We start from the raw sequence: 113,919 nt of genomic DNA on the forward strand, positions 1-113,919 counted from the left end.
CTCAAAGCGGACCATAGTGGCACGACGTCGGCGGGCAACCACCCCGATTTTCAGCCCGGAACGGGCCTCCCGCTAGGGAGATCAGTGACTAACCCCCTCCATCCGTTACGGCAAGCCAAGCAGGCGCCTCCCGCCGTCGTGGGTGGCCGCCGATCGTCGGGCGCTTCTCACGTCGGACGTGGCGACGCGCCGCGACGCCGTACCGCTGGCCGGTCCCGGGCCCGCGCGGGGCCCGGGACCGTGAGGTTCACTCCGTGTGCGGCAGGTTGCTGGCCGAGACCAGCGTGCGGATGGCGCGCAGCGCGACCGACAGCGTGGCGAGGTCGAAGTTGTCGCTCTCCCAGATCTCCGACAGCGTCTGGCGGGCCCGTCCGACCGCCGCCGAGTTGGACTCCGACCACCGGGCCAGCCGCTCCTCCGGTGACGCGCCCGGCGCCGTGTGGGCCAGGACGTCGCGGGTGAGGGAGGCGTGGGCCGCGTACAGGTCGTCGCGCAGCGCGGAGCGGGCCATGGCGTTCCACCGGTTGTCCCGGGGCAGCGCGATGACGCGTTCGCGCAGCTGGGCGAGCTGCAGGCGGTCGGCGAGGTCGAAGTAGACCTCGGCCACCTCGTTGACCGGCCGGTCCGTCAGCGAGCTGACCTCGACCAGGTCGAACGTGGAGTAGGCGGGCACCATCGCGGCCGATCGCTCGGCCAGCTCCATCGGCACCCCACGGGCCACGAACGCGTCGCGGCGCTCCTCGAACGCGGCCAGGTCGGGGCCGGTGAGCAGCTTGGGGATGTGCGAGAGGAGCCCGTTGACGCCCTTGACGAAGAAGTTCACCGAACCGGACAGGTCCATCGGCGGGCGGCGGTTGTTGAGCAGCCACCGGGTGCCGCGCTCGGCGAGCTTGCGCGCCTCCAGGAGCATGGCGATCTGCGTGGAGGTGTCGGCCTTGTTGTCGAGCGACTCCACCGCGCGGAAGAAGCTGGCCAGGTCGAAGACCTCGCGGGTGACCAGCCAGGCGCGCACGATGTCCGGCGTGGAGGCGCCGGTCTCCTCGCCCAGGCGGAACATGAACGTGGTTCCGGCCGAGTTGACCAGCTCGTTCACCACGCAGGTGGTGATGATCTCGCGGCGCAGCGGGTGGGCGTCCATGTACGAGCGGAAGCGCTCGCGCAGCGCCGACGGGAAGTACGACACCAGCCACGAGGCCAGCGCGGGGTCGTCGGGCAGGTCGGAGCCGAGCAGTTGGGCGTCGACCACGAGCTTGGTGTAGGCGAGCAGGACCGAGAACTCCGGCGCGGTCAGGCCGAGCCTGGCCTGGCGGCGTTCGGCCAGCTGCTTGTCCGAGGGCAGGAACTCCAGCTCGCGGTTGACCAGCCCGTCGCGTTCCAGCTTGCGCAGGTAGCGGGCGTGGATGTGGAGCATCTCGGGGCCCTGGGCGCGGGCGGCGGCCAGGACCACGTTCTGGTTGTAGTTGTCGCGCAGGACCAGGTTGGCGACCTCGTCGGTCATCGAGGTGAAGACCTGGTTGCGCTGCTTGTCGGTCAGCTCGCCGTCGCGTACGACCTGGTCGAGCAGGATCTTGATGTTGACCTCGTGGTCGGAGGTGTCGACGCCGGCGGAGTTGTCGATGAAGTCGGTGTTGACCAGGCCGCCGTTGAGCGCGAACTCGATGCGGGCCAGCTGGGTGAAGCCCAGGTTGCCGCCCTCGCCGATGACCTTGCATCGCAGCTCGGCGGCGTTGACCCGCAGCCCGTCGTTGGCCTTGTCGCCGACGTCGGCGTTGGACTCGGTGGAGGCCTTGACGTAGGTGCCGATGCCGCCGTTCCACAGCAGGTCGACCGGGGCCTTGAGGATGGCGCTGATCAGGTCGTTGGGCGCCATCGACGTGATGCCCTCGGCGATTCCCAGCGCCTGGCGGATCTGCGGCGAGATCTGGACGGACTTGGCGGTGCGCGGGAACACGCCGCCGCCGGCCGAGATCAGCTCGGCGTCGTAGTCGGCCCAGGAGCTGCGCGGCAGCTCGAACAACCGGCGCCGCTCGGCGAACGAGCGATCCGCGTCGGGGTCGGGGTCGATGAAGATGTGCCGGTGGTCGAAGGCGGCCAGGAGCCGGATGTGCTGGGACAGCAGCATGCCGTTGCCGAAGACGTCACCGGACATGTCGCCGATGCCGGCCACGGTGAAGTCGGTGTGCTGGATGTCCACGCCGGTGGTGCGGAAGTGGTACTTCACCGACTCCCAGGCGCCGCGCGCCGTGATGCCCATGGCCTTGTGGTCGTAGCCGACGGACCCGCCTGAGGCGAACGCGTCGCCGAGCCAAAATCCGTACTCCTTGGCGACGCTGTTGGCGATGTCGGAGAACGTCGCGGTGCCCTTGTCGGCGGCGACGACCAGGTAGGTGTCGTCGCCGTCGTGCCTGACGGTGTCCGGCGGCGGCACGACCTTGCCGTCCACCAGGTTGTCGGTGACGTCGAGCAGGCCGGAGATGAAGGTGCGGTAGCAGTCGATGCCCTCGGCCATCAGCTCCTCCCTGCCGCCGCCGGCCGGTGGGCGCTTGACCACGAATCCGCCCTTGGAGCCCGTGGGCACGATGACGGTGTTCTTCACCATCTGCGCCTTGACCAGGCCGAGGATCTCGGTCCTGAAGTCCTCCATCCGGTCCGACCAGCGCAGGCCACCGCGCGCGACCTTGCCGAAGCGCAGGTGCACGCCCTCGACCCGCGGCGAGTAGACGAAGATCTCGTACTTCGGCCGGGGCAGCGGGAGCACGCTGATCGCCAGCGGGTCGAACTTCAGCGCGATGTACGCCTTGCGCTGCCCGTCGGCCCCGCTCTGGAAGTAGTTCGTGCGCAGGGTGGCCTGGATCATCTCCAGGTAGGCCCGCAGGATGCGGTCCTCGTCGAGCGAGGCCACCTCGTCCAGCGCGCCCAGGATCTCCTCGGTGAGCGCCTCGACCAGGTCGGCGCGGACGTCGTCGGCGCGCCGCGGGTCGAGCCTGGCCTCGAACAGGCGCACCAGCAGCCTGGCCAGCCGTACGTTGCCGCCGAGGACGCGTTCCATGTAGCGCTGGCTGAAGGTGGTGCCGGCCTGGCGCAGGTACTTGGCGTAGACGCGCAGGATCTCGACCTGTTCCCAGGTGAGCCCCGCCGACAGCACGAGCGCGTTGAAGTTGTCGGCCTGGATCTCGCCCTTCCACAGCGCGCCGAGCGCGTCCTGGAACAGGCGCTTGAAGTCGTTGCGGTCGACTTCGGGCGAAGGCGTGTAGTGCAGCCCGAAGTCGTAGATCCAGGCGTTCTTGGTGGCCGGGTCGTTGTCCCTGTCGACCTCGTACGGCCGCTCGTCGACCACCTCGACGCCGAGGCGCTGGATGAGCGGGAGCACCTTGGACAGGGAGATCGGGGTGCCGACCTTGTAGATCTTGAGCCGGCGCTCGCCCTCCGCGGCGTCGTAGGGCTCGTAGAGGTTGATGCCGACCTCGCCGTCGGGCGCGCCGACGAGCTGCTCCAGCCGGCGCAGGTCGACCACGGCCATCTTCGGCGGGAAGTCGGCCTTGTACCCCTCGGGGAAGGCCGACTGGTAGCGCCGGATGAGCCCGGGGGCCTCCTCCTCCGAGGTCATCTCGGACAGGGCGGTCGCCAGGTCGTCCTCCCAGGAGCGGGTGATCGCGGCCAGCCGCGACTCCAGCTCCTCGACATCGACGCCCGGAGGCGGAAGCTGCTTGCCGCGTTCACCACGAACCACCAGGTGCAGGCGGGCCAGCGCGGACTCGCCGATCATCGCGCTGTAGTCGAGCGTGCTGCCGCCGAGGGCCTTGAGCAGGAGCTCCTGCATCTTGAGCCGGACCTTGGTGGTGTAGCGGTCGCGCGGCAGGTAGATGAGGCAGGAGATGTAGCGGCCGTAGTCGTCGCGCCGCAGGAACAGCCTGACCTGCTTGCGCTCGCGCAGCCGCAGCACGCCCATCGCGATCGGGACCAGCTGCTCGACCGAGGTCTGGAACAGCTCGTCGCGCGGGAAGGTCTCCAGGATCTCGATGAGATCCTTGCCGTCGTGGCTGTCGGCGGCGAGGCCCGCCTGGTCCAGCACCTCGGCGAGCTTGCGGCGCAGCACCGGGATGCGGGAGATCGACTCGTTGTACGCCACGTGCGTGAACAGGCCGAGGAAGCGGCGCTCGCCCACGACCTCGCCGTCGGGCGAGAAGAGCTTGACCCCGATGTAGTCGAGGTAGGCGGCCCGGTGGACGGTCGCCCGCGAGTTGGCCTTGGTGATGATGAGCAGCTGCTTCTCGCGGGCCTTGGCGCGTACCTCGGCCGGCAGGGTGGAGAAGCTCTCTGAGCCGACCCGGTCGTCGCGCAGGATGCCGAGCGCGGCGCCGGGCAGCGAGCGCAGCGCGTCGCCCTCCTCGGTCTCCTCCAGGCGGTACTCGCGGTAGCCGAGGAAGGTGAAGTGCCCGTCGGCCAGCCAGCGCAGGAGGTCGAGGCTGTCCTCGACCTCGGCGGGCTCCAGCGGCGGCGGATTGAGCGTGAGGTCCTCCGCGGTCTGCACGGCGAGGGCCCGCATCTTGGCGAAGTCCTCGACGGCGTGGCGCACGTCCGACAGCACGCGAAGGATGTCGGCTTCGAGCCGCTTGAGCACCTCGGGGTCGGCCTGCCGGTCGACCTCGATGTGGATCCACGACTCGACCAGCATCTGACCGGTCACGTCCTCCTGGCCGCGGCCGAGCATCTTGCCCGTCATGTCGCGGCGTACCCGCATCTGCGGGTGGACGACCAGATGGATGCCGATGTCGAGGCGGTCCAGCTCCATCGTCACCGAGTCCACGAGGAACGGCATGTCGTCGGTGACGACCTCGACCACCGAATGGCCGGGGTCCCAGCCGTTGTCCTCCAAGGTGGGGGTGAACGCCCTGACCACCGCCCTGCCCTGCGGTCGCACCTCGGCCAGCTGCTTGTGCGACATCGCCGGGCCGTACACGTCAATGGGGTTGCGGTCGAGCAGGTCCTCCGGGGCGACATGCCGGTAGTAGACGCGCAGGAAGGCCAGCGCCTCCTCGGGGGTCACATGGTCGTTTCCGGCGGCGCATCTCTGGGCGGCTCGCTGGAGCAGCTCATCCTTGGCCTCGTCGAGCGGCATCTCGCTCTCACTCCTTTGTGAGGGTTTGCCAAACATCGCCTGGCTGGTCATAGCCAGGCTCTCAGTTCCCACAGCAAGGGGAAGTAGTGCAGGCGCGTCCTGCCTCGCAGGTAGGGCGCGCCGGTCGAGCCACCGGTGCCGGACTTGGTGCCGATCTGGCGCTCGACCATCTGGACGTGCCGCATCCGCCACAGCTGAGCGGTCTCGTCATGGGTCAGCAGGTCTTCGGCCAGTTGCCACAGGTCGTCGTGCGACCGGCGGTCCCTCGCCACGGCCAGCAGCGAATCCATGATCTCGTCGTCGGAGACCGGCAGATCACGCTGGGAGAGGGCGGTGAGATAAGCATCCCACAGCGTGGGCTCGATGAGCCGCCTGCGGAGCCTGGCGAGTTCTTCCTCGCTGGCGTCCCTGAGGCGGGCGAGATAGCGGGCGTCCTTGGCGCCGGAAAGGAACTCCAGCTCGCGAAACTGCACCGACTGGAATCCGCTGGCCGGTGACAGCTTGGAACGGAACTCCAGGAAGTCCTGGGGCGTCATCGTCTCCAGGACCTGGACCTGCTCGACGAGCACGCGTTCGACGGCGTGCACGCGCTGGAAGACGTGCCGGGCCTGCCACAGCTCGCCGTTGAACATGGCCGAGCGGGCCGCCTCCAGCTCGTGCAGGAGCAGCTTGAACCACAGCTCGTAGACCTGGTGCACGGTGATGAACAGCAGCTCGTCCGGGGCCTGCGATTGGGGTTGCTGCTGTGCGAGCAGCTCCGTCAGGCGCAAATAGCCACCGTAGGACAGCTGCCCGCCCTCTTCGCCGAACCGCCTGTCCGGGGGATCAGCGTTGAACCCCACCGGGCACCTCCCCCAACTTCTACCGGCCGTACCGATACCACCTCAAAAGGAACCCCTACGTCAATGTGAGTCTTCCGAGGCGGTGGGGGAATGCTTCAGTTCGTCGAGCAGCTCGGGAACCTCACTCAGCTCCCTGAGCTGCACCTGACAGTCTTGGCACGCGTCGAGGTGGCGCTCGAACGCCTCATGCTCCTCTTCGTCCAGGACACCGAGGACATAAGCCGCCACCTCGTGGTGCATCAGCCAGCTGCCCCCTTCTCACGCAGAAGTTCACGCAGTGCCCTGATCCCGTAGTAGAGACGGGACTTGACAGTGCCGGGCGGGATCCCCAGAATCTCCGCCGCTTCACTTATCGTACGATCCCGTAGGTAGGTCTGTTCAATGACTTCGCGGTGTTCGTCCGACAGAGCGCGGAGCGCGTCGGCGACGACGATCGCCGACAGCGCGCGATCGGAGGCGTCGGGCACAGCGACGGTATCCACCTCCGGGGGTTCTACCTCCTGCGGCCGGGCGCTGCGGCGGCGGCGCCCGTCGATCACGATACGGCGGGCCACCGTCAGCAGCCACGCCCAGATGAGGCTGGGTTCCCATTGCAGTCTCGCCGAGTTCCGCCAGGCGCGGACGATCGTCTCCTGGACGACGTCCTCCGCCCATTGCAGGTCGTTTCCGGTCGCCTTGCGCACGTGGCGCAGGAGCGGGCCGCGAAACTCCTGGTAGAGCACCAAGATGCGATGCTCCTCGTCGGCGTCTGTACCGTCGAAGTGAGCTAGCACGGCCCACATCTTTACACCTTCGTTACCACTTCGGTAGTCACTCCGATAACTCCAGTCATTTCTGACTATCTCGCCTCAATAGGTGAACCGGCCCCCGCAAACCCGCGTATCCCCGACCATGCGTAGGTTTCGCCGCCGTTTGGGGGCGGGAGAGTTCTTCATGCTCGGCTCGTTCGCCGTGGCGGCCGTGGTGACGGTCCTGCTGGTGCTGCCTCCCGGCAGCACGACAGCGCAGGCGGGCTGGACGATGACGGACTCGGGCCCGCTCGGGCCGGCCGACCGCGATCTTCTGATCAAGGTACGGCAGGCCGGGCTCTGGGAGATCCCCACCAGCCAGCAGGCCCAGCAACGCGGCCAGAGCGCCCGGCTGAAGGAGGTCGCCGGGCACATCATCGAAGACCACCTCAAGCTCGACGTCGAGGTCAGGGCCGTGGCAGCGGAGCTCGACGTCGCGCTGCCCAGCACCGCCTCGGCCGACCAGCAGACCTGGATGGCGCAGATCTCCGCCGCCTCGGCCGCCGACTACGACCGCGAGTACACCAACCTGCTGCGCCAGGCGCACGGGAAGGTCTTCTCGGTCGTGGCGGCCGTCCGGGCGGGAACGCGCAACGACGAGGTCAGGAAGTTCGCCGCCAAGGCGAACGCCGCGGTGCTCAGACACATGACGCTGCTGGAGTCGATCGGCCTGGTCAACTACTCCGACCTGCCCGAACCCCCGGCACCGCGCTAACCCAAGGAGAGATGCGATGAGCAGATCCAAACCCGTGGCCGCGGCCGTGTCCGCACTGGCCCTGGTGGCCGGCGGGCTGGTGTCCGCGGCCGTCATCGGCGTGGTCCCCGCGCGAGCCGACCACTGCGATCCGGCCGAGCAGGGCCGCCAGCAGTCCCAGAACCGCCAGGCCGACCAGCAGAACCCGGACGACCAGAACCAGCAGGACAACAACCCTCAAGGCGACCAGAACCCTCAGGACAACCAGCAGAGCGACCAGAACCGGCAGGGCGACCAGCAGGACGACCGGCAGAGCGACCAGAACCGGCAAGGTGACCAGCAGGACGACTTCGGCTCGGGTGGCGGGATCGCTCCCCCGGCCCTGTCGCCGGATCCCGAGCGGGCGGACAGCCGTACCCGATCGCGGGAGCCCAGCAGGGCGCCCACGCGCACCCCGTCACAGAACCCCAGCCAGAACCCCAGCCAAGACCCCTCCCAGGACCCGTCGCAGGATCCCGGTCAGGACCCGTCGCAGGACCCGAGCCAGGAGCCGTCGCCCTCCCCCAGCGACAGTGACAACGCCGAGGAGAACTGCGCCGACCTGGGCCCGTTCGTGGAGGACTTCATCGACATCAGGCGCGTGCGGCCGAACGCGCGCGGCAACCTCCTGCAGGCCAGGGGCTCGTTCGTGTCCGCCTGTGGCACCAACGGCAACGGCCACAACAACCCCGACAACTTCATCGTCGCGCCGGGTGTCCGCAACGGCGCCCACCACCTGCACGACTACGTGGGCAACCTGTCCACGGACGCCTTCTCCACCGACCAGAGCCTCGCCGCCGCCGGCACCACCTGCCGCCTGGGCGACAAATCCACATATTTCTGGCCGGTGCTCCGAGACCGCAAGGTCGACGACAACGTCAGCGACCCGGACGGAAACGTCGGCCGCGTGCTGCGGCCCCGCTCGGTCACCCTGCAGTTCCGCGCGGCGTCCAACAGCCGGGTGGTCGCCATGCCGAGGTTCCTCAGGCTGATCACCGGTGACGCCAAGGCCGCCACGAACGGCGGCGCCAACGCCCGAGCCCAGTGGACCTGCACCGGCTTCACCAACCGGATCACCACCAAGTATCCGCTGTGTCCGCGCTTCAGCCAGGTCGTCCGCGTCCTGGACTTCCCCAGCTGCTGGGACGGCCAGAACACCGACAGCGCCAACCACCGCACCCACGTGGTCTTCCCCGGCCAGGGCGGATGTCCCCAGGGCACCCGGGCCGTACCCCAGCTGCGGATGGTCCTGACCTACACCGTCCCACAGGGCGCCTCCTACGCCCTTGACGCCTTCCCCGAACAGAAGCACAACCCGGTCACCGACCACGCCGACTTCGCCAACGTGATGCCGGACCGGCTGATGGCCTTCGCCGTCAACTGCATCAACCGCGGGCGCCGCTGCTAGCGCCCGGCGGCGGCGCTCCCCCGAGTCGCACCCTCAACCGACCCTGGGAGGAACGCATGCTCCACCGACGAAATCCCCGGCACGCGCCGTCCAAACTGGACACGCGACCGGTCCGCCTCGGCCTCACCGCCGGGATCACCGCACTACTGCTGTCCGGCTACGCGCTGGCCAGATCGCCGCGCGGGCTGGAACTGCTGGGCTTCCTCGATTTCTACGTAGGCGTGATCGCTCTGGTGACGCTGACCGCGACCGTGGCCCTCGGCCTCATCGCCACCGAACGGGTCTTCCTGTCCGCCCGCCATCGCGTGTACGCGCAGTTCGCCCACCGGATCATGGCCATGGCCGGGATGGCGGCACTGGCCACGCACGTGGCGCTGAAGATCGAACGGCCGCCGGTCCTGGGCGCGGTGGCGGCCGGGCTCCTCGTCATCTCCGCCACCAGCGGGCTGCTGCGCGGCATGTTCGCCGGCTCGCCCCAGCCCTGGATCTGGCGCTCGCTGCACGCCTGCGCGTACCTCGCGTGGCCGGTCGCCGTCCTGCACGGGCTGACCGCCGGACGGGCTCCCTCGGCGTGGGTGAGCTGGTCGTACGTGGCCTGCCTCGCGGCCGTGGGCGCTGCCCTGCTGGTACGGGTCGTGGCCACGATGGTGCGGCCGCCGGCCGTACCAGAACCGGTGGAGACGCCGGAAGCGGTGCCGCAGACGCGCACCGAACCCCAGGTCACCGAGGCGCCCGTCAGCCTCGACGCCGCTCGCCGGAAGTTCCGGGCGGCGGGCTGAGAAAGGAGTCCCACCGATGATTCCGCACAGGGTGCCGCGTGTTCAGCGGCTCGGCCCCGCCAGGATCACCGCCGGCCTCGACCACTGCCGGCGGCTCGACCTGCCCGCCCACCGCACCGTCCACGGCACACCCGCCCCGCGTGACCTGGAGAACCTCCTCGCCCAGGTCGAGGAGGTCGACCTGAGAGGGCGGGGCGGGGCGGCCTTCCCGTTCGCCCGCAAGATGCGCGCCGTCGCCGAGGCGGCCGGCGCGCGCGAGAGCGTGGTGCTGGTCAACGCCGTCGAGGGCGAGCCGGCCAGCTCCAAGGACGCCATGCTCCTCGTGCGCACCCCGCACCTGGTACTCGACGGCGCGGTGCTCGCCGCCGAGGCGCTCCACGCCCGCGAGGTGGTGATCGCCACCGTCGAGGGCGAGGTGGCCGAAGGGTCCATGGCGGCGGCGGTGGCCGAACGCAAGGCCGCCGCCGTCGCCGGCGCCGAGGAGAGCCACCTGCGCATCCGCGTCGTCGGGCTGCCCGAGCGGTTCGTGTCCGGCGAGGGCGGCGCGCTGGTGCGCGGGGTCAACGGGCTCGAAGCGATGCCGCCGGGACGCAAGAAGCGGGCCAGCAACTCCGGCGTCAACGGGCTGCCGACACTGCTGTCCAACGCCGAGACGTTCGCGCAGGTCGCCGTACTGGCCGAGCTCGGCACCGAGGGCTACGCCGACGCCGGGACCTCCCGCGAACCCGGCACCCTGCTGCTCACCGTGAGCGGCGGTGCCGCGTCCGAGTCGGTCGTCGAGGTGGCGGCGGGCATGCCGCTCGCGACCGTGCTGGACCTGTGCGACGCGGAACCCGGCGACGGCGTGCTCGTGGGCGGCTACCACGGCGCCTGGTTAGATCCCGCGGCCGCCGCGGTCGCCACCATCTCCCGCGAGGGGATGAAACTGGCCGGAGGAGAACTCGGGGCCGGGATCGTGGTGCCCATCGGCACCGCCACCTGCCCGCTCGGGGAGGCCGCGCGGGTCGCCTCGTACCTGTCGGCGCAGTCGTCGGGACAGTGCGGTCCGTGCCGGCTCGGGCTGCCGGACGTGGCTCGGGCGCTGGGCTCGCTGGCGGGCGGGTCGGGGTCTCCCGATGCGGTACGGCGGGCCGTACGCGCGATCGAGAGACGCGGCGCCTGCTTCCACCCGGACGGGACGGCGCGCTTCATCCTGTCGGCACTGGACGTGTTCGCCGACGACATCGCGGCCCACCAGGACGGAGGAGGCTGCGGCCGCCCGGTGAGAGGCGTCCTCCCGCTGCCCGAGGCGGTGGCGGAGCCGGAGTACAGGCTGGACGTCGACTGGACCCGCTGCCAGGGCCACGGCCTGTGCGCCCACCTACTCCCCGAGTTCGTGGAGCTTGACGATTTCGGCTACCCAAGCTTCCGGCCAGTGCCGGAATGGATGCTGAAGGAGGCCAAACGAGCAGTAGGCATGTGCCCCGCCCTGGCCCTGCGCCTCGCCTAAAGGCAAGGTGCTGCCCACCACAACCGGCGAAGCGTCTGATCGACCCTGGACAAAGCGCAGGAGATCCCAGATCGCTCCGGAAGAGGTATGAGAAGAGGATGAGTGATGATGGATCACCACCCGTTCCGGAGGAGCGGCCCGGCACCGTAATGCGGCAACAGGCCCTTCTGGAACCGGACATGACCAAGCTTTCACGCTGGGGTGACGATCACCCCGACCTGCTGGGAGGCATCTGGTGGGACATCACCACAGCGCCGGAGGGCGGCGTGACCATGTGCCTCGGTGTCGTCGGTGACGGCGCCGCGGTGGTCGCGCGGCTCCGCCGCTCCCTCTCCCATCCTCGGTACCTCAAAGTGATCGCACAGCGCTACACCCTGCGGGAACTACGACACCTGCAGGAGACCATCAGCGACGACGAGGAGGCTCGCTGGCAAGCACTCTGGGATTCCGGGGAATGCGCTTCCGAGGAGGACTTCTGGCGCCGTCGCCGCGAGGGTCCTCTGATCGTTCAGATCGGTGTCGACCCGACGATCAACAAGGTGACGCTCGGCGTCAGCCCGCTCCACAGCGCTTTCACCTCCGCTCCCATCGACCGGTACGGGGCAGATCGTGTCCACGTCTACCCGGACAGACTGGTCGCGATGTGGTGACAAGACAGGCAGCAGATCCTCTCCTCTGCCTGGTTGATCAGGCAGAGGAGCCTTTGCGAGGGTCAGGGCGTCACCGGGGTGGCGGGCTGGGCGGGTTGGGTGACGGCGAGTTTGCGGGCCAGCCTCAGTCGGTAGGCGTCCAGGACCACGGCCACCAGGATGACCAGCCCCGTGATGATCTGGCGTTCGAAGTCGGACACCCCCATCAGCAACAGCCCGTTGGTGAGAACACCCAGCAGGCAGGCGCCCAGGAAGGTGCCGACCATCGAGCCGCGGCCGCCCATCAGTGAAGCGCCGCCGATCACGACCGCCGCGATCGCGTTGAGTTCGTAGCCCTGGCCGAGGATGGGGCTGGCGATGTTGAGGCGGGCCATGTACAGGATCGCCGCGATGCCCACGGTGAAGCCGGCGATCACGAAGGCGGCGATCTTGATGCGGGACGTCTTGTGGCCGGACAGGCGTACCGCTTCCTCGTTGTTGCCCGTCGCGTAGATGAGGCGGCCGAAGACCGTCCTGGACAGGACGAACCAGCCGGCCCCTGCCAGCAGTACCGCCACCCAGAACACGGCGGGGATGCCGATCAGGGTGAGGGTGCCGAAGTCGTTCAGGGCGGTGGGGAGGTTGTAGATGGTGGCGGCGTCGGTGTAGCGCTCGGCCGCGCCGCGGGCGATGTTGAGCATGGCCAGGGTCACGATGAACGACGGGACCCGCCACTGTTCGGAGATGAAGCCGTTCAGCCAGCCGACGACTCCGCCGACGAGCACGCTGACCAGGATCGCGCCGATCAGGGTCATAGGGGAGGACGATCCGGCCATCATGGTGCCGGACACGACGGCGCACAGCGCCATCGACGAGCCCACCGACAGGTCGATGCCGCCCACCAGAATCACGAACGTCATGCCGACGGCCAGCACGGTGTTCAGCGTGATCTGGGTCATGATGTTGCGGAGGTTCTGCTCGGTGGCGAAGTTCGGGGCGGCGAGGACGAAGAATCCCGCGAGCACCACCAGGGCGACACCGATGCCCGCCTCGCCGAGGACGAGCCGTCTGATCATGGTTTTTCACCGTTCTTGAGGTAGCCCGAGTAGGCCAGCGTGAGGATGCGCTCGGCGTCGAAGTCGGCTCTGGCCACCTCTCCGGCGATCTTGCCGCGGGAGAAGACGAGGATGCGGTCGCAGATGCCCATCAGCTCGGGCAGGTCGGAGGAGACGACGAGCAGGGCTTTGCCCTCCGCGGCCAGGCCGAGCAGGAGTTCGTGGATCTCGTACTTGGCGCCTACGTCGATGCCTCGGGTGGGTTCGTCCACGATGAGCACGTCGGATCCGGCGTTGAGCCATTTGGCCAGGACGACCTTCTGCTGGTTGCCGCCGGACAGCGTGCGCACGTGCTGGGAGACGCCGGCCGAGCGCAGGTGCAGGCGGCCGCCCAGCTGCTGGGCGAGAGCGCGTTCCCGCTTGAAGGAGAGAAGGGCGCCGCGCAGCTTGGCCAGGGTGACGTTGGCGCTGATGGGCAGGTCCAGGACGAGGCCCTGTGACTTGCGGTCCTCGGTGAGCAGGCTGATGCCGTGCCGCACGGCATCCTTGGGGTGGCGGATTCGTACGTTCCGCCCGTGAAGCTCGATATTTCCGGATAGGGCGCTGTCGGCGCCGAAGATCGCCCGCATCGCCTCGGTACGGCCCGCCCCCACCAGCCCGGCGAACCCCACCACCTCCCCCGCCCGCACCGAGAACGACAGCGGCCCCTCGAACCCCGCTGACCCGCAGCCCCGTGACCCTGAGCATCTCCTCGCCCCGCGCCCGCTCCGGCAGCGGCGGGTACTCCTGGGCCAGATCCCGCCCCACCATCGCCCGCACCAGGTCCGGCGCGGTGACACCGGCCATCGGACGGCTCACGACGCTGCGGCCGTTCCGCAGAACGGTCACCCGATCGGCCAGCTCCAGCACTTCCCGCAGGTGATGCGAGATGTAGACGATCGCCACGCCGCGCTCGCGCAGCCCGCGCAGGATGCCGAACAGCCGCCCGGACTCGCGCGAGGTGAGCGTCGCGGTCGGCTCGTCCATGATCAGGAGCCTGGCCTCGGTGGAGATCGCCTTGGCGATCTCCACGAGCTGCATCTGCGCGATGCCGAGCCGCTCGACGGGCGTGTCGGGCGCGACGTCCAGCCCGATCTCGGCCAGCAGCGCCGCCGCGTCCGTGCGCAGCCGCCGCCGGTCGACCACTCCCGCCTTGCGCGGGAGCGCGCGCAGGAAGAGGTTCTCCGCCACGGTGAGGTACGGCAGCAGCGCCAGCTCCTGATGAACGACCGAGATCCCCGCCGCCAGTCCGTCGGCGGCGCTGCCGGGCCTGTAGGGCCGCCCGTCCAGCGTCATCGAGCCGCCGTCCGGCGCGTGGATCCCGGCCAGCGCCTTGACCAGCGTGGACTTGCCGGCGCCGTTCTCACCGACCAGGGCGTGGATCTCGCCCGCCCGGATGTCCAGGTCGACGCCGTCCAGCGCCACCACGCCGGGGAAGCGCTTGACGAGGCCGGTGACCCGCATCATCCGACGTTGTCCTTGGTGATGAGCTTGATCTCGGTCTTCTGCCAGCCGCTGACGTTCTCGCCGGCGATCATCTTCATCGCGTAGTCGATGCCGTTGGCGGCCTGCTGCGCGCCGTACTGGTCGAGGGTCGACACGACCGCGCCGCTCTTGACGTAGGAGGCGATGGCCGGGATGTTGTCGAACGCGGCGACCTTGATCTGCTCCTTCTTGCCCTGCTCCTCGATGGCCTTGAGCGCGCCGAGCGCCATGTTGTCGTTGGCGGCCAGCACGCCCTTGATGTTCGGGTGGGCGGTGAGCATGTTGCCGAAGACGGTGTGGGCCTCGTTCGTCTCCCAGTGGGCGGTCTTGGAGTCGACCAGTTTGAGGCCGCCCTCCTTGATCGCGTCCTGGAACCCGGTCTTGCGCTGGGTGGCGTTGGCCGCGCCCGGGTTGCCCTCCAGGATGACCACCTCGGCGTCCTTGCCGACGGCCTTGACCAGCTCCATGCCGGACTGCTTGGCGCCCTCGCGGTTGTCGGGGCCGACGAAGGGCACCTTGTCCGCGATTCCGGCCGACTTCATCGCGCCCTCCTCCAGCTGGACGTCGATGTTGACGACCTTCACGCCGGAGTCCACGGCGCGCTTGAGCGGGGCGACCAGCGCGCGCGAGTCGGCCGGGGCGATCACGATCGCCTTGGCCTGCTGCGTCACGCACTTCTCGATCGCGGCGACCTGGTTGTCGATGTCGGTCTCGTTCTGGATGCCGACCACGCTCAGCGTGAGGTCGCCGCGCTTGGCCGCGTGCTCCTCCGCGCCCTTCTGCATCTGCTGGAAGAACTCGTTGGCCAGCGACTTCATCACCAAACACACGCCCGGCTTCTCACCGGGCTCGGGCGCGGCGGCGCTCTGTCCACCGGTCGTGCCGCCCTCCTTGCCGCACGCGGCGAGCGCGAGGGCCAGACCGGCCACAACGACGATCTTCTTGTTCATCTGGTGTCTCCTTCAGAAGGGAACGCCCGCTTGGAGCACGACGTTGCTGTACGGCGTGGCCTCGCCGGTCCTGACGACCGCGCGGGCCTGGGCGGCAAGCTCTTTGAGCTGGGTGTGCGGGATACGTTCTGGCCGGGTCAGGACGCCGTCGAGGAAGCCGTCGGGCGACTCCTCGGCGATGTAGGCGGTCTCGACGACGAGTTCGGCGAGCACCTCGCGCAGGACGGGGAGGAAGGCCGGCTCACCCCTGCGCCAGACGAGGTCCACCGTCTCGACGCCGGGCGGCACGGGCAGGCCGGGATCGGCCACCACGATCAGGTCGGTGTGTCCGGCCGCCGAGAGGATCTGCAGCAGGCGCGGATGCCACAGCCCGTCAGGACGCATGTGACGCCCTCCCGGCTCGCGTGCCGTACCGGATGACGGCCGCGAACGCGCTCCACACGGGCTCAGCCATCGTCCACCCCGCCCACGGGGTCGGGACAACCGCAGGACCCGCGCCGGATCAGCGTCGCCTCCAGCACCACCCGCTCGCCCCGCGTCGCGTCGCCGCCGATCTTGGCGGCGAGCAGTTCGACGGCGCGCCGGCCGAGTTCCTCGATCGGCTGCCGCATGGTGGTCAGGGCCGGCACGGTGTACGACGAGGCGGCGATCCCGTCGAAGGAGCACAGGGCGACGTCGCCGGGCACCGTCAGCCCCAGCTCGGCCGCCGCGCGCATCACCCCGATGGCCTGCTCGTCGCTGGTCACGAACAGCGCCGTGGGCCGGTCCTCCCGGGACAGCAGCTCCCGCCCGCTCAGGTAGCCCTGCCGCCGCCCGAACGGCCCATGCGCCAGCGGCATCACCGACGGATCGAGCCCCGCCTCGGTGAGCGCCCGCGCCCACCCGGCGACCCGGTCGACGGTGGGGTGGATGTCCTTGGGACCGGCCACGCAGCCGATGCGCCGCTGCCCGTGGCCGAGCAGGTGGCGGGTGGCCTCGTGGGCGCCGCCCTCGTTGTCGAGCAGCAGGTGGCTGGCGGGGGTGTCGTCGAGCTCGCGGTCCAGGACGATGCACGGCACCCGGGAGGCGGCCAGCTGGGAGCGCCAGGCGCGCGGGCCGTGGGCGGGAATGAGGATCAGGCCGTCGACCTGCCGGTCGATCAGGGTCCGCACGTACGCGGCCTCGCGCTCGTCGTCGTCCATGGCGTTGCCGAGCAGCAGGGTCAGGCCGTGCTCGAACGCGACGTCCTCGATCTCGCGGGCCAGTTCGGCGAAGAACGGGTTGGCGTTGTCGGGGACGACGAGCCCGATCGTGTGGGTACGGCTGGTGCGCAGCGACCGGGCCACGACGTTCGGGCGGTAGCCGAGCTCGTCGATCGCGCGCAGGATCCGTTCGCGGGTGTGGGGGGCGACGTTGCGCGGCCCGTTGTTGAGCACGTAGCTGACGACGGCCTCTGAGGTGCCGGCCAGTCGTGCCACGTCACGGCGTGTGACCACTGCGGGTTCGCCCTTCGGTCGTATCAACTCGTGTTGATTCCGCAGTATTCGTCCGCCCTTCCCGGTTGGCAACACGTGTAGATGGGACGTTATCCAGGTGTTACCCCAGATAGGACGGCATCACGACGCGAAAGTGCGCGACGGCCGGGATGACCGGCCGCCGCGCACGTCGGATGTCGCTCCTAAGGTCCGCTGGAGATGGCGATCGCCCCGGCGGGGCACCGATCGACGGCCTGGCGGACCGCGTCCCGCGTCTCGGCGGGCGGTTCGGGCCGGACGACGACCACCCTGCCGTCCTCCTCGCTCTGGTCGAACACCTCACCCACCGTCAGCGCGCACATTCCCGACCCGATGCAGCGCTCGGTGTCCGCGGTGATCCTCATGGGTCACGCGTCCCAGGTGACCGGGAGGCTGTTGACCCCGAAGATGTCGGCGGTCTCAGGACGCAGCACGACCTCTTCAGCCGGTACGGCCAGCCGCAGCGTCGGGAATCGCTTGACCAGCGCGGCGAAGGCCACCCGCATCTCGATCCTGGCCAGCTGCTGCCCCAGGCACTGGTGGATGCCGTGCCCGAAGGCCAGATGGCCGCCGTCCTGCCGGCGCAGATCCAGAACGTGCGGATCGGAGAACCGCTCCGGGTCACGATTGGCCGTGTTGTACGACAGGATCACCGCCGTCCCCGCCGCGATGGTCTGCCCGCCCAGCTCGACGTCCTCCAGGGCCGTCCGCATGGACGTCTTCGCCACGGTCAGATACCGCAGCAGTTCCTCCACGGCCCGCTCGGTGAGCGAAGGGTCGGCCCGCAGCGCGGCCAGCTGCGCCGGGTTGCGCAGCAACGCGAACGTGCCCAGGGCCAGCATGTTCGCGGTGGTGTCCAGCCCGGCCGCCAGGAGAACCAGAGCGACCCCGCGCAGCTCCTCGTCGGTCAGGTCGCCGTCAAGGAGGTCGCTGAGCACGTCGTCGGTGGGGTTGGCGCGCTTGGCCGCGACCAGCTCGGCGAGGTAGGCCTGTACCGCGGTATAGGCGGCGATCAGCTCCTCGTCGGGGGTCTGACCGTCCATGAACTTCTCGACGTTCGCCTGGAAAGTGCCCCGATCCTCATAGGGCACGCCGAGCAGCTCGCAGATCATGACGGCCGGAACCGGCTTGGCGAAGGCGGTCACCAGATCGGTGGGCGGCCCGGCCTTCTCCATGGCGTCCAGGTGCTCGGCGGTGACCTGCTCGATCCGCTCGGTGAGCTGCCGCATCCGCCGTACCGTGAACTTGCCCGCCAGCGGCTTGCGGTAGCGGCTGTGCTGCGGATCGTCCATCAGCAGGAACTCACCCGGCGGCGCCGGCGGCACCTCGATGTCACCGAAGTCGATCAGCGGATGATGACGCATCAGCTCCTTGCGCGAGCTGAACCGCGAGTCCGCCAGTGCCGCTCGAACCAGGTCGTAGCCGGTGACCAGCCAGCCTTCGTGCCCGTCGGGGAAGGTGAACCGGCTGATCGGACCATGGTCGCGCGCCTCGACCAGTTCCTTGGGCGGGTCGAAGGGACAGCCGGGCTGACGGGCCGCCGGCATCGTCGTGACGGTGTGGAGAGATTCGCTCATGGCGCCCACCCTCACCGACCGCCCTGACACAGAACCGTCACCGCGCTGACACGGCGCCGGGGAAGGTGATGGAGTCGTAACCAACCCGTCGGCCACCGGCCTCGTCACATGAGCTGTGAACCGCCGTGACTTTCTGGGCGCCGCCGCGCTGGTCCCCCTGTCCCTCTCCACCGCGCCACCCGACTGGGCGGGCCTGCGCCGCGGGCTCAAGGGCACTCTGGTTCGCCCCGGCGACGCCGCGTACGACCGGTCGAAGCGCCTGTACAACCCGGCCTTCGACCGCATCCGCCCAGGCGGCATCGCGTACTGCGAAACATCAGAAGATGTTGCGAAATGTCTGGCGTTTGCCCGGCGCACCGGCGTCGCGGTCACCGCGCGTTCGGGCGGGCACTCCTACGCGGGCTGGTCCACCGGCTCCGGCCTCGTCGTCGACCTGTCGCGCTTGAACGCCGTCACCCACCGCGCGGGCCTGGCCACGATCGGGCCGGGCGCCAAGCTCATGGACGTCTACGCCAAGCTCGCCGGGCACGGGGTGAGCATCCCGGCCGGCTCCTGCCCCACGGTCGGCGTGGGCGGGCTGGCGCTGGGCGGCGGGATCGGCGCGGTCTCCAGGAAGTACGGGCTGACCTGCGACCGGCTGGTCTCCGTGCGGGTGGTCACCGCCGACGGGCGGGTTCTGGACTGCGACGCCATCCGGCATCCCGCGCTGTTCTGGGCCTGCCGCGGCGGTGGCGGCGGCAACTTCGGCGTCGCCACCTCGTTCACGTTCCGCACCCACACCGCGCGTGAGATCGGCCATTTCTTCCTGCGCTGGCCCTGGTCGAAGGCGGCCGCCGCGGTCGCCGCCTGGCAGGCCTGGGCGCCGGGCGCGCCCGACGAGCTGTGGTCGACGCTGCACCTGATACGCGACCGCGGTGGCCTCCACGTCCAGCTCGCCGGGACCTACCTGGGCGGCCTGACCGGGCTCAACCGGCACCTCGCCGCGCTGGTGGCCAAGGTCGGGCAGCCGGAGTCCCGTTCGGCGCGGGTGGTGCCGTACCTGACGGCGATGCGGATCATGGCCGGCGGGCCGGGACCGCGCACGACGTTCTCCGCCAAGTCGCACCTCGCCTACGGCAGGCTCCCCGCCGCGGGCATCGCCGAACTGGTCGCCTGGGTGGCCAGGCCGGGCCAGCACGCGGTGCTGCTGGACGCGTTCGGCGGCGCGATCGGCCGGGTGGGCGTGCGCGACACCGCCTTCCCGCACCGGGCGGCGCTCTACAGCGTCCAGTACTACGCCGACGGCACCTCCCGCACCTGGCTGCGCGGCGTCCACGGCGAGATGCGCGCGTTCCTGGGCGACCACGCCTACGTGAACTACATCGACCCCGACCTGCGCGCGTGGCGCTCGGCCTACTACGGCCCGAACGCCGCCCGGCTGGCCGAGGTCAAGGCGGCCTACGACCCGGGCCGGGTATTTCGGTTGCCCCAGGGCGTCTAGCTGGCATAAACCTGCATGCATGCGTCATTGGCCCCTTTTCAAGCTCCGGATCACCACCCCGAACCTCCAGCTCCACATGCCGTCGTTCGCCGAGCTCGACGAGCTGGCCGAGCGGGCCGCCGAAGGCGTGCACGAGGAGGGATTCATGCCCTTCGTCATCCCGTGGACGGAGGCGGAGCCCGGCGAGCGGGCCAAGGCGACGGTGCTCTACCACTTCAAGTCCTGGGGCACTTGGAAGCCGGAGGACTGGACGGCGAACTTCGTGGTGGTCCGCGACGGCCAGGTGGTCGGTACGCAGGAAGTGGCGGCGTGCGACTTCGCGGTCACCCGCGAGGTGGTCACCGGCTCCTGGCTGGGCCGCCGCTTCCACGGCCAGGGCATCGGCACCGAGATGCGCAAGGCCGCGCTGCATCTGGCCTTCGAGGGGCTGGGCGCGCGCTGGGCCAGGACGGTGGCGTTCGAGGACAATCTGCCCTCGCTCGGCGTGACCAGGAAACTCGGCTACCGCGAGGACGGTGTCCAGGTCGACAACCGCAAGGGCGAGGCGGTCCCGAGCAAGCGTTTCCGCATGGCCCGCGAGGACTGGAAGCCGGAGGAGGGCTACACGATCACCGGGCTGGAGCCGTGCCTGCCGCATCTGGGAGCGCGCTGATCGTCGGCAGCCTGCACGACTCGCGGCGGAACTTGCCGGGGGCCAGGCCGTACTCGCGCTTGAAGGCGTTGGCGAAGGCGAACTCCGAGCCGTAGCCGACCCGCGCGGAGATCTCCCCGAGCGGAGCGTCGCTCTCGCGCAGCAGGTGGGCGGCGGTGCTCAGCCGCCACCACGTCAGGTAGCCGAGCGGCGGCTGACCGACCAGCTGCGTGAAGCGGCGGGAGAAGGCGGCCCGCGACAGGCCCGCCTCGCGGCCGAGCGACTCGACCGTCCACGGGGCCGCGGGGTCGCGGTGAATGGCGTCGAGGGCGGCCCTGATCGACGGGTCGGTCAGCGCCCGCGCCCAGTTGTCGACCTTGCAGTGCTCGTGCGAGCCGTCGAACCAGGTGCGCAGGATCAGCAGCAGAAGCATGTCGAGCAGCGAGGAGACGAGCAGGTCGGCCCCGGCGCGCGGGCGGTCGATCTCCGCGCCGAGCAGGTCGACGGCGGCGCGCAGCTCGGGATGGTGGCCGAGGCGGGCGGGCAGGTGGACGACCTCGGGCAGCGAACGCAGGATCGGGTGGAGCCTGGAGGGGTCGAGCCGGTAGCCGCCGCCCAGCAGCACCGTGCCGGGACCGTCGCCGCCCAGGACGGCGGAGGCGAACAGCTCGGGCTCCCCGTCGCCGCAGTCGGCCGTGGCGATCGCGCTGTCGGGCGAGTCGGCCAGCACGTAGGCGTGGCCTTGCGGGAGGAACACGACGTCGCCGACACTCAGCGCGATGGGCTCGCCCTCGGGCGGAAGCAGCCAGCACGAACCTTGCAGGACCACCTGGAAACCGGCGGCCGAACCCGCCGCGGCGGGGAAGGCGTGGCCCCAGGGGGCGCGCCACTCGACCCGGACCGAGTTGGCCCGCCCGACGCGCATGGAGGCGATCACGTCACTCAGCAGATCCACACCGGCAGTATAGCTCTCAAGACGCTCGCGTATAAAATGCAGACGACAGCGCATTGGATGTCTTCATCCGCTTTCCTACTCTGGAACGCATGACGAAGATCGGCATCATCATCGGCAGCACCCGTCCCGGCCGCAACGGCGAGGCCGTCGCCCGCTGGGTTCACGAACTGGCCACCAAGCGCGACGACGCCGCGTACGAACTGATCGACCTCAAGGACCATCGGCTGCCGCACCTGGACGAGGCGCTGGCGGCGGCCTCCGGCGTTTACGACCACCCGCACACCAAGACCTGGTCGGAGACGATCGCCGGATACGACGGCTTCGTCTTCGTGACCCCGGAGTACAACCGGGGCACCCCGGGCGTGCTGAAGACCGCCATCGACTTCCTGTACGCCGAATGGCATGACAAGTCCGCCGGAGTCGTCGGCTACGGCGTGAGCGGCGGCGTACGTGCGGCCGAGCACCTGCGGCAGGTGCTCGGCCAGGTCAAGGTGGCCAACGTGCAGGCCGGCGTGGAGCTGCTGCTGCACGCCGACTTCGAGGACTTCAGCGTCTTCAGGCCGCGCCCCCACCAGGACGACCAGGTCACGATGATGCTCGACCAGGTCGTCGCCTGGAGCCGGGCGCTGGCCGCGGTCAGGGCCTGAAGTGGCGCAGCACCTCGGGGTTGGCCATGGCGTCGGGGTTGGCGGCCTGCTCGACGGGGGTGCCGAGCAGAATCTTGCGCACCGGCACCTCCAGCTTCTTGCCCGACAGGGTCCGCGGGATGCCGGGCACCTCGCGGATCTCGTTGGGCACGTGCCGGGGTGACAGCTCTTCGCGCAGCGTGGTCTTCAGCGCCGCCACCAGCTCGTCGGTGAGCGTGGCCCCCTCGGCCAGCGTGACGTAGAGCAGCAGGCGGCCCTCCTGGCCGAGCTGCCCGGTGTCGATGACCAGGCTGTCGGCGATCTCCTCGAAGCGCTCGACGACCCGGTAGAACTCGCTGGTGCCCATCCGCACGCCGCCGCGGTTCAGCGTCGAGTCGGAGCGGCCGTAGATCACGCAGGAGCCGTCTTCGTTGATCTTGATCCAGTCGCCGTGCCGCCAGACGCCCGGATAGACGTCGAAGTAGCTGTCGCGGTAGCGCTCGCCGCCGGGGTCGTTCCAGAACATCACCGGCATCGAGGGCATCGGCGCGGTCAGCACCAGCTCGCCCACCTCGCCGATCACCGGCTTGCCCGTCGGGTCGAAGGAGGCGATGGCCGCGCCCAGCGACCGGCACGGGATCACGCCCGCCCTGATCTCGTGCAGAGGCGTGGCGCCGACGAAGCCGGTGCACACGTCCGTGCCGCCGGAGAACGAGCCCAGCGGCACGCCGGGCAGCGTCTCGGCCACCCACGCGAACCCCTCGGGCGGCAGGGGGGATCCGGTCGAGCCGATACCCCGCAGCCGGTCGAGGCCGGCCGGCCGTACCTCTGACTTCATCGAGGCGATGATGTACGGCGCGCCGACCCCGAAGTACGTGACGCCCTCGTCGGCGGCGATCTTCCACAGGTCGTTGGGCGCCCCGTCGTACAGGACCGGCACCGCGTCGACCAGCAAGGCCCCGATGAGGTAGTTCCACATCATCCAGCCCGTGGTGGTGTACCAGAAGAACACATCCCCTTCACCGAGGTCCTGGTGGAAGGAGAGCGACTTCAGGTGCTCCAGCACCACGCCGCCGTGCCCGTGCACGATCGGCTTGGGCAGCCCGGTGGTTCCGCTGGAGTAGAGGATCCACAGCGGGTGACCGAAGGGCACGCGCTCGAACTCCAGCGGCCCCTCCTCCGCGCGCAGCCCCTCCCAGCCCACCACCTCGCCGGACGGCACCGCGGCGGCGTGGCCGGGCGCGGGCTCGGCCCGCTGCGGCGGGCGGCCCTCCTCGGCGGCGGTCAGGTACGGGATCCACACGGTCGCGCGCAGCGAGGGCAGCGCGGCGGCGATCTCGGCGACGGCGGCCGAGCGGTCGAAGCTCTTGCCATTGTACGCGTAGCCGTCGACCGCGATCAGCACCTTGGGCGCGATCTGCCGGAACCGGTCGACGATGCTGGGCACGCCGAAGTCGGGCGAACCGGCCGACCAGATCGCCCCCAGCGAGGCGGTGGCGAGGAAGGCGATGAGCGCCTGCGGGATGTTCGGCAGGTAGCCGGCGACGCGGTCGCCGCGCCCCACGCCGAGCCGCACCAGACCGGCGCGGACCCTGCCCACCTCCGAGCGCAGCTCGTCGTAGCCGATCTCCTGGCGGGCGCCGTCCTCGGAGACGAAGACGACCGCGGTGCCCTCGCCGCGGGCGAGCGCGTTCTCGGCGTAGTTCAGCGAGGAGCCGGAGAACCACTCCGCGCCCGGCATCGTCCCCGTGAGGACGGGCCCGTCGCCGCGCTCGCCGACCACCTCGAAGTAGTCCCAGAGCGACTGCCAGAACTCCGCCGGGCTGTCGACCGACCACTGCCACACGTCCTCGTACCGCGCGCCGATCCGGTCCTGCTCACGCAGGTAGGCGGTCAGCTTGGCCCGCCCGACCACCTCGGCGGTCGGCTCCCAGACAAGTGCACCTTCCTCAACCATGCGCCCATCCTGTCGTTCGCCAGGTGGAAAGTCACACTCGACCGCCCACACATCCCGCTACCTTCTTAGGTGGTCAACCGCCATATGCGCCGCCGTGCCGATGATCGCGTCGGCCCTCGGCTGGTTCACCGCGGGGCTGAACGATCGGGTGAAAACGGCCACGGCGTAGCGGCCGCCATCGGGATACTCCACTACCCCCGCTTCGTTGCGAATAGTCGGCAGAGTGCCGGTCTTTCCGCTGACGTCCACATCGTCGTACGGGAAGCCCGCCGCCAGCCGGTGCGGCCACACCTGCAGCGCGAACACCTCGCGCATCCACCCGCACAGCTCGGCCGAGGCCGCCTCGTCCCGCCAGATCATCGCGAACAGCCGCGTCAGCTCCCGCGGCGTGCTGCTGTTGGTCCGCGCCGGGTCCAGCGCCCGCATCCGCGCCAGCTCGTCGAGGTCCTGGAACGGCCAGCCGTGCCCGCTGTCCTCGGCCATGCTGTCCAGCATCGTCGCGCCGTTCATGGTCACCCGGGTTCGGTGGAGCCCGAACCCCGCCAGCATGGCGTTGACCGCGTCCAGCCCCACCCGCTCGACCAGCACGTCGGCGGAGGCGTTGTCGCTGACCGCGATCATCAGGTACGCCAGGTCGCGCAGCGAGATCGTCACCTCGTCCCGCATCGCCGAGAGCCCCGTCGGCCCCGACGTACGCCCCGCCGCCGGCACCAGCACCCGCTCCGCCAGATCGACCCGGCCCGCGTCGGCCTGCCTGCACAGCTCCACGAGCAGCGGCACCTTGAACACCGAGGCGATCGGCCTGGCCTCGTCCGGCTGGTAGCCGCACTCGCGCCCGCCGTCGATGTCGACCGCGTGCAGCCACCCCTCGACCCCGGCCGCCGCGAACACCTCGCCCAGCTCGATCTCGTTCATGCCAGCGCCCCCGGCCTGCGGCTGACCCGCCGCACGGGCGCCGAGCTCTGTTCCGCCATCCCGGCGCTCTCCTTCAGTGTTCGTACGGCCGCCGCCGAGAAGTCGGCCACCGTGTCGGAGGCCACCCGCCACGCGGTGGAGATCCGGTAGGACAGCGGCGAACCGATCAGCGGCCGCCAGACCAGCCCCGGCGACTCCTGCCGTGGCCCGAACGCGACCGCGGCCCCGGCCATGACCAGCCCGAGGCCCGACCCTTCGTGCACCTGCGCGGGTACGTACCCACGGCGACGGCATTCTGCCAGCGCCTCCGCGTGCATGCCCGGCTCGCCCTCCTTCGGCGGCATGAGCAGCTCGCGCCCGGCGAGGTCGGCCAGGTGCACCTCGGCGCGCTGGGTCAGCTCGTCGCCCTCGGCCAGCAGCACGCCCTGGGGCTGGACGAGGGTCTGGCCGAAGTACAGGCCGGGGGCGGTGACCGGGTGCCGGACGACGCCGACGTCGATCGTGCCGGCGGCCAGGGCGGCCACCTGGTCGGCGGTCCAGATCTCGGCGGGCGCCAGCCGTACCTCGGGATGGCTCTCGCGGAAGCCCGCGACCAGGGCGGCGATCACCGCGGCGGCCAGGTCGGGCGGGACGCCCACCTTGAGCACCGCGCCCTCACCGTGCCTGGCCAGCTCGCGCAGGCGGTCGACCCGGGCGACGATCTCGCGGGCCTCACCGAGCAGGAGGCGGCCCGCCTCGGTCAGGCGGACCTGGCGCGCGGAGCGGTCGAACAGGCGCACGCCGAGCTCCTCCTCCAGGCGCTTGATGCGCTGGCTGAGCGGCGGCTGGGCCATGCCGAGGCGGATGGCGGCGTTGCCGAAGTGAAGTTCCTCCGCCACCACGGTGAAGTAGCGCAGGTGCCGGACGAGGTCCATGGCCAGCGATGATATCCGGATTTATATCTACTCTGGGCCTATATCCATATTGGACATGGTTTGGTGGTGTCTGGTGTTCTCTGCGTCATGGCTATGACAGGGGGACCGATGCTCGGCGAGTCGCGGCAGGAGGGGCCGCCACGGCGACGACGGCGGCGCAGGTGGCCGTGGGTGGTCGCGGGGGTGCTCGTTCCCGCCGTCGCGGCGGGCGGCGTCGTCTGGGCCCTGCGTACCGAGGGCTCGGCCGAGAAGACCGCCGACGCCTATCTGTCGGCCTGGTCGAGCAACGACTACGCCGCCATGAAGGCGCTGGTGGCCGATCCGCCCAAGGACTTCGTCGAGTGGCACGAGAAGGTACGCCGCGACCTCAAGCTGGAACGGCAGTCGTTCACCGCGATCAGGAGCGGTGGGGTGTTCGCCTCCGACGCGGCCGATCGCGGCTACGAGAGCTTCGGGGCCAGGCTCATCGGGCGAGGGCCCGACCTGGACTACGAGGGCGAACTCAAGCTGGTCGAGAAGGACCGGCGCTGGATGGTCGCCTGGACGCCCGCCACCATCCACCCCGAGCTCAAGCCCGGCCGGTCGCTGCGGCTGGTGACCGGCAAGGACGAGAACGTGCCCGTCCTGGCGGCGGGCGGCACGCGCATCGACTCCGCGGACGTGCCCGGTTCCGTCCAGCAGATCGTGGCCGGGCTGAAGGCGAAGTACGTCGACCGGCTACGCGTGCCCAACACCGCCAAGATCAACCTGTACGAGGACGGCGACAAGCTGGTCAAAACCCTCGAAGAGGTCAGCGCGGCGAAGCGGGCGCCGTTCCAGACCACGCTCGACCTGCGCGTGCACGCGGCCGGGGCGAAAGCGCTCCGGCTCACCAAGAAGCCCGCCGCGCTGGTCGCCCTGCGCCCCTCAACCGGCGAGATCCTGGCCGTCGTCAACAACCGGGGCGGGTTCGACCGGGCGCTCATGGGCAAGTACCCGCCCGGCTCCACCTTCAAGGTCGTCACCGCCTCCGCGCTCGTCGCCGACGGCGTCTCGGCCACCCAGACGGTCAAGTGCCCCGCCGAGCAGAACATCGGCGGCTTCCCCTTCCACAACGCCGGCTACAAGAACTACGGCAGCCTGCCGTTCCGTGACGCCTTCGCCCACTCGTGCAACACCACGTTCGGCGCCATGACCGTGGGCTCGCTCGGGGCCTCGCGGCTGGCCAAGGTCGCCGGGGACTTCGGCTTCGGCGTGCCCATCGACCCCGGCGTACCCGCGGTGCGGGCCGACTTCCCCGCCGCCAAGGACGACACCGACCTCGCCTCCGCCTCCATCGGTCAGGGCCGCGTCCTGGCCTCCCCCTTGAACATGGCCGCGGTGGCCGCCGCGATCGCCTCCGGCACGTGGCGCCCGCCCCGCCTCGTACCGGCCGAGCTGGTCCCGACCGACGGCGAGGCCCGCCGCCCGCTGGAGGACGACATCGTGAAGGCCCTGCGCACGCTGATGCCCGCCGTCGTCTCCGAGGGCACCGCCCAAGCAGCCCCCTTCCCCGCCGGTACGGCCGGCAAGACCGGCACCGCCGAGTACGGCTCAGGCAAGGAACCGCCGGCCCACTCGTGGTTCATCGGCTACAAGGGGGATTTGGCGTTCTCCGTCATCGTGGAGGGAGGCGGCGCCGGCTCCGCGGTAGCCGCCCCCATAGCCGCCTACTTCCTCAACAACCTCCCCACCCAGCCCTAACCACCCACACCCCGGACCCAGCCCCAGCACAACTACCCGGCAAACCCGAAAGCGCCACACCCGCAGACACCGGGACCGCGGGACACCCCCGAAGCGCCCACCGGGGCTCCTGAGCGCCACCACCCTCTGGGGTGCCGGGTAGTTGTGCCCGGCCGCTGCCCGGGGGTTGGGGTGGGGTTAGACGGCTTTGCGGTCGAGGGGGGAGGTGAGGCCGGCGACGGCGGCGACCACCTCGGAGGCGTTGGTCAGGTCGGGCAGGACCAGATCGGCCCCCGCCTCACGGAGTTCCGAGGCCATCGAGCGCCCGGAAGCCACCCCGATCATCGCCGCCCCACCGATCTTGGCCGCCTGGACGTCGCGGGTCGAGTCGCCGATCACCACCGTGTTGGCCACCGTGAACGGCGTGCCGGCCCGCTGCTTGGCCCGCCCCTGCGCCACCTGCAACAGGGTGGCCTTCGGGTAGACCTCCTCGCCATAGCCGCCGAGGTCGAAGTCGATGTGCTTGTCCAGCCCGAACGCCTTGAGCTTGTGCACCGCGTTGCTCTTGATGGTGCCGGTCAGCACCGTCTGGATCACCCCGTCGAGCCGGGCCACGGCCTTGAGCGCGTCCTTGGCCCCGGCCATCATCCGCCCCTCCTTGGCCAGCCGCTTGCGCCGGTCGGCGAAGGCCATGGCCAGCGCCGACAGGAACTTGGGCAGGTGGGCGTCCTCGGCCACGATCCCGTTGACGGCCAGCGTCTCGAAGACGATCTCGGAGTCGGGCCGCCCCAGCGCCGGCACCAGTTTGACCAGGGGCCGCCCGGTCACGACCCGGAAGGCCTCCGCGTAGGCGTCGCGGGTCACGATCGCGACGTCGACCAGCGTGAGGTCGATGTTCCAGAGCACAAGGCGGTTGATGGCAGCCTCCTGAGGGGGTTCCTGTCAGGGTACGGCTCCCGCCCCCGCGAAGCTGCCCCGCCAGGGCATTTAAGCATGATTGCCGGTAGTGATGCTTTGTGAGAAGAAACCCGCTCATCATGACGACACGCAAGAATTGATCAAGCTTCTGACCTGGGAAAACTTATATTGACCCCGTGAGTGCCACAGCACGCCTCCGGCCGACGGCCCGATTCCTGGCGGGTGATCTGATCTGGATCGTCCCGCTGGCCGTCGCGAGCTGGGTGCTGGCCAACCTGTGGCCGCCCCACCAGCCCTGGGCGGACCTGGCGATGACGATCGCCCTGCTGGCGCCGATGATGTGGCGCCACCTGTATCCGGTGGGCGTGTTCACGCTGGTGTCCGCGCTCGCGCTGGTCCAGATGCTCAACGGCTGGCCACCGCTGCTGGCCGACCTGGGCGTCTGCATCGCGCTGGCGACCGTGGCCGTCAGCCGCAGCCTCGCGATCTCGCTGCCCGCGCTGATCCTCACCTGCACGGGCCACGTCGTCTGGGCGCTGGCCTACCCGACGTCGATGATGCCGTTCCCGTGGATGGCCAACCAGTTGTTGTTCATCGTGCTGGTCTGGTTCGCCGGACGCTACGTGCTGGCCAAGCGCATGGTCATGCAGGGCATCAGGGAGCGGCTGCTGCTCGCCGAGCGGGCCAGGGAGGGCGAGGCCCGCGCGGCGGTCGACCGCGAACGGCTGCGCATCGCCCGCGACCTGCACGACAGCGTGGCGCACAACGTGACCGTGATCATCACGCATGCCGAGGGCGCGCGGCTCGGGCTCGACGCCGATCCGGCAGGCGCCAAGGCCGCCCTGGCGCAGATCGCCGAGTGCGGCCGCTCCGCCCTGCACGACATGCGCGAACTGGTGAGCGCCCTGCGCGCCGGCTCCTGCCCGCGTCCGTGGCGCGAGGCGATCGACGACCTGGCCCAGCGGATGCGGCGCAGCGGCGTCCCCGGCATCGCGGTACGCGTCGAGGGCGAGCCGGACACCGCGCCGGACGAGGTGCTCCTGGCCGCCCAGCAGGTCGTCGGCGAGGCGCTGACGAACGTGCTCAAGCACGCCGGGCGCGGCGTCGCGGCCTCCGTGTTCGCCGCCTTCACCACGACCGGTGCCTACGTGAAGGTCGAGGACGACGGCGGCGGCCCGCTCGCGGCCGTCTCCCTGCCGGCCGGCGGCAACGGGCTGGTCGGGCTGCGGGAGCGGGTGCGCGGGCTCGGCGGCGAGTTCAGCGCCGGTGCGCGGCGTGGGGGCGGCTTCGTGGTCGAGGCGCGCCTGCCATACCCGATCCGACTGTCCTGCGCGGCCGAGGGCCGCCTGCCGTACGCGAAGGAGAGTGGCGATGCGGCCTGACGGCGAGAACCTCCTGCGGGTCCTGCTCGTGGACGACCAGGAGCTGATCCGCGCGGGCGTGCGGATGGTGCTGCGCTCGGCGCCGGACATCCTGGTGGTCGGCGAGGCGTCGGACGGCGCGCTGGCGCTGGTGGCGCTGCGCGAGACGCCGGCCGACGTCGTGCTCATGGACGTGCGCATGCACGGCATGGACGGGATCGAGGCCACCGCCCGCATGCGGACGGACTTCCCGGCCACGTGCGTCGTCCTGCTGACCGCCTTCGACGAGGACGGCCTGGTCAGAGCTGGGCTGGCGGCGGGAGCCGACGGGTTCGTGCTCAAGGACGCGCCGCCGGAGGAGCTGCTGCGCGCCATCCACACGGTCGCGGACGGCGGCGCCTACGTCTCCCCCATGCTCGCCAAGCGCCTGCTGGACGAGTACCGCCCGCAGCTCTACGAGGCCCCGGTGGCGGCGGGCAGCCTCGACGAGCTGACGCGACGGGAGCAGGAGGTGTTCACGCTGGTGGCGCGCGGGCTGACGAACTCCCAGATCGCCGAGCGGCTGTCGCTGTCGCCGGTCACCGTGCGCACCCACGTGGACAACGTGCTCGGCAAGCTGCACCTGCCGCACCGCAGCCGCCTCATCATCTTCGCCTACGAGAATGATCTGGTACGGCCTCAGCGTTTCGATGAGCCGCCAGCGTGAAGATGGTTGCCACGACCGTCTCTGGGGATGACGATAAGCGACATTTCACGACATAGCGTGATTTGCGGAGGTTAACGCTATGTGGAAGTGCGCTATAGGGCGTCACATGCTTTGCCTGGCGGCCTGCCTGGCCGCCGTCATCGCCGGTTCGGCGCTCATCATGGGCGCCTGGATCGGCAACGGCACGGAATCCGGGCGGCTGACCCAATGCTTCTCGTCCGAGCGCATGGACCTCGCGGTGCTGCCCGCCGGCTTCCCGCGCGAGGGCGGCCCGCCACAGATCCCCGGCCGGACGATCGCCGCCCTGCGCGCCCTCCCCGGCGTCACCGCCGTGCGCGAGGTGCGCGGCGGCACCGTACGGGCCAGCTGGCCGCGGGCCGATGCCACCGCGATGGAGGTCGTCGCGCTGCCCGCCAACGGCCTGCCCATGCTTCCCATCGTCCACGGCAGGCCGCCCGCCATCGACGGCGAGGCCGTCGTGGACGAGGCGACCGCCGTCTCCCACAGGCTCGGCGTCGGCAGCACCGTCACCGTCACCGACCCGCGCGGCACGCCGGTCCACCTGCGCGTGAGCGGCGTCCTCCAGGTCGACATGGACCAATCCATGATCGCCAGAGGTACGCTCGGCCTGAACCCGCAGACCGCCGCCGCCCTCGTCAGCCCGATCAGGCTCAGTGGCCTGCAGGTGACGCTCGACTCGGCCTCGCTCGCGGGACCGGTCCGCGACCAGGTCGCCGGCGAGCTGGGCTCCGCCTACACCGTCCACACCCGCCAGGACATCGCCGCCCGCCGCAGCGCCGACGCCGGCGTCATGAGCATCGCGCTGGCCACGCTCGGCATGACCGCCACCACGGTGGGCGCCGCCGCGAGCTGCTCGACCCTGGGCCGGCTGCGTTCCTACCTGCGCCAGTCCGCCGGCGCCCAGGTCGCCGCCCAGGGACGGCGGCGCATCCGCCGCATGATGGTCTACGACCGGCTCATCGGGTTCGCCACCGCGGCGACCGCCGGCGCCGGACTGGTCATCGGAACGCTCGTGCTGCTCGCGGGATCGGGCGCCGACCTGCCGTGCCTCAGCGTGTTCGCGATCTCCTCGACGCTCATGCTGCTGCCCTTGGCCGCCTACACCTGCGCCATGTTCCTCGCGCCCATCCCCGCCCTGCTCCGGCACTCCTGAGCGGTCAGGAGGTCTTGCGGGCGCGGGCGGCGCGGCGCTTGCCCTCGTGCATGGCCTGGACCCGGGCGATCGGGATGGTGTGGCCCTCGGCGACCAGGTCGTCGGGCAGGCGCTGGGGCTCCGGCATGGCCTCGGCCCACGGGTCGGCGCCGGACAGCAGGCCGGGCGCGGTGTGGATGGTGAAGTCGGACGGGCTCACCCGGTCCAGGTCCGCCCACGGGACGGGGAAGGAGACGGGGGCGCCGGGCCGTACCCGCGGACTGTAGGCCGCGACCACGGTCGCGCCGCCCGCGCGGGTGGAGTCCAGGAAGACCTTGCCACCGCGGTCCTCGCGGATGAACGCGGTGGTCGCCAGCGCCGGGTCCAGCCGCTCGGCGCGCGCGGCGACCGCGCGGGTCGCCGCGGCGAGATCCTCGACGCCCGTGCCCTCCGCGACCGGCACGAACACGTGCACGCCCTTGGCGCCGCTGGTCTTCACCGCCCCTTCCAGCCCGTCCGCCCGCAGCGCCGCCCGCACCAGCAGAGCAGCCTGTACGGCCAGCCCGAACGCCCCGTCCTCGGCCGGAGGATCGAGGTCGAGGATCAGATGCGTGGGCCGGTCCCCGCGAAACAGCGACGGGTGGTACTCGACGGCCCGCTGGTTGGCGAACCACAGCAGCGTCCGCCGGTCGCCGCACACGGCGTAGCGGACCTCGCGGTGGGAGCTCTCGGCCCACTGGGTGACGCTGTCGATCCACTCCGGCGCGTACTTGGGCAGGTTCTTCTGCATGAAAGGCGGCTGGCCCGGCCGCACCCGGATCACCGACAGGGCCCGCTCGTCCAGCGCCGCGACGAGCTGGCCGCTCACGGCGTCCAGGTAGTCGACCAGGTCCCGCTTGGTGGCCTCCGCCCCGTCGAACAGCGGCTGGCCGAGGTTGCTGAACTCGACCCCGTCTCGCGTCTCTTCCACCTTGCCCACCGACCCCACGATGCCCATCCCCGCCGCTCAGGTCAACGACGCGACCGCTCAGGCGTAGGAGAGGGCGTCGGCCAGGGTGTCGACCACGGGCAGGCCGGTGGCCTGGAGGTCGGCCCTGGTGGTCATGCCGCCGGTGTAGAGGACGGCTTGGGCGCCGACGTGCCGGGCGGCCAGCCCGTCGTCGACGCTGTCGCCGATCACCAGGACGTCGGCGGGCTCGACGCCGATGGCGGCCAGGTGGGTGCTCATGTGCGCCGCCTTCTCACCGCCGGTGGTGCCGAGCAGCCCGTCGATCCTGGTGAAGTGCTGGTGGATCGCGAACGACTCGACCAGCGGGACCAGGTGGGCGTGCGGCGCCATCGAGCAGAGCGACTGCGTGCCGTCCCAGCCCTGCAGCGCGGCCAGGGCGTCGGCGGCCAGGCCGCAGGCGACGCTCAGGCGGAAGTAGTGCTCGTGGAAGCCGTCGTCGAGCCGCTCCCACTCCCCGTCTTCGAGCGCGCGGCCGAGCATGCGCTCATAGGCCAGCCAGATCGGGCGGGTGTAGACGGCGCGGAAGCCGTCGGCGTCGAGGATGGGCAGTTCGTAGGGCTTGAAGACCTCGTTGGTCGCCCCGACGACCGCGTCGATGTCGTGGAAGAGGGTACCGTTCCAGTCCCAGATGATGTGCTTCGTCATGTCAGGACAATCGTATCGGCCGATCGCGACATTCCGGTGAACATGACGGAGCCGCGACCCGAAGGCCGCGGCTCCCCCGCGCGCTGATCAGCCGCGAGCCAGGGTGATCAGCCGCAGGCCTGCGCGGTCTTGCCGTTGGCCCAGGACTTGGTGTGCTTGGCCACGGCGTAGCCCCAGGCGCAGATGTTGGCGCCCTCGATCATGTCGCCCCAGTGGTGGCCACCGTTGCCCTTGCCGTAGTCGAAGTGGACCACCCTGTTGCCGTTGCCGTTGGGCTTGGCCAGGATGACGCGGATGAGGCCGGTGTCGAGCGGGGACACCCAGATCTCGGCCCAGTTGGTCTTGCACTTGCGCGACCACATCAGCTTGATCGTGCCGTACTTCTTGCCCGAACCCTTCTGGACCAGCGTGCTCTGCTTCGAGACGATCCCCGAGGCGGCACAGCCGGACTTGTACGGGTCCTTCCCGTCGTAACCCCGAGCGGCGTGCGCGGCGGGAGACATCATGGCCAGAAGCGCCCCCGTGGCCGCCACTCCGGCTACTGCGGCTCGGATTCTCACTGAGACAGACTCCTTCGTGTTATCCGATGTGTAAACCACGGCAGCCTACAAGGGAGGTTCACGAAAGAGTCAAGAACAATCTCCGAATTGGGGCGACCTTAACGCAGGAGGTCGGGGATCTCCTGGGTCGCGTACCACATCAGTTCGTGCGCCTCGGCGCCGTCCACGGTGAAGCGGGCGTCGTCGTCGCCGTCGTCCGCGGCCGGGAGAGCGGCGATGGCCGCTTCGATGTCGGGGATGGCGTACAGGTCGTCCACGTGTGCCGCGGCCACCTTGGACAGGGGGACCGACTCCGCCAGCCGTACCCTGGCGCGCTCGGCCAGGTCCACGCCCACGGTGAGACCCCCGTCGGGGACCTCGGCCGCGACCACCACCCGCCGCGGGGCGGCGTCGACGCCGTCGGCTCGGTCGGCGGCGAGCATGCGCAGCGAGGCGCGGGCCGCCTCGGTGAGCGCCACGTATTCGAGCTCTTCGGTGTCGCCGGAGGCGTACCACTCGGTCAGCGCGGGGGTGACCGCGTAGCCGATCAACGGGGCCGGGCCGAGCTCTCCCGCGGCGACGGCCTTGGCCAGCGCGGGGAGCGTGCACGGCAGATAGACGCGCATGATGTGCCTTTCCGAGAAATCAAGAGCTCTATCATGCCCGCCGCAGCGGCAGGCGGAGGAGCGTCTCGAGTTCGGCGATGGTCGTGTCCGCGTCGCGGTGGTGGATGCCGGTGATGCCGAGGCCGCGGGCGGCGGTGATGTTCGCCTCGATGTCGTCGACGAACACACAGCTCCCGCCGGGCAGTCCCACCAGGTCGAGCGCATGGTGGAAGATGCGCGGCTCGGGCTTGCGCATGCCCACCTCGCCGGAGATCACCACCGCGTCGAAGACCTCGTCCCAGCCGTCGCGCGGGTAGGTGTTGGACCACGAGTTCGACAGCAGGCAGGTTCTGATCCCCGCCGTCCGCGCCATCCGCAGCATGTCGTACATGACGTCCACCCGGTCGAACGCCGCGAACATCCTCTCCAGCAGCCCCTCCGCGACCGGCGGCGCCCCGTCCACGGTGCGCAGCCGCGCCGCCAGGTCCCGCTCGAACGCCGCTCCCGGCATCTCCCCGCGCTCCAGCGCGTGCACGACGCTCTCGCCGTCGCCGTTGTAGGCGTGGTCCACGAGGCCGCGCATGACCGTGCGGTAGTGGGCGCCGTCGATGCGATCGGCCTCGATCCACTTGGCGATCGCGGTGGACAGGCTCGTCGTGAGCACGCCGCCCCAGTCGATCAGCACTCCTGCGACCACGGAGACCTCCCGGTGATGGAATATCGTTCTAGGGTAGTTCCCCCGGGAACGCGGCCGGCGGCGGGCGGGACATAACCGCTTAATCGGGCTCAACCTAACGCTGGTTAGGGTGACCGCATGGTGACCATCGACGACTATCGCGCCCCTGGTCCGGACATCTTCGTCTTCCCGCCGATCATCGACGGCGGCCCCTTCTGGTTCACCAAACCCGTGCTCCTCGCGGTCGTCTGCGCGGGGCTCGTCATCGCCTTCTGCTGGGCCGCCTTCGCCAAGCCCAAGATCGTCCCCCGTGGCGTCCAGAACGCCGGGGAGTACGTCTACCTCTTCGTCCGCGAGCAGGTCGCCAAGCCGTTCCTAGGAGCCGACGCCGACCGCTTCATGGGCCTGCTGTTCGCCTTGTTCCTACTGGTCCTGACCTGGAACCTGGTGGGCCTGATCCCGTTCGTCCAGTTCCCGGCCTCTTCGCACATCGCCTTCCCCGCCGTGCTGGCCGTCGCGATCTTCGTACTCAGGGTCTACCTGGGCGTCAAGCATCAGGGATTCACCGGCTACCTCAGGAACATGTCCGTCCCGCCCGACCTGCCCAAGTGGGCGCTGGGGATCTACGTGCCCATGGAGCTGGCGCACCAGTTCCTGTTCTCGTGGGCCACCCACGCCATCCGGGTCTTCGCCAACATGTTCGCCGGCCACATGCTGCTGGCCTTCTTCAGCTCGGTCGGCTTCTGGTTCCTGGTGGAGAAGCTCAGCCCGCTGGGCGCCCCGATCGGGCTGCTGGGCGTGGTGATGACGATCCTGCTGACGGCTTTCGAGCTGTTCATCATGTTCCTGCAGGCGTACCTGTTCACCATGCTCTCGGCCATGTACATCGCGAGTGGGCTGCGCGCCGAGCACTAAGCCGAGCGCTAACCGGCTGCGCGGGCGGCCAGCTTCCTGTGCTTGGCCGAGCGCAGTACCTTCGCGGCCTGTTCGGCCGAGGCCTTCGGCGCCTCGGTCAGGAAGCCGCGGTTCTTCCTCAGCGTGAGCAGCCGGGTCACCGAGGCGTCCAGCCGCGCCTCGGAGATCCGGCCCGACTTCACCGCCCCCAGCACCGCGTTGTACGCCTTCGGGAAGTCGGCGGGCATGAGCAGCAGATCGGCCCCGGCCAGCACGGCGCGTACCGCCACCTCACCGTCGCCGTACTTCTTGCGCACCCCGCCCATGTTCAGGGCGTCGGTGGAGATCACGCCCTTGAAGCCGAGCTTGTCGCGCAGCAGCCCGGTCAGGATGGGCTTGGACAGCGTGGCCGGATCGCCGGAGTCGTCCAGCTTCGGCATCACGATGTGCGCGCTCATGATCGCGTCCACGCCGGCGTCGATCGCGGCCTGGAACGGCGGCGCGTCCAGCTTCTCCCACTGCGCCCGGGTGTGCTTGATCACCGGAAGCCCGGTGTGGCTGTCGGTCGCGGTGTCTCCGTGGCCGGGGAAGTGCTTGGCGGTGCTGGCGACCCCGGCCTCCCCGAAGCCCTTGACCGCCGCGCCCACCATCTTGGCCACCTTGGCCGGGTCGTCGCCGAAGGCCCGCCGGCCGATCACCGGGTTGCGCGGGTTGAGGTTCACGTCGGCGACCGGGGCGAAGTCGAGGTTGACCCCGAGCGCCTTCAGCTCGTCGCCGGTGGCCCTGGCGACCGCCCGCGAGAACTCCGTGTCCCCGGTGGCGCCGATCCGGTCGGCGCTGGGCAGATCGGTCATCAGCGCCGACATCCGCGAGACCAGGCCGTTCTCCTGGTCGGTGCCGATGAGCAGCGGGACCCGCTTCGCGGCCGCTTGCAGGCCGTTGGCGAGCCTGACGACCTGCGCGGTGCTCCTGACGTTGGCCGGGAAGAGGATCACGCCGCCGAGGTGGTACTTGGCGACGACCTTCGCGGGCGTCTGGGCGCCGAACCTGGCCTGGTTCTCGCCGGAGACGCTGTCGGCGGCGGTGCCGTACACGACGGGCATGAACAGCTGCCCGACCTTCTCCTCCCGGCTCATCGCCTTCACCAGCCGCTCGACCTCGCCCGTCCTGGGCTTCGGCGACGTCGGCGCGGAGGCGGCCGGGCTCGGCTGGGCGGCGGCCGCCGCCGAGCTCGGCGCCGCCGGGCCGCCCCCTCCGCCCGCGCACGCGGCCAGAGCGAGAACGAGCATGCCTGCGGTGCCGATGCGTCCAACCATGTCCAACACGTTATCCGGGCAAGGCCGTGCAAGAGCCGCAGGAGGCTAAAGTCCGAGCTCCGCGAGTCCGGGCAGGTTGGAGCGGGCCGCCGCGCGCGCGTGCCGCGCCGTCGCCTGCCCCCGCGCCGCGTGCGCCGCGCGCCCGCACTCGTCCAGCGTGCTCACCGCCAGCGCCGCCCGTACGGCCGGCAGCGCGGTGGCGCTCATCGACAACGTGCTCACCCCGAGCCCGGCCAGCACGCAGGCGAGCACCGGATCGGCCGCCGACTCCCCGCACACCCCGCACTGCCGCCCGTTGTCCGAGGCGGCGGTGGCCGTGGCGGCGACGAGGTCGAGCAGCGCCGGCTGCCACGGGTCCTGCAGCCCGGCCAGCGCGCCCACCTGCCGGTCGGCGGCGAAGGTGTACTGCGACAGGTCGTTGGTCCCGATCGAGAAGAAGTCGGCCTCCTGGGCGAGTCCGTGCGCGCGCAGCGCCGCCGCCGGCACCTCGATCATCACGCCCGCGCTCGGCAGCCCGGCGGCCCGGCACGCTCCCGCGAACCACCTGGCCTCCTCGGCCGTGGCCACCATCGGCGCCATGACGTGCAGTTCGGCGTCGGTGCCTGCCGCCGCGGCGGCCAGAGCGGCCAGCTGCACGGCCATCACCTCCGGATGGAGGCGGAACATCCGCAGGCCCCGCTCCCCCAGCGCCGGGTTCGGCTCCGGAGCGGACGGCTTCAGGAAGGCCAGCGGCTTGTCCGCCCCGGCGTCCAGCGTGCGCACCACGACCTTGCCGCCGGGAAAGGCCTCCAGGACCGCCCGGTACGCGGCTTCCTGCTCCTCGATCGAGGGCGCCTGCGCGCGGTCCAGGAACAGGAACTCCGTCCGGTACAGGCCCACGCCCTCGGCGCCGTTGGCCAGCGCGGGGTCAAGGTCTCCCGGACCACCGATGTTGGCCAGCAGCGGCACCCGGTGCCCGTCCTTGGTCCGCCCGGGGCCGCGGACCGCGGCGATCGCGGCCCGCCTGCTCTCCTGCGCCCCGACCGCGGTGGCCACGTCGTCGTCGGACGGCTCCAGCCGTACCTCGCCGGTGGACCCGTCGACCAGCACCCGGGCGCCGGGCCTGATCGTCGTCGCGCCCGCGCAGGCCACGACGGCGGGCACCCCCATCGCCTTGGCCAGGATCGCGGTATGGCTGGTCGGCCCGCCCTCCTCGGTGACGAACGCGGCCACCACGTCCCTGGACAGCAGCGCGGTGTCGGCCGGCGCGAGGTCACGGGCGATCAGCACGTACGGCTCCGCCGCCTCGACCGGCAGCCCGGGCAGCGGCTGCCCGGTCAGCTGGGCGATCACCCGGTCACGGATGTCGTCGAGGTCGGCGACCCGCTCACCGAGGTAGCCGCCGGCCTTGGCCAGCAGGTCGCGGTACCTGCCGAACGACTCGTACACGGCTCTGGGCGCGGCCAGGCCGCCGTCGATGAGCGACTTGACGCCCACGATCAGGCCGGGGTCCTCGGCCATCAGGGCCTGCGCCTGCAGGATCTCCCTGGCCTCGCCGCCGGCCTTGTCGCCGCGGGCCTCCAGGGCCCCGGCGACCTGCTTGAGCGCGGCCAGCGCGCGCTCCTTCTCCTGGACGGCCTCGCCGGTGAAGGTCTGGCCCGCGGGGGGTTCGGGCACCGAGGCCGTCAGGACGTAGGCGGGACCATGACCGATCCCCTGGCTGACCCCCGTGCCCTTCACGGCGTCTCAGCGATCTTGACCAGCTCGTCCAAGACGTCCTCGGCGCCCTCGCCGTCGGCCGTGATCACGATGGTCTCGCCCTGGCGGACGTCCAGCCCCATGACCGACAGGATGCTCTTGGCGTTGACCTGGGGACCGTCGGCCTTGCCGACCGTGACGTCGATCGGGGCCTTGGTCGCCGTCTGCACGAACGTCGCCGCCGGACGGGCGTGCAGGCCCACTTCGGCGGCGATGACGGCCTTGCGCTCTGCCATGAGACTTTCCTCCTTGATGATGGCGGTCCAGACCAGTTTGAACCTTAGGTGAACGGCGGCCAGTCGACCGCTGTGAGATCGGCCACCACGAGGTCGGCCTGGGCCAGTTCGTCGCCGGCGTGCGAGGTGGCGACGCCGACGCAGCGCATCCCGGCCGCCTTGGCCGCGGCGATGCCGGCCAGCGAGTCCTCGAACACCACGCAGTCGGCCGGATCGGCGCCCAGCCGCTCGGCCCCGAGCAGGAAGCCCGCCGGGTCCGGCTTGCCGACGGCCACGTCCTCGGCCGCGACGATCTCCCTGATCAGCTTCCGTACGCCCACCTGCTCCAGTCGCGTCTCGGCCCACGCGCGACCGGCCGAGGTGACCAGGCCGATGGGCGAGCCGTACGCGGCGACCTTGCGGACCAGCTCGGCCGCGCCGGGCACCGGCACGATCTCGGGCAGTTCCGGGTGGTCGTTGTAGCCGTAGACCTCGCGGATCAGCTCCTCGACGTCGTGGCCGGGGAACACCTCGGGGATCACGTCGCGGCCCCTGCGGCCCATGAAGACACGCACGTCCTGCTTGACGTCGTGCTTGTCGAGCAGGAGTTGCCACATGGCCATGCTCCGGGCTTCGGTATTGATCAGCGTCCCGTCAAGGTCGAAAAGAGCTGTGTCTATTCCCACCGGAACAACTCGTCCCCCACATGAACCTCCCCCTCCGCGACGCCGGTCACCGACTCGGCCGCCGCGTCCAGTGCGACCACCGGGCAGACCGGCGAGCGGCCGCCCGCCTCGATGGCCGCGGGGTCCCAGGCGACGACCGGCTGACCGGCACTGACCCGGTCCCCCTCGGCCGCCAGCAGCTGGAACCCCTCCCCCTTGAGCTGGACGGTGTCGATCCCCAGGTGCACCAGCACGCCTCTGCCGTCGTCCCCCACGATGACGTAGGCATGCGGATGCAATTTCATGATTTTTCCGGGTATCGGGGCAACTGCCTTGCCCGGTCCCCGCAAGGGGTCGATGGCCGTGCCCGGCCCCACCATGCCCGCGGAGAAGACCGGATCGGGCACGGCCGCCAACCCCACTGCTGCCCCCTCGACCGGGGCGAGAACAGTCGTCATGGTCTCGCCCTCTAGCCGATGATGTCCTCGATGTCGCTGGCGATCGTGTCGGCCTCCGGCCCCACGACCACCTGGACCACGTTCCCCGCCGCCATCACCCCGTGGGCTCCGGCCGCCTTGAGCGCGGCCTGATCCACCTTGGAGGCGTCGTGCACCTCGGTGCGCAGGCGTGTGATGCAGGGTTCGATCTCGATGATGTTCTCGGCGCCGCCGAGTCCCGCGATGATCGCGTTTACGTCCGTCGCCATCCGGTCCTCCTCCTGAATACTCTCCGACCAGGCTAAACGACGCTCCGTGATCAGTCGGTCTGGGTCACCTTGTTGAGTCCGCGCGGCGCGTCGGGGTCGATGCCGAGCCTGCGGGCCAGCGACTCGGTGAGCAACTGACCGGGCACGATCAGGCCCATCGGGGCGACCCACTCGGGCAGGTCCGGGCCGTTCAGGGCGGCGGTGCCCGCGCCGGCGAGAGCCGTACCCCCGCCGATGGTGAAGGCGGACGCGCCCGCCGCCACGACGCGCTCGGCGAGCGCGACGGTGCCGGAGAGCGTGGGGCTGTTCTCCGCGGCGACCAGCAGCGCGGGGGTGTCGGCGTCGACCACGGCGATGGGGCCGTGCAGGAGGTCGGCGTAGGACAGGCCCATGGCGTGCAGGTAGCAGGCCTCCTTGAGCTTGAGCGCGGTCTCCAGCGCGGTCGAGAACGCCAGGCCGCGGCCGGAGACGACCACGCCCGGCTTGTCGGCCAGGCCCTCGACCACCGCGTCCAGGTCGCCCGGGTCGGTGATCAGCTTCTCCACCGCGTCCGGGACCTTCTGCAGGTCGTCGGCGTCCACGTCGGCGCCCAGCCCCAGCGCGAGAACGGCCAGCGCGGCCAGCTGCGTGGTGTACGTCTTGGTGGCGGGCACGGCCTTCTCCTCGCCGGCCAGCGTGACCAGCGCCAGGTCGGCGACCTGGGCGAGCGGGCTGTCCGGACCGCCGTTCGTGACGCCCACGGTCTTCGCGCCGCAGTCCTTGGCCCAGGCCAGGGTCTCGACGATCTCCTCGGTGCGGCCCGACTGCGAGATGGCCACGGCCAGCACGCCGTCGAGGTCGAGCTTGCGCTTGTAGGTGGTCGCGATGGACGGGGCGGCGAGCGCGGAGAGACGACCCGCATGTGATTCCACCAGGTAGCGCCCGTAGACTGCGGCATTGTCCGAGGTGCCGCGCGCGATGAAGAGCAGCTGACGTGTCTGCTCGCCCAGCGCCCTGACCTCATCGACTCTGGGGAGCAAGGAGTCCAGGGTGGCCCGCAGCGCCGCGGGCTGCTCGGCGATCTCGCTGCGCATCTTCGTGGTCATCTTGTCCTCATCGGCTTGACTGATAATTCCGGCATGTGGTCTAGTCCGGACTAGACCAGTACGAACCATAGCTCATCGACCAGGTCAGATCGAGGGGAGGATCCGTGGCGCACATCGATCCGGACAGCCCGGTGCCCAAGTACTTCCAGCTGCGCGAGATCCTGCTGGACCTCATCGACAGCAACGAGCTCAGCATCGGCGCGGCGATCCCGTCCGAGCGCGAGCTCTGCCAGCGTTTCGGCCTGTCCAGGATGACGGTACGGCAGGCCGTCGATCACCTGGTGTCCGAGGGACGGCTGCACCGGGTGCCGGGAAAAGGCACCTTCGTCGCCCGCCCGAAGATCGAGCTGGCGCTCCAGCTCACCTCGTTCACCGACGACATGCGCGCCCGCGGCATGGAGCCCGGTTCGCGCGACCTGGACCGCCGCGTCGTGCGCGCCAGCGCGCACCTGGCCAAGGAACTGGGCATCCAGCCCGGCGAAGAGGTCCACTTCATCGAGCGGCTGCGTACCGCGGATGGGGAGCCCCTGTCCATCGAGCGCGCGCACATCCCGGTGAAACTGGCCCCCAACCTTGCCGACCACGACCTTTCCGACAGATCCCTGTATGAGCTGCTGGAGAGCCGCTACGGCCTCGTCATGGACGCCGGCGAGCTCACCATAGACGGCGGCATCGCCGACCCCAGCGACGCCGACCTGCTGAAGCTGCCGCGCGGCGGAGCCGTACTCCTGCTCCAGCGCCGGTCCTTCTCCGGCGGCGTCTGCGCCGAGCTGGGCGTGTCCACCTACCGGGCCGACCGCTACCAGCTGCGCACCATCCTGGAAATGCCCGCTCGACGCTGAGGACTCCCGCAGTGAACGAGACCACAGCGGCCGCTCCGTCGCCGCTCTCCCGCGTCATGAACGTGCTGCAGCGGTTAGGCCGCTCCCTCATGCTGCCCATCGCCGCGCTGCCCGCGGCCGGGCTCTTAATGCGCTTCGGCCAGCCCGACATGCTCGGCTCCAACGGCCCCAAGCCCGGCGGCCTGGCCGACGTCGCGGGGTTCGCCTGGATGAGCAGCGTCGCCGCGGTCATCGACGCCGCCGGATCGGCCCTGTTCGAGAACCTTCCCCTGATCTTCGCCGTCGGCGTCGCCATCGGCTTCGCCCGCAAGGCCGACGGCACCACCGCGCTCGCCGCCGTCGTCGGCTACCTGGTCTTCGACCGCGTCACCAAGGTCATGTTCTTCGGCTCGGGCATCCGCGACACCGTGCTCATCAGGGAATCCACACCCGAGGGCGTCAAAGAGATCATCGACTACGGCCTGCAGAACCCCACCAAGGTCCTCGGCGGCATCATGATGGGCCTGGTCGCGGCCATGCTCTGGCAACGCTTCTACCGCATCAAACTGCCCTCCTGGCTGGCCTTCTTCGGCGGGCGCCGGTTCGTACCGATCATCACCTCCATCGTCGCCCTCCTGCTCGGCGTCATCGTCGGCTGGGCGTGGCCGTTGCTCGGCGAATGGATCTCACACGCCGGAGAGGGCCTGGCCAACCTCGGCCCGCTCGGCGCGGGCATCTACGGCCTGATCAACCGGCTGCTCATCCCGCTCGGCCTGCACCACTTCGTCAACTCCATCGTCTGGTACGTCGTGCCGCAATGCGAGGTCGGCGGCCGGGTCCTCAGCGGCGACTGGAACTGCTACTTCGGCGGCGACCCCAACGCCGGGGAGTTCATGGCCGGATTCTTCCCGGTGATGATGTTCGCGCTGCCCGCCGCGGCGCTGGCCATGTGGCGCGCGGCCCCCAAACACCGGCGCGCCACGGTCGGCGGCATCATGCTCTCGGCCGCGCTGGCGTCGTTCGTCACCGGCGTCACCGAGCCGATCGAGTTCGCCTTCATCTTCGTGGCGCCCGTCCTGCTGGTCGTGCACGCGGTGCTGACCGGGCTCGCGATGGCGCTGACCGCGCTGATCGGGGGCCAGCTGGGGTTCGGCTTCTCGGCCGGTCTGCTGGACATGCTGCTCAACATCGGCAAGTCCAACACCCAGAACATCGTCGGCATCCTTGTGCTGGGTGTGGTGTACGGAATCGTGTACTACGTCGTGTTCACGTTCCTGATCCGGCGCTTCAACTTCATGACACCGGGCCGCGAACCAGAGCTCGACCTCGACTCCGGCGAAACCGGAGCCACCCCCACCCAAAGCCGAGACCCCTGACGCCCCCTCCTCCCCACGGGTCCCACAGACGGACACCACCTCCCCCACGCCCAGCGGGGTGCCACGCCCCACCCGGAGGAGCCCCCACCAGCGGGCAACCCCTCGGAGCGCTCCCACCCGGCCATGGCCCCACTCGGTGTGACCCACGCGGCCGCTGCCCACCCGGAGCATGGCGCACCCCGCGACCTCGGAGGGGGCGGGCATGGCGGCCCTGGCTGCCGGAGCGCCGAAGCGCGGCAGCGTGGGCCGTCCGTGTCGTGGTGTCTGTGGCGGGGCTGGAGCGTGGGTGTGGCTTGCGGGTGACCCGCGTGCCGAGGCGCGTGGTGGTTGTTTTTGCCGTGCGTGCGCGTGGTAGGAATCCTGCATCCCCCGGCTGATCTTCCCGGGGGGAACCATGAGCACCACGAGCGCCGAAGCCGGCACGTCCTTCTGGTCGTCCGCCTTCGCCGTCCTGCAGCGCATCGGCCGTTCCCTCATGCTGCCCATCGCCGTCCTGCCCGCCGCCGGGCTGCTGCTCCGGTTCGGTCAGGACGATCTGCTGGGCCGTACCGACAACGCCTTCCTCGACCGGGTCGCGGCGATCTTCGCGGCCGCGGGCGGGGCGCTGTTCGACAACCTGCCGCTGCTGTTCGCGCTGGGAGTGGCGATCGGGTTCGCGAAGAAGGCGGACGGATCTACGGCTCTGGCCGCTTTGGTGGGGTATCTGGTGTTCGACCAGGTGACGCGGCGGATGTTCTTCGAGTCGAGTGCGCCGGCCGTACACGACAAAGTGACGCAGACGCTGGTGGACGGGACGAGGGTCATCAACCAGGCGGCCTCCGCGCAGCCCACCGGCGTGCTCGGCGGCATCCTCATCGGCCTCGTGGCCGCCACCCTCTGGCAGCGCTACTACCGCATCAAGCTCCCCACCTGGCTGGCCTTCTTCGGCGGGCGGCGGTTCGTCCCCATCGTCACCGCGGTGGTCGCACTGCTGCTCGGCGTCCTCATCGGCCTCATCTGGCCGCCCATCGGCCAGGCCCTCACCAGCTTCGGCGACTGGCTGGCCACGAACTCCGCCCTCGGAGCCGGCGTGTACGGCGTGGCCAACCGCTTCCTGATCCCCCTCGGCCTGCACCACTTCGTCAACTCGATCGTCTGGACCGTCATCCCGGAGTGCACGGTCAACGGCGTCCACGCGGCCGGCGACCTCAAGTGCTACGCCATCGGCCAGCAGGGCGCGGGCATCTTCATGACCGGCTTCTTCCCGGTGCTGATGTTCGGCGTCCCCGGCGCGGCGCTGGCCATCTGGCGCGCGGCGCCCAAGCACAGGCGGGCCGCGGTGGGCAGCATCATGGTCGGCGGCGCGCTGACCGCGTTCGTGACGGGGATCACCGAGCCGGTCGAGTTCGCGTTCATCTTCGTGGCGCCGCTGCTGTTCGTCGCCCACGCCCTGCTCACCGGTGCGGCGATGGCGCTCATGGCGGCGCTGGAGACGCGCCTCGGCTTCAACTTCTCCGCCGGACTGTTCGACATGCTCCTGAACGCCAGCAAGTCCAACACGTGGGGTCTCGGACTGATCATCCTGATCGGACTGGCGTATTTCGCGCTCTATTACGTGTTGTTCTCGTTCCTGATCCGGCGCCTGAACATCCCCACACCCGGACGCGAGCCAGAAGACACGCCCAGTGGTGCCGGTCCGGCGGATTCCGCCACACCCTGACCGCCGGTTTCACTGCGTCCGAAAGGATTTCGCGCCGGTCGCAAGCCCGTGCGGCCGGTCCTTAACGCGATCATGCCCGCCCATCCTGGGGCTCCAACCTGAGCTGATCTTCTTCGCCATTCTCCGCATATCGGCGGTCCCGGCGAGAAAGTCGGCGGCCGGGGTATCTGATGGCGTGGCCGAAAACTCCTTCTTACGACGCCGATCCAACCCCCCTGAAGGAGCGCCGTGTCCCCAGAAATCGGAATCCTCCCGCTGCCCGAGCCGCCCTACGACGGCGACCGGCCCCGCGTCGACGGCGCGCTGGCACTCAAGCCGTTCATCTGGGGCCCGGCCGGAGCCTTGCCGGACGAGCGCCGGCTGCGGCTGTTCGGGCAGGCGCTGGCCGAGGTGCTGGCCGGGCGGCGACCGGCCGAGAACCTCGCCGACCGGTTCACCGAGCGGGCCTACCACGAACTGCTCCAGGCCGGGCGCATGATCGACACCGAGCGGCCGCCGTTCGTCGGGGTGCCGCACGTCAACGAGCCACGCGACGGGGCGATCGAGATGTGCCTGCTGGTACACGGCGGCGACCGCAGCCGCGTGCTGGCCGTGCGCCTGGAGCGCCGGGGAGTGCAGTGGGTGTGCACCGACTTCGAGACCGCCTGACGCTTCGCCGTACCGGCGGGAAAGAGCGGGAAGGAACGGAAAGGCCCCCGCGCCCGAAGTGGGGAGCGGGGGCCTTTCGCGGTGCGCTAGGCGGCGTTCTTGGGGTCGCCGTGGCAGCGCTTGAACTTCTTGCCCGAGCCGCACGGGCACGGCGCGTTGCGCTCGACGTTGCCGTAGGCGGCGCGCTCGGCGGCGGTCGTGCGGACCCTGGTGTGCTCGACCTCGCCCTGCTCACCGGGCGCGGAGTACTCCAGCTCGGCGGGACGCTCGGGGCCGCGCAGGCCGCGCGCGATGATCGAGCGGGTCTCCGCCATCATCTCGTCCTCCTCCTCGACGATCGGGTTCTCCTGAACCTCGACCTCGATGTTGAAGAGGAAGCCGACCGAGTCCTCCTTGATGCCCTCCAGCATCCCGGAGAACATCTCGAAGCCCTCGCGCTGGTACTCGATCTGCGGGTCCTTCTGCGCGTAGGCCCGCATGCCGATGCCCTCGCGCAGGTAGTCCATCTCGTAGAGGTGCTCGCGCCACTTGCGGTCGAGGACCGACAGGATGACGCGGCGCTCGAACTCGCGGGTCGCCTCGGCGCCGAGTTCCTCCTCGCGCCGGACGTAGGCGTTGAGCGCGTCCTCCTTGACCTTCGTGCTGATCAGCTCGGCGGTGACCTCCTCGCGGCCGCCGGCCTCCTCGATGAAGTCCTCCAGCTTGAGCGAGACCGGGTAGAGCTCGCCGAAGGCCTTCCACAGCTTGTCGAGGTCCCACTCCTCCGCGAAGCCCTCCGCGGTGGCGCCGGCCACGTAGCCTTCGACGACCTCCTCGATGAAGCCGCGCACCTGCTCGTGCAGGTCGGCGCCTTCGAGGACGCGGTGGCGCTCGGCGTAGATGACCTTGCGCTGGCGGTTCATGACCTCGTCGTACTTCAGAACTTCCTTGCGGATCTCGAAGTTCTGCTGCTCGACCTGGTGCTGGGCGGAGGCGATGGCCTTGGAGACGATGCCCGACTCGATCGGCTGGTCGTCGGGGATGTTGAGCCTGGTCATGATCATCTCGACCCTGGCCGAGTTGAACAGGCGCATCAGGTCGTCGCCGAGCGAGAGGTAGAAGCGGGACTCGCCGGGGTCGCCCTGACGGCCGGCGCGACCGCGCAGCTGGTTGTCGATGCGGCGCGACTCGTGGCGCTCGGTGCCGAGCACGTACAGGCCGCCGAGCTCGGTGACCTCGTCGTGCTCCGCGCGCACCGCGGTCTTGGTCTTCTCCAGGACCTCGGGCCAGGCCTTCTCGTACTCCTCCGCGGTCTCGACCGGGTCGAGGCCCTTGGCCCGGAGCTCCAGGTCGGCGCGGAACTCGGAGTTGCCGCCGAGCATGATGTCGGTGCCTCGGCCGGCCATGTTGGTGGCGACGGTGACGGCGCCCTTGCGGCCCGCCTCGGCGATGATCGTGGCCTCACGCGCGTGGTTCTTCGCGTTGAGCACCTCGTGCTGGACGCCGCGGCGCTTGAGCGCCTTCGACAGCCGCTCGGACTTCTCCACCGAGGTGGTGCCGATGAGGACCGGCTGGCCGGCGTTGTTGCGCTCGACGATGTCCTCGACCACGGCGGAGAACTTGGCGTCCTCGGTCTTGTAGACCACGTCCGCCTGGTCCTTGCGGATCATCGGGCGGTTGGTCGGGATCGGGACCACGCCGAGCTTGTAGGTCTGGTGGAACTCGTTGGCCTCGGTGACCGCGGTGCCGGTCATGCCGGACAGCTTCTCGTAGAGGCGGAAGTAGTTCTGGAGGGTGACGGTGGCGAGCGTCTGGTTCTCGTCCTTGACCTTCACGCTCTCCTTGGCCTCGATGGCCTGGTGCATGCCCTCGTTGTAGCGCCGGCCGTGCAGGATGCGGCCGGTGAACTCGTCGACGATGAGCACCTCGCCGTCGGCGACGATGTAGTCCTTGTCCTTCTTGAACAGCTCCTTGGCCTTCAGGGCGTTGTTCAGGAAGCCGACCAGGTGGGTGTGCTCGGGCTTGTACAGGTTGTCGATGCCGAGCCAGTCCTCGACCTTGGCGACGCCGTCCTCGAGGATGCCGACGGTGCGCTTCTTCTCGTCGACGATGTAGTCGCCGGTGCTCTCCTCGCCCTGGTTCTTGGCCTCGACGCCGCGGCGGAGCCTGGGAACGATCTTGGCGAACTCGGCGTACCACTTGCCGGACTGCTCGCCGGGGCCGGAGATGATCAGCGGCGTACGGGCCTCGTCGATGAGGATGGAGTCGACCTCGTCGACGATGGCGAAGTTGTGGCCGCGCTGCACGCACTCGTCCAGCGACCACGCCATGTTGTCGCGCAGGTAGTCGAAGCCGAACTCGTTGTTGGTGCCGTAGGTGATGTCCGCCTCGTACTGCTTGCGCCGCTCGTCGGGCTGCTGGCCCGAGAGGATCATGCCGACGTCGAGGCCGAGGAAGCGGTAGATGCGGCCCATGTTCTCGGCGCCGACACGCACCAGGTAGTCGTTCACGGTGATGACGTGAACGCCCTTGCCGCTGATCGCGTTGAGGTACGCCGGGAGCGTACAGGTGAGGGTCTTGCCCTCACCGGTCTTCATCTCCGCGATGTTGCCCATGTGGAGCGCGGCTCCACCCATGATCTGCACGTCGAAGTGACGCTGGCCGAGCACGCGCCTCGCGGCCTCGCGCACGGTCGCGAACGCTTCGGGAAGCAGATCTTCAAGGGACTCGCCGTCGGCGTAGCGCTGTCGATACTCGTCCGTGAGCGCGCGCAGCTCCGCGTCGGACATACTCCTGAAGTCGTCCTCGATGGAGTTGACCTGATCGGCGATGCGCTTCAGCTTGCGGAGGGTCTTGCCTTCGCCGGCACGTAGGATCTTGTCGAGAATGGCTGCCACTTTATGTAAAGCTCCTCGCAGGTCTACCCCGGCGGCGCCGCCAGGAGGAGAGGCCGAGACAAACTTCCCCGTTGCCATCGTAGGCGGTCTCGCTACCAGACACAGCCAATGCGACGGGCCACCCGCATCCCCCTTCTGGGAGAATGGTGTTTCGGCAGAGCGTATGCCGAAGTAGACCGATCTCGCACCAATGACTGGCTGGCGGGAGAACATAGGAAGGACAAGGCCATGTCAGGCGGACAAAACCTAGGCAATCACGCCGGCCGCGCGTCGTCGTGGCTCGCGGTGACGGTCGCCCTCGCGGGCTTCATCGTCGCCGGAGTCGGCATGCCCGTCGAGAGCTGGCTGATGATCTGGATCGGCATCGGCCTCGTCGTCGTGGGCGCCATCCTCGCTCTCGTGTTCGACATCATGTCCGACGTCGTCATCGACGCGCCCCGGGTCGGCATGCGAGCGGAGCACCACCGCTAGGACCTCCACGACGGCGGGCGCTCGGCGATCATGCCGGTGCCCGCCGTTTTGCCGGTACCCGCCGTTTGCCGGTACCCGCCGTTCTGCCGGTGCCCGTCGTTGGTCGGCGCCCGCTGTCCTGCCGGCGCCCCGCCGTTTTGTCGGTGGCCCCCGTTAGCATTCCCGGCATGCTCCTGACCGCCGACGACGCCCGCCGGATCATCCTGCGCGCCCAAGGCCTGCTGGGCTCCGACGGCCGCAAGGGCGGCCCCCACGCCGTGCTCCGCAGACTCGGCGCCGTGCAGCTCGACACCGTCTCGGTGCTGGCCCGCTCCCACGAACTCGTGGCCTACGCCCGCCTGGGCGCGGTCGGCAGGCAGAAGGTCGAGCGCGCCTACTGGCACGCCCCGGCCCAGAGCTTCGAGTACTGGTGCCACGCCGCCTGCATCCTGCCCATCGAGCACTGGCCCCTCTACTCCTTCCGCCGCCGGGCGTACCGCGAGCGCCGCTTCCGCTGGCACCAGGTCCCCGACGGCGTGGAGAAGCTCCTCGATCAGGTACGGCAGAGCGGCCCCATCACCACCTCCGACGTCGGCGGCGCCAAGAACGGCGGCGCCTGGTGGGACTGGTCCGATTCCAAGATCGGCCTGGAGTGGCTGCTCGACATCGGCGAGCTCGTCTGCACCCGCCGCGTGGGCTGGCGCCGCGTCTACGACCTGGCCGAGCGCTCCGTCCCCGCCGACCTGCTCGGCCAGGACCTCACCGACGAGGAGTGCATCGTACGGCTGGCGGGCGTGGCCGGCCGTTCCCTGGGTGTGGCCACCACCACGGACCTCGTCGACTTCCTGCGCGTGCGCAACCACCACCGCTCGATCCTGGAGGAATCCCTTGCCGGCGGTGCCGCCGGCCTGGTGCCGGTGGAGGTGTCGGGCTGGGGCCAGAAGGGCAAGTCCGCCAAGGCCTGGGCCGACCCGGTGGCCCTGGAGTCCGCCCCGCGCGGCCGCCACCGCGCCACGCCGATCTCCCCGTTCGACTCGCTCATCTGGCACCGGGGGCGCACCTCACGCGTGTTCGGCTTCGACTACACGCTTGAGCTCTACGTCCCCAAGCACAAGCGCGTCCACGGCTACTTCACCATGCCGATCCTGGCCGGAGGCAGACTCATCGGCCGCGTGGACCCGGGCCGCGAGGGCACCACGTTCGTGGCCCGCCAGATCAGCCTCGAACCCGGCCTGTCGGTGTCCAAGTGGGGCGACTCGGTCCGCGAGGCGCTGTGGGAGGCGGCTTCGTGGGTCGGCTGCGACACAGTCCGGGTAGAGCGCGCCGACCCCTCCCTGGCCACCCACCTCCAAACCACCCCCGCCTGACCACCCCAGCCGCCGGCATGCCCTGCCGGAACTGCCGGTGACACAGGCTCCACCCCGGAAGCGACAGCCCGCCACCAGGCACCCGAGCTCGCAGGCGGCCAACGAGATTGCCGCCAAGCCCGGGGCCAGGCACGGGCACGCGCGGTCCGCAGACGGGGAACGCGACCGGGCTTCACGGAGGGTGCCCCGGGGTGCGGGACACCCACGGCTGGCGGTTCGGCATGCCGGCGACAGCCCTGGGCGCCGACCACACGGTCCGCAGAGGGAAACCGAGCCCGGCCCCGCTGAGCGGGCTTCACGGAGGGCGGCGCGTTGTGGCGGCGCACCCGGCGGCTCAGCAGGCCGGAAGGGCGGGCACAGGACCGGCAAAAGGGGAAGGTGGGCGGGGATCGCGTCCCGGGTTGGGAGCGATCCCCCTGGTAGGCGGCTAAGCGGGTGGGATCGTCAGGTGATTTCCAGCATGCGCTCGCGCACCGCGTAGACCACGGCCTCCATCCGCGAGTGCAGTTGCAGCTTGTCCAGGATGTTGCGGACGTGGTTCTTCACCGTGTTCTCCGAGATGAAGAGCTGTTTGGCGATCTCCCGGTTGTTCATGCCCTTGGCCACCAGGCGCAGCACTTCCATCTCGCGCTCGGTCAGGCGCGGGACGGGGAGCTGGGGTGGCCGTTCGGCCTCCTTGCGGCTCATGTTGGCGAACTCGGTGATGAGCTTGGCGGCCATGGCGGGGTTGATGAGGGACTGGCCTTCGTGCACCCCGCGCACGGCGTCGGGGACGTCGTTGATCTGGACGTCTTTCAGCAGGTAGCCGGTGGCTCCCGCCTTGATGGCCTCGAAGAGGTCTTCTTCCTCGTCGCTCACGGTCAGCATGATGATGCGCGTGCTGGGGACCGAGGCCTTGATGCCCTTCGTGGCCTCGATGCCGTCCTGGCGCGGCATCCGCACGTCCATGAGCGCCACGTCGGGCATGAGGCGGTCGGCCATCTCGACCGCCTCCTGACCGTCGCTCGCCTCTCCGACCACCTCGATGTCGGCCTCAGCGGCCAGTGCCAGCGCGAGACTGCGCCTGATCAGCTCGTGATCGTCCACGATCATCACGCGGATCGGCTCGTCTCTCTCCGGCGTGGGGGTCTCGCCGCTGTCAGCCACGGAGCCTCCTCAGCCGGTCGTCGGCCGAGTACCCTCGCCTGCCCCGCATGGTCACGGAGCCTCCTTCGGCTCCGCGACCGCCGCGTGCGGCCTGATCTGCCCGTGACGGGCGCCGCGCGGGATGTCACGCGCGGCGCCGCTGTCGATGATCCGCTCGATCACACGGCCTCCCTGATCGGCCGCGCGACGGTGTTGTCGTCGCTTCGCGTGGGCTCGCCGATGGGAACTCCTCGCTGGAGGGCTTGGAGTTCGCAACCGCGAACGCTTCGCTCGCTCACGTCTCCTCCTCGTGGGGGGCCAGAGCCGTTGAACCGCCAATGATGGCACGGGTGCCGCGGTCCTAGGGTGGTCGAGAAGATCTTCTGAACCGGCGATCAGGGCTCGACGAGCCTCAACACGCCGTAGTTGTAGCCGCGCCGGTTGTACACGACGCTCGGCTGACCACTCTCCTTGTCACGGAACAGATAGAAGTCGTGGCCGACCAGCTCCATCTCGAGGAGGGCCTGGTCGATGGTCATGGGTTCCGCTTTGTGATTCTTCTCCCGGACGATGAGCGGACCGTCGCCGTCCATTTCGATGGGGACGATGTCGTCGTACTGCTTGTCGTCAGGCAGGTCGTCCACTTCGGGTTCTGCCTGTTCGGGGACCACCTTGGCCTTCCGCGGCGCCGATTCGGCGACGTCGCCGAGGGTCGCGGTCAGCTCTGCCACCGAGGGGATGGCGTGGTTGCCGTGGTGGACCTTACGGCGGTCGGCCAGCCTTCTGAGGCGGCCTTCCAGTTTGTCGAGTGCGATGTCGAGGGCGGCGAATCGGTCGTCGGCCGACGCCTCGGCGCGGATGGCCGGGCCTCGGGAGTGAATGGTCAGCTCGACGCGCTCACGCTGGTCGGTGATGCGCGGATTGCGCTCTTTCGACACCTCCACATCGACTCGAATGAGCTTGTTGTCCAGACGCTCGATCCTGGCCAGCTTGGTCGTCACCAAGTCGCGGAACCGGTCGCTCACTCCTGTGTGCCGGCCCTTGACGATGATGTCCATGCAACAGCCCCCCTTCGTCTAACGACTGAGAAAGAGCACCCGACGACGTGCCTGCCGGGCGGGGTCTTCTGTCTGCCTTTCTCTCACCGTTACCCTCTTCCGACGATTCGTTACCGGGAACTCGGTGTATGGCACCCGCCCGGCCGACCTGGTCTTCGACCCCACATTCGCCTGCTGAGGGTTTCGCAGCTCTGCTGCCACTACTGCCCTTCTCTCCTGACGAGGGACATCTGGACCCTCGGGAAGGCAGGACTTACCCCTAAGCCGCACCGTGATCAGTCGACAAAGAGTCGCCTTACGTGGACCGTTTCGCCTGCGGCTGGCATCGGCTAGCAGAGCCGGGAGCCCCGGCTCTGCGCAACCACGGACCCGAACGGGTGCCATGTCAGAACGCTATCCGCATCGGGAAGGAATGTCAGCCGGAGGATCGGTCAAAGGATCACTTTCCGTGATTTTCTCTCGTCTTACATGAGCCGTGAGATGCCCCTTTTGGTGGGGCCGTATCCCTTATGGACGCGCCTCTCCAGAGGGGTGAGCTGCCACAGCACGTCGGCCAGGCAACGTAGATGTGGCCCCAAGGTGAGACAGGCCACTGACACCCGTTCTCACCGAGCGTGATGGTAAAGCGTTTCAAGATCTTCGGCGTGTCGCGGCGATCGTCACGGCCACCACCACCTCCGCCTCCGCCGACCGCAACGCCCGCGCGGCCTCGGCCAGCGTGGCGCCGGTGGTCACGATGTCGTCCACAAGGACCACAGAGGCCCCTGGAGCGCCTCGCAGCCGAGCGGTGACCCTGAGAGACGACCGGAGGTTGGCGGCCCGCTCCGTGGCGCTCAGGCCCGCCTGGTCGGCCACCCGCCGTGCCTGCGCCAGCGCCGGAACCAGGACGGCCCGCACACCGGCCGCCCGCATCCGCGAAGCGGCCAGGGCTCCCAGCCGGCGCATTGGATCGTGCCCGCGCCCCCGTACGGCCCGCCGCGCGCTCGGCACCGGCACCACCACGACGCCCCCGGGAGGCCCGCCCCGCGCCGCCAGCGCCGTCAGGGCCGTGTACGCCAGCGCCTCCCCCAGCGGCACCGCCAGCCCGGTCTGCCCACGCTCCTTGTAGGCCAGGATCGCCTCCCGGAGCGACCCCGAGTAGTCACCCGCCGACCAGCACCGGGGCAGCCCGGCGGGCACCGGAACCGGCATCCGCGGCGCCACCGAGCCGACCCACCCGGCCAGGCATCCGTCGCACACCCGCCCCATATGGGCCAGACCGCATCCCAGGCAGACCTGCGGCGCCAGCACGTCCAGCAAAGCGGTGAACATGACGCACAGCCTGCCGGGCGTCACCGACAGTTCCGATCCCGAAAGGTCTCATCCCAGCGGGAAGATCGGCTCCTGCGAGGTCTCCTTGACCTTGGTGACCCACCCCTGCTGGTCCTTGAACTCCAGGATCTCGGCGGGGCCGCCGGTCGCCTCGTCCAGCGTTCCCGCCATGATCTGCGGTCCCAGCGCGGCGATCGAGTCGAGGCGTTTGTCCGAGGTCAGCGTGGCCGTCTCCCCGTCGCCGACGTCGATCTCCATGAGCGTCTGCCCGGCCTTGCCCGAGACCAGGACGAGCAGGTGCTCGCCGTCGCGCCAGGCGATGTCCTTGACCGTCTCGCCCTGGCGGACGGTCAGCAGTTGCTGGAAGTTGCCGAGCATCAGCCCTAGGCTGCCGCCGGTGATGGCGCCCACGCGGACTTCCCTGCCGCCCACCCCGGCGGCCACGCGTACCCCGTCACGCGAGATCCGCAGGTCGGTGACGTCCTTGCCATCGAGTTCCGGAGCCGCCACCCGCGTCGGCGCGCCGCCGGGGTCGCGGCGCAGCACGGCGCCCGAGCCCTTCTCGAACGCCCACAGCGATCCGTCGCGATGCCAGGAGGGCGAGGTGAGCCGGCCCTCCATGACCCGCTCCCACTGGCCGTTCGGATTGACGGGGGCGACGTAGATGCCGTCGGCCCCCACCGCGGCGACCTTGTCCCCGTCCTTGGAGAGGGCCTGGCCGGTGTAGCCGTTCGGCTTTCCCGCCTGGCCGTTGACCGCGTTGCCCGCGCCCTCGGTGCTGGTGAAGTGCACCGCGCCGCCGGTCGTGTAATAGGAGGGGCTCTTCGTGGACGGATACCAGGTCTGGGCGTCGTTGGGCTGGATGCCCAGGATGTACGGCTCGCCGTTGTGCAGCACGTCGATGGGCTGCGCCGCGGTGACCTTCTCCAGGCTGGCGCGGAGCTGGGCCTTGAAGGCGTCGGTGTCGGCCAGGGCGGGCGCGCCGCTGAGGCTGATGACGACCTTGTCGTCGGTGGCGGTGACGGAGTCCACGCCGACGTTGCCGGTCAGCGCGGTGCCGACGGCGCCGCGCAGCGCGCTGCTCGGTCCCTTGAGCAGCCGTTCGATGATCGTCTCCGCGAGGTTCTCGCCCGGCTTGAGCCGCAGGTGGACCGCGTCGGAGACCAGCAGCCCGTCCGGCTTCTGCGCGCCGTTGAGGTAGTAGAGCAGCGTGGGACGGTAGGCCCGGCCGACGTCATCGGCCCGCATCATCAGGCCGTTCTCCAGCCCGCCGTCGACGCGCCAGCCGCCGGACTCCTTCTTGAGCGTGAAGGTCGGCGTCAGCTTCTCCGCGTCGGACACGTACCGGTCGTCGTCCTCGATGCGCGCGATCTTGTTGGCGGTGAGCTGGACCGTCCCGTTGTCCTCCTTGAACGTGGGCGGATCGATCACGGTGATCGGGCCCACGGGACGCCAGGCGTTGCGCGCCCGCTGCGTCATGTACTGCAGGAGCGTCGTGGGGTCGTCGGGGTAGGCGGCCATGGCGGCGAGCATCCCCTCGACGACCTTCCGCGGCGTCCAGTCGTTCTTGGGCGGGGAGACGATCAGGCGCACGAACGGCTTGGTCAGGTCACCGCCCACCGCCTCCTCCGGCGCGGTCGGGCTGCCCACCGGGATGACCGCGCAGCCGCACGACAGCACGAACGCGAGCGTGAGCACCGCGGCCAGGGCCCGCCTGCTACTCGTCATGGAGATCCCCCGTGGCCGGGGTGAGCACCGGTGTCATGTGGCCGCGCCAGGTGCGGCGCATCTCCACCTCGGGCGGCACCAGCGACAGCGGCGAGCCCTTCAGGTCGAGCCCCGCCGCCCTGGGCAGCGTCAGGCGGAACTGCGAGCCGTCCCCCGGCTGCCCCCACGCCTGCAGCCAGCCGCCGTGCAGCGTGGCGTCCTCACGCGAGATCGCGAGGCCGAGCCCGGTGCCGCCGATGGTCCTGGCCCGCGAGGGGTCGGCCCGCCAGAAGCGGTCGAAGACCATGTTGTCCTCGCCGGGCTTCAGACCAACCCCATGATCCCGTACGGCTACCGCCACCGAGTCCCGGTCGGCCCCCACCGACACCACGATCTCCTTGCCCTCGCCGTGCTCGATGGCGTTGAACAGCAGGTTGCGCAGGATCCGCTCGACCCGGCGGCTGTCGATCTCGGCCATGCAGGGCTCGCTGGGCAGCCGCAGCTCGAAGCGGGTGGAGTGCCGCTCGGCCAGCGCCTCGGAGTCGGCGATGGCGCGCAGGACCACGTCGCGCACGTCGGTGGAGTCGAGGTCGAGCGTGGCCGCTCCGGCGTCGTAGCGGCTGATCTCCAGCAGGTCGGCCAGCATCGACTCGAACCGTTCGAGCTGGGCCTGCATGAGCTCGGCCGAGCGCGAGGCCATCGGGTCGAAGTCCTCGCGGGCGTCGTAGAGCAGGTCGGCGGCCATGCGCACGGTGGTCAGCGGGGTGCGCAGCTCGTGCGAGACGTCGGAGACGAACTGCCGCTGGACCTGCGAGAGCTCCTCCAGCTGGTGGATCTTCAACGCCAGGTTGGCGGCCATCTCGTTGAAGGAGGTGGCCAGGCGGGCCAGGTCGTCCTCGCCGCGTACCTTGAGCCGTTCGTCGAGCTTTCCCGAGGCCAGGCGCTCGGCGGCCTGGCGGGCCAGCCGTACCGGAGTGACGACCTGACGCGCGACCAGGTAGGCGATGGCGGCGAGCAGGAGCACGAGGCCCACGCCCACGACGACCAGCAGCTGGCGCACCGAGGTGAGCATCTCGACTTCCTGCGTGAGCGGGAAGAAGTGGTAGAGCTCGTAGTTCTGGACGCCGGTCTCGCCGGGGACGCTGATCACGACGCCGGTGGCCAGGGTGGGACGGGGCTCGCCCTTGACCGGGATGGTCGTCAGCCAGGAGTAGGGATGGTCGAACTTCTGGCGCTTGACGTCACGTTCGAGGTATTCGCTCAGCTGGAGCGGGATGTCGGCGGGGTTGACGTTGCCGATGGCGCGGGATCTGCCGGGCTCGTGGGGGTTGAGGACGAGCAGGTCGTAGCGCAGGCGCGGGGCGTTCTCGCTGACGCCGGCGATGGCGTTGAGCACCTGGTCGAGCGGGTCGGGCGGCTGCTTCTTGCCCGCTTCTCCGGCTTTGGAGTCCTCGGGCTGCTTCTGGGCCAGGGCGGCGAGGATCTGGGTGCGGTCGCTGAGCGCCTCGTTCATCGCCGCGCGGGCGCGTCCGTTGACGACGCTTTCGTTGATCTCCTGGAACAGGAAGGCGCCCAGCACCGCCACCACGGTCATGGAGATCACCAGCGTGCTGGTGACCACCTGGAGCTGGAGCGAACGGCGCCAGACGCGCCTGACCGTGCCCACCGCACGCCTGGTCCGCCGCCGGACGCCGCCGAGGATCTGGCGGAGCGTACGGCGGCGGCCGGCCTTCTTCGTCGTCGGGGGCATGGCTCGGGGTGGTCCGGCGCTAGGCCGGGCCTGCCTTGTATCCCACGCCGCGGACCGTCACCACGATCTCCGGGTGCTCGGGGTCCTTCTCGATCTTGGCCCGGAGCCGCTGGACGTGCACGTTGACCAGACGGGTGTCGGCCGCGTGCCGGTAGCCCCAGACCTGCTCGAGCAGGACCTCGCGGGTGAAGACCTGGCGCGGCTTGCGCGCCAGCGCGACGAGCAGGTCGAACTCCAGCGGCGTGAGGTTGATGGTCTCCTCGCCGCGTTTGACGGAGTGGCCCGCCACGTCGATGGTGATGTCGCCGATCTGCAGGATCTCGGGTGTCGGCTCGTCGGTACGGCGCAGCCGCGCCCGTACCCGAGCCACGAGCTCCTTCGGCTTGAACGGCTTGACGATGTAATCGTCGGCCCCGGACTCGAGTCCGAGTACGACGTCGATCGTGTCGCTCTTGGCGGTGAGCATCACGATCGGAACCCCCGACTCCGCCCTGATCCTGCGCGCGACGTCGATGCCATCCGCCCCCGGCAGCATCAGGTCGAGCAGAACCAGGTCCGGGCGTGTATCCCGGAACGCGTCGAGGGCCTTGTCGCCGTCCGAGACAAAGGATGGTTCGAAGCCTTCTCCGCGCAACACGATGCCAAGCATCTCGGCGAGAGCGGCGTCGTCGTCGACGACCAGCACGCGACCTTTCATGGCCCCTCATTCGTTCTACGCATTGTGGGACATACCCGCATGATTGCTGTAGGTTACCCTTGCCCAGCTCATGGGTGTGACTCCAGCACATCAAAAGCCGAATTTTAGACTTGCAGCGGCGTCCACCTTCTCAGTCTGCGGTAACCGGCCGACTTTCGGCTATCCCCGAAGTTCTGCCCAGGCCGGAAACACCCTGGAATGCAGGGGTAGTTCAGCCGGGCGAAACGACCGCGTGACCCCAATGAGTCGCCCACCATGCCAGGATTGGGATATGTCAGACGGTCCTTCGCCCGAGCGGCCACCAGGATGGTCGGCCGAGCAGCCCCCACCCTACGGCGCGCCGCCGGCTTCCCCATGGACCGCGCCCGGATCCGGGCCGCAGCCGGTCTCCTACGGCCAGCCGTACGGTGAGCAGCCGCCCCCGCCCCCGCCCCACGGCGCGCAGCAGCCTCCTCCCCCGCCCCCTCCCGGAGCGCAGCCGTACCAGCAGCTGCCGCCTCCGCCCGGATACGGCCACATGCCGCCGCCGCAGCACCTGCGGCCCGGCATCATCCCGCTGCGCCCGCTGGGGCTCGGCGACATCCTCGACGGCTCCATCAAGTTCATCCGCTCCAACCCGAAGGCCATCCTCGGCATGTCGGCGCTGGCCGCCGCACTCGCCTCGGTGCCCGTGGCGATCGCCACCGCGGTGATGAACGGCCAGCTGTCCTCGCTCAGCCGCGACCCGGAGAGCGTCAGCAGCGGCGGGGTGATCGGCACCGTCGTCGCCGGCTACAGCGGCATCCTCATCTCGGCGGTCGTCGGCTTCGTCGTGACCACCGTGCTCACCGGCATCCTGACCCGCATCCTCGGCCGGTCGGTCTTCGGCGGGAAGATCACGCCCGGCGAGGCGTGGCACCTGGTCAAGGGCAGGATCGGGGCGCTGTTCGGCGTCGTGGTGCTGGTCGGGCTGGTGATGCTTGCACCTGTCGTACCGCTGGTGGCGCTCTTCGTCGTCCTCGGCCTGAACACCAGCTCGGCGGAAGGCGCGTTCGGCCTGATCGGGCTGATGCTCCTGATGCTCCTGCTGTACGCCGTGTACGCGTTGTTCTTCAACACCAGGTTCGCCTTCGCCGCTCCCATCGTGGTGCTGGAGGGCCGCGGGCCGGTCGAGGCCATGAAACGCTCGTGGCGGCTGGTCTCCGGCGACTTCTGGCGCGTGCTCGGCATCCTGCTCCTGACCGGGATTCTGGCGTACCTGGTCAGCAGCGTCCTGAGCATTCCCTTCTCCTTCGGCGCGCAGTTGCTGGGCGTGACGGGCACCGGCGGCGTCGGCGTGGTGGCGATCAGCGCCGTCCTGATCGCGATCGGCGCCACGCTGTCCGCGATGATCGTCTACCCGTTCCAGGCGGCGGTCGCCGGTCTGCTCTACGCCGACCGCAGGATGCGCAGCGAGGCCTTCGACCTGGTCCTCCAGACCGCGGCGATCGAACAGCAGCGACAGGGGTGGGTGCACTCCTCCGCCGACGAGCTCTGGCACCCGTCGAACGCCGCCCGGTCGTGACCCCGATCGGCCGGGACGAGGCGCGACGGCGCGCCGCGGAGGAACTGCTCAGGCCCGAGTACGAGAAGGAAGGGCTGCTCGCCCGCATCACCCGCGTGGTCCAGCAGTTCATCGGCGACCTGCTGGACGCCGCGACGGGCGGTGGCGCCGCCGGCGGCGTCATCGCGGCGATCCTCATCGGGCTGATCATCCTCGGCGTCGCGGCCCTGGTCGTCTGGCGGCTGCGCAAGACGTCCCGGCGCAACGCCCCCGTCACCGGCCTCGTCTTCGACGATCGCACGCTGACCGCCGCCGAGCACCGCGCCATCGCCGAGCGGCTGGCCGCCGAGCAGCACTGGAGCGAGGCGGTCCAGGAACGCCTGCGCGCCATCGCCCGTGACCTGGAGGAGCGCGCGCTCGTGAACGGCCTGCCCGGCCGCACCGCCGACGAACTGGCCGCGGAGGCCGGGGCCGCGCTGCCCGCGTTCGCCGGCGAACTGGCCGCCGCCGCGCGCTCCTTCGACGACGTCACCTACGGCGACGTGCCCGGCACCCCCGCCGCCTACGACGCGATGACCTCCCTGGACCAGCGGCTCCAGGCGGCGAAGCCGGTGCTGGCATGAGCGTGAGCACCTCGCCCACCACGGGTTCGCTGTGGCGGGCCGGACGGTTCTGGATCGCGCTCGGCGCGCTCGTCGCGGTGACCGCGATCATCGGCGTGGCGCTCGCGCCCGGCGCGCGCGAGGCACGCCGCCTCGACCCCGCCGACACCTCGATGGAAGGCTCGAAGGCGCTGGCGGAACTGCTGCGCAAGCGGGGCGTCACCGTCGACAGGGTCGACTCGGTCGAGGCCGCCATCGCCAAGGGCGGCGGCAGGCTCCTGCTCGTCACCCACACCGCCTCCTTCGACTGGCAGCAACTCGACCGGCTCGCGCAGCTCCAGGGCGACCGGGTGATCGTCGGCCACCTGGACGGGCTCGACGTGCTGGCTCCCGGCATCACGCCCGAGTCGGAGGCGGCCCGGGTGCGCTCCAGAGAGCCCGAATGCGACCTTCCGGCCGCGAGGGCGGCGGGCAGCGTCTATCTGGGGGGCGACCTGTTCAGAGGCGCCAACGGCTGTTACCCCGGCGAGAAGGGCTCGACGCTGGTCCAGGCGCCCGGCGAGGGCGGCACGGTCACCGTGCTCGGCGACGGCACGTTCATGACCAACCAGTACCTGGCCGAGGACGGCAACGCCGCGCTCGCGCTCAACCTGCTCGGGACCAAGCCGGCCGTCACCTGGCTGGTACGTCCCGACCAGCCGCCGACCGGCAGCCTGGCCGGGGCGGGCGGCAAGTCGCTGGGCGAACTGGTCCCGGACAGCGTTCCGTGGGCGGTGCTCGCCGCCTGCCTGGCCGTGCTCGTCACCGCCTACTGGCGCGGGCGCAGGCTCGGGCCCGTCGTCGCCGAGAAGCTGCCCGTCGTGGTGCGCGCCGCCGAGACCGTCGAGGGCCGGGGGCGCCTCTACCGGGCCAGGCGGGCCAGGGAGCGGGCCGCCGCCGTGCTCAGGGCCGGGACCGTCGACCGGCTGACGCCGCGGGTCGGGCTCGCGCCCGGCGCCGGTCAGCATGAGGTCGTGGCGGCGGTGGCCGTACGGACGGGGCAGGACGCGCATCAGGTCGGCGGCGCGCTGTACGGCCCGCCGCCCGCCGACGACGCCGGGCTCGTCGCCCTGGCCCGATACTTGGAATTCATCGAAAGGATCGTGCGTGAACACTGAGGAGACGACGCGCGTCGCCGCCACCGCCCGAGGCGACTCGGCCAGGGAAGCGCTGGGCGCGCTGCGTGCCGAGGTGTCCAAGGCCGTGGTCGGCCAGGACGCGGTGGTGACGGGGCTGGTCATCGCACTGCTGTGCCGCGGGCACGTGCTGCTCGAAGGCGTTCCGGGCGTCGCCAAGACCCTGATGGTGCGTACGCTGTCGTCGGCGCTGGCCCTGGACTTCAAGCGGGTGCAGTTCACCCCCGACCTGATGCCCGGCGACGTCACCGGCTCGCTGATCTACGACGCGAAGACCGCCGAGTTCGAGTTCCGCGAGGGACCCGTCTTCACCAACCTCATGCTCGCCGACGAGATCAACCGCACGCCGCCGAAGACGCAGGCCGCACTCCTGGAGGCCATGGAGGAACGGCAGGTCAGCGTCGAGGGCACCGCGCGCATGCTGCCCGACCCGTTCGTGGTGTGCGCGACCCAGAACCCCGTCGAGTACGAGGGCACCTACCAGCTTCCCGAGGCCCAGCTCGACCGGTTCCTGCTGAAGCTGACCGTGCCGCTGCCGCCGCGCGAGCAGGAGATCGCGGTGCTCCAGCGCCACGCGAACGGCTTCGACCCGCGCGACCTGTCGGAGATCAAGCCCGTCGCCACCGCCGACGACCTCGCCGCGGGCCGCGAGGCCGTCGCGAAGGTGCACGTGGCGCCCGAGGTGCTCGGCTACATCGTCGACGTCGGACGGGCCACGCGCACCTCGCCGTCGCTCCAGCTCGGCGTCTCGCCGCGTGGCGCCACCGCGCTGCTGGCCGCCGCGCGGGCGTGGGCGTGGCTGTCCGGCCGGCCGTACGTCACTCCCGACGACGTCAAGGCGCTGGCCCGTCCGGCGCTGCGGCACCGCATCCAGCTGCGGCCTGAGGCCGAGCTGGAGGGCGCGACCGCCGACGGCCTGCTCGACGGCATCCTGGCCTCGGTCCCGGTCCCGCGCTGATGGCTCTCACGGGGCGGGCCGCGCTGGTCGCGGCGGTGGGGATCGTGGTGGTGCTGATCGCGCCCGAGCCCGGGTTCGCGCTGCTCGGCTGGCTGTTCGTGCTGGCCGCCGCGATCACCGTCGACCTCGTGCTCGCGGGCTCCGTGCGCCCGCTGCGCTTCCACCGCTCAGGCGACAATCTGGTACGGCTCGGCCAGACCGGCACCGTCGAACTGACCGTGGAGAACCCCGGCCCCCGCAGGGTCCAGGGCGTGCTCAGAGACGCCTGGCCGCCCTCGGCCGGAGCCGCACCCCGTGAGCTGAAGCTGGACGTCCCGGCGGGCGAACGCCGCCGCCTGGTGGTGACGCTGACCCCGACCAGGCGCGGCGACCGCGCCTCCGCCTCGGTGACGGTCCGCTCCGTGGGCCCGCTCGGCCTGGCCGCCAGGCAGGGCGCCCACAGCGCGCCCTGGTCGGTACGCGTGCTGCCGCCGTTCCTGTCCCGCAAGCACCTGCCCTCGCGCCTGGCCAAGCTGCGCGAGCTCGAAGGACAGCACCCCGCGCTGGTACGCGGCCAGGGCACCGAGTTCGACTCGCTGCGCGAGTACGTGGTCGGCGACGACGTGCGTTCCATCGACTGGCGGGCCAGCGCCCGCCGCCACGACGTGGTCGTCCGCACGTGGCGTCCCGAACGCGACCGCAGGGTCCTCATCGTCCTGGACACCGGCCGCACGTCGGCCGGGCGCGTGGGCACCGCCCCGGTCCCGCTGACCGGCGACACCGGCAGGGCCGCCCTGGAAGTCCTCACCTCGTCGGACCAGGCCCGCCCCGTCCCCGGCTGGCCGCGCCTGGACTGGTCCATGGACGCCGCTCTGCTGCTGGCCGCCCTGGCCGCCCGCGCCGGCGACCGCGTCGACTTCCTCGCCTACGACCGCGCGGTGCGCGCCTGGGTCTCCGGCGCCTCCCGCACCGAACTGCTCACCGCGCTCGTCAACTCCATGGCCCCCATCGAGGCGGAACTCATCGAAGCCGACTCCCCCGGCATGGTGGCCAACATCCTGTCCCGCGCGAAGCGCCGCTGCCTCGTGGTCCTGCTGACCGACCTGAACGCGTCGGCGCTCGACGAGGGCCTGATGCCGGTGCTGCCCCAGTTGTCCTCGCGCCACCTGGTCCTGGTGGCCGGTGTGTCCGACCCGGCGGTGGCCGACATGGCGGGCCGCAAGGCGACGGCGGAAGAGGTGTACGACGCCGCGGCCGCCGAATACACCCGCATCGAACGCCGCCGGATCACCGCGAGGTTGCGCCGCCACGGGGTGGAGGTCGTGGACGCCGCCCCCGAGGACATCGCCCCCGCCCTGGCCGACGCCTACCTCGCCCTGAAGGCCGCCGGCCGCCTCTGATCCCGGTCAGGCCGTGGGGGCGAGGTCGGGCGCGCGTTCCACGTCCCCGGTCTCCTGGGCGCGCACGGCCCGGCGGCCGTAGAAGACCACGTACGCCAGGAAGGCGGCCTCCGCCAGGACGCCGATGGCGATGCGGGCCCAGGTCGGCAGGCCGGACGGGGTGACGAACGCTTCTATCAGGCCCGACACGAACAGCACCACGACCAGGCCCATGGCCACGCTCATCACCGCCCTGCCCTGCTCGGCCAGCGCCTCGGCGCGCCTCCTGGGGCCTGGGTCGATGACCGTCCAGCCCAGTCTCAGGCCCACCGCCGCGGCCAGGAAGACCGCCGTCAGCTCCAGCAGGCCGTGCGGGGTGATCAGGCCGAAGAAGATGTCGAGCTTGCCGCGGGAAGCCATGAGCCCGCCGGAGACGGCGACGTTGGCGGCGTTCTGGAACAAGAAGTACGGGATGGGCAGGCCCATGAAGATGGCGCCGATGAGCATCAGCGCGGCCACCCACGCGTTGTTGATCCACACCCGGCTGGCGAAGGACGCCGCCGGGTTCTCCGAGTAGTAGTCGGCGAAGTCGTGCTCGACGAGCTGGGTGATCTCCTCCGGTGTGGCGATCGCGCGCTGCACCTCGGGGTCGCCCGCCACCCACGCGCCCATCACCCAGGCCACGACGACGAACGCCACCGTCGCCCCCAGCCACCACCACCGCGCCCGGTAGGCCACGACGGGGAACGACACCGTGAAGAAGCGCGCGAACTCCCGCCACGCCGGCACGTGCGCCCCCGTCACCGCCGAGCGCGCCCGCGCCACCAGGGCGGACAGGCGGCCGGTCAGCATCGCGTCGGTCGAGGCCGAGCGGACGATGGACAGGTGCGTCGACACCCGCTGGTATAGCTCGACGAGCTCGTCCACCTCCGCCCCGGTCAGCCTGCCGCGGTGCTTGACCAGATGCTCCAGCCGGTCCCAGGTGGGACGGTGTGCGGCGATGAACGCGTCGATATCCACCCGACCATTGTCACCGACTAGGCTCCCGGTATGTCCGAGGTTGTGACGGGAGACGCCGTCGTCGTCGAAGTACGCGTGGCGCAGATGCCCTCGCGGGCCGTCGCCGTCGTGATCGACATGCTGGTCCAAGGCGTTCTGATGATCGGGTTCGCCGTCCTGCTGATCAACTTCGCGGGCATCAGCGACTCCGCGCTGTTCGCCGCGGCCAACATCGTCATGGTCGTGCTGGTGATCGTCGGCTACCCCGTCCTCTTCGAGACGGCCACGCGCGGACGCAGCCTGGGCAAGCTGGCGCTCGGCCTGCGGGTGGTGGGCGACGACGGCAGCCCTGAACGTTTCCGGCAGGCGTTGATGCGGGGGCTGGCGGGGGTGATGGAGTTCTGGATGTTCTCCGGCGCCCCGGCCCTGATCTCGTCCCTGGTCTCGCAGCGCGGCAAGCGGCTCGGTGACGTGTTCGCCGGGACGATCGTGATCTCGGAACGCGCGCCGCGCGACACCACCCAGGCGATCGTGATGCCGCCTCAGCTGGCCGCCTGGGCCGCGAGGCTGGAGCTGTCCCAGTTGCCCGACGAGGTGGCCTCGGCCGCCCGGCAGTACCTGTCGCGCTGGTACGACCTCGCGCCCGCCGTACAGCACGAGATGGGGGTGCGCATCGCCAACCAGGTCGCCTCCTACGTCTCGCCCGCCGCCCCGGGGGGCGTGCCGCCGCACGCGTACCTGAGCGCCGTCCTGGCCGAGCGCCGCCGCCGCGAGGAGGTACGGCTCGCCCGCCACACCCGCCCTCCGGCCCCCTGGACCCAGCCCCCCGGCTCCCCGCACCCGCGACCCGTCAGCGCCCAGCCCGCTCCGGCACCGCCGGGCCGATGGGCTCAGCAGGAACCGGCCGCACCGTGGTCCCAGCCTTGGCAGGTGCCGCAGTCCGCGTCATCCCAAGTGCCGCAGCCCTCCCCTGGGCCCGTTTCGCCGAACCCCTGGGCACTTCCCGGGCAGCCTGCGCCCGTCCAACAGGCGGCCCAGCCCCGGCCCGGGACGGGATGGCACCCGGGCCCCACGCTTCCGCCGCCTCAGCCACCGCCGGCGCCCGGTCAGCCCGAGACGGGGTGGCAGCCCGGCCAGATGAGCCCTCAGCACCCGATGCCGCACCCCGCCCAGCCGGGCCCCGCCCAGCCGGGACCCGCGGTGGACCGGCGGCCCACGGCGCTGCCCGACTACAGCCGGCCGGCGGAGCCGCCCGGTGTCACGCCGGGCGGGTTCGCGCCGCCAGCCTAGGACGTGCCCGGGGCGTTCAGTAGCCGTACTGGGTCTGGGTGTTGAGGATCTTGAGCTTCACCTTCTTGGCCGGGTCGGTGCGCGGGTCGTCGATGCGCAGCACGTCCAGGCCCTTCTGGATGTCGCTGCTGTAGACGTGGCCGTTGTAGTAGTACGCCGACCAGGAGCCGGCGATGTCGCTGCCCTTGAACGGCGGGCGCTCGAAGTAGCCGATCTCCTGCGGCCGGGCGGGGTCGGTGAAGTCGACGAACGAGACGCCGCCCTGGTACCAGGCCTGGACCATGATGTCCTTGCCCTTGACGGGGATGAGCGAGCCGTTGTGGGCGACGCAGTTCTGGCGCTTGTCCTGGGTGCGGGGGATCTTGAAGTACGCCCGCTTGGCCAGTTCCCCGCCGGAGATGTCGTACACGGCGTCGGCGCCCCGCTCGGGCCCGGTGGCCTTGTCGCAGACGCCCGCGGCGCCGCCGCCGAGCTCGTCGGTGAAGAACACCTTGGTGCCCGCGTTGTTGAACGTGGCCGAGTGCCAGAAGGCGAAGTTCTCGTCGGTGACGCGTGCGGTGACCTTGGGCTTCTCGCGGTCGGCGATGTCGAGCAGCACCCCGTCGCCCATGCAGGCGCCGGCGGCGAGGTCCTTGGCCGGGTACACGGTGATGTCGTGGCAGCCGGAGGTGGTCGGCCCGCCGGACTGCTCGGGGAAAAGCACGGGCGTGGCGACGACCTTGGCGGCGGTGGGCTTCTTGAGCGGCACCTTGACGATGGAGATCTTGTCGTGCGGCGGCTTGCACCCGGCGAGGATGTCCCCCGGCCCATACGAGGACACGTAGAGGTAGACCGACTTGCCCTTCTTGTCCGGCACCAGCGTGTGCGTGTGGGAACCGCAGGCGGTCTTTACGGCCTTGATGTACTTGGGCCGCGCCTTGTCGCTGATGTCGAAGATCCGGATGCCTTCCCAGGCGCCCTTGTCCGTCGGCGAACCGTACTCGCTGGAGCACGAGTCACCGGAACGCGACTCGTCCACGGACAGGAACAGCAGCTTCCCGGTGACGGACACGTCGTTCTGCGCCCCGGGACACGACACGCGGCTGACGACCTTCGGCTTGGCCGGATCGCCGATGTCGTACACGGTGAAGCCGTTGTAGTTGCCCTGGTACGCGTACCGCCCCTGGAAGGCCAGGTCGGTGTTGTACGCGTCCTCGGCGGCGAAGGGCGCCTGCTTCGGCACGTTGGCCACGTGCTTGACGTTGGCGCTGGTCTTGGGCTTCTCGGCCGCGTGGGCGGGCACGGCTCCCAGAAGCGCCAGTCCGGCCACCGCGGACATCAGGACCCTGCCGACTCTGGACACCACACAGACCTCCCCTGATCACCTGATGTCCCACTATGTCAGCAATCTTGACCGTATCGGCGCCCGACCCCGTCCGACGTGAGAAGCGACCCCCACGATCGGCGCCCACGCACGGCGGCGGGTGGCGGTGGGGCGGCTTGCCGTAGGGGATGGAGTGCTGTGACGGGAAGCCCACCCAAGGCGCGAGGCAACCGGGGCGGAGAGGACCCGTGCGATGGCGACCGGACAAAAGGGGCTCGCCCCCACGGAAGGTGTGGGGGCGAGCCGTGAAGCGCCGAGAACAGAGCGGTCAGTGGTGCCAGCCGTCCCGGTAGGACTCCTGGGTCTGGACGTTGAGCCGGTCGGTGCGGACGCGGTCGGCGCCGCGGACCAGCGGGTCGTTGACCTTGAGCACGTCGAGGCCGTTGTGGAAGTCGGCCGCGTAAATGTAGCCGTTGTAGTAGTACGCCGACCAGATGCCGCCGCCACCCTGGCTGGCCGGACCCCGCTCGAAGTACCCGAACTCACGCGGCCGCGAGATGTCCGTGAAGTCCACGAACGAGACGCCGCCCTGGTACCAGGCCTGGACCATGATGTCCTTGCCCTTGACCGGGATCAGCGAGCCGTTGTGGGCCACGCAGTTCTCGCTGTCCGCCTGGTGGCGGGGGATCTTGAAGTAGCTGCGGAACTTCAGCTGGCCCCTGCGGATGTCGTAGTAGGCGTTGGCGCCGCGGGTCGGGCCGGTCGCCTCGTTGCAGGTGGCCGCGCCGCCGCCGCCGAGCTCGTCGGTGAAGACGACCTTCCTGGCGTCGTTGGTGAACGTCGCCGAGTGCCAGAACGCGAAGTTCGGGTCGGTGGTCCTGGCGGTCACCTTGGGGTTGAGCCGGTCGCGGATGTCGAACAGCACGCCGTCACCCATGCAGGCGCCGGCCGCGATGTCCTTCTCCGCGTACGCGGTGATGTCGTGGCAGCCGCTGGTGGGCACCAGCAGGCCGGGCTGGGTCTCGTTGCCGCCGTCGGGGAAGACGACCGGCGTGGCGGCGACCGCGGCGGCCGTCGGGTTGCGCAGCGGGACCTTGATGATGGAGATCTTGTCGTGCGGCGGCGCGCAGTCGGGGAAGTTCGCCGCGGGCAGGTACGACGAGACGTACACGTAGAGGTTGCGCCGGCGGTCGTGGCCCTTGCCCGGCACCAGGGTCAGCGTGTGCGAACCGCAGTTCGTCTCGACCGACTTGATGTACTTGGGGTTGGCCTTGTCGCTGACGTCGAAGATGCGGACGCCTTCCCAGGACTCCTTGATCGTGGCGCTCTGGCCGGTGCTGTTGCAGGAGTCGTTGTTGCGGGAGGAGTCGACGGCGGCGAAGAGCAGGTCGCCGTAGACGGAGACGTCCATCTGGGAACCGGGGCAGACGACCGAGCTGACGACCTTGGTCTGCTTCGGGTTGCTGATGTCGTAGATGGAGAAGCCGCCGTAGTTACCGACGTAGGCGTAGTTGCCCTGGAAGGCGATGTCGGTGTTGATGGTGGCGGCGATCGGGGCCGGCTTCGGCACGTTGAGCACGTGCGAGACGTTCGGGCTGGTCACCACCGTGTCGACCGGTGGGATGTCGTTGGCGGCCGCGGGCACGGCCGTCGCCGCTAAGGCGACGGCGGCACCGGCCGCGACGAGGAAGCGCCGTGACGTGGACAGCAGCAAGGGAGTGTCCTCCTGGTCAGTCGTGGTCGTGACCGTGACCACGGTCGGGGTAAGAGGTCTGGGTCTGGGGGTTGAGACTGTCCAGGCGCACCCGCTTGGCCTGGTCGGTACGCCGGTCGTCGATCGACAGCACGTCGAGCCCGAGGTTGAAGTCGGAGCCGTAGATGTGGCCGTTGTAGTAGTACGCCGACCAGATGCCGCCGGACAGGGCCGGGGCGGTGTTGTCGGGGCCGCGCTCGTACCAGCCGATCTCCTTCGGGCGGGCCGAGTCGGTGAAGTCGACGATCGAGATGCCGCCCTGGTACCAGGCCTGGACCATGATGTCCTTGCCCTTGACCGGGATCAGCGAGCCGTTGTGGGCGACGCAGTTCTCCGTGTCCGCCTGCGGGCGCGGGATCTTGAAGTAGCTCTTGAAGTTGAGCTGGCCTCTGCGGATGTCGTAGTAGGCGTTGGCCCCGCGGGTGTTGGCGATGGTGGCGTTGCAGGTGGCGCGGGAGCCGCCGCCGAGCTCGTCGGTGAAGACGACCTTGTTGCCACGGTTGTTGAAGGTCGCCGAGTGCCAGAACGCGAAGTTGACGTCGTCACGGACGGTGGCGGTGACCCTGGGGTTGAGGCGGTCGGAGATGTCCATCAGGATGCCTTCGCCCATGCAGGCGCCGGCCGCGATGTCCTTCTCCGCGTAGACGGTGATGTCGTGGCAGCCGCTGGTGGCCGACTTGCCGTCCGGGTAGGGCAGCGGAACCCCGGGGTTGCCGCCGTCGGGGAAGAGCACCGGCGTGGCGGCGACGGCTGCGGCCGTCGGGTTGCGCAGGGGCACCTTGATGATCGAGATCTTGTCGTGCGGTACGCCGCAGTCCGGGAAGTCGGCCCGGGGGCTGTAGGAGGAGACGTACACGTAGAGGTTGCGCCGGCGGTCGTGGCCCTTGCCCGGCACCAGGGTCAGCGTGTGCGAACCACAGTTCGTCTCGACCGACTTGATGTACTTGGGGTTGGTCTTGTCGCTGATGTCGAAGATCCGGACGCCTTCCCAGGACTCCTTGATCGTCGCACTCTGACCGGTGCTGTTGCAGGAGTCGTCGTTGCGGGAGGAGTCGACGGCGGCGAAGAGCAGGTCGCCGTAGACGGAGACGTCCATCTGGCCGCCCGGGCAGATCACGGTGCTGACCAGCGACGTCCGCGAGGGGCGCCGGATGTCGTAGATGGAGAAGCCGTAGTAGTTGCCGACGTAGGCGTAGTTGTCCTGGAAGGCCATGTCGGTGTTGATGTCGGCGAGCGCGGCGGGCTTCGGAACGTTCGTGACCTGCCGCATGTTGTCGCTCATGACCACCTCGCCGGGGGCGGGGATGTCGGCCGCCTGAGCGGGCAGCACACCTCCGACCAGGGCGATGGCGGCACCGAGCACGATGAGGGCCCTGCGGGGGGATAACACTCAGTCCTCCTATAAAGGGGGCATAAATGAAGAAATTTTCGTATGAAAACGGTCATTTGACCAGCACGCAAGCTGTCAAAGTTTGTAGCAATTTGCCGTCTTCCAACCCGCGCGATCGTCGTCTAGAGTGCGCTTTTACGGCATGGGGTAGTCAGGGAGGCCAGTTGCGCGTCGCGCTCATCGTCGTCATGGGCGCGGTTGTCGCCCTCGCCGGTTGCACCGGTGAGAAGCAGACACCCCCTCGTGCCGACTCCACGGCTCCCGTCATCGCGCCGGGCCGTCCCGGGGAGAGCGCCAAGACGCTGTCGCCCTCCGAGGCCGTCACGGCGGTACCGTCGCCGACGGCCAACGCCTCGGACATCAAGTACATGCAGGACATGATCATCCATCACCGCCAAGCGCTGGACATGTCGGTACTCGCCCCGAACCGGGCCGAGGCGGCCAAGGTCAAGGGCCTCGCCGCGCGGATCAAGGACGCCCAGGGCCCCGAGATCCAGTACATGACCACCTGGCTCCAGGAACAGAGCCAGAAGGTGCCCGAGCACCACGCCCAGCACCAGGGCATGCCGGGCATGGCCACGCCGGAGCAGATGGCGGCGCTCAAGGCCGCCACCGGCAAGGCGTTCGACAAGCTCTTCCTGGACCTGATGATCAAGCACCACCTGGGCGCGCTCACGATGACCGAGCAGGTGCTCAAGGGCGGCTCGCACATCAGGGTCGAGGAGCTGGCCAACGACGTGGGCGTCACCCAGGCGGCCGAGATCCGCCGCATGCAGCAGATCCAGGCAGAGCTCTAGAAGCGCTTCAGCGGGTACGGCCCGCCGGGCCGCGAGCCGTACCCCGGAGAAGGGCCTTACCAGCCGCGCTCGGGATAGCGGGACTGGGTCTGCGCATTGAGCAGGGACTGCTTCACGCGGTTGGCCGGGTTCGTCCGCCGGTCGTCGACCTTGAGCACGTCGAACCCGCGGGCGATCTCACTGCCGTAGATGTAGCCGTTGTAGTAGTACGTGGACCAGTAACCGCCCAGGACGAGCTGCGTCGGGTCGACCGGGCCGCGGTCGTAGAAGGCGATCTCCTTCGGCCGCGAGGAGTCGGTGAAGTCCCACACCGACAGGCCGCCCTGATACCACGCCTGGACCATGATGTCGCGGCCCTTGACCGGCAGCAGCGAGCCGTTGTGGGCGACGCAGTTCTCCTGGTCGGTCTGCGGGCGGGAGATCTTGTAGTAGCTCTTGAAGACCAGCCGGTGGCCGCGGAGCTCGTAGATCGCGTCGGCGCCGCGGTTCGGGGCCTGCGCGGTGGTGCACATGGCCTCGACGCCGCCACCGAGCTCGTCGGTGAAGACGACCTTGTCACCGTCGTTGTTGAACGTGGCCGAGTGCCAGAACGCGAAGTTCGGGTCGGTCGTCCTGGCCTTGATCCGCGGCCGCTCCCGGTCACGGATGTCGAAGATCACGCCATCGCCCATGCAGGCGCCGGCGGCGAGGTCCTTCTCGGCGTAGACGGTGATGTCGTGGCAGCCGCTGGTGGGCAGCAGCAGGCCGGGCTGGGTCTCGTTGCCGCCGTCGGGGAAGACGACCGGGGTGCCCACCAGCGAGGCCGCGGCCGGGTTGGCGAACGGCACCTTCACGACCGAGATCTTGTCGTGCGGCGGCTGGCAGTCGGGGAAGTTGGCGGCGGGCAGGTAGGAGGAGACGTAGACGTAGAAGAACTTCCTGGCGTCGCGCCCTCGCGCGGGCACCAGGGTGTGCGTGTGGGAGCCGCAGTTCGTCTCGACCGACTTGACGTACCTGGGGTTGCTCTTGTCGCTGACGTCGAAGATCCGTACGCCCTCCCAGGACTCCTTGACCGTCGCGCTCTGCGGCGTGCTCTGGCAGGAGTCGTTGTTGCGGGAGGAGTCGACGGAGGTGACCAGGACGTCACCCAGGATCGTCACGTCCATCTGACCGCCCGGACAGCTCACCGAGCTGACGAGCTGGGGCGACTTCGGGTTCTTGATGTTGTAGATGGAGAACCCGTTGAAGTTGCCGACGTAGGCGTAGTCCCCCTGGAAGGCGAGGTCGCTGTTGATGGCCGCACCCGCCGGCAGGTCGAGGTGCGCTTCCAGACGGATGTTGTCGCTCTTGACGACGTCGTCCGCGGCGTTCGCGGGCGTCCCGGCCATGACGGTGGCCAGAGCCAGAGCTGCTATGGCAGCCAGGCGGGAGGATAAGACGGTGATTCTCACCGGAGGCCTCCTACGGATGGAAGTGCCCCGAATTATCCGCCTATCTAGTGATCGAACCCGGGTTTGTCCGGTATCTGTCACACACTCAGGAGCCGTAGCGCCACGAGTGCAGGTACTCCTCCTGCTCGGCGGTGAGCGTGTCGATCTCCACCCCGGTCGCGGCCAGCTTGAGCCGCGCGACCTCCACGTCGATCTCCCCGGGTACGTCGTAGACGCCGGGAGCCAGCCCGAAACGCTCCTTGGCCAGCCAGGCCACGGCCAGCGCCTGGGCCGAGAACGACAGGTCCATGACCGCCGCCGGATGCCCCTCGGCCGCCGTCAGGTTGACCAGCCGCCCCTCGGCCAGCAGCAGCAGGCGGCGCCCGTCGGCCAGCACGTACTCGTCGGTGTTGGGCCGCACCCCGCGGTGCACCTCCACGCCGAGCCCGTCGAGCGCCCGCACGTCGATCTCCACGTCGAAGTGCCCGGCGTTGGCCAGGATCGCCCCGTCCTTCATCACCGCGAGATGCTCGCCCCTGATCACGTCGCGGTTGCCGGTGACGGTGATGAACACGTCGCCGTCCTCGGCCGCCCGCCCCATCCCCATGACCTCGTAGCCCTGGAGCGTGGCGTCCAGCGCCTTGACCGGGTCCACCTCGGTGACGACCACCCGGGCCCCGAGTCCCTTGGCCCGCTCGGCCACACCTCGCCCGCAGTAGCCGAACCCGGCCACGACCACGGTCTTGCCGGCCAGCATGGTGTTGGTGGCGCGCATGATCCCGTCGAGCGTCGACTGCCCCGTCCCGTAGCGGTTGTCGAACATCCGCTTGGTCCGCGTGTCGTTGACGGCGACGACGGGAAAGCGCAGCGCCCCCTCGGCCGACATCTGCCGCAACCGGATGACCCCGGTCGTGGTCTCCTCACACCCCCCGGAGACCTGCCCAAGAAGATCGGTCCGCTCCGTGTGCAGAATGTTGACCAGGTCACACCCATCGTCAAGCACCAGATCAGGCGAAATATCCAACGCTTGATGAATATGCCGGTAGTAGGTACCCCGATCCACCCCAGCCCGCGCATAAACCGAAATGTCATACCCAGCCAGCGCTTCCGCCACATCATCCTGCGTGGACAACGGATTCGAAGCCGCCAACGCGATCCGCGCGCCTCCGGCCCGCAGAGCCCCCATGAGCACAGCGGTCTCGGCAGTCACATGCAGACAGGCCGCGATGGTCAACCCGGAAAGCGGCTTCTCATCATCGAAGCGCGCCCCGATGGCGGTCAGCACCGGCATGGCCCGCGCCGCCCAGCTGATCCGCCGCTCCCCCAGCTCCATCGACATCTCCTATGTACGGCGGCGCCCCCGAGACCACCCAGGCGGTCAAGGGGGCGCCGTAGCGGCGAGCACCACGTCCGACGTGAGAAGCGACCCCCACGATCGGCGCCCGCCGGGGTCGGCGGGTGGCGTGGGGGCGGCTTGCCGTAACGCTGAAAGAGACTGAAAGAAATCAGTAACGATAGTGGTCGGGCTTGTAGGGGCCCTCGACGTCGACGCCGATGTACTCGGCCTGCTCCTTGGTGAGGGTCGTGAGCTTGACGCCCAGGGCGTCGAGGTGGAGGCGGGCGACCTTCTCGTCCAGGTGCTTGGGCAGGACGTAGACGCCGATCGGGTACTCCTCGGTCTTGGCGAAGAGCTCGATCTGCGCGATCACCTGGTTGGTGAAGGAGTTCGACATGACGAAGCTCGGGTGGCCGGTGGCGCAGCCGAGGTTCATCAGGCGGCCCTCGGCCAGCACGATGATGCTGTGGCCGTCAGGGAAGATCCACTCGTCGACCTGGGGCTTGATGTTGTTGCGGACGATGCCCTCGGTCTTCATGAGGCCGGCCATGTCGATCTCGTTGTCGAAGTGGCCGATGTTGGAGACGATCGCCTGGTGCTTCATCTTCGCCATGTGGTCGGCGCGGATGATGTCGAAGTTACCGGTCGTGGTCACGAAGATGTCGGCGATGCCGACGACCTCGTCCAGCGTGGTGACCTGGAAGCCGTCCATGGCCGCCTGCAGGGCGCAGATCGGGTCGATCTCGGTGACGATGACGCGGGCGCCCTGGCCCTTCAGCGCGTCGGCGCAGCCCTTGCCGACGTCACCGTAACCGCAGATCACGGCCACCTTGCCGCCGATGAGCACGTCGGTGGCGCGGTTGAGGCCGTCGATGACGGAGTGGCGGCAGCCGTACTTGTTGTCGAACTTCGACTTGGTGACCGAGTCGTTGACGTTGATGGCCGGGAACAGCAGCGTGCCGTTCTTGAACATCTCGTACAGGCGGTGGACACCGGTCGTGGTCTCCTCGGTGACGCCCTTGATGCGCTCGGCGGTCTTGGTCCAGCGCTTCTCGTCACCGACCGTGCGCTTGAGCAGGTCGATGATGACGTGCCACTCCTCCGGGTCGTTCTCGGTGGCGGAGGGCACGGCGCCGGCCTTCTCGTACTCGGCGCCCCGGTGGACCAGCAGCGTGGCGTCGCCGCCGTCGTCAAGGATCATGTTGGGGCCGTCGCCGCCCGGCCAGGCCAGGGCCTGGTCGGTGCACCACCAGTACTCCTCCAGCGTCTCGCCCTTCCAGGCGAAGACCGGCACACCCTGCGGGTTCTCGACGGTGCCGTTGGGGCCGACGACGACCGCGGCGGCGGCGTGGTCCTGGGTGGAGAAGATGTTGCAGCTCACCCAGCGGACCTCGGCGCCCAGCGCGACCAGCGTCTCGATGAGGACGGCGGTCTGGATCGTCATGTGCAGCGAGCCCATGATCTTCGCACCGCGCAGGGGCTGGGAGGCCGCGTACTCCTTGCGAACCGCCATGAGTCCGGGCATCTCGTGCTCGGCGAGCCGGATCTCCTTGCGCCCGAACTCGGCCAGCGAAAGGTCGGCGACCTTGAAGTCCATCTGGGTTCCCCTCGTATCACGAAGTTGTCGCCTGCGAGTTTAGGCATCAGGTGAAGCCAGTTGCGACTCACAGACCCCGAATCTGACGTAAGAATGTAAGAATGCGGATTACGGAGGCTGCGAAGCGGCTCGGAATGTCGCCCAGAATGCTCAGATACCGCGAAGCGCTGGGCCTTCTGCCCCCGGTCAGGGAGCAGGGTGCCCACCGGCGCTTCGGCGACGAGGAAATCCAGGCCGTCGCCCAAGGCGTGGACCTGGAGCGGCGCTTCGACGTCTCCCCCGCCGAACTGGCCTTCGCGCTGCGCGTGCTGAGCGAGCCGGCGGTCGCCCAGGCCGTGCGTGAGCTGGGCATCCGCATCGGCCGGCTGCAGGCCCCGCGCCGCGCCCTCGACTTCGAGAAGGAGAAGGCGCTCCGCCTTTTGCGAACTTCCGGACATTCCCCCGCATCCAACCCCAGGAAAGGTGATCGCTAGCGCGTCGGGGGGCGTCATGAGGGTTTTCCTGGCAGTTTCGGCACGTCCACACCGCCAGGAGGCCCTGGGCCGAGCGGTCCAGCGTGCCCGCGAGTCGATCGCGGTGGCCTTCCCCGTCGCCCCAGAGCGCGTCAGGGCCAGCGAGTGGACGGCCGCGAACGGCGGCGTGCACGTGCTGACCTGGACCAACGAACCCGGCTGGGAACCCTCGTCCGGCCCCGGCGGCATCACCGTCGTCGCCGGGCACCACCCGGGCGAACCCGGCCATGGGCCCGCCGCCGGGCAGCCCGGCTGCTTCGCCCTCCTGCGCGCAGGCGAGCACGGGATCACCGCCTCGACCTCGATCGCACCCGCCGACCCCGTCTACTACGCCGAGACGCCCGACCTGTTCGTCGTGGGAAACCGCGCCCTCCTGGTACGGCTGGCCGCCCACGACGGTGTCCGCTACGACGTGGCCGCCCTGCAGTCCGTGGCCAGGCAGGGCTACTTCCTGTCCGAGGAGACCCCGTACGCCGGGGTGAGCGCCCTGCCGCCGGCCTCGACGCTGGAGATCGGCGACCGGCTGACGGTGACCACCGAGCCACTGCCCGTGGGGCGCGGCCGTACCGGCGCCGCGCAGGTGGCCGAGCGCATGCTGCGGGCGGTGCGCCCCCTGGCCGGCGGCCCGGACCCGGTGCGCGTCACGCTGACCGGCGGCCGCGACAGCCGCCTGATCGCCGCGCTCCTGCACGGGGCGGGCATCCCGTTCCGCGCCTTCACCTCGGGTTTCGACGACCACCCCGACGTGGTGGTGGCCCGTCGGGTGGCCGCCGCGCTCGGTGTGGAGCACGAGGTGACGACACCGGTCCTCACCACCGAGAACGAACTGTCCGTGGTGCACCCGGCCGACCGGGTCCACCACATCCTGCGCGCCTGCGAGGGCATGCTGTCGGCCTACGAGAACATCACCGCCGACGCCCCCTACAGCGACGTCCCCCGGCTGGGCGGGCACAACGGGGAGATCCTGCGCGGCGGCTACCTGTCCGGCATGGAGGAGACCACGCCCGAGGCGATACGCCGGCGCACCGAGACGCTGTTCCTGTCCAACCGCGGCCTGTTCACGGAGACGGCCAACGCCCACGCCGAGGAACTGGCCTGGAGCTCGGACTCCCTCCACGTGCCCGACCACCTGTACGTGCGCTTCCGCGTGGGCCGCTGGCACGCCGCCGCGCGGGCGGCGATGCTGCGCCAGGGCACGCCGGTGCAGCCGTTCCTGGACAACCGGGTGGTCCGCGCGGCACTCGGCATGGACCCGGGCGTACGCCGGTCGGAGCGGCTGGTCCACCGGCTCGTCAGAACATTCGCGCCCGCGCTGGCCGAGGTGCCTCTGGAGGGCCGGCCGTGGCGCTTCCGCACCGAGGGCCCGCTCGCGCGCTGGCGGCACAGGGCGGCCCGCCACATCACCGCGCCGAAGCCCAAGCCCTGGAACTGGCGGACCGAACCCGGCCGGGAGCTCGCCGAGGAACTGCGGGAGACGATCGTCTCGTGCGCCCGGCTGGGCCAGATCGTCCGCCTGGACAAGGTGCCCGCGCTGTTCGACGGCGGCAGGCTGGTCAAGCCCGCGCTCGTCTGGCATCTGTACACGGTGGCCGGTCTCCTCGGCGCCGATCTCACCGCGCCGGGAACCGCCTCGCGCGGGCGGGTGACAGTGCCAACCAAGCGTCCGCTGATGGCGTCATAACAAGCATGAAAGAGCTGCTGATGGCAGTGGTCCTCGCCATCTCACCCGCGCACGCGGGCACCGCTCAGACCGTCAAGGTCTACTTCTCGAAGGGTTTCGGCATCCCCGGCAAGACCGTGGCCGTGACCCGCAAGGCGCCCGACCGGGGCGTCGCCCGCTTCTCCGTCGAACAGCTGATCAACGGCCCCACCAAGGCGGAGAAGCGCCGGGGCCTCCATTCCGAGCTGGGCGGGCAGATCCGCGGCCGCTCCGACTGCGGCGCCGACTTCCAGCTGAAGATCGCTTCAGGTACGGCGACGCTGCGATTCTGCCGGACCGTCTACGGCCTCGGCGTGGGCGGCGACGCCCGCGTCCTGCACACGATCGGCAAGACGTTGCTGCAGTTCAAGACCGTGAAGAAGGTCGTGACGCTGGACAAGGACGGCCGGTGTCTGTTCGACCAGACCGACGCCGGGACATCCTGCCTGACCGGGCACGAGTAGCCCGATTCCTCTAATATCCCGTGAATGCAGCCCCTGACGTCTGATGATCCGCAGACGATCGCCGGCTACCGCCTGCGCGGCCGGCTGGGCGACGGCGGTCAAGGCGTGGTCTACCTCGCCGAGGCCGCCGACGGGCGGCAACTGGCCCTGAAGGTGCTGCACACCAGGGGCGACGCGCAGCTGCGCGACCGCTTCGCCAAGGAACTGGCCGCCGCCCAGCGGGTCTCCCCCGCATGGATCGCCCGCATCGTCGACGCCTCACTGGACGGCCCCCGCCCGTACATCGCCAGCGAATACGTGGAGGGTCCCAGCCTCGCCCGCGCCGTCTCCACCGCCGGCCCGTTCGCGCCAGAACCCCTGATGCGGCTGGCCTCCGGGCTCATGATGGCGCTGGCCGCCATCCACCGGGCCGGGATCGTCCATCGCGACTTCAAACCGGCCAACGTGCTGCTCGGACCCGACGGGCCGCGCCTGATCGACTTCGGCGTGGCCCGTGCCTCCGACATGACCGCCACCACCTCGGGCAACGTCGTCGGCACGCCTCTCTACCTGGCCCCCGAGTCGTTCCTCGGCCACCGCGCCGAGTCGCCCTCCGACGTGTTCGCCTGGGGCGCCGTCGTGTACTTCGCCGCCACGGGCCACCACGCCTTCCACGCGGCGGAGATTCCCGCCGTCATGCACCGCATTCTCCACGACTCCCCCGACCTGTCGCCGCTGCCGGAGCCCCTGCGCGCCCCGGTGGCCGCCGCCCTGGCCAAGGATCCCGCCGCCCGCCCCACAGCCGCCGGCCTCCTCCTCGAACTCACCACCGTCGGCCACCTCCCGCCCCCACCCCTCGGCAGGCAGGAACCGGCCGAGCCGGTCCCCGCGAAAGCGGCGCCCCGCCAGGAGACGGGCGCCCAGGACCGCGTGGAGACGCCCCGCGGCCGCGTGAGAGCCCGTGGGAGGGCCGTGCGGGTCGTGGGGGCCCTGGTGGGTGTCGCCGCCGCCGTCGGCGGCGTCTTCGCCGTCAGAGCCTTCGACTCCGGTACGGCCGGCACCCCCGGCCCCGGAGTCACCGCCGCCGCCCGGCCGCCCGGCACGGAGCCCCCGCCGGGGAAATCCGCCGGACAGGCCACCGAGACCCCCTCCGCCGCCCCGGCCCGCGAACCGGGCAAGTCCGCGGAACCGGGCACCACCCGGCCCCCGACGGCCGGGCCCGCCTCGCCGTACCCGAAGGAGCGGACCACCGGGAACGTGCGGATCTACTACAACCTCCCCCGGGCCGCGCACGCCGCCCGCGCCGCCAAGCTGGTCGCGGCCGGGTTCCAGCCGACGTCGCTGAGCCTGGCGCCGGGCGAGCGGTACACGGCGGTGTGGGTGAAGCGTCAGGGGCCGGCGCCGCGGCTGTTCCACGGCCTGAACCCGGACGCCGCCAAGCGCTACCTGACCCGCGCGATGGCCGCCGGCTACCGGCTCAAGCTGATCGCGGGGCTGGGCGCGTGGGAGAACGCCACGTACGCGGGTGTGATGGTCAAGCAGGACGGCGCCGCCGTCAACCACAGCTTCTGGCGGATGACCAAGGCCCAGTTCCAGGACAAGCTCCGCCACTACCAGGACCGCGGCCGCATGACCCTGCGCTGGGTCTCGGCCTACGGCCCCGCGAGCGACCGCCGCTACGCCGCCGTCTGGGAGCCCAACGTGGACACGGCCGGCTGGCGGGCCACCGTGGACCTGGGCTGGGCCCAGCACAAGCGCGCCTACGACCGGCTGCACGCGCGGGGCTACCGCCCGACGATGGTGGCGGCCACCCCGGATCGCAGGTACAGCGCGGTGTGGCGCAAGGAGAGCAGCGCCTACTTCCACTACGGCGACCTCACCCCGGACGCCTACCGCACCAAGCTCCGCCAGATCGCCCCGAAGGGCTACTACCCGGCGGCCCTGCAGGTCTCGGGCACCGCCGACCACCCGTTCTTCACCGCGGTCTGGGCCCCCGAGTAGCGGGGGCCCGCGCGTCACACGGACGGGGTGCGGTCCAGGTCCGGCTCCAGGTAGATGACGCGGGCGATCGGCACCGCCGCGCGGATGCGCTGCTCCGCCTCGTCGATGCCGCGTGCCACCTCGGCCGCGGTGTCGTCGTGCTCGACCGCGATCTTGGCGGCGACCAGCAGCTCTTCCGGCCCGAGATGCAGCGTGCGCATGTGGATCACGCGGGTGACCTCGGGGGCGTTCTCCAGGGCGGACCTGATCTGCTGCTCGACGTCGGGCGAGGCGCCTTCACCCAGCAGCAGCGACTTGGTCTCGATGGCCAGGATGATCGCGATGATGCCGAGCAGCACACCGATCATCAGGGTGCCGACGGCGTCCCAGACCGGGTCGCCGGTGATCGCCGCCATCGAGACGCCGAACAGCGCGAAGATGAGGCCGAGCAGCGCGCCGAGGTCCTCCAGCACGATGACCGGCAGTTCGGGCGACTTCGAGCGGCGGATGAACTCCACCCAGCCCTGCTTGCCGCGTACCGCGTTCGACTCCTTGATCGCGGTGCGGAAGGAGAAGCTCTCGGCGATGATCGCGAAGATCAGCACGCCGATGGCCCAGCTGAGGTTCCCCAGCGGCTCATGCGAGCCCAGCTTGTGGATGCCCTCGTAGATCGAGAAAGCCGAGCCGATGGTGAACAGCACCACGGCCACGACGAACGCGTAGAAGTAACGCTCGCGGCCATAGCCGAACGGGTGCTCCTTGGTCCGCTCCCGCTGCGCCCGCTTGCCACCGATCAGCAGCAGGGCCTGGTTGCCCGAGTCCGCGACCGAGTGGATGGACTCCGCCAGCATCGAGGACGAGCCGGTGAAGACAAAGGCCACGAACTTGGCCACGGCGATGGCCAGGTTCGCGGCCAGAGCCGCGACGATCGCTTTGGTACCGCCACTCGCGCTCACTGCGAATCTCCACTCATAGGGTCGATCAGATCAATCCCGGATCTTATTGGGAAATCCTCGCCTTAAGTTCTGTGATCGCTGTCACTGGGGTCGGATCGATGCCGTAGCCGAGCGCGAGGTAGGTGCTGGCGAAGTCGCCGAGGGCGATGAGGGAGGCCAGCCGTTCGAGCGGATGAGCGCCCTCGGCCGTGAGTTCGGTGACCGCGACGTCGCGGTCCCGCGCCATCCGGACCGACGCCTCGCGCCGCCGCGTGACCTGCGGGTGCTCGTCGGCGTCCCGCATCATCACCAGCCGCAGCGACCGCCCGGCCTCGTCGGCGAAGATGTCCCGCTTGGCCAGCGGGCCGTCGAAGGCGACCACCTGGTTGTGGTTGGCCTCGGGCAGCTCGCCGAAGACCGCGGGATACTTGGCGTTCTCGTTGAGCTGGCAGGCCAGCCGGTACGCCGCCACCCCGCTCACCCGCGACGAACCCCAGATCATGGGCACGCTCTCGGCCAGCTCCATCGCCAGCTGCTTACCCGGGTTGATGAACGACTCACTGGAGGGACGGCAGCGGTGCGCGATGTCCTCCAGCGACTTCGCCACGCCCTCGATCAGCGCCTCGTCCGCACGCGCCAGCCCCAGCCCCGCCGCGGCCACGATCAGGGGTACGGCCAGCAGCCACACGTTGGCCCGCGGCTGCCCGGCCGCCCGCACCGGCACGAAGATGCCGCCGGCCTGCCTGGCCACCGACTCCACCGGCGAGTCGGGAGCGGCGACGGCCACGAGCGTGCAGCCGCGCCTGACCGCCTCGGTCGCGGCCGACAACGTCTCCTCGGTACGCCCCGAGGCCGACACCGCGATCACCAGGTCGGTAGCGCCCACCCAGCCGGGGAGCTGGTAGGAGCGGACGGTCAGGATCGGCAGCGGCGCGCCCTGGCCGGCGACGGCCGCCAGGATGTCACCGACGATCGCCGAGCCGCCCATGCCCACGACCACGACGGCTCTCGGGCGGCCCCGCAACTCCGCGAGGCCGGCTTCGGACGCGGCGCGCTGCCCCATCCGTACCTGCGCGGCGGAGGCGGCGACCGCCAGCAGCATGCCGCCGGGATCGTTGTCGGTAAGGAATCGCTGGTCATCGAGCCGGTCGGACTCCCAATTCACGGAGTCCTGGCCTCGTCGACCAGCAGGACGGGGATGTCGTCGCGTACCGGATAGACGCGACCGCATCCGGTGCAGGCCAGCTCGTCGGCTTCCGCCTCGGCACGCAGCGCGGACTTGCACGCCGGGCAGGCCAGGATTTCGAGCAGCCAGTCGTCGATCTTCACTTTCAACTCCTTACGACGGCGAGGACCTCGTCCCTGATCGCCGTCATCTTGCCTTCGTCGGCCGCTTCTGTGTTGAGCCTGAGCAGCGGCTCGGTGTTGGACGCACGCAGATTGAACCACCAGCCGGAGCCGCTCACGGTCAGCCCGTCGAGCTCGTCGAAGGTGCCCCGGCCGCCGAACGTCTCGCGGACCCTGGCCAGCGCACCCGCCTGGTCGGCGACGGTGCTGTTGATCTCACCGGAGGCGTGGTAGCGCGAGTAGGCGGCCACGACCTCCGACAGCGGGCTCGCCTGCTCCCCGAGAGCGGCCAGCACGTGCATGGCGGCCAGCATCCCCGAGTCGGCGAACCAGAAGTCGCGGAAGTAGTAGTGGGCCGAGTGCTCCCCTCCGAAGACGGCGCCGGTGGCGGCCATCTCGGCCTTGATGAAGGAGTGGCCCACGCGGGTGCGTACCGGCACGCCGCCGTGCTCGCGGACGATCTCCGGCACGCCCTGCGAGGTGATCAGGTTGTGAATGATCTTGGCGCCCGGGTGTTTGGCCAGTTCGCGGGCGGCGACCAGCGCGGTGACCGCCGACGGCGAGACCGAGCGCCCCCGCTCGTCGATCACCCAGCAGCGGTCGGCGTCGCCGTCGAAGGCCAGGCCGAGGTCGGCGCCGGTCTCGATGACCGCGCGCTGCAGGTCGACCAGGTTGGCCGGCTCCAGGGGGTTGGCCTCGTGGTTGGGGAAGGTGCCGTCGAGCTCGAAGAAGAGCGGCGTCACCTCGATCGGCAGGCCCTCGAAGACCGCGGGCACCGTGTGGCCGCCCATCGCGTTGCCGGCGTCGACCACGACCCGCAGGGGCCGGATCGCGCGCAGGTCGACCAGCCCGCGCAGGTGCGCGGCGTAGCCGTGGAGCAGGTCCTTCTCGGTGACCGAGCCGCGGGTCGCGCCGGGCTCCAAGCCGGCGGCGAGCAGTTCGGCGGCGCGGTCGCGCACGGCGGTGAGCCCGGTGTCGGAGCCGACCGGCACGGCGCCCGCGTGGCACATCTTCAGGCCGTTGTAGCGCGCGGGGTTGTGGCTGGCGGTGAACATCACGCCGGGCAGGTCGAGGCTGCCGCTGGCGTAGTAGAGCAGGTCGGTGGAGCCGAGCCCGGCGTCGATCACGTCGGCCCCGCGCCCGGTGGCGCCCCGGATGAAGGCTCCGGCCAGCGCGACTCCCGAGGTGCGCATGTCCCGCGCCACGACCAGCGACGTCGCGCCGGTCACGTCGACGAAGGCCGCCCCCACGGCTTCGGCGATCGGCTCGTCCAGCTCGTCAGGCACCACGCCGCGTACGTCGTAGGCCTTGAAGATCTTGGCGAGATCGCCCACTCCTGCTCCTAGGTCGTCGTTGAGACGAGCCTACCGGTCGCCGCGTTGCTGCTGGGCGGAGCGGAGCACGCGCAGGTGACCCCGGCGGCCGACCTCGACTCCCTGGCCGACGGGTTCGGTGCCGGAGGGGCTCGGCCTGGCCGCTTCCCTGACGGCGTTGGCGAGCGCTTCGAGATCGTCCGAGCTGGGTGAGGCGCCGTCCGTGGGCAGCCGCACCACCTCCCAGCCGCGGGGGGCGGTGAGCCGCTCGGCGTGCTCGGCGCACAGGTCATAGCAGTGCGGCTCGGCGTACGTCGCCAGAGGGCCGAGAACAGCGGTCGAGTCGGCGTATACGTACGTGAGCGTGAAGACGGCAGGCTGGCTGCAAGCGGTGCGGGAACAGCGGCGGACGGGGCTCACGGAGGGACCGTATCTGGTAAGAGTCCAAGGCGCCACTATCTGAGCGCTCTTAACGAGCGTGTCGCCACAATTCGGACACCTGTCGCAGGCTTTACACCCACCTGTACCAATGCTGCAGTACGGCGGCCGCTCCTCGTAAACTGTGCGGATGACTCCACGACGCCGTGACCGCCACGGTCGCGGCCTTCGAGGCCCGCTGGCTCCCTCCCACGTGCCCATCGCGAAGTCCAGGGGCGAGCGCTTCGACGACTTCGTCCTGGACGCCGTCGAGCGCCTCAAGCCGCGCTGGGGGGCGCAACTGGCGGCGGTGGAGTTCGCGGTCGAGGAGGTGCCGCCGCTGAGCGAGCTCGGCGACGGGCCGGGCCGCTCGGGCCCGATCCCGTTCGGCCGCGCCGAGCCGGCCCGCGGCGCCCAGCCCGCCTCCGTGGTGGTCTATCGCCGCCCGCTGGAGGCCCGCTCGCGCGACCGGGAGACGCTGGGCGCCCTGGTGCACGACACGGTGGTGGAGCAGGTGGCGTTCCTGCTCGGCCGTTCGCCCGACGAGGTCGATCCGGGCTTCGACAGCCACGGCTGACCCGCAGCCCACAAGAAACGGCGAGGGGCCACGCGGACGATGCCGCGTGACCCCTGAACCGGATATTCGCCTATACGGCCTGGCGCTTGATCCGCCGACGTTCCCGCTCGGACAACCCTCCCCAGATGCCGAACCGCTCGTCGTGTTCCAGCGCGTATTCCAGGCACTCGGCTCGGACCTCACACGTCCGGCAGACCTTTTTGGCCTCGCGTGTGGAGCCGCCCTTCTCCGGGAAGAACGCCTCCGGATCCGTCTGCGCACACAGTGCGCGCTCCTGCCAGCCGAGTTCTTCCGCATCAAGCTGGTCCTGTGCGATGACCAGATCGGTCACTGCGCACCTCCCTGCCGCCCGCCCGCAATGGAGCCCCCCATGAACGCCTTCCTTATTACCCACCCACAGGAAGGCGTAACAACATGGTTGTAATTACACGCGCGTGCCGTACGTGACGTCAAGCGGCATGCCGGTATCCGGGGAAAGACCAGATCTCGCCCCGGTGTGTTTGGCATGTGATGTTCGCGCCCGGTGGTTTCCATGAACCATGGCCTTGACCTGGCGTGTTCCGCGATCTCAGCGGTCGAAACCGTACCAGGGCGGGATTGACCCCCGCCCGTGGCCCACCTTCTCTCTAGCCGTGCTTTGTCAGTTCATTACCTGCGAGGCTCGTTGGGGGTGTATATGGCGGTGGGATCGATCGGGTCGTCCCCCTGCCTGGGCGGGTCGTTCAGCGCGTCGCCGCCGCGGAACATCGACTGGTCGAGCCGGACGGTCGACTCGGCCGGCGACTCACCGCCGTTCCAGCCGGGCTGGTAAGCCTGCTGCGGCTGCTGCGGCGCCGGGGGTTGCTGCTGGGGGTGCCCGAACGGGTCGTCGTAGGGGCCCGCCTGTCCCGTGTAGTCCGGTACGCGCAGGTCAGGTGCGGTGCCGGCGGTGGAGTGCTGGTAGTGCTCGGCCTGCTGGTAGGCGTCGAGCAGCTGCTGGGAGCGCGGGTCGACGGGCGGGTCCGGCTCCTGGTAGTGCTGCGGCTGGGCGTACTCCTGGCCCGGCGAGCCGGTGAACGGCTGGCCCTGCTGCTCGAAGGCGGGCGGGCGCTCGTAATACGGCGTGCCCGCCTGGCCGTCCTGGGGCGGCGCGTACGGGTTGGGGGCGTCGGCCGCCGGGGCGTAGGGGGTGGGCTCCGGCGGGGCGAAGGAGCTCGGGGTGGCGTAGGCGTCGTGGGCGCCCGGGTTCTGCGGCGGGGCGTACGGGTTGGGGTCGGGGGCGGTGTACGCGCCGGACTGGGGCTGCTGGTGGTAGACGTCCGGCTGGCTGTCGGCCGGGACGTAGGGGGCCGGGGTGTAGCCGGAGTCGGGCATCGTCTCCGACGGCGTGTAGCCGCCCGAGGGCGGCACCGTGTCGGCGGGGGCGTAGCCGCTGCCGGGGGGCGGCGCGGTGTCGACCGTGTTGTAGCCGTTCTGGGCGGGAGGCGGCTCCGGCGCGTAGACGTTGGGGGTGTCCTGCGAGGAGTAGCCGGGCGTGGTGTACGCGCCGCTCTGAGCGGGCTGGGCGTATTGCGGCTCCTGGCCGTACTGCTGTGGCTCCTGGCTGTAGGGCTGGGGGTCTTGGCTGTAGGGCTGGGGGTCCTGGTTGTAGGGCTGGGGGTCCTGGTTGAACTGCTGGGGCTCCGGCTGCGCGTATTGCTGGGGCTCGGGGGCGGCGGGGAGCGCGGCCCTCGGCTGCGGCGCGGGCGGCTCGGGGGCGGCGGGCCGCTGGAAGCCCTGGTACGCCTCCTGCTCGGCCCCGAAGCCCTGCTGGCCGAAGGACTGGCCCGGCTCGGACTGGGCGAAAGGCGGCTGGCCGTACTGCTGGCCGGGGTCGGGCTGGGCGTGGCCGGGCTGCTGGCCGGGGTCGGCGGCGACGAAGCCCGGCTGGCCGAAGCCCTGCTGGCCGGTGCCGGGCTGGCCTTGGCCGTATCCGGGCTGGGCGTACGCGGGCTGCTGGCCGGACGGGGGCTGCTGGCCGAACGCCTGGCCTGGGGCCGGCTGGGCGAAGGCCTGGCCGGAGGTGGGCTGCTGGGCGTACTCGGGCTGCTGACCGTATTCGGACTGAGCGTATTCGGGCTGGCCGAAACCGGGCTGCGGAGTGAAGCCGGGCTGCTGGGCGAAGCTCTGCTGGCCGTACCCCTGAGGCTGGCCGAAGCCGGGCTGCGGCGAGAACGTCGTCACGGGACGGCGCGCGGGCAGGGCCTGCGGCATGAGGTAGAGGGCCGCCAGGACGGTCAGGGCGAGGGTGGGCAGGCCGGTGAGGAGGAGTTCGACGATGGAGCGGAAGCCGTTGCCCGCGAAAAGGGCGACGAACAGCGCCAGGACCCCGAACAGCGCCATGGCCGACAGCGTGATCGCCGCGGTCATCGTGACCGGTCCCGCGGACTTGGCCGTGGGGCCGACCTTGGTCAGCAGCAGCACCGCGCCGACCAGCAGCGCGATCGTCACCGGGCTGGTCAGGCTCGAGAAGTAGATGGCGCCGCGCTCGGTGAGGCCGATGCTCGATCCGTAGGCACCGTCTCCGCCGATCAGAAACCGGCCCACGGCCACCAGCGTGGACGTGACGCCGGCAGCCAGCATGATCCAGGCAGCCGGCTCTTTCAGCCGGGCGACGTCAAGTTTGCTCACAACTACCCCCATCGAGCCCTTTGGCCCGCAGTGAGTTTGCCACATGACCGACTTACGCGGCGGGGAACCCAGGAGGCTCATTCCTCACATGTCCCTCATTGCGAGGATTTTTCTGGCATGGGGAGGGGTAAGACTGACCTCTGGGACAGATGGAAGACTGGGTGACATGCACATCGTGTCCCTCGCCGGCGGCATCGGCGGCGCCCGTTTCCTGCGTGGCCTGCGCGCCACCGCCCCCGACGCCCAGATCACCGTCATCGGCAACACCGGCGACGACATCACCCTCTTCGGCCTGCGGGTCTGCCCCGACCTGGACACCGTGATGTACACGCTGGGCGGCGGCATCAACGAGGAGCAGGGCTGGGGCCGGGAGAAGGAGACGCACACGGTCAAGGAAGAGCTGGCCGCGTACGGCGTGGAGCCGCAGTGGTTCGGGCTCGGCGACCGTGACTTCGCCACCCACATCGTGCGCTCGCAGATGATGGAGGCGGGCTACCCGCTCTCGCAGATCACCGAGGCGCTGTGCGCGCGCTGGCGGCCGGGGGTACGGCTGCTGCCCATGAGCGACGACCGCTGCGAGACCCACGTCGTGATCACCGACGAGCAGGGGCGGCGGGCGATCCACTTCCAGGAGTGGTGGGTCAAGCTGCGCGCCTCGATTCCGGCCGAGTCGATCGCCCTGATCGGCGCCGACACCGCCCGGCCCGCGCCCGGCGTCCTGGAGGCGATCGAGGAGGCCGACGTGGTGATCCTCCCGCCGTCGAACCCGGTCGTCAGCATCGGCACGATTCTCCAGGTGCCCGGCATCAGGGACGCGCTGCTGGCCAAGACCGTGGTGGGCGTCTCCCCGATCATCGGCGGCGCGCCCGTGCGCGGCATGGCCGACGCGTGCCTGACCGCCATCGGGGTGGAGACCAGCGCCCAGGCGGTACTGGAGCTCTACGGGCCGGACCTGATCGACGGCTGGCTGGTCGCGCCGGAGGACGACGGGGTGGCCGTGGACGGCATCAGGGTCCAGTCCCGTCCCCTGATCATGCACGACGCCGACGCGGCCGCCGACATCGCCCGCGCCGCCCTCGACCTCGCCCTGGACCTCAACCGATGACCACCCCCGGAACCCCGGCCCCTCGACCAGCGCACCCGGCAGGGCCCACCCCCGAAGAAGCTGTCCCAGGAAGGGTTTCCCCAGAAGGGGTTTCCCTGGAGGCGGGTGTTCCCGAAGAGGTTCGGGTGTCGCCGGTTCTGGGGTTGCCCGATGTGCGCCCCGGTGACGACCTGGCCGGGTTGCTCAAGGGGGCGGATCTGCGGCCGGGTGACATCGTGGTCATCACCTCGAAGATCGTCAGCAAGGCCGAGAACCGCCTGCGGCACGCCCCCGACCGCACCGCCGCCATCGAGGAGGAGACCGAGCGCGTCGTGGCCAGGCGCGGCGACATGGTCATCGCCCAGACCCGCCACGGCTTCGTCATGGCCGCCGCGGGCGTGGACAACTCCAACGTCGCCCCCGGCACGGTCCTGCTCCTGCCAGAGGACAGCGACGCCTCCGCCCGCCGCATCCGCGCCGGCCTCCCCCACGGCGTGGGCGTGATCATCTCCGACACGTTCGGCCGGCCGTGGCGCAACGGCCTCACCGACGTGGCCATCGGCGCCGCCGGCGTGCTCCCCCTGGAGGACTTCCGCGGCGGCGAGGACGCCTACGGCAACCCGCTCAACGCCACCGTCACCGCCCTGGCCGACGAGATCGCCGCGGCGGCGGAACTGGTCAAGGGCAAGCTGGCGGGCGTCCCCGTCGCGGTGGTGCGCGGTCTGGCGCACCTGGTGACCGCGGAGGACGGTCCCGGCGTGCGCCCGCTGATCCGCTCCGCCGACGAGGACCTCTTCCGCTACGGCTCCCGCGACGTGGTCCCCGCCCGCCGCACCGTCCGCGACTTCACCGACGACCCGGTCGACGCGTCCCTGGTACGGCAGGCCGTCGAAGCCGCCTTCACCGCCCCGGGCGCCGAGCACACCCGGTTCGCCCTGGTGGAGTCGCCAGCCGTACGGGAGAAGCTGGTGAACGCCCCGTACCTGGTGGTGCCCTGTGTGACCGAGCCGGGCGAGCCGGCGGCGGCCAGGGCCGGCGCGGCCGTGCAGAACCTGTTGGTCCAGCTCGCGATGGAGGGACTCGGTTCGGCGTGGCTGCCGGTGAGCGGCGGGGAGGAGATTCTGGATCTTCCCGAGGGCTGGCGGCCGATCGGTCTGGTGGCGGTGGGCCACCCCGCCGAGACCCCCGCGGACCGGGAGCCCCAAGATTTTGCGGCCCGCATCGTGCTGCGCTGATCTGACTTCTCCCAGCACTTAGGGGTAAAGCAGGCATTTACCCTTAGGAAACTTTCCTTTATATTCGGGATATCCCCCCATGTAGAGGAGCATTTTTATGAGAAGGGTGCTCACGTTAGCCAGCGCGATGCTCGTGGCGATATCCGCCACGATCTTCGTCGCTTCCCCGGCGCTCGCCCACGGCTACGTCAACTCGCCCCCGAGCCGGCAGTACAACTGCAAGCTCGGCAAGGTGCAGAACTGCGGACCCATCGTCTGGGAGCCGCAGAGCGTCGAAGGCGCCAAGGGCCAGCGCAACTGCCACGCCGGCGACTCCCGCTGGGCCCCGCTCAGCGACGAGAGCAAGCCGTGGCCGGTGACGAACGTAGGCTCGTCCACCAGCTTCAGCTGGACGTTCACCGCCCGTCACGCGACGCTGTCGTACGAGTACTACATCGGCGGCACCCGCGTCGGCTACGTCGCAGGAAACGGCCAGCAACCAGGAGCCACGGTCACGCACAACGTGAACCTGTCCGGCTTCAGCGGCCGCCAGAAGGTCCTGGCCATCTGGAACATCGCCGACACCGCCATGGCGTTCTACGCCTGCGTCGACGTCAACATCGGCGGCGGCGGCCAGCCGACCCCCACTCCCACCCCCACTCCGACACCGACCCCCACTCCCACGCCGACTCCCACCGCCACCAACCCCGGTGGCACCTGGGCGGCAGGCACCGCCTACGCATCGGGCAACACCGTCACCTACGCCGGACAGTCCTATCGTTGCCTCCAGCCGCACACCGCCATAGCGGGATGGGAACCACCGAATGTCCCGGCTCTTTGGCAGCGGATCTGAATCCATGCAGCAGCAAGTTCGTGACGCGGGTGTGTCACTGTTCCGCATCGTGGTCGGGCTGCTGTTCGCCTGTCACGGTGCCGCCAAGCTCTTCGGCGTGCTCGGCGGACCTCGTGGCGGCACTCCACCGGCCTTCCTCGAATGGCCGTCCTGGTGGGCCGCGGTGATCGAACTCGTCGCGGGTGGCCTGGTCCTGCTGGGACTGGCCACCCGGGCGGCGGCGTTCCTCGCCGCGGGTGAGATGGCTTACGCCTACTTCACCGTCCACCAACCCAAGGGGCTGTTTCCCCTCATCAACGGCGGTGAGCTCGCCGCCCTCTTCTGCTGGTCGTTCCTGATCCTCGTTCTCATCGGGAGCGGCCCGTGGTCGCTGGACTCGGTGGTGGCACACCTCCGCCGCCGCATGAAAGTTCCCCAAGGCCCCTAGCGGTCTTTGTGGACGGGCACCCGCTCCGTGCGGCGGGTGGCGGGTGCCCGCGGCCCCTCAGGTGGTCTTGCAGGTGGGGTGGCAAAGGCGGCGCGCCAGCGCGGCCAGGAACACCTCGATGATCTCCCCCGGCTCCTGCGCGACGTGCAGCGAGCCGTTGGTGGCGGTGGTGATCTCCGACAGACCCGCGCGGTCCACGCCTGAACCGAAGGCGATGATGACGATCTGCACAGGCTTGTCGGGGTCCCACTCCGCGCGCAGGCGGTCGAGCAGCTGACGGCGGGTCAGGCCCTTGCCGTCGTCCCTGCCCGCGGTGATGACGAGGAGCGTGTTGTTCATCTCCTCGCGGAACTCGCCGCCGACCTCGCGAAAGCCGCTCAGGATCGCGTCGTGCAGCGAGCTGTCCAGATCGGGGTGGACGGTGATGGCCGAGGTCAGCTCATCGAGCCGGCCGCGGCGCACGACCTGCCCCGACTCGGGCTCGTTGATCGGGCCGAGGCCGACGCGTTCGCGATATCCCTTGGTGCGGCCCAGCGTGTCCGCGAACTCCCACATCCCCATGTGCGTCGAGTCGGGAAACAGCTGCAGCCCGATCTTCGCCGCGGCCAGCGCGGTGCCGAGGCGGTCGGTCATGTGCTTGGAGGTGTCGGCCAGCACCAGGATGTTGGTCGGCGGCGCCAGCCTGCTCCAGGCCTGCAGCGCCGCGTCGATCTCCGCCGGCGAGATGGACGGCCGGGTGCGCGGCGTCTCCGCGGGGATCTGCGGGCCGGGCGAGATCGGCCCGAGCGTGCCGTCACCGGAGCGGAACCCGGCCCGGCGCACGAGTTCCTGCGCCTCGTCGCCGCGCAACCAGTCGGCGAAGACCGTGGAGGCCTCGGCGACCTCGGGATCGGTTGCGGTGACGACGTAGGGGTAGTCGAGGCTGATGGTGCCCTCGCGCGGATGTAAGGCGACCACCGGGTCGGCGGAGGGCCGCCGGTTGTGCTCGCGCACCGACTGCTCGGGGACGATCACCACCGGCCGCTGCCAGAACGCCCGGTCGTCCACGGCCGCGAGCATCGAGCGGTAGTCGGGGGCCGAGCCGGCCTGCGCCCAGCGCACGAACGCGGTCAGCGCCCGGTCGGCCGAGGCGCCGGTGCCGACGACGTCCCTGGCCGCGGCGACGGTGGCGATGCCCGCTCCGGCCAGCGAGGGGTCGGGCACGCGTACCACGTCGGGCTCGTTCTCGTTGGGGCGCAGCCGCCCGCGTACGGTCGAGGGGAAGACCATGCGCCAGTTCATCTCGGTCCTGCCCACCGCGAAGCGTTCGGCCAGCGACTGGCGGGTGGCGAAGACCAGCGGCGAGGTCGCCACCGTGCTCTGCCCGGCCGGCAGCGCGCTGGCGCCCTGCTTGCGGGCCAGCCGGATCCAGGCGGAGGAGTCTGCGATCCAGCCGTCGGGCCGCTGGCGCAGCACGCCCGCGCGGTCGCCGATCAGCGTGCGCAGCACGGTCGCGGGCGGCTGCTCGGTCACCTGGACGAGGACGCAGCGCCCGCCCGTGGCCGTCTTCGTCTCGTTGAAGCGCTCGGCCGCCAGCATCGCCACAGGCGCCACATCCACCGCTGCGGCCACACTGACCAGAACAGGCTCTCGTGTCGAGCACAGGGGTCCGCCACCGCCGAAGACGACCACGAAACCGGCGGCCAGAACGGCCAGGGCCGCCAGCCCCGCCAGCACGCCCCGGCCGAGCGCCTGCCTCCGCCGCTGCTCAGGCGCCGGAGCGGCGCGGTGTCGAGCCAACCGCACGGTGCTACCTCTCCATTCGGGAGTGACGATTCTCCCAGCGCCGCCCGGGGGCGGCGCAAGGTCAGGTAGAACTTGTTATAACTAAACGATCCTGAGGACGCTACGGCAGACGCCGTCGCTCTTGGCCGAAGCGGCCAGCCTTTCCGCGTCCGGCCGGCCGTACCCGGTGGTGCGCTGATGGAGGGGACGGCCGGTCGGCGCGACCATCTCACCGATCTCCGTGATCGTCTTGTAGGAGCCGTTCTCGGAACCGGCCATGCGGCTGATCGTCTCCTCCATCAGCGTGCCGCCCAGGTCGTTGACGCCGCCCTGGAGCACCTCCCGGCACAGGTCGTCCTGGAGCTTCACCCACGAGCACTGGATGTTCTTGATCGAGCCGTGCAGGAGGATCCTGGCCAGCGCGTGCACGGCGCGGTTCTCCTGCGCGGTCGGGCCGGGCCTGGCGATGCCGGCCAGGTAGATCGGGGCGCTGTGGTGCACGAACGGCAGCAGCACGAACTCCGAGAAGCCGCCGGTCTCCTGCTGCAGGCTCCTGATCAGCTTGATGTGCTTGACCCAGTGCAGGTGGTTGTCGACGTGGCCGTACATCATCGTGGAGGTCGTCGGCAGGCCCACCTTGTGCGCGGTGGTGATCACCTCGACCCATTCCCTGGTCGGCAGCTTGCCCTTGGTCAGGACCCAGCGCACGTCGTCGTCCAGGATCTCCGCGGCGGTGCCGGGCAGCGAGTCGACCCCCGCCTCCTTCGCCGCGTGCAGCCAGTCCTCGATCGACAGGTTGGTACGGCTGGCCCCGTTGACCACCTCCATCGGCGAGAACGCGTGCACGTGCATGTCCGGGGTACGCGCCTTGACCGCCTTGGTGATGTCGAAGTAGGCGGTGCCCGGCAGGTCGGGGTGGATGCCGCCCTGCATGCAGACCTCGGTCGCGCCCGCCTGCCACGCCTCGGCGGCCCGGTCGGCGACCTGGTCGAGACTGAGCGTGTAGGCGTCGGCGTCGGTACGCCGCTGGGCGAAGGCGCAGAAGCGGCAGCCGGTGTAGCAGACGTTGGTGAAGTTGATGTTCCGGTTGACGACGAAGGTCACGTCGTCCCCGGCGGCCTCGCGGCGCAGGCCGTCGGCGATGCGGGCCAGCTCGTCGAGGGCCGGGCCGTCGGCGCCGAGCAGCGCCACGGCCTCCGCGTCGCTCAGCCCAGCGGGGTCGGACTCGGCGCGGCGCAGCGCCTGGCTCAGGTCGCCCAGGATCGCCGCGGGCGCCGCCGCGGGCAGCCGCTCGCGCAGCGCGTCCCAGTCGCCGTAGACGTTGTCGAAGTCGTCGCGGCGGTCGTTCGTACGGCCCTCGGTGTCCACTGCGGTGTGCAGGTCCACCCGGCCGGAGGCGGAGAAGCCGCCGTCGGGCTCCTGCCAGGGGATGCCCTTCAGGACCGCGTCCTCCCTGGCCAGGCCGGTCTCCGGGTCGGCCAGGGCGCCGATGTGCGCCATCACGCGAGGGTCGGTCCAGGGCTCGCCGGCCAGCACGTACTCGGGGTAGAGGGTCAGGCGCTCGCGCATGCCGTACCCGGCGGCGGCGGTGCGGGCGGCCAGGTCGTCGATCTGCGGCCACGGCTGCTCGGGGCTGACGTGGTCGGGAGTGAGCGGCGAGACGCCGCCCCAGTCGTCGATGCCGGCCCTGACCATCAGCTCGAACTCGCCACCGATGAGGTTCGGCGGCGCCTGGATGCGCATCCTCGGGCCGAGCACCAGCCGCGCGACGGCGATGGTGGCGGCCAGTTCGCGCAGGTCGGCGTCGGGCATGCCGCGCATCGCCGTGTCCGGCTTGGCGCGGAAGTTCTGGACGATGACCTCCTGGACGCCGCCGTACTCGCGGGCGACCTTCCTGATCGCGAAGATCGACTCGGCGCGGTCCTGGACCGTCTCGCCGATGCCGATCAGCACGCCGGTCGTGAACGGCACGTTCGACCGGCCGGCGTCCTCCAGCACCCGCAGCCGCACCGCGGGGTCCTTGTCCGGCGAGCCGTAGTGGGCCTCGCCCTTCTCGGTGAACAAGCGCGTGGAGGTGGTCTCCAGCATCATCCCCATCGACCCGGCGACCGGCTTCAGCCGCTGGAAGTCGCGCCAGGTGAGCGCGCCCGGGTTCAGATGCGGCAGGAGGCCGGTCTCCTCCAGCACCCGGATCGCCATCGCGCGGACGTAGGAGATCGTGTCGTCGTAGCCGTGCGCGTCCAGCCACTCGCGCGCCTGGTGCCAGCGGTCCTCGGGCCTGTCGCCGAGCGTGAACAACGCCTCCTTGCACCCCAGGGCGGCGCCCTGCCGGGCGATCTCCAGCACCTCGTCGGGGCTGAGGAACGGCGCGGGCAGCTTGTGCGGGGCCGTCGCGAACGTGCAATAGCCGCAGCGGTCGCGGCACAACCGGCTCAGCGGGATGAACACGTTCTTGCTGTACGTGATCACCCCGTCCCGCCCGGCGTTGCGCAGCCCGGCGTCACGCACACGTCCGGCGTGTTCGAGCAAAGTGTCGAGGTGCCCGTCGCGGGCGTGCAGCAGAACGGTCGCCTCGGTGACGTCGAGTGCCTTGCCATCGCGGGCGCGGGCGAGCGCCCGGCGCAGAGCGGAATCACTGACCACAGTCATAGCGGCACGATACGACCCTCTGAGTCTCTGTAGCGCACCCAGCCCTCGGTATGACGCCCGCTCCTCCCTAGGACCTACTCCTCCAACCCTCCTCAGGTCCCTTTCCCTGACCGGGTTCCGCAACTGATGATCAAGTCATGCGAAGATTCGCCGCCCTGTTAACAGGGCTGTTGGTTCCCCTGTCCCTTCTGACGCCCATGGCCTCGGCCGCGACGCCCGCCAAGCCGGCCGTCGCGTGGGCCCCGTGCCCGGAGGATCCGGCCGTCGAGTGCGGGACGCTGGCCGTACCCGTGGATTGGAACAACCCGGCGAGCGGCACCTTCAACGTCGGCGTGGCGCGGCGCAAGGCCACCGACCCGTCCGCCAGGATCGGCGCGTTCGTGCTGGGCGCCGGCGGGCCCGGCGGGTCCGGGGTCGAAGAGGTGCTCTTCGCCCCGCAGTACCTCAGCCCCGAGCTTCTGCGCCGCTTCGACGTCGTCGGCCTCGACCCGCGCGGCACCAACCGCAGCAACCCGGTGGTCTGCTCCACCGCGGTGCTGGCCGAGGCGCCCCACCCGCTCATGACGAGCCAGGCCGACTTCGACAAGCGGCTCGCCTACAACGAGCGGCTGCGCGCCGACTGCCGGACGCGTACCGGCCCGGTCTTCGACCACGTCGACTCGCTCAGCACCGCCAAGGACCTCGACGCCTTCCGCGCCGCGCTCGGCGAGCGTCAGATCACCTACTGGGGCGGCTCCTACGGCACCCTCCTCGGCCAGCTCTACGCCGAGAACTTCCCCCAGCGCGTACGCGCGCTGACGCTCGACAGCACCATGGACCACAGCCTCGGCACCCGCGGCTTCATGGACACCGAGACATGGGGCGCGCAGGACGCGTTCGACGAGTTCGCCGCCTGGTGCGAGCGTGAGACCTCCTGCCTGCAGCACGGCAAGGACCTGCGGACGATCTGGAAGGACCTCCTGGCCCGCGCCGACCGCGGCGAGATCCACCCCCCGGGACAGCCTGACGTGAAGCTCACCGCCTTCGAGATCATCTCCTTCGCGGTCGGCAATTTCTACGACCCGCGCGGCTGGCCGGAGCTCTCCCAGGTCATCGACGAACTGCTCCGCACCGGGACGCTGAGGAACGGCGCCCTGACCCCGGCCGTCGACCGTACGCAGGAGGTTCAGCCGAACCCGTTCCAGATCTTCTGCCTGGACTTCCGCCTGCCCGTGCGCGACTACCGCGAGTGGAACTCACACGTCCGCCGCCAGAGCAAGATCGCGCCGGACATGCGCTACAGCAGCCTGGCGATCTTCCCGGTCGTCTCCTGCCTCGGCCAGCCCGCCCCGATCCCCAACCCGCAGCACGACCTGAAGGTCCGCACCAAGACCCCGCTGCTGGTGGCCAACTCGCTGCACGACCCGGCCACGGTCTACCCGTGGGCGCTCGGCACCGCGCGGCAGCTCGGCCGCTCGGGCCGGCTGCTCACCTACGAAGGCTGGGGCCACATCGTCTACGGCCGCGGCGCCTGCGCGACCGGGACGATCGACGCGTACCTGCTCTCCCAGCGCCTGCCCGCGCCCGGCGCCCGCTGCCCAGCGGTGCCGCCGTCCGAGGTCAGGTCTCTGCGGGAGTTCACGCCGCCGAAGCCCGGCACCCCCGGATGGGGCTTCCCTTCCTGATCCGGTACGGCTGACGCCGTCCCCTTGGCCCGCGCGGTCGTCCAGGCCGCGCGGGTACGGGCACACTGGAGGCGTGAAAGAGCGAGCGTGGACGCCGGACGAGCCCGTTGACGTGGGCCTCGTCCTGGGCCCGCACCAACATGGCGGCGGCGACCCCACCTGGCGTCAGGGGCGCGACGGCGCGATCTGGCGCACGTCCCGCACGCCCGCCGGCCCCGGCACGCTGCGCGTCTCCCTCAAATCCGCCACCGTGTACGGCCACGCCTGGGGCCCCGGAGCGGACTGGCTGCTGGAAACGTTGCCCGGGTTGGCAGGGGCCGACGACGATGTTTCCGGATTTACCGTGAAACATGCGGTTTTGGAGGATGTTTTCCGGAAGCACCGGGGGTTGCGCATCGGGCGTACCGGCCGCGTCATGGAAGCCCTCGTGCCCGCCGTCCTGGAGCAGAAGGTCGTCGGCCGCGAGGCGTGGCGAGCCTGGCGCTGGCTGCTCAACCGCTACGGCGAACCCGCCCCCGGCCCGGCCCCCGAAGGCATGCGCGTCGTGCCGGAACCCGGCGTCTGGCGCGAGATCCCCGGCTGGGCGTGGCACCGGTCGGGGGCGGAAGCCGTACGGGCGAAGACCATCGCCACCGCGGCCTGGCACGCGGAGAAACTCGAGTCCGCGACGACCAGCGCGGAGGCCGACCGCCTCCTGCGCACCCTGCCCGGCATCGGCGTGTGGACCTCCGCCGAGGTCCGCCAGCGCGCCTTCGGCGACCCGGACGCCGTCAGCGTCGGCGACTTCCACCTGGCCAAAATCGTCGGCTACGCGTTGACCGGCGAAAAGACGGACGACCCCGGCATGATGCGCCTCCTGGAGCCCTACACCGGCCACCGCCACCGCGCCACCGTCCTGATCGGCCTGACCGGCCTCCGCCCCCCACCCCGCGGCCCCCGCATGCCCATCCGCGACTACCGCACCTTCTAACCCCACCCCAACCACCCACGAAACCCGAAGCGGGGCCACCCCCAAGCATGGGCACCCCACGCGCACAGACAGCCCAGACCCGGGGACTTCCCGGCTTGCAGGTGCCACGGGTGCTTGTCCACATGGCGAAGCGCCGCGTGTCCGCCCGCCGGGGCGCGTGTCCCGGCCACCGCTTCCCCGCGGGGCGCTCCGGGCGTTTCCGCCGGCGAAGCGCCGCGTGTCCTGGGTTAGACGTCGCTGGAGTAGCGGACGGCGCAGTCCGGGAGTTGGATGTCGGGCCACACCCGGATGCCGGCCTGCAGTTCGTTGCCCGCCCCCACCACCGCACGGTCGCCGATCAGCGCGTCGCGTACCACCGCGCCCGCGGCGATCCGGGCTCCCGCGCCCACCACCGAGTCGGTCACCGTGGCACCGGCGCCGACCACGCAGTCGTCCAGCAGGATGCTGCCCGTCACCGTGGCCCCCGCCTCGACCCGGGCCCCGGCGCCCACGACGGTGCCGCCCACCGCCTTGGCCTCGGGCGACAGGAGGGCGCCGGGCAACGCCAGGTGCTCGCCGGTCGGGCCGGGTAGCGCGGGTGAGGCCAGCTTGCCGAGGACGAGGTCGCGCGAGCCCTGGACGAGCGCCGCCGGTGTGCCGACGTCCAGCCAGTAGGTGCGGTCGGCGTATCCGAGCACGAGTTCGCCGGACTCGATGAGCCCGGGGAAGGTCTGCCGTTCGACGGACACGACCTCCCCGGCGGGAATCGAGTCGATCACCGACCGGGTGAACACGTAGCAGCCCGCGTTGATGCGGTTGGTGACCGGGTTGGGGGTCTTCTCCAGGAAGGCGGTGACCCGGCCCGAGGAGTCGGTGGGCACGCAGCCGAACCGGGTCGGGTCGTCGACCTCGGTGAGATGGAGGGTGACGGCGGCCTGCCGGTCCACGTGGCGGCGTATCTGGTCACCGATGTCGTGACCGGACAGGATGTCGCCGTTGAGCACGAGGACGGGCGCGTCGGAGGCGACGGTCAGGGCTTGCGCGGCGTTGCGGATGGCGCCGCCGGTGCCGAGGGGCGTCTCCTCGGTCATGTACTCCAGCTTGAGCCCGAAGTCGGCGCCGTCGCCGAAGACCGGCTCGAACATCGACGCCTTGTAGGAGGTGGCGAACACGATGCGGCGCACCCCGAACGAGCGGGCGCGCGCGAGCTGGTGCGCCAGGAACGGCACACCGGCGGTCGGCAGCAGCGGCTTGGGCGTGCCCAGTGTCAGCGGGCGCAGGCGCGTGCCCTGGCCCCCGACCAGGAGGATCGCCTCGAGGCCTGGCAAAGAGCTCTCCATCACTCCGCGAGGTTATCCAACTATTCGACCGCCCGTTGATAGGAGCTGAGATGTGCCTCGGCCGAGGCGTCCCAGGTGAACTCGCGGGCCCGCGCCAGTCCGGCCCGACGGAGCTGCGCCCGTCGTTCGGAGGAGGCCAGGAGCTGGCCGAGCGCCGTGGCGATGCTGTCGGCGTCCGGCTCGCTGTACGCCACCGCGTCCCCGCCCACTTCGGGCAGCGAGGTGCTGTGGGTGGTCAGCACGGGAGTACCGCAGGCCATGGCTTCCAGCACCGGGAGCCCGAAGCCCTCGCCCTTCGACGGGAAGGCCACCACCAGCGCGCCGCCGAGGAACCCGCGCAGGTCGGGGCTGCGCAGATAGCCGGGGCGGATGACCCTGACCGTGGCCTCGACCTCGCGGCAGGCGGCGTCGACGTCGTCCTCGTGCACGCCGCCGCCGATCACCAGCGCGGGCGGGTCGGGCAGGCTCTTGACGGCCATGGCGAAGCCGCGGATCAGGTTGGGAACGTTCTTACGCGGTTCCAGCGCGCCGAGGAAGGCGACGTAGCGCTGGTCGTGCAGTCCGCACCGCTCGGCCGCGCGCCGGGTCTCCTCTTCGGTCGGCGGGTGGAAGATCTCCTGGTCGACACCGTGGTAGGCGACGTCGATGCGGGTGGGGTCGGCGGCCAGGACGCGGACGAGTTCGTCGCGGGTGGCCTTGGAGGGCACGATGACCCGCCGGGCGTGTCGCACGGCGGTGCGGGTGGCCGAGCGGAAGAAGGACGCTTTGACCGTGTCGTGCTGGTCGGGTTCGGTGAACCAGGTGACGTCGTGGACGGTCACCACCGTCGGCAGGCCGGAGCGCAGCGGGATGGAGTAGTAGGGCGCGTGGATCACGTCGGCGCCGGCCTGCCGGGCGAGCAGAGGTACCCCGGTCTGCTCCCAGGCGAGCCTGGTGGCCCGGTTGGTGATGGCGACGGGTCCCGGCAGGATCCGCGCGGAGGGCGCCAGCCTGCCGTAACGTTCCGCGTCGGAACGCTGGCAGACCACCGCGAGGTCGGCCCCGGCCCGGTGAAGGGCGCCGATGAGGCCGTCTACATATCGGATCAACGCACCGCGGTCAGCGGGGACCGCGGCGGCGTCGACAAGCACACGAGGCATACGAAGATCTTCTCCCCTCAAGATCAACGTGGGACCGGTTGTCCCCCTCTCTCGTTCAGCCTAAGACCAGCGTCCCCAAAAGCGTGGTCCAAATCACACACGGTCGCGACGCGCAACGAATCCGGCGATACCCGCGCAGATCAGGTCACCAACAATGATGACAATCCGCGACACAAGGGCCACGGCGATCGCCGAGCCCCGGTCCATGACCGGTGACAGCACCGCCACCATGGCCACCTCGCGCACCCCCGCCCCCGCGGGCACGACGAACGTCAGGATGCCCAGGCACCACGACAGCGCGAACGCGCCGATCGCGAAGACCAGCCCGGTCTGCGGCGCGACGAAGTACAGGTGCACGCCGTAAGCGGCCCACCCGGCCAGCGCCCAGCCGAGCGCGGTCAGCATGCCGCGCCGGGTGAGCGGGCGTTCGAGCGGTTCGCGCTTGAGCTTGCGCAGCCCGAACCCGATCACCGCGTTGACGACCTTGGGCTCCAGCAGCACGAGGATCACCGGGAGGGCCAGCAGCAGCCAGCCATAGCGGTCCCAGCCGAGGGTGCCGAGCGTGACGAGCAGGCCGGTGGCCAGCTGGATCGGCATCATCAGGAAGAACGCCGCCGCGCTGCGCGACCGGGGCACACCGAGGTCGCGCCCCATCTCCATCTGCGCGATCACCGGCCAGACGGCGCCGGGGATGTACTTGCCGAGCTGGCCCACGAAGAAGACCTTGGCCGCGGACCTGAACGGCAGCGGCGATCCCAGGTCGGCGAGGAGCGTGCGCCACGTGAGCATCGCGCCCAGCAGCGCCGCGACGACCGCGACCAGCGAGGCGGCCACCATGGGCCACGACAGCTTCGCGAACCCGGCGGCCACGGCGTCCCATTGGGAGGCGACCGCCCAGGTGCCGAAGCCCAGGGCGATGGCCAGGAAGCCGAACCTGACCACCTTCTTCACCACGGAGCGGCGTGCCGTGCGCGGCTCCGCCGTACTCAAAGCACTCTTTCCGGCGGCTGCGGGAGCGCGGCGCCGCGCGGGCGGCGCGGCGTCTTGGTGGCCACCCACAGGTAGGTCGGCACGACCGGGAGGAGCAGCTTGAGCACCTCACGGGGGGTTTTCGCCAGTACGGCCCGCACCACCTTGCCCAGCACGCCGGGGAACAGTTCCCCACCGGCGAAGCGGGTCGGCGTGGCCAGCACGGGAAAGGTGTAGTCCCAGACGTGGAAGGCGCGCAGCATGCGCTTGAGCCCGCGCCGGGTGCGGAAGCGCTCGTAGTAGTGGTCGGCGCGGCCGAAGGCGCGCACGTAGCGGTCGGCGAGCGACGGCGGCAGGTAGGACAGGAACGGCAGTTTGTAGTGCGGTTCCATGATGCCGAGCCGGTTGCCGAGGCCGAGGTAGAGGACGCCGTCGTCGGCCAGGACCCGGTGCATCTCGGCGACGACCGCGTCGGGGTCGACCACATGCTCGTAGATGTGGTTGAAGACCAGCACGTCCACCGAGCGGTCGGGGAACGGCAGCGCCGTGCCGTCACCGCAGACGAACGCCACCCGCTCGCCGAAGCGGTCGGCGGCCTTGCGCAGGCCGGGCACGTCGATGTCGATGCCCAGCGTGTGCTTGGCGCCCGCGTCGGCCAGTTCGTCGGCGATGAATCCGGCGGAACAGCCCACGTCGCCCACGGTGAGGCCCGCCAGCGGCCCGTGGAAGTGCTCCAGCACCGCGATGATCTTCGCGGCCTTGCGGCGGCGCTTGCCCTCGTCGAGCATCGCCGCCTGGAACTCGGAGTATTCGAGCTGCTGTTGCCTGCTCATGGGTCGCTAGCCGTTCCTCCACCGTCGCGCGGGCGCTCGTTCACTCCGCTCCGTGCGCCGGGCTCACTCCCGGCCATGCTGCCCAAGGGTACCGGGCTCGCGCGTTAACCAGTTGTCAAACGCCCTTTGGTAGCGTGCCCGCCAGTTATTTCCGACCGTTGGGGGAAATGTGGGCGTGTTCGACAAGATCCGGGGCGAGTTCGTCGACATCGTCGAATGGCTCGACGACAGCCGCGACACCATCGTCTGGCGTTTCCCCCGCTACGAGAACGAGATCAAGATGGGCGCGCGCCTGGTCGTGCGCGAGTCGCAGGTCGCGGTCTTCGTCAACGAGGGCCAGATCGCCGACGCCTTCCCGCCCGGCACGTACACCCTCGAAACCCAGAACCTGCCGATCCTGTCCACGCTCAAAGGCTGGAAGCACGGCTTCCACTCCCCCTTCAAGGCCGAGGTGTACTTCGTGGGCACCCGCCTGTTCGCCGACTTCAAGTGGGGCACCCAGAACCCCGTCATGATCAGGGACGCCGAGTTCGGCCCCATCCGGCTGCGCGCCTTCGGCGCCTACTCCGCCCGCGTCATCGACGCCAGGAAGCTGCTGACCGAGCTGGCCGGGACCGACCAGCAGTTCAGGACCGAGGAGGTCGAGGGCTACCTCCGCCAGATGATCGTCAGCCGGCTCGCGCCCGCGCTGGCCACGGCCGGGATGCCCGTGCTCGACCTGGCCGCCAAACAGCACGAGATGGGCCGCCGCCTGGCAGAGGCGCTCAGCGCCGACCTGGCCGGGGTGGGCATCTCGATCCCGAACTTCAGCATCGAGAACATCTCGCTGCCGCCCGAGGTCGAGCAGGCGCTGGACAAGCGCACCCAGATGGGCATCGTCGGCGACCTGGGACGTTACGCCCAGTTCCAGGCGGCCAACGCGGTGGAGGCCGCCGCGGAGAACCCCAACGGCGCCATGGGACTCGGAGTCGGCATGATGGCGGGCCAGCAGGCCGCCGCCTCGGCCTTCGCGCCACCCACCGCACCGCCACCCGCCGCACCGCCGCCCCTGCCGTCCGCGCAGTGGTACGTCGGCGTCGGCGGCGAGCGCAAAGGCCCCTACGACCAGGAAGCGCTCTCCGGCCTCACCCCGGAGACGCTGGTGTGGAAGGCCGGGATGGCGCAGTGGTCGCCCGCCCGGGACGTCCCCGAACTCGCCGGGCTGCTCGCCCAGACGCCCCCACCGCTGCCGCCCGCCTGAACCGCAGAAAGGCTCCGGATTTGTCCTCCCCCGCACAGACCACCCATCCGTGCTCGGGCTGTGGCGCGAGCGTCGCCTACGCCCCCGGCACCAGCGTGCAGCGCTGCCCGTACTGCGGCTTCGAGCAGCGCATCGCCGCCCCGGAACGGGCCGTGCGCGAGCACGACTACGCCGCCTTCCTGGCCAAGCCGCGGGTGGCGGCGGTAGCCGTACACCAGAGCGCCTGTCCCGGGTGCGGCGCTCGCACGGAGAGCGACGCGCTGTCGAAGAGCTGCCAGTTCTGCGGCGCCGCGCTGGTCGCGGACACCTCGGCGGGCGGCCAGATCGCGCCCGAGGCCGTGGTCCCGTTCGCGCTGGACAAGAACGGCTCGCGCGCGGCCCTGCGCGGCTGGGTGAAGTCCCGCTGGTTCGCCCCGAACCGCCTCAAGAAGGTCAGCGAGGCGGAGTCGATGAAGTCCACGTACGTCCCGCACTGGACCTTCGACTCCGGCACCACGTCCGACTACACCGGCTCGCGCGGCGAGCACTACTACGTCACCCAGACCTACACGGAGAACGGCCAGACCAAGACCCGCCGGGTGCGCAAGACCCGCTGGTGGCCGGCCTCCGGCACGGTCTCGCGCCACTTCGACGACGTGCTCGTGCCCGCCACCCACCGGGTCACCCCCGAACAGCTGGCCGAGCTGGAGCCGTGGCCCACCGGCCAGGCCCTCCCCTTCGAGCCCGCCTACATCTCCGGCCACCACACCCTGCGCTACGAGGTCGAGCCGGAGCAGGGCATCGAGACAGCCAAGCGGGAAATGGCCGAGGTCATCGAGCAGGACTGCCGCCGGGACATCGGCGGCGACGAGCAGCGCGTGAGCACGGTCGACACGACGTACAGCGATGTCAGGTTCAAGCTCCTGCTGCTGCCCGTGTGGATCGGCTGCTACCTGTTCGGCGGCAAGACCTACCAGGTGCTCATCAACGGCGTCACCGGGGAGGTTCAGGGTCAGCGCCCCTACAGCTGGGTCAAAATCACCCTTACCGCGCTGGCGGCCGCCGCGCTCGTCGGCCTCGTCGTCTGGCTAATCATCGCCAACCGCGCGTAGATTTGGCGAATGCTCCGCCGCCTGCTGCGTGTCCTGCTCGCGCTGGTCGCGCTCGGATTTCTCGGGTACGGCCTGGCCAAGAACTGGGGTGAGACCACGGCCGCGCTGTCCGGCCTGTCGCCCTGGGCGCTGGCGGGGGCGTTCGCCGCGGTCCTGGCCGGGCAGTTCTGCATGCTGGTGGCCTGGCGGGAGGTGCTGGCCGGGCTGGGCTCGCCGCTGTCGTTGCGGGTCAGCGGGCGGATCATGTTCGTGGGCCAGCTGGGCAAGTACATCCCGGGCTCGGTCTGGGCCTACGCGGCCATGATGGATCTCGGGCGCGACCACGGCAGCCCGCCGCGGCGTACGTTCGCGTGCATCTCGCTCGCGCTGGTGATCAACCTCGGGGTGGCGCTGACGATCGCCGCGGCCACGCTGGCCACGCACGAGGCGCTGCGCAAGGCCTGGTACCTGCTGCTGATCGTCCCGGTCATCGTCGTCTGCCTGCATCCCAAGGTGCTGACCTGGGGGCTCAACCTGGCGTTGCGTTTGGCGCGCAAGGAGCCGCTGGAGAGCGTGCTGCCGGGCCGTACCGTGCTGGTGGCCGTGGCGTGGACGGCGCTCGGCTGGCTGATCTACGGCGTGCACACCATGCTGCTGGCCGGCCGGTGGGACCTCTACGTACTGGCGACCGGCGCCTACGCCTTCGCCTGGGCGACCGGGCTGCTGACGTTCGTGGTGCCGGCCGGGGTGGGGGTGCGCGAGGGCGCGCTGGTGCTGGTGTTCACCCCGCTGATCGGCACGGGCGCGGCCTTCGCGGTGGCGCTGCTGTCGCGCGTGGCCTTCACGCTGGCCGACGCCACCGCGGCCGGAGTCGCCTTCCTGCTGGGCCGTCAGGATTCCAGCAAGGCCGCCGCGTACGCCGACCAGAACGGCTCCGGGTCCACCGACTTGACCCCGGAGCGCAACCCGACCGGGTCGGCGTAGAGCCGCTCGATCGCCTTCCTGAGCCCTTCGACGTCCTCCGGCTCGACCAGCAGGCCGTCCACGCCGTCGGTGATGTGGTCGGCGAGCGCGCCCACCCGGGTGGCGATCACCGGGACGCCGTGCTCGTGGCCGAGCCACACGTTCTGGCTGGCGGTGGCGTTGCGGTAGGGCAGGACCAGGGCGTCGGCGCGGGCGAAGAGCTCCGGCACGTCGTCGGCGGCCACGTACCCGGGCCGCAGTTCCACCCGGTCGCCGATGCCCAGCTCCGCGACGAGCCGCTCGGTCTCCTCCAGCCCGCCCCAGAACTCCCCGGCGACGGTCAGCCCGACCCCGTCCGGCAGCGCCCTGAGCAGCAGATCCAGCCCCTTGTACGGCCGGACGATCCCAAAGAAGAGCAGGTTGTTGTGGACTTGCCCCGATTTTTCGGCATTTTTCGAGGGAAGGTGGGGCGCCATCGCGGCCACCCGGACCGGCTTGGCCGTGAGCTCCGCGGCCAGCGCCGCCTGCTGCTCCGAGTGGGTGAGCACCCTGTCGACCCGCTTGAGCAGCGCCTTCATCAGCGGCCTGTCATACGGCTTGCGCTCGTGCGGCAACACGTTGTGGCACAGCGCTACCGCCGTGGTCCTGCCCGCCATGCCGTACAAAATCCCCAGATATGCAGGCACCTGCACGGGACTGAGTACCGCGAAGACCACCAGGTCGGCGCCGCGCAACCGCCGCCCGCACGCCACCCACCCGTCCGGCCGCCGCCAGTCGAGCCTGCGCAGCGTCTTCGGGTACGGCCGGCCCTCAGGAGCCGAGATCGTCTGCTGGCCGGGGTAGAGAAAGCCCGGATACTGGGCCTTCCACGACTCGATCACCACGTCATGCCCCAGCGCGCTCAGCCGGTGCGCCAGTTCGGTGGTGTGCTGCGCCCCGCCGCCCTTGTACGGGTACGTCGGGCCGACGATCGCGATCCGCACCTACTCTCCCCTGCTCCGCACGATCAGGTCGGCCAGCAGCGCGACGGCGCCGATCAGCATGCCCGACAGGAAGATCATCACGGTGTTGGCCGGGAAGTAGAAGGGATGCTGGACCATGTCCCACACACCCTTGACGAACCCGATGCCCACCAGCCACAACGCCGGCGGCATCAGGACCTTCAGCGGGTTGAAATACATGATCATCCGCAGGACCTGCAGGATGTAGCGGTAGGCGTCGGAGACGAAGCTGAACTTCGACTTGCCCGCCCGCTTGGCGTAGCCGATCGGCAGGTAGTAGACGTCGTGCTGGTTCGACAGGAACGACAGCGTGATCGTCGTGACACACGAGAATCCGGGAGGCAGCAGCCGCAGGTACGGCCGCGCCACCGACTTGCGGAAGGCCCGCAGGCCGGAGTTGAGATCCGGGATCTTCTGGCCGGCGAGCTTCTCGGCGACCTTCCTGATCACCCACTTGGCCGGCACCCGCAGCAGCTTGTGCGAGCCCTCCTCCGACGTGCGCGCGCCCACGACCTGGTCGATCGTCAGGTCCTTCTCCAGGATCTGGACCAGGTCGGGGATGCGCTCGTTCGGGTAGGTCATGTCGGCGTCGGTCCACACGACGATCTCGCCGCGCGCCTCCTGGGTGCCGATCCTGCGTACGGTGCCCGATCCCCCGTTGCGGTGGAACGCCCGGATCCGCATGTTCGGGAATCGCGGGGCGGCCTCCTGAAGCTTCGCCAGCGTCGCGTCCGTCGAGCAGTCGTCGACGGCCACGAGCTCGTAGGTGTAGCCGCTGGAGTCCATCGCCTCGGTGATTCGCTCGACCTCGTCGATGACATGATCCTGCTCGTTGTAGCAGGGCAGGACGATCGTGACGTACGGCGCTTCTTCCACGGCGGGTCCACTCTGGGGGGTCTCAGGCGTGCTCACGTCGGTCGAGGTTACTCTGCCCAGCGGAACGCGGCGTCCACATCAGCGATGCCGGGAAACCTGATCCACCCCCGGAAGACCCCGCAGAGCAGGCCGAATCTGCTCGAACACCGACGAGTCCGTCAGCACGAGATGGAAGTACTCGCCCACGGCGGGCGTCCTGTTCTCGTGGGTGACGCGACGCCAGTTGTCGACCGCGTGCCGGCGCGACTCCAGGTAGACCTTCTTCACACCCTGCAGGGTGCGCAGCGCCTCGAAGACCGCGTCCCGCTCATGATCGGTGATCGCGCCACGCCCCGGGCAGTTGGCCGGACCGCAGAGCTCGACCTTCGCCTGCGCCCTCCCGGCCCAGAAGTCCGTCCGCCAGACCCTGGCCGTGGTGATCCCGGGCAGCTTCTCCAGCTTGGGGCCCAGGTTCACGTTCGGGACCTTGACCTCCGCCCGGAAGGAAGCCGGGATCGCGCCCTTGCGCACCCGCAGGCCGTCCTCGCGGGCGTTGCGGTAGGCCTCGTCCTCGGAGACGTACCGCACGCCGGACAGCCCGGACAGCCGCTTCAGCAGCCGCTCGATCTTCCGCTTCTGCTCGTCACCCGGACCGCGGCCGTCGCACTTCTTCTGAAGGCTGGCCTTGGAGCACAGGTAGACCGTCAGGCGGCCCGTCGTCGGCCAGGCGGCCTTGGGGGTCGGAAGCGGCGAGACCGCGACCGCGACCACCCCGTCCGCGCCGCTCCCGGGCTCGACGCTCACGTCGCCGGCGCCCGGCTCGGCGTCCCTGTTCTCCTGAGCCTCGTTCAGCGAGGTCTCGCCCAGCGTGCTGTCCGCTGGAGTGTCGGCCGCAGCCGAGCCCATTCCACTGGTCGCCAGCGCCGTCGTTAACGCCGCGACCACCCACGTACGCCTCATGGCGACACATAATCGCGATCACCCACGATCTAGGTCAAATGGGGTTTTTGGGGTGGGACATCCAGACGTTGATCCGCAGGCTCCAGGTGCCGTTGGGCGGTTCGGTCAGCGAGCGTTCGTCCTGGCGGGTGGCCAGGGCCATGACCTGCTCGAACGGACCGTAGAACCGCACCTGGTCCGCGCTCGCCGCGAGGATCACAGGGGTACGGCCCGCCCGTTCCACCCCGGCGATCAGGCGGTCGACGTCCTCCTTCCTGGCCGTGTCCGAACCCGGCTCCCGGCGCACCTCGGCGGACGGGAGGCCGCACATGCCCCGCACCACCTGGGTGAAGCGGTCGGCCGTCACCCGCTCGATGATCAGGACGGAGGCGTCGCGCGGGATCGCCCGGCACATCGCCTCGACGGCCGCCCGCTCGCCCCGCTCGATCGGGGTGAACGCGGTGCCGATGGACGTGATGACCGGCGGGACCAGGATGAGGACCGTCCCGACGCCCGCCGTCCAGGCCTGGACCCGCGAGCCGTACCCCAGCCTGCGGGTCTTGTCGCGGACCCAGTCGAGCCCCCACACCGCCAGCACGACCAACCCCGGTATCACCACCGGGACCAGGCGGCGCGCGGCCCACGGCTGGTCCGGCGTGATCTCGGGACGCAGCAGCGTGGTCACGGTGGTCCAGCCGATGACGGCCAGCGGCAGCAGCCACTCGAACGCGGCGGCGTCGCGCAGCAGCCTGCGCACCAGAACGGCGGCCGCCACCGTGGCCAGCACCACGACCGGGACGCCCACGTACCAGATCACCCAGTACAGCGACTCGTCGAAGTACAGCCGCGTCCCGTCGACCGGCAGGCCGTTGGCCTTCTGCGTCTCCTCGATGAACCGCGCCGTCCGCACGTCGTCCCCGCTCACCGGCTGCCGGTGCACCGTCTGGACCCACGGCCGCACCGCGAAGCCGACCATCACCAGCGCCACCAGCGCCGCGCCGATCTCGGGCAGCCGCCGGGGCAGCCGGATCCGGGCCAGGCGGGGGGCGACGGCCGTACCCACAAGCGTCAGAACCAGGACGACGCCGCAGATCAGCAGCAGCGGCACCACCGAACGGGACAGATAGGCCAGATACGGCCGCGCGAACGTGTAGGCCGCCAGAAACCCCAGCCCGACCCCGACCGCCAGCCCGCCCAGCAGCGGCAGCCCCAGCACGCCGACCGGCCGCCGGAACCGGCTCATGGCGACCAGCAGACCCGCGAACGCCAGCACCGGCAGCACGTCCCGCAACCCGTCGATCCGCACCAGCGTGGCCAGCCCGAACACCAGCCCCGCCAGCCCGGCAACCCTCCGAACCCCATTCTCCGGCCCGCCTACCCCACCCCCAGCCCGCCCCTCACCCGCCGCACCGCCACCCGCCGCACCGCCACCCGCCGCAGTGCCACTCGCCGCAGTGCCACCACCGCCTGCGCTCTCAGCAGCCGCCGCGCTACCACCGCCGCCCGCGCTACCACCACCGCCCACGGCTCCGGCTCCGGCGGCCTCGGCCCCTTCCCCGCCCGCCACTGCCGTCACGGGCTCGTGCGCTGCGCTCTCGGCGCCCTCCGCGCCGGTCCTGGGCACGGAAGCGGCTTCTTCACCCGTGAGGGTCCTGCCGGTCTCGCCGTCCACGCTGCCGGGAACGGCCGGGTCGTCCCGCCTGGGCGGGAGCACGTGTGTCGCCGTGGTGCGCCCCGTTGTGCCGCTCGCCCCGAAGCCGCGCGATCGGCCGGCCGTGGGCGACCGGCCAACCCCGCGCGACCGGGTGTCCTCGCGGGACCGGGCGACACCGTGGGGCCGGGCGATCACGGGGGTCCAGATGCGGGTCAGGGCGTCGTGGGCCAGGGCGAGGCCGCCGAACAGGAGAATCAGTGACGGGATCTCGCTGAACGTGGTCCGCGAGGTGTAGAGGATCGGCATGCTCACCGCGAACGCCAGCGCCGCCACCGGCGCCCACCGTCCGCCCGCCAGCCGGGCCGCCACCCCGCCGACCGTGAGCACCGCCAGCGCCCCCAGCACCGGGGGCCCGAGCAGCATTCCGCCGAGCCAGTCGGCCGCCGAGAAGAGCATGGGCGGGCCGGGCATGAACTGCGGCACCACCGCCCCGCCGAAGTCGTAGAGGCCGACGCTGTCGAAGATGAGCGCCGGGTCGGGGCCGCCGAAGGCCTGCTCCTGGTACGGGATGGGCAGCGAGCCGTGCTCGGCGATCCAGGTGGTGTACTGCGCGTAGGTGGCCGGGTCGCGGCGGACGATGAGCTGTTCGCTGTGGAAGATCGCGTTGAAGACCCCGGAGCCCACCGCGATCGCCAGCACCCCGGCCGTCTGCCGCCCGGTGGCCTCCACCGCCTCGGGCAGGCGCCGCAGCCCCGCCCAGCACAGCAGCGCGATGACCGGCAGCGCCAGCACCACCGTGAACACCGGCCGGAACACCCCCGCCATCAGCAGCGGCAGCCCGGCCAGCAGCCAGGCCGCCACCGCCAGAGCAGGCAGCAGCGAGGCCGTGGCGAGCACCCGGCCCGCCGACGGCCTCCGCGTCTCGTCAGGCCGGAGCCAGGAGGGTGCCATCGCTGATCGCGAGGGTATCCAACGGGGCCGGCAACACGCCCGCCTGAGATCGCGAAACGCATGGAAGCCGGTAGCGTACGGCCGGACGGCGGTGAACAGGGGAGGGCCGTTGAAGGAGGCGACACCGGACCAGCCCGGCGCGACCGAAGAGGCACCGGACACACCCGAAGCCGCGCACCGGCGACCCGACGCCTCCCGCCAGGCACAGGACCGGCCCGGCGCGGCGGCCCCGGCACCCGAACAACCCGAACAACCCGAGAAGCCCGGCATCGAAAGAGCGGCGGTCCTCGGCCGTGCCGTCCGGGCCGCCAAGCGGCATCGCTGGTTCGTGGGCCTGTTCGCCGCGGGAGCCGTCCTGCGCCTGCTGGCGATGCTCGGCTTCCGTCCGGCCCTGTGGTTCCCCGACTCCTACACCTACATCGTCACCGTCTTCCGCCCCCGCCCCGACCTGGTACGCCCGGCCGGGTACTCCATGTTCCTCAAGCTCCTGGAACCGTTCCACAGCTTCGCCGCCGTCACGGCGGTTCAGCACCTCATGGGTCTCGCGGTCGCGGCCATGATCTACCTGGCCGCCCGGAGGGCCCGCCCCTGGATCAGGACGCTGGCGACGGCCCCGGTCCTCCTGGACGCGTACCAGATCGAGCTGGAACATCTGCTGGTCTCCGACACCCTGTTCATGTTCCTGGTCACCGCCGCCGTCGTGCTGGCGATCCGGGACCGGATGACCTGGCGCACGGCGACCGCCATCGGCCTTCTCCTGGCCGCCGCCACCCTGACCAGGACGATCGGCCAGCCCCTGGTCGTGCTGCTGGCCTGCTGGTTCCTGATCCGCGGGCGGCTCGCCCTGACCGGCGTGTTGCTGGCCGCGGCCCTGGTCCCGGTCATGGCGTACATGGGCTGGTTCTACGCCACCTACGACCGCGCCGGCCTGGTCGGCGCCAACGGCGTCTTCCTCTACGCCAGGGCGCAGTCGTTCGCCGACTGCCAGAAGATGGACCCGCCGCCCGACCTGCGGGTGCTCTGCGACCCCCGCCCGCCGGACCGCCGCCCGCCCTCGCAGGAGTACATCTGGTCGCAGGACACCCCGCTGGTCAGGCTGCCCGGCATCACGTTCTCGCGGGCCAACGACGCCCTGGCCGGGCGGTTCGCCCTGCTGGCCATCCGTTCGCAGCCGCTCGACTACGCCGCCTCGATCGCCTCTGAGCTGGCCCGTACGTTCACCTGGGGCCGCCCGGTCTACCCCGACCAGGAGATCTACGACTACTACGAGTTCCCGTCGCGGGAGCCGGGCCCGCCCGGCAGGCACGCGGCGCAGCTGGGCGCCGAGCTGGCCGAGCGCTACGAGGGCGGGCCGATCGCGACCCGGGTGGTGGAGCCGTACGCGGGGTGGCTGCGGGCTTACCAGGATGTGGCGCGGTTGCCGGGGACCCTCCTGCTGCTGGTGCTGCTCGTGCCGCCAGCCCTGTCCGTAATCCGCCGCCGACCGGAACTGGAGTGGCTCGTGCCCTGGTCAACGGCGGTGGCGCTGCTCGTGGTCCCGGCCGCGGTGGCCGAATTCGACTACCGGTACGTGCTGCCGGCCGTACCGCTGGCATGTCTTGCCCTGGCCCTTCGCAGCCGCTCCGACCTGCCGAAACAGTAAAGACTTTCACGCTGATATTCCACGAAATGTCCAGGTCTGAGTATGCTTTGGCCCTGTAACATCACGCTGGGGTCACGACCGATTCGGTCATTCATGGCTCCTGGCACGCCGTGCGTGACCTAGTCTCGTGCCGCAAGTGTGCGACCGAGCCAGCTGGATGCGGCCTGGCGAATTCTTCGAATAGAGGAGGGCCGTGTTGGAGCTGAGGGGGGCGTATGAGTGACCACCGGAGTGTGTCCGTCCAGGACAGAAGGAACGCTCAGACCGATCCGGGCGGCATGCGCGGCCCGCGTCGCGCGGCGTCACCACCCCCGCCCCCCGACGACCAGCCGCCCCGCGGCCGCCGCGCCAAGAGCGGCGGCGGGCCCAACAAGATGCGCGTCCTGGCCTGGGTCAGCATCGGGCTCACCGGCGTGGTCGTGGCCGGCTCGCTGACCGGCTACACGCTCTACCGCGACGCGCTCGGCTCCATCAACAAGAAGAACGTCAACGAGCAGATCCTCAACCCGCGCCCGGCCAACTCCACCGGCGCGCTCAACATCCTCCTGGTCGGCTCCGACACCCGCGACGGCGAGGGCAACGCCCGCTACGGCCAGCTCGACGCCCGCAGAGGCGCCGGCAAGCGCACCGACACGATCATCCTGATGCACATCTCGCCCAATCGCGACGGCGCCAAGC

At 70.3% G+C, this 113,919-nt stretch carries 102 protein-coding genes and 1 pseudogene (1 of these 103 only partly in view); 43 read left to right on the forward strand and 60 right to left on the reverse strand.

Annotated elements, in window-relative coordinates; all coding sequences use genetic code 11:
* Positions 1–247: 247 nt before the first annotated feature.
* Genes ACIBHY_RS37850 through ACIBHY_RS37865 form a run of 4 tightly spaced genes read right to left on the reverse strand, consistent with a single transcriptional unit; the run spans position 248 to position 6,743 of the window.
* Entirely contained in the window at positions 248–5,119 is a 4,872-nt protein-coding gene (locus ACIBHY_RS37850) for an NAD-glutamate dehydrogenase (protein ID WP_397309234.1), read from the reverse strand.
* A 47-nt stretch (positions 5,120–5,166) separates the two neighbouring features.
* Positions 5,167–5,961 (reverse strand): tryptophan 2,3-dioxygenase, encoded by a 795-nt coding sequence (locus ACIBHY_RS37855; protein ID WP_397252056.1) that lies wholly within the window; start codon positions 5,959–5,961, stop codon positions 5,167–5,169.
* Between the two features lie 60 nt (positions 5,962–6,021).
* The gene (locus ACIBHY_RS37860) at positions 6,022–6,201 is read right to left on the reverse strand and encodes a zf-HC2 domain-containing protein (RefSeq protein WP_184957688.1); all 180 of its coding nucleotides are present in this window, start codon (positions 6,199–6,201) and stop codon (positions 6,022–6,024) included.
* A complete protein-coding gene (locus tag ACIBHY_RS37865; RefSeq protein ID WP_184957689.1) occupies positions 6,201–6,743 on the reverse strand; it encodes a sigma-70 family RNA polymerase sigma factor in 543 nt (180 codons plus the stop codon). The genes ACIBHY_RS37860 and ACIBHY_RS37865 overlap by 1 nt, the downstream gene beginning before the upstream one ends.
* Positions 6,744–6,852: 109 nt before the next feature.
* Here ACIBHY_RS37865 and ACIBHY_RS37870 point away from each other — a divergent pair, with 109 nt between their 5' ends.
* The 5 genes from ACIBHY_RS37870 to ACIBHY_RS37890 all read left to right on the forward strand — a co-directional run bounded on the left by ACIBHY_RS37870 (position 6,853) and on the right by ACIBHY_RS37890 (position 11,808).
* Complete coding sequence (locus ACIBHY_RS37870; protein ID WP_397093965.1) at positions 6,853–7,464, forward strand: DUF4142 domain-containing protein; 612 nt, start codon at positions 6,853–6,855, stop codon at positions 7,462–7,464.
* A 16-nt stretch (positions 7,465–7,480) separates the two neighbouring features.
* The gene (locus ACIBHY_RS37875) at positions 7,481–8,890 is read left to right on the forward strand and encodes a DUF1996 domain-containing protein (protein ID WP_397309235.1); all 1,410 of its coding nucleotides are present in this window, start codon (positions 7,481–7,483) and stop codon (positions 8,888–8,890) included.
* A 56-nt stretch (positions 8,891–8,946) separates the two neighbouring features.
* Positions 8,947–9,669 carry a hypothetical protein gene (locus ACIBHY_RS37880; RefSeq protein WP_397252058.1) on the forward strand — a complete coding sequence of 241 codons (723 nt, stop codon included), beginning with the start codon at positions 8,947–8,949 and terminating at the stop codon, positions 9,667–9,669.
* 16 nt (positions 9,670–9,685) lie between these two features.
* A complete protein-coding gene (locus ACIBHY_RS37885) occupies positions 9,686–11,158 on the forward strand; it encodes an NADH-ubiquinone oxidoreductase-F iron-sulfur binding region domain-containing protein (RefSeq protein WP_397252059.1) in 1,473 nt (490 codons plus the stop codon).
* A 98-nt stretch (positions 11,159–11,256) separates the two neighbouring features.
* On the forward strand, positions 11,257–11,808 hold the full coding sequence (locus tag ACIBHY_RS37890; protein ID WP_397309236.1) for a hypothetical protein: 552 nt from the start codon (positions 11,257–11,259) through the stop codon (positions 11,806–11,808).
* A gap of 62 nt (positions 11,809–11,870) precedes the next feature.
* Here the strand turns inward: ACIBHY_RS37890 and ACIBHY_RS37895 are convergent, their stop codons facing one another.
* Positions 11,871–12,863: an ABC transporter permease gene (locus tag ACIBHY_RS37895; RefSeq protein ID WP_397252061.1), complete on the reverse strand. Its 993-nt coding sequence runs from the start codon at positions 12,861–12,863 to the stop codon at positions 11,871–11,873.
* Positions 12,860–13,531 (reverse strand): ATP-binding cassette domain-containing protein, encoded by a 672-nt coding sequence (locus ACIBHY_RS37900; RefSeq protein ID WP_397309237.1) that lies wholly within the window; start codon positions 13,529–13,531, stop codon positions 12,860–12,862. The genes ACIBHY_RS37895 and ACIBHY_RS37900 overlap by 4 nt, the downstream gene beginning before the upstream one ends.
* Positions 13,532–13,575: 44 nt before the next feature.
* On the opposite strand from ACIBHY_RS37900, the gene ACIBHY_RS37905 reads away from it, so the two are divergent.
* Positions 13,576–13,764, forward strand: coding sequence for a hypothetical protein (locus ACIBHY_RS37905; RefSeq protein WP_397309238.1), 189 nt, complete (start codon positions 13,576–13,578; stop codon positions 13,762–13,764).
* Between the two features lie 146 nt (positions 13,765–13,910).
* Here ACIBHY_RS37905 and ACIBHY_RS37910 read toward each other — a convergent pair.
* The 6 genes and pseudogenes from ACIBHY_RS37910 to ACIBHY_RS37935 form a co-directional block, all read right to left on the reverse strand.
* Positions 13,911–14,348 (reverse strand): annotated as a pseudogene (locus tag ACIBHY_RS37910) (ATP-binding cassette domain-containing protein); the annotation flags it as partial.
* On the reverse strand, positions 14,345–15,316 hold the full coding sequence (locus ACIBHY_RS37915) for a sugar ABC transporter substrate-binding protein (protein WP_379630897.1): 972 nt from the start codon (positions 15,314–15,316) through the stop codon (positions 14,345–14,347). The gene ACIBHY_RS37915 and the pseudogene ACIBHY_RS37910, both read right to left, overlap by 4 nt.
* Before the next feature lie 12 nt (positions 15,317–15,328).
* On the reverse strand, positions 15,329–15,700 hold the full coding sequence (gene rbsD / locus ACIBHY_RS37920) for a D-ribose pyranase (protein ID WP_379609828.1): 372 nt from the start codon (positions 15,698–15,700) through the stop codon (positions 15,329–15,331).
* Positions 15,701–15,762: 62 nt separating this feature from the next.
* On the reverse strand, positions 15,763–16,773 hold the full coding sequence (locus ACIBHY_RS37925) for a LacI family DNA-binding transcriptional regulator (protein ID WP_397252063.1): 1,011 nt from the start codon (positions 16,771–16,773) through the stop codon (positions 15,763–15,765).
* A gap of 200 nt (positions 16,774–16,973) precedes the next feature.
* The gene (locus ACIBHY_RS37930) at positions 16,974–17,174 is read right to left on the reverse strand and encodes a ferredoxin (RefSeq protein WP_397252064.1); all 201 of its coding nucleotides are present in this window, start codon (positions 17,172–17,174) and stop codon (positions 16,974–16,976) included.
* Between the two features lie 3 nt (positions 17,175–17,177).
* Positions 17,178–18,386 carry a cytochrome P450 gene (locus ACIBHY_RS37935; protein WP_397309239.1) on the reverse strand — a complete coding sequence of 403 codons (1,209 nt, stop codon included), beginning with the start codon at positions 18,384–18,386 and terminating at the stop codon, positions 17,178–17,180.
* Between the two features lie 115 nt (positions 18,387–18,501).
* Here ACIBHY_RS37935 and ACIBHY_RS37940 point away from each other — a divergent pair, with 115 nt between their 5' ends.
* The gene (locus ACIBHY_RS37940) at positions 18,502–19,866 is read left to right on the forward strand and encodes an FAD-binding oxidoreductase (RefSeq protein ID WP_397309240.1); all 1,365 of its coding nucleotides are present in this window, start codon (positions 18,502–18,504) and stop codon (positions 19,864–19,866) included.
* 19 nt (positions 19,867–19,885) lie between these two features.
* A complete protein-coding gene (locus ACIBHY_RS37945) occupies positions 19,886–20,518 on the forward strand; it encodes a GNAT family N-acetyltransferase (RefSeq protein ID WP_397309241.1) in 633 nt (210 codons plus the stop codon).
* Here ACIBHY_RS37945 and ACIBHY_RS37950 read toward each other — a convergent pair.
* Positions 20,475–21,452 (reverse strand): AraC family transcriptional regulator, encoded by a 978-nt coding sequence (locus ACIBHY_RS37950; protein WP_397309242.1) that lies wholly within the window; start codon positions 21,450–21,452, stop codon positions 20,475–20,477. The genes ACIBHY_RS37945 and ACIBHY_RS37950 overlap by 44 nt on opposite strands.
* An 89-nt stretch (positions 21,453–21,541) precedes the next feature.
* Here ACIBHY_RS37950 and ACIBHY_RS37955 point away from each other — a divergent pair, with 89 nt between their 5' ends.
* Entirely contained in the window at positions 21,542–22,099 is a 558-nt protein-coding gene (locus ACIBHY_RS37955; RefSeq protein WP_397252069.1) for an NADPH-dependent FMN reductase, read from the forward strand.
* Here the strand turns inward: ACIBHY_RS37955 and ACIBHY_RS37960 are convergent.
* Genes ACIBHY_RS37960 through ACIBHY_RS37970 form a run of 3 tightly spaced genes read right to left on the reverse strand, consistent with a single transcriptional unit; the run spans position 22,089 to position 25,864 of the window.
* Positions 22,089–24,035 (reverse strand): acetoacetate--CoA ligase, encoded by a 1,947-nt coding sequence (locus ACIBHY_RS37960; protein WP_397252070.1) that lies wholly within the window; start codon positions 24,033–24,035, stop codon positions 22,089–22,091. The two genes, ACIBHY_RS37955 and ACIBHY_RS37960, sit on opposite strands and share 11 nt — an antisense overlap.
* Positions 24,036–24,092: 57 nt before the next feature.
* Complete coding sequence (locus ACIBHY_RS37965; protein ID WP_397252071.1) at positions 24,093–24,950, reverse strand: serine hydrolase; 858 nt, start codon at positions 24,948–24,950, stop codon at positions 24,093–24,095.
* Positions 24,947–25,864 (reverse strand): LysR family transcriptional regulator, encoded by a 918-nt coding sequence (locus ACIBHY_RS37970; protein ID WP_397252072.1) that lies wholly within the window; start codon positions 25,862–25,864, stop codon positions 24,947–24,949. The genes ACIBHY_RS37965 and ACIBHY_RS37970 overlap by 4 nt, the downstream gene beginning before the upstream one ends.
* Before the next feature lie 87 nt (positions 25,865–25,951).
* Here ACIBHY_RS37970 and ACIBHY_RS37975 point away from each other — a divergent pair, with 87 nt between their 5' ends.
* Entirely contained in the window at positions 25,952–27,586 is a 1,635-nt protein-coding gene (locus ACIBHY_RS37975; RefSeq protein ID WP_397309243.1) for a penicillin-binding transpeptidase domain-containing protein, read from the forward strand.
* A gap of 177 nt (positions 27,587–27,763) precedes the next feature.
* Here ACIBHY_RS37975 and ACIBHY_RS37980 read toward each other — a convergent pair whose 3' ends face one another.
* Positions 27,764–28,471 (reverse strand): HAD family hydrolase, encoded by a 708-nt coding sequence (locus ACIBHY_RS37980; RefSeq protein WP_397252074.1) that lies wholly within the window; start codon positions 28,469–28,471, stop codon positions 27,764–27,766.
* Positions 28,472–28,659: 188 nt separating this feature from the next.
* Here ACIBHY_RS37980 and ACIBHY_RS37985 point away from each other — a divergent pair, with 188 nt between their 5' ends.
* The 3 genes from ACIBHY_RS37985 to ACIBHY_RS37995 all read left to right on the forward strand — a co-directional run bounded on the left by ACIBHY_RS37985 (position 28,660) and on the right by ACIBHY_RS37995 (position 31,724).
* Positions 28,660–29,865, forward strand: coding sequence for a sensor histidine kinase (locus ACIBHY_RS37985; RefSeq protein WP_397309244.1), 1,206 nt, complete (start codon positions 28,660–28,662; stop codon positions 29,863–29,865).
* Complete coding sequence (locus ACIBHY_RS37990) at positions 29,855–30,550, forward strand: response regulator (protein WP_397252076.1); 696 nt, start codon at positions 29,855–29,857, stop codon at positions 30,548–30,550. The genes ACIBHY_RS37985 and ACIBHY_RS37990 overlap by 11 nt, the downstream gene beginning before the upstream one ends.
* 106 nt (positions 30,551–30,656) lie before the next feature.
* On the forward strand, positions 30,657–31,724 hold the full coding sequence (locus ACIBHY_RS37995) for a hypothetical protein (RefSeq protein ID WP_397309245.1): 1,068 nt from the start codon (positions 30,657–30,659) through the stop codon (positions 31,722–31,724).
* Positions 31,725–31,728: 4 nt separating this feature from the next.
* Here ACIBHY_RS37995 and ACIBHY_RS38000 read toward each other — a convergent pair whose 3' ends face one another.
* From ACIBHY_RS38000 to ACIBHY_RS38020, 5 genes are all read right to left on the reverse strand, one after another.
* Positions 31,729–32,682, reverse strand: a complete 954-nt coding sequence (locus ACIBHY_RS38000) for a DNA polymerase domain-containing protein (RefSeq protein ID WP_397252078.1) — start codon at positions 32,680–32,682, stop codon at positions 31,729–31,731.
* Between the two features lie 48 nt (positions 32,683–32,730).
* Positions 32,731–33,357, reverse strand: a complete 627-nt coding sequence (locus tag ACIBHY_RS38005; RefSeq protein ID WP_397252079.1) for an HAD family hydrolase — start codon at positions 33,355–33,357, stop codon at positions 32,731–32,733.
* A 107-nt stretch (positions 33,358–33,464) separates the two neighbouring features.
* Positions 33,465–33,917 (reverse strand): DUF2690 domain-containing protein, encoded by a 453-nt coding sequence (locus ACIBHY_RS38010; protein WP_397252080.1) that lies wholly within the window; start codon positions 33,915–33,917, stop codon positions 33,465–33,467.
* 98 nt (positions 33,918–34,015) lie between these two features.
* Positions 34,016–34,522, reverse strand: coding sequence for a DUF6912 family protein (locus tag ACIBHY_RS38015; protein ID WP_379609845.1), 507 nt, complete (start codon positions 34,520–34,522; stop codon positions 34,016–34,018).
* Positions 34,523–34,553: 31 nt separating this feature from the next.
* Complete coding sequence (locus ACIBHY_RS38020) at positions 34,554–35,198, reverse strand: HAD family hydrolase (protein WP_397309246.1); 645 nt, start codon at positions 35,196–35,198, stop codon at positions 34,554–34,556.
* A 117-nt stretch (positions 35,199–35,315) separates the two neighbouring features.
* On the opposite strand from ACIBHY_RS38020, the gene atpB reads away from it, so the two are divergent.
* The gene (gene atpB, locus ACIBHY_RS38025; protein ID WP_397309247.1) at positions 35,316–36,092 is read left to right on the forward strand and encodes a F0F1 ATP synthase subunit A; all 777 of its coding nucleotides are present in this window, start codon (positions 35,316–35,318) and stop codon (positions 36,090–36,092) included.
* A gap of 8 nt (positions 36,093–36,100) precedes the next feature.
* Here atpB and ACIBHY_RS38030 read toward each other — a convergent pair whose 3' ends face one another.
* Genes ACIBHY_RS38030 through ACIBHY_RS38060 form a run of 7 tightly spaced genes read right to left on the reverse strand, consistent with a single transcriptional unit; the run spans position 36,101 to position 41,795 of the window.
* Positions 36,101–37,387: a glycoside hydrolase family 3 protein gene (locus ACIBHY_RS38030; protein ID WP_397309248.1), complete on the reverse strand. Its 1,287-nt coding sequence runs from the start codon at positions 37,385–37,387 to the stop codon at positions 36,101–36,103.
* 45 nt (positions 37,388–37,432) lie between these two features.
* Positions 37,433–39,106, reverse strand: a complete 1,674-nt coding sequence (gene ptsP, locus ACIBHY_RS38035) for a phosphoenolpyruvate--protein phosphotransferase (protein WP_397309249.1) — start codon at positions 39,104–39,106, stop codon at positions 37,433–37,435.
* Positions 39,103–39,360, reverse strand: coding sequence for an HPr family phosphocarrier protein (locus ACIBHY_RS38040; protein ID WP_397093921.1), 258 nt, complete (start codon positions 39,358–39,360; stop codon positions 39,103–39,105). Before ACIBHY_RS38040 ends, ptsP begins: the two co-directional genes overlap by 4 nt.
* A gap of 44 nt (positions 39,361–39,404) precedes the next feature.
* Entirely contained in the window at positions 39,405–40,025 is a 621-nt protein-coding gene (locus ACIBHY_RS38045) for an HAD family hydrolase (RefSeq protein WP_397252085.1), read from the reverse strand.
* On the reverse strand, positions 40,016–40,462 hold the full coding sequence (locus ACIBHY_RS38050; RefSeq protein WP_184957721.1) for a PTS glucose transporter subunit IIA: 447 nt from the start codon (positions 40,460–40,462) through the stop codon (positions 40,016–40,018). The genes ACIBHY_RS38045 and ACIBHY_RS38050 overlap by 10 nt, the downstream gene beginning before the upstream one ends.
* An 11-nt stretch (positions 40,463–40,473) precedes the next feature.
* Positions 40,474–40,710, reverse strand: coding sequence for a glucose PTS transporter subunit EIIB (locus tag ACIBHY_RS38055; RefSeq protein ID WP_184957722.1), 237 nt, complete (start codon positions 40,708–40,710; stop codon positions 40,474–40,476).
* A gap of 50 nt (positions 40,711–40,760) precedes the next feature.
* Positions 40,761–41,795 carry an SIS domain-containing protein gene (locus ACIBHY_RS38060; RefSeq protein ID WP_379609852.1) on the reverse strand — a complete coding sequence of 345 codons (1,035 nt, stop codon included), beginning with the start codon at positions 41,793–41,795 and terminating at the stop codon, positions 40,761–40,763.
* 104 nt (positions 41,796–41,899) lie between these two features.
* Between ACIBHY_RS38060 and ACIBHY_RS38065 the strand changes: the two genes are divergently transcribed.
* From ACIBHY_RS38065 to ACIBHY_RS38080, 4 genes are all read left to right on the forward strand, one after another.
* Positions 41,900–42,637 carry a GntR family transcriptional regulator gene (locus ACIBHY_RS38065; protein WP_184957724.1) on the forward strand — a complete coding sequence of 246 codons (738 nt, stop codon included), beginning with the start codon at positions 41,900–41,902 and terminating at the stop codon, positions 42,635–42,637.
* 11 nt (positions 42,638–42,648) lie between these two features.
* The gene (locus tag ACIBHY_RS38070) at positions 42,649–43,992 is read left to right on the forward strand and encodes a PTS transporter subunit EIIC (RefSeq protein ID WP_397252086.1); all 1,344 of its coding nucleotides are present in this window, start codon (positions 42,649–42,651) and stop codon (positions 43,990–43,992) included.
* Positions 43,993–44,386: 394 nt separating this feature from the next.
* The gene (locus ACIBHY_RS38075; protein WP_397252087.1) at positions 44,387–45,691 is read left to right on the forward strand and encodes a PTS transporter subunit EIIC; all 1,305 of its coding nucleotides are present in this window, start codon (positions 44,387–44,389) and stop codon (positions 45,689–45,691) included.
* 228 nt (positions 45,692–45,919) lie between these two features.
* Entirely contained in the window at positions 45,920–46,339 is a 420-nt protein-coding gene (locus ACIBHY_RS38080) for an Rv3235 family protein (RefSeq protein ID WP_397252088.1), read from the forward strand.
* An 86-nt stretch (positions 46,340–46,425) separates the two neighbouring features.
* Here ACIBHY_RS38080 and secA read toward each other — a convergent pair whose 3' ends face one another.
* A complete protein-coding gene (gene secA, locus ACIBHY_RS38085) occupies positions 46,426–49,215 on the reverse strand; it encodes a preprotein translocase subunit SecA (protein ID WP_397252089.1) in 2,790 nt (929 codons plus the stop codon).
* Positions 49,216–49,443: 228 nt separating this feature from the next.
* Between secA and ACIBHY_RS38090 the strand changes: the two genes are divergently transcribed.
* Both ACIBHY_RS38090 and ACIBHY_RS38095 read left to right on the forward strand, forming a co-directional pair.
* Positions 49,444–49,686 carry an HGxxPAAW family protein gene (locus ACIBHY_RS38090; protein WP_184957727.1) on the forward strand — a complete coding sequence of 81 codons (243 nt, stop codon included), beginning with the start codon at positions 49,444–49,446 and terminating at the stop codon, positions 49,684–49,686.
* 167 nt (positions 49,687–49,853) lie between these two features.
* The gene (locus ACIBHY_RS38095) at positions 49,854–51,032 is read left to right on the forward strand and encodes a winged helix-turn-helix domain-containing protein (protein WP_397252090.1); all 1,179 of its coding nucleotides are present in this window, start codon (positions 49,854–49,856) and stop codon (positions 51,030–51,032) included.
* Positions 51,033–51,476: 444 nt separating this feature from the next.
* Here ACIBHY_RS38095 and ACIBHY_RS38100 read toward each other — a convergent pair whose 3' ends face one another.
* The 6 genes from ACIBHY_RS38100 to mtrA all read right to left on the reverse strand — a co-directional run bounded on the left by ACIBHY_RS38100 (position 51,477) and on the right by mtrA (position 58,680).
* Entirely contained in the window at positions 51,477–52,124 is a 648-nt protein-coding gene (locus tag ACIBHY_RS38100; RefSeq protein ID WP_221339980.1) for a response regulator, read from the reverse strand.
* Between the two features lie 428 nt (positions 52,125–52,552).
* Complete coding sequence (hpf, locus tag ACIBHY_RS38105) at positions 52,553–53,215, reverse strand: ribosome hibernation-promoting factor, HPF/YfiA family (protein ID WP_379609860.1); 663 nt, start codon at positions 53,213–53,215, stop codon at positions 52,553–52,555.
* Positions 53,216–53,845: 630 nt separating this feature from the next.
* Entirely contained in the window at positions 53,846–54,526 is a 681-nt protein-coding gene (locus tag ACIBHY_RS38110) for a ComF family protein (RefSeq protein ID WP_397309250.1), read from the reverse strand.
* Positions 54,527–54,574: 48 nt separating this feature from the next.
* Positions 54,575–56,254 carry an LpqB family beta-propeller domain-containing protein gene (locus ACIBHY_RS38115; RefSeq protein WP_397252092.1) on the reverse strand — a complete coding sequence of 560 codons (1,680 nt, stop codon included), beginning with the start codon at positions 56,252–56,254 and terminating at the stop codon, positions 54,575–54,577.
* Positions 56,244–57,983, reverse strand: coding sequence for an MtrAB system histidine kinase MtrB (gene mtrB / locus ACIBHY_RS38120; protein WP_379609863.1), 1,740 nt, complete (start codon positions 57,981–57,983; stop codon positions 56,244–56,246). Before mtrB ends, ACIBHY_RS38115 begins: the two co-directional genes overlap by 11 nt.
* Before the next feature lie 19 nt (positions 57,984–58,002).
* Positions 58,003–58,680 carry an MtrAB system response regulator MtrA gene (mtrA, locus tag ACIBHY_RS38125; RefSeq protein WP_043620615.1) on the reverse strand — a complete coding sequence of 226 codons (678 nt, stop codon included), beginning with the start codon at positions 58,678–58,680 and terminating at the stop codon, positions 58,003–58,005.
* 271 nt (positions 58,681–58,951) lie between these two features.
* Here mtrA and ACIBHY_RS38130 point away from each other — a divergent pair, with 271 nt between their 5' ends.
* The 5 genes from ACIBHY_RS38130 to ACIBHY_RS38150 are packed head-to-tail and all read left to right on the forward strand — an operon-like array spanning position 58,952 to position 64,316.
* Positions 58,952–60,223 carry a glycerophosphoryl diester phosphodiesterase membrane domain-containing protein gene (locus tag ACIBHY_RS38130; RefSeq protein WP_397309251.1) on the forward strand — a complete coding sequence of 424 codons (1,272 nt, stop codon included), beginning with the start codon at positions 58,952–58,954 and terminating at the stop codon, positions 60,221–60,223.
* Positions 60,220–60,825 (forward strand): DUF4129 domain-containing protein, encoded by a 606-nt coding sequence (locus ACIBHY_RS38135; protein WP_397252094.1) that lies wholly within the window; start codon positions 60,220–60,222, stop codon positions 60,823–60,825. The genes ACIBHY_RS38130 and ACIBHY_RS38135 overlap by 4 nt, the downstream gene beginning before the upstream one ends.
* The gene (locus ACIBHY_RS38140) at positions 60,822–61,961 is read left to right on the forward strand and encodes a DUF4350 domain-containing protein (RefSeq protein WP_397252095.1); all 1,140 of its coding nucleotides are present in this window, start codon (positions 60,822–60,824) and stop codon (positions 61,959–61,961) included. The genes ACIBHY_RS38135 and ACIBHY_RS38140 overlap by 4 nt, the downstream gene beginning before the upstream one ends.
* Complete coding sequence (locus ACIBHY_RS38145; RefSeq protein ID WP_397252097.1) at positions 61,951–62,937, forward strand: AAA family ATPase; 987 nt, start codon at positions 61,951–61,953, stop codon at positions 62,935–62,937. The genes ACIBHY_RS38140 and ACIBHY_RS38145 overlap by 11 nt, the downstream gene beginning before the upstream one ends.
* Complete coding sequence (locus tag ACIBHY_RS38150; RefSeq protein WP_397309252.1) at positions 62,937–64,316, forward strand: DUF58 domain-containing protein; 1,380 nt, start codon at positions 62,937–62,939, stop codon at positions 64,314–64,316. The genes ACIBHY_RS38145 and ACIBHY_RS38150 overlap by 1 nt, the downstream gene beginning before the upstream one ends.
* Before the next feature lie 6 nt (positions 64,317–64,322).
* Here ACIBHY_RS38150 and ACIBHY_RS38155 read toward each other — a convergent pair whose 3' ends face one another.
* The gene (locus tag ACIBHY_RS38155; protein WP_397309253.1) at positions 64,323–65,315 is read right to left on the reverse strand and encodes a stage II sporulation protein M; all 993 of its coding nucleotides are present in this window, start codon (positions 65,313–65,315) and stop codon (positions 64,323–64,325) included.
* Positions 65,316–65,345: 30 nt separating this feature from the next.
* On the opposite strand from ACIBHY_RS38155, the gene ACIBHY_RS38160 reads away from it, so the two are divergent.
* Complete coding sequence (locus tag ACIBHY_RS38160) at positions 65,346–66,584, forward strand: RDD family protein (protein ID WP_397252100.1); 1,239 nt, start codon at positions 65,346–65,348, stop codon at positions 66,582–66,584.
* A 16-nt stretch (positions 66,585–66,600) separates the two neighbouring features.
* Here the strand turns inward: ACIBHY_RS38160 and ACIBHY_RS38165 are convergent, their stop codons facing one another.
* From ACIBHY_RS38165 to ACIBHY_RS38175, 3 genes are all read right to left on the reverse strand, one after another.
* Positions 66,601–67,902 (reverse strand): LVIVD repeat-containing protein, encoded by a 1,302-nt coding sequence (locus ACIBHY_RS38165; protein ID WP_397252267.1) that lies wholly within the window; start codon positions 67,900–67,902, stop codon positions 66,601–66,603.
* A gap of 313 nt (positions 67,903–68,215) precedes the next feature.
* Positions 68,216–69,595 carry an LVIVD repeat-containing protein gene (locus ACIBHY_RS38170; RefSeq protein ID WP_397252268.1) on the reverse strand — a complete coding sequence of 460 codons (1,380 nt, stop codon included), beginning with the start codon at positions 69,593–69,595 and terminating at the stop codon, positions 68,216–68,218.
* Between the two features lie 22 nt (positions 69,596–69,617).
* Entirely contained in the window at positions 69,618–71,030 is a 1,413-nt protein-coding gene (locus ACIBHY_RS38175; RefSeq protein ID WP_397252101.1) for an LVIVD repeat-containing protein, read from the reverse strand.
* A 164-nt stretch (positions 71,031–71,194) separates the two neighbouring features.
* On the opposite strand from ACIBHY_RS38175, the gene ACIBHY_RS38180 reads away from it, so the two are divergent.
* Complete coding sequence (locus tag ACIBHY_RS38180) at positions 71,195–71,827, forward strand: DUF305 domain-containing protein (RefSeq protein ID WP_397252102.1); 633 nt, start codon at positions 71,195–71,197, stop codon at positions 71,825–71,827.
* Positions 71,828–71,883: 56 nt separating this feature from the next.
* Here ACIBHY_RS38180 and ACIBHY_RS38185 read toward each other — a convergent pair whose 3' ends face one another.
* From ACIBHY_RS38185 to ahcY, 3 genes are all read right to left on the reverse strand, one after another.
* Positions 71,884–73,194 carry an LVIVD repeat-containing protein gene (locus ACIBHY_RS38185; protein WP_397252269.1) on the reverse strand — a complete coding sequence of 437 codons (1,311 nt, stop codon included), beginning with the start codon at positions 73,192–73,194 and terminating at the stop codon, positions 71,884–71,886.
* A 148-nt stretch (positions 73,195–73,342) separates the two neighbouring features.
* On the reverse strand, positions 73,343–74,575 hold the full coding sequence (locus ACIBHY_RS38190; RefSeq protein ID WP_397252103.1) for an adenosylhomocysteinase: 1,233 nt from the start codon (positions 74,573–74,575) through the stop codon (positions 73,343–73,345).
* A 166-nt stretch (positions 74,576–74,741) separates the two neighbouring features.
* On the reverse strand, positions 74,742–76,169 hold the full coding sequence (gene ahcY / locus ACIBHY_RS38195; RefSeq protein WP_397252104.1) for an adenosylhomocysteinase: 1,428 nt from the start codon (positions 76,167–76,169) through the stop codon (positions 74,742–74,744).
* A 101-nt stretch (positions 76,170–76,270) separates the two neighbouring features.
* Here ahcY and ACIBHY_RS38200 point away from each other — a divergent pair, with 101 nt between their 5' ends.
* Genes ACIBHY_RS38200 through ACIBHY_RS38215 form a run of 4 tightly spaced genes read left to right on the forward strand, consistent with a single transcriptional unit; the run spans position 76,271 to position 80,824 of the window.
* The gene (locus ACIBHY_RS38200) at positions 76,271–76,642 is read left to right on the forward strand and encodes a MerR family DNA-binding transcriptional regulator (protein WP_397252105.1); all 372 of its coding nucleotides are present in this window, start codon (positions 76,271–76,273) and stop codon (positions 76,640–76,642) included.
* 16 nt (positions 76,643–76,658) lie between these two features.
* A complete protein-coding gene (locus ACIBHY_RS38205) occupies positions 76,659–78,362 on the forward strand; it encodes an asparagine synthase-related protein (protein WP_397309254.1) in 1,704 nt (567 codons plus the stop codon).
* 5 nt (positions 78,363–78,367) lie between these two features.
* Positions 78,368–78,844, forward strand: coding sequence for a GerMN domain-containing protein (locus tag ACIBHY_RS38210; RefSeq protein WP_397309255.1), 477 nt, complete (start codon positions 78,368–78,370; stop codon positions 78,842–78,844).
* Positions 78,845–78,868: 24 nt separating this feature from the next.
* Complete coding sequence (locus ACIBHY_RS38215; RefSeq protein ID WP_397309256.1) at positions 78,869–80,824, forward strand: protein kinase; 1,956 nt, start codon at positions 78,869–78,871, stop codon at positions 80,822–80,824.
* 14 nt (positions 80,825–80,838) lie between these two features.
* On the opposite strand, the gene ACIBHY_RS38220 is transcribed toward ACIBHY_RS38215, so the two are convergent.
* The 5 genes from ACIBHY_RS38220 to ACIBHY_RS38240 are packed head-to-tail and all read right to left on the reverse strand — an operon-like array spanning position 80,839 to position 84,818.
* Complete coding sequence (locus tag ACIBHY_RS38220; RefSeq protein WP_397252109.1) at positions 80,839–81,759, reverse strand: cation diffusion facilitator family transporter; 921 nt, start codon at positions 81,757–81,759, stop codon at positions 80,839–80,841.
* 43 nt (positions 81,760–81,802) lie between these two features.
* Entirely contained in the window at positions 81,803–82,903 is a 1,101-nt protein-coding gene (locus tag ACIBHY_RS38225; RefSeq protein WP_397309257.1) for an SIS domain-containing protein, read from the reverse strand.
* Complete coding sequence (locus ACIBHY_RS38230; protein ID WP_221339873.1) at positions 82,900–83,073, reverse strand: Trm112 family protein; 174 nt, start codon at positions 83,071–83,073, stop codon at positions 82,900–82,902. Before ACIBHY_RS38230 ends, ACIBHY_RS38225 begins: the two co-directional genes overlap by 4 nt.
* Positions 83,070–84,419: a phosphomannomutase/phosphoglucomutase gene (locus ACIBHY_RS38235; protein WP_397309258.1), complete on the reverse strand. Its 1,350-nt coding sequence runs from the start codon at positions 84,417–84,419 to the stop codon at positions 83,070–83,072. The genes ACIBHY_RS38230 and ACIBHY_RS38235 overlap by 4 nt, the downstream gene beginning before the upstream one ends.
* Positions 84,420–84,449: 30 nt before the next feature.
* Positions 84,450–84,818: a DUF3499 domain-containing protein gene (locus ACIBHY_RS38240; RefSeq protein WP_184957752.1), complete on the reverse strand. Its 369-nt coding sequence runs from the start codon at positions 84,816–84,818 to the stop codon at positions 84,450–84,452.
* A gap of 148 nt (positions 84,819–84,966) precedes the next feature.
* Here ACIBHY_RS38240 and ACIBHY_RS38245 point away from each other — a divergent pair, with 148 nt between their 5' ends.
* A complete protein-coding gene (locus ACIBHY_RS38245; protein ID WP_397252112.1) occupies positions 84,967–85,392 on the forward strand; it encodes a metallopeptidase family protein in 426 nt (141 codons plus the stop codon).
* A 70-nt stretch (positions 85,393–85,462) separates the two neighbouring features.
* Here the strand turns inward: ACIBHY_RS38245 and ACIBHY_RS38250 are convergent, their stop codons facing one another.
* Positions 85,463–85,723 (reverse strand): WhiB family transcriptional regulator, encoded by a 261-nt coding sequence (locus ACIBHY_RS38250; RefSeq protein ID WP_184957754.1) that lies wholly within the window; start codon positions 85,721–85,723, stop codon positions 85,463–85,465.
* Between the two features lie 317 nt (positions 85,724–86,040).
* On the reverse strand, positions 86,041–88,041 hold the full coding sequence (locus ACIBHY_RS38255) for a hypothetical protein (protein ID WP_397309259.1): 2,001 nt from the start codon (positions 88,039–88,041) through the stop codon (positions 86,041–86,043).
* A gap of 166 nt (positions 88,042–88,207) precedes the next feature.
* On the opposite strand from ACIBHY_RS38255, the gene cofD reads away from it, so the two are divergent.
* The 4 genes from cofD to ACIBHY_RS38275 all read left to right on the forward strand — a co-directional run bounded on the left by cofD (position 88,208) and on the right by ACIBHY_RS38275 (position 91,619).
* Positions 88,208–89,146, forward strand: a complete 939-nt coding sequence (cofD, locus tag ACIBHY_RS38260) for a 2-phospho-L-lactate transferase (protein ID WP_397252114.1) — start codon at positions 88,208–88,210, stop codon at positions 89,144–89,146.
* Positions 89,147–89,241: 95 nt separating this feature from the next.
* On the forward strand, positions 89,242–90,360 hold the full coding sequence (locus ACIBHY_RS38265; RefSeq protein ID WP_397252270.1) for a coenzyme F420-0:L-glutamate ligase: 1,119 nt from the start codon (positions 89,242–89,244) through the stop codon (positions 90,358–90,360).
* 97 nt (positions 90,361–90,457) lie between these two features.
* Positions 90,458–91,192 carry a lytic polysaccharide monooxygenase gene (locus ACIBHY_RS38270; RefSeq protein ID WP_397252115.1) on the forward strand — a complete coding sequence of 245 codons (735 nt, stop codon included), beginning with the start codon at positions 90,458–90,460 and terminating at the stop codon, positions 91,190–91,192.
* A 4-nt stretch (positions 91,193–91,196) separates the two neighbouring features.
* Complete coding sequence (locus ACIBHY_RS38275; protein ID WP_397252116.1) at positions 91,197–91,619, forward strand: DoxX family protein; 423 nt, start codon at positions 91,197–91,199, stop codon at positions 91,617–91,619.
* 57 nt (positions 91,620–91,676) lie between these two features.
* Here the strand turns inward: ACIBHY_RS38275 and ACIBHY_RS38280 are convergent, their stop codons facing one another.
* Both ACIBHY_RS38280 and ACIBHY_RS38285 read right to left on the reverse strand, forming a co-directional pair.
* A complete protein-coding gene (locus tag ACIBHY_RS38280; protein WP_397252117.1) occupies positions 91,677–93,404 on the reverse strand; it encodes a substrate-binding and VWA domain-containing protein in 1,728 nt (575 codons plus the stop codon).
* 81 nt (positions 93,405–93,485) lie between these two features.
* Positions 93,486–96,032 carry a bifunctional FO biosynthesis protein CofGH gene (locus ACIBHY_RS38285; RefSeq protein WP_397309260.1) on the reverse strand — a complete coding sequence of 849 codons (2,547 nt, stop codon included), beginning with the start codon at positions 96,030–96,032 and terminating at the stop codon, positions 93,486–93,488.
* Positions 96,033–96,169: 137 nt separating this feature from the next.
* On the opposite strand from ACIBHY_RS38285, the gene ACIBHY_RS38290 reads away from it, so the two are divergent.
* Together ACIBHY_RS38290 and ACIBHY_RS38295 are read left to right on the forward strand one after the other, a co-directional pair.
* A complete protein-coding gene (locus ACIBHY_RS38290) occupies positions 96,170–97,696 on the forward strand; it encodes an alpha/beta hydrolase (protein WP_397309261.1) in 1,527 nt (508 codons plus the stop codon).
* 73 nt (positions 97,697–97,769) lie between these two features.
* Positions 97,770–98,666 carry a DNA-3-methyladenine glycosylase family protein gene (locus ACIBHY_RS38295; protein ID WP_397252120.1) on the forward strand — a complete coding sequence of 299 codons (897 nt, stop codon included), beginning with the start codon at positions 97,770–97,772 and terminating at the stop codon, positions 98,664–98,666.
* A 227-nt stretch (positions 98,667–98,893) separates the two neighbouring features.
* Here the strand turns inward: ACIBHY_RS38295 and ACIBHY_RS38300 are convergent, their stop codons facing one another.
* The 4 genes from ACIBHY_RS38300 to ACIBHY_RS38315 form a co-directional block, all read right to left on the reverse strand.
* The gene (locus ACIBHY_RS38300) at positions 98,894–99,985 is read right to left on the reverse strand and encodes a sugar phosphate nucleotidyltransferase (protein WP_397252121.1); all 1,092 of its coding nucleotides are present in this window, start codon (positions 99,983–99,985) and stop codon (positions 98,894–98,896) included.
* 20 nt (positions 99,986–100,005) lie between these two features.
* Positions 100,006–101,124: a glycosyltransferase family 4 protein gene (locus ACIBHY_RS38305; protein WP_397252122.1), complete on the reverse strand. Its 1,119-nt coding sequence runs from the start codon at positions 101,122–101,124 to the stop codon at positions 100,006–100,008.
* A 93-nt stretch (positions 101,125–101,217) separates the two neighbouring features.
* Positions 101,218–102,114, reverse strand: coding sequence for a YbhN family protein (locus tag ACIBHY_RS38310; RefSeq protein ID WP_397252123.1), 897 nt, complete (start codon positions 102,112–102,114; stop codon positions 101,218–101,220).
* On the reverse strand, positions 102,111–102,926 hold the full coding sequence (locus ACIBHY_RS38315) for a class I SAM-dependent methyltransferase (protein ID WP_184957762.1): 816 nt from the start codon (positions 102,924–102,926) through the stop codon (positions 102,111–102,113). The genes ACIBHY_RS38310 and ACIBHY_RS38315 overlap by 4 nt, the downstream gene beginning before the upstream one ends.
* 175 nt (positions 102,927–103,101) lie before the next feature.
* On the opposite strand from ACIBHY_RS38315, the gene ACIBHY_RS38320 reads away from it, so the two are divergent.
* From ACIBHY_RS38320 to ACIBHY_RS38330, 3 genes are read left to right on the forward strand one after another with little or no spacing between them, the layout of a single operon-like run.
* Positions 103,102–104,166, forward strand: coding sequence for an SPFH domain-containing protein (locus ACIBHY_RS38320; protein ID WP_397309262.1), 1,065 nt, complete (start codon positions 103,102–103,104; stop codon positions 104,164–104,166).
* A 20-nt stretch (positions 104,167–104,186) separates the two neighbouring features.
* The gene (locus tag ACIBHY_RS38325; RefSeq protein WP_397309263.1) at positions 104,187–105,257 is read left to right on the forward strand and encodes a hypothetical protein; all 1,071 of its coding nucleotides are present in this window, start codon (positions 104,187–104,189) and stop codon (positions 105,255–105,257) included.
* Between the two features lie 9 nt (positions 105,258–105,266).
* Complete coding sequence (locus ACIBHY_RS38330) at positions 105,267–106,220, forward strand: lysylphosphatidylglycerol synthase domain-containing protein (protein WP_397309264.1); 954 nt, start codon at positions 105,267–105,269, stop codon at positions 106,218–106,220.
* On the opposite strand, the gene ACIBHY_RS38335 is transcribed toward ACIBHY_RS38330, so the two are convergent.
* The 4 genes from ACIBHY_RS38335 to ACIBHY_RS38350 are packed head-to-tail and all read right to left on the reverse strand — an operon-like array spanning position 106,127 to position 111,599.
* Entirely contained in the window at positions 106,127–107,182 is a 1,056-nt protein-coding gene (locus tag ACIBHY_RS38335) for a glycosyltransferase family 4 protein (protein WP_397252127.1), read from the reverse strand. The genes ACIBHY_RS38330 and ACIBHY_RS38335 overlap by 94 nt on opposite strands.
* The gene (locus ACIBHY_RS38340; RefSeq protein WP_379609897.1) at positions 107,183–108,112 is read right to left on the reverse strand and encodes a glycosyltransferase family 2 protein; all 930 of its coding nucleotides are present in this window, start codon (positions 108,110–108,112) and stop codon (positions 107,183–107,185) included.
* A gap of 42 nt (positions 108,113–108,154) precedes the next feature.
* Positions 108,155–109,015 (reverse strand): hypothetical protein, encoded by an 861-nt coding sequence (locus tag ACIBHY_RS38345; protein WP_397252128.1) that lies wholly within the window; start codon positions 109,013–109,015, stop codon positions 108,155–108,157.
* Positions 109,016–109,049: 34 nt separating this feature from the next.
* Entirely contained in the window at positions 109,050–111,599 is a 2,550-nt protein-coding gene (locus ACIBHY_RS38350; protein WP_397309265.1) for a hypothetical protein, read from the reverse strand.
* A gap of 109 nt (positions 111,600–111,708) precedes the next feature.
* Here ACIBHY_RS38350 and ACIBHY_RS38355 point away from each other — a divergent pair, with 109 nt between their 5' ends.
* A complete protein-coding gene (locus ACIBHY_RS38355; protein WP_397309266.1) occupies positions 111,709–113,241 on the forward strand; it encodes a hypothetical protein in 1,533 nt (510 codons plus the stop codon).
* A gap of 215 nt (positions 113,242–113,456) precedes the next feature.
* A protein-coding gene (locus ACIBHY_RS38360; RefSeq protein WP_397252131.1) for an LCP family protein crosses the window boundary here: on the forward strand, positions 113,457–113,919 show its 5' end (the start). It continues 1,154 nt past the right edge of the window; 463 of the gene's 1,617 nt are visible here — the first part of the coding sequence; the start codon lies at positions 113,457–113,459; its stop codon lies beyond the right edge, outside the window.

Origin of the sequence: Nonomuraea sp. NPDC050547 (assembly GCF_044457345.1) — a bacterium.
Classification (GTDB): domain Bacteria; phylum Actinomycetota; class Actinomycetes; order Streptosporangiales; family Streptosporangiaceae; genus Nonomuraea.

Coding starts and splice junctions, on each gene's coding strand:
- ACIBHY_RS38140 (WP_397252095.1), top strand. CDS start 60,822: ATGAGCGTGAGCACCTCGCCCACCACGGGTTCGCTGTGGCGGGCCGGA.
- ACIBHY_RS38330 (WP_397309264.1), top strand. CDS start 105,267: ATGCTCCGCCGCCTGCTGCGTGTCCTGCTCGCGCTGGTCGCGCTCGGA.
- ACIBHY_RS38040 (WP_397093921.1), bottom strand. CDS start 39,360: ATGGCAGAGCGCAAGGCCGTCATCGCCGCCGAAGTGGGCCTGCACGCC.
- ACIBHY_RS38015 (WP_379609845.1), bottom strand. CDS start 34,522: ATGCGCGTCTATCTGCCGTGCACGCTCCCCGCGCTGGCCAAGGCCGTC.
- ACIBHY_RS38305 (WP_397252122.1), bottom strand. CDS start 101,124: ATGCCTCGTGTGCTTGTCGACGCCGCCGCGGTCCCCGCTGACCGCGGT.
- ACIBHY_RS38060 (WP_379609852.1), bottom strand. CDS start 41,795: ATGACCACGAAGATGCGCAGCGAGATCGCCGAGCAGCCCGCGGCGCTG.
- ACIBHY_RS38030 (WP_397309248.1), bottom strand. CDS start 37,387: ATGGTTGGACGCATCGGCACCGCAGGCATGCTCGTTCTCGCTCTGGCC.
- ACIBHY_RS37915 (WP_379630897.1), bottom strand. CDS start 15,316: ATGAACAAGAAGATCGTCGTTGTGGCCGGTCTGGCCCTCGCGCTCGCC.
- ACIBHY_RS38165 (WP_397252267.1), bottom strand. CDS start 67,902: ATGTCCGCGGTGGCCGGACTGGCGCTTCTGGGAGCCGTGCCCGCCCAC.
- ACIBHY_RS37965 (WP_397252071.1), bottom strand. CDS start 24,950: ATGAACGAGATCGAGCTGGGCGAGGTGTTCGCGGCGGCCGGGGTCGAG.
- ACIBHY_RS37990 (WP_397252076.1), top strand. CDS start 29,855: ATGCGGCCTGACGGCGAGAACCTCCTGCGGGTCCTGCTCGTGGACGAC.
- ACIBHY_RS37895 (WP_397252061.1), bottom strand. CDS start 12,863: ATGATCAGACGGCTCGTCCTCGGCGAGGCGGGCATCGGTGTCGCCCTG.
- ACIBHY_RS37970 (WP_397252072.1), bottom strand. CDS start 25,864: ATGGACCTCGTCCGGCACCTGCGCTACTTCACCGTGGTGGCGGAGGAA.
- rbsD (WP_379609828.1), bottom strand. CDS start 15,700: ATGCGTCCTGACGGGCTGTGGCATCCGCGCCTGCTGCAGATCCTCTCG.
- ACIBHY_RS37930 (WP_397252064.1), bottom strand. CDS start 17,174: ATGAGGATCACCGCGGACACCGAGCGCTGCATCGGGTCGGGAATGTGC.
- ACIBHY_RS37880 (WP_397252058.1), top strand. CDS start 8,947: ATGCTCCACCGACGAAATCCCCGGCACGCGCCGTCCAAACTGGACACG.
- ACIBHY_RS38050 (WP_184957721.1), bottom strand. CDS start 40,462: ATGACGACTGTTCTCGCCCCGGTCGAGGGGGCAGCAGTGGGGTTGGCG.
- ACIBHY_RS37860 (WP_184957688.1), bottom strand. CDS start 6,201: ATGCACCACGAGGTGGCGGCTTATGTCCTCGGTGTCCTGGACGAAGAG.
- ACIBHY_RS37945 (WP_397309241.1), top strand. CDS start 19,886: ATGCGTCATTGGCCCCTTTTCAAGCTCCGGATCACCACCCCGAACCTC.
- ACIBHY_RS38345 (WP_397252128.1), bottom strand. CDS start 109,015: ATGAGGCGTACGTGGGTGGTCGCGGCGTTAACGACGGCGCTGGCGACC.
- ACIBHY_RS38185 (WP_397252269.1), bottom strand. CDS start 73,194: ATGGCCGGGACGCCCGCGAACGCCGCGGACGACGTCGTCAAGAGCGAC.
- ACIBHY_RS38300 (WP_397252121.1), bottom strand. CDS start 99,985: ATGGAGAGCTCTTTGCCAGGCCTCGAGGCGATCCTCCTGGTCGGGGGC.
- ACIBHY_RS37890 (WP_397309236.1), top strand. CDS start 11,257: ATGAGTGATGATGGATCACCACCCGTTCCGGAGGAGCGGCCCGGCACC.
- ACIBHY_RS38215 (WP_397309256.1), top strand. CDS start 78,869: ATGCAGCCCCTGACGTCTGATGATCCGCAGACGATCGCCGGCTACCGC.
- ACIBHY_RS38350 (WP_397309265.1), bottom strand. CDS start 111,599: ATGGCACCCTCCTGGCTCCGGCCTGACGAGACGCGGAGGCCGTCGGCG.
- ACIBHY_RS38110 (WP_397309250.1), bottom strand. CDS start 54,526: ATGTTCACCGCTTTGCTGGACGTGCTGGCGCCGCAGGTCTGCCTGGGA.
- ACIBHY_RS37850 (WP_397309234.1), bottom strand. CDS start 5,119: ATGCCGCTCGACGAGGCCAAGGATGAGCTGCTCCAGCGAGCCGCCCAG.
- ACIBHY_RS38275 (WP_397252116.1), top strand. CDS start 91,197: ATGCAGCAGCAAGTTCGTGACGCGGGTGTGTCACTGTTCCGCATCGTG.
- ACIBHY_RS38115 (WP_397252092.1), bottom strand. CDS start 56,254: ATGACGAGTAGCAGGCGGGCCCTGGCCGCGGTGCTCACGCTCGCGTTC.
- ACIBHY_RS38205 (WP_397309254.1), top strand. CDS start 76,659: ATGAGGGTTTTCCTGGCAGTTTCGGCACGTCCACACCGCCAGGAGGCC.
- ACIBHY_RS38290 (WP_397309261.1), top strand. CDS start 96,170: ATGCGAAGATTCGCCGCCCTGTTAACAGGGCTGTTGGTTCCCCTGTCC.
- ACIBHY_RS37995 (WP_397309245.1), top strand. CDS start 30,657: ATGCTTTGCCTGGCGGCCTGCCTGGCCGCCGTCATCGCCGGTTCGGCG.
- ACIBHY_RS38005 (WP_397252079.1), bottom strand. CDS start 33,357: ATGACGAAGCACATCATCTGGGACTGGAACGGTACCCTCTTCCACGAC.
- ACIBHY_RS37935 (WP_397309239.1), bottom strand. CDS start 18,386: ATGAGCGAATCTCTCCACACCGTCACGACGATGCCGGCGGCCCGTCAG.
- ACIBHY_RS37870 (WP_397093965.1), top strand. CDS start 6,853: ATGCGTAGGTTTCGCCGCCGTTTGGGGGCGGGAGAGTTCTTCATGCTC.
- ACIBHY_RS38160 (WP_397252100.1), top strand. CDS start 65,346: ATGTCCGAGGTTGTGACGGGAGACGCCGTCGTCGTCGAAGTACGCGTG.
- ACIBHY_RS38270 (WP_397252115.1), top strand. CDS start 90,458: ATGAGAAGGGTGCTCACGTTAGCCAGCGCGATGCTCGTGGCGATATCC.
- ACIBHY_RS37875 (WP_397309235.1), top strand. CDS start 7,481: ATGAGCAGATCCAAACCCGTGGCCGCGGCCGTGTCCGCACTGGCCCTG.
- mtrA (WP_043620615.1), bottom strand. CDS start 58,680: ATGAAAGGTCGCGTGCTGGTCGTCGACGACGACGCCGCTCTCGCCGAG.
- atpB (WP_397309247.1), top strand. CDS start 35,316: ATGGTGACCATCGACGACTATCGCGCCCCTGGTCCGGACATCTTCGTC.
- ACIBHY_RS37960 (WP_397252070.1), bottom strand. CDS start 24,035: ATGGTTGAGGAAGGTGCACTTGTCTGGGAGCCGACCGCCGAGGTGGTC.
- ACIBHY_RS38075 (WP_397252087.1), top strand. CDS start 44,387: ATGAGCACCACGAGCGCCGAAGCCGGCACGTCCTTCTGGTCGTCCGCC.
- ahcY (WP_397252104.1), bottom strand. CDS start 76,169: ATGGACTTCAAGGTCGCCGACCTTTCGCTGGCCGAGTTCGGGCGCAAG.
- ACIBHY_RS38150 (WP_397309252.1), top strand. CDS start 62,937: ATGGCTCTCACGGGGCGGGCCGCGCTGGTCGCGGCGGTGGGGATCGTG.
- ACIBHY_RS38315 (WP_184957762.1), bottom strand. CDS start 102,926: ATGAGCAGGCAACAGCAGCTCGAATACTCCGAGTTCCAGGCGGCGATG.
- ACIBHY_RS38190 (WP_397252103.1), bottom strand. CDS start 74,575: ATGTCGATGGAGCTGGGGGAGCGGCGGATCAGCTGGGCGGCGCGGGCC.
- mtrB (WP_379609863.1), bottom strand. CDS start 57,983: ATGCCCCCGACGACGAAGAAGGCCGGCCGCCGCCGTACGCTCCGCCAG.
- ACIBHY_RS37975 (WP_397309243.1), top strand. CDS start 25,952: ATGGCTATGACAGGGGGACCGATGCTCGGCGAGTCGCGGCAGGAGGGG.
- ACIBHY_RS38095 (WP_397252090.1), top strand. CDS start 49,854: ATGCTCCTGACCGCCGACGACGCCCGCCGGATCATCCTGCGCGCCCAA.
- ACIBHY_RS37955 (WP_397252069.1), top strand. CDS start 21,542: ATGACGAAGATCGGCATCATCATCGGCAGCACCCGTCCCGGCCGCAAC.
- ACIBHY_RS37885 (WP_397252059.1), top strand. CDS start 9,686: ATGATTCCGCACAGGGTGCCGCGTGTTCAGCGGCTCGGCCCCGCCAGG.
- ACIBHY_RS38100 (WP_221339980.1), bottom strand. CDS start 52,124: ATGATCGTGGACGATCACGAGCTGATCAGGCGCAGTCTCGCGCTGGCA.
- ACIBHY_RS38055 (WP_184957722.1), bottom strand. CDS start 40,710: ATGGCGACGGACGTAAACGCGATCATCGCGGGACTCGGCGGCGCCGAG.
- ACIBHY_RS38285 (WP_397309260.1), bottom strand. CDS start 96,032: ATGACTGTGGTCAGTGATTCCGCTCTGCGCCGGGCGCTCGCCCGCGCC.
- ACIBHY_RS37865 (WP_184957689.1), bottom strand. CDS start 6,743: ATGTGGGCCGTGCTAGCTCACTTCGACGGTACAGACGCCGACGAGGAG.
- ACIBHY_RS38200 (WP_397252105.1), top strand. CDS start 76,271: ATGCGGATTACGGAGGCTGCGAAGCGGCTCGGAATGTCGCCCAGAATG.
- ACIBHY_RS38090 (WP_184957727.1), top strand. CDS start 49,444: ATGTCAGGCGGACAAAACCTAGGCAATCACGCCGGCCGCGCGTCGTCG.
- ACIBHY_RS38245 (WP_397252112.1), top strand. CDS start 84,967: ATGACTCCACGACGCCGTGACCGCCACGGTCGCGGCCTTCGAGGCCCG.
- hpf (WP_379609860.1), bottom strand. CDS start 53,215: ATGGACATCATCGTCAAGGGCCGGCACACAGGAGTGAGCGACCGGTTC.
- cofD (WP_397252114.1), top strand. CDS start 88,208: ATGCACATCGTGTCCCTCGCCGGCGGCATCGGCGGCGCCCGTTTCCTG.
- ACIBHY_RS38130 (WP_397309251.1), top strand. CDS start 58,952: ATGTCAGACGGTCCTTCGCCCGAGCGGCCACCAGGATGGTCGGCCGAG.
- ACIBHY_RS38210 (WP_397309255.1), top strand. CDS start 78,368: ATGAAAGAGCTGCTGATGGCAGTGGTCCTCGCCATCTCACCCGCGCAC.